The 115,343-nt window shown below is 33.7% G+C and carries 90 protein-coding genes, 6 pseudogenes, 1 riboswitch and 2 other annotated features; of the genes and pseudogenes, 20 read left to right on the top strand and 76 right to left on the bottom strand.

Going from position 1 to position 115,343, the window contains the following annotated elements:
• Positions 1–43: 43 nt before the first annotated feature.
• Positions 44–178: a hypothetical protein gene (locus tag ABH961_RS04720; protein ID WP_000997339.1), complete on the bottom strand. Its 135-nt coding sequence runs from the start codon at positions 176–178 to the stop codon at positions 44–46.
• A gap of 183 nt (positions 179–361) precedes the next feature.
• Between ABH961_RS04720 and ABH961_RS04715 the strand changes: the two genes are divergently transcribed.
• Positions 362–778 (top strand): GNAT family N-acetyltransferase, encoded by a 417-nt coding sequence (locus ABH961_RS04715; RefSeq protein WP_098079427.1) that lies wholly within the window; start codon positions 362–364, stop codon positions 776–778.
• A 154-nt stretch (positions 779–932) separates the two neighbouring features.
• Here ABH961_RS04715 and ABH961_RS04710 read toward each other — a convergent pair whose 3' ends face one another.
• The 4 genes from ABH961_RS04710 to ABH961_RS04695 form a co-directional block, all read right to left on the bottom strand.
• Entirely contained in the window at positions 933–1,535 is a 603-nt protein-coding gene (locus ABH961_RS04710; RefSeq protein ID WP_098079425.1) for a nitroreductase family protein, read from the bottom strand.
• A gap of 57 nt (positions 1,536–1,592) precedes the next feature.
• Positions 1,593–2,243: a DsbA family oxidoreductase gene (locus ABH961_RS04705; protein ID WP_098079423.1), complete on the bottom strand. Its 651-nt coding sequence runs from the start codon at positions 2,241–2,243 to the stop codon at positions 1,593–1,595.
• 70 nt (positions 2,244–2,313) lie between these two features.
• Positions 2,314–2,745 (bottom strand): Rrf2 family transcriptional regulator, encoded by a 432-nt coding sequence (locus ABH961_RS04700; protein WP_404518956.1) that lies wholly within the window; start codon positions 2,743–2,745, stop codon positions 2,314–2,316.
• Positions 2,746–2,865: 120 nt separating this feature from the next.
• Entirely contained in the window at positions 2,866–3,735 is an 870-nt protein-coding gene (locus tag ABH961_RS04695) for a LysR family transcriptional regulator (RefSeq protein ID WP_098079422.1), read from the bottom strand.
• A 97-nt stretch (positions 3,736–3,832) separates the two neighbouring features.
• Here ABH961_RS04695 and ABH961_RS04690 point away from each other — a divergent pair, with 97 nt between their 5' ends.
• Together ABH961_RS04690 and ABH961_RS04685 are read left to right on the top strand one after the other, a co-directional pair.
• Complete coding sequence (locus tag ABH961_RS04690) at positions 3,833–4,738, top strand: DMT family transporter (protein ID WP_098642839.1); 906 nt, start codon at positions 3,833–3,835, stop codon at positions 4,736–4,738.
• Positions 4,739–4,921: 183 nt separating this feature from the next.
• On the top strand, positions 4,922–5,698 hold the full coding sequence (locus ABH961_RS04685) for an alpha/beta fold hydrolase (RefSeq protein ID WP_098079420.1): 777 nt from the start codon (positions 4,922–4,924) through the stop codon (positions 5,696–5,698).
• 123 nt (positions 5,699–5,821) lie between these two features.
• Here ABH961_RS04685 and ABH961_RS04680 read toward each other — a convergent pair whose 3' ends face one another.
• From ABH961_RS04680 to ABH961_RS04660, 5 genes are all read right to left on the bottom strand, one after another.
• Entirely contained in the window at positions 5,822–6,442 is a 621-nt protein-coding gene (locus ABH961_RS04680) for a YcnI family copper-binding membrane protein (protein ID WP_098079419.1), read from the bottom strand.
• 34 nt (positions 6,443–6,476) lie between these two features.
• Positions 6,477–8,126, bottom strand: a complete 1,650-nt coding sequence (locus tag ABH961_RS04675; protein ID WP_098079417.1) for a copper resistance CopC/CopD family protein — start codon at positions 8,124–8,126, stop codon at positions 6,477–6,479.
• A gap of 332 nt (positions 8,127–8,458) precedes the next feature.
• Positions 8,459–8,878: a VOC family protein gene (locus tag ABH961_RS04670; RefSeq protein WP_000750864.1), complete on the bottom strand. Its 420-nt coding sequence runs from the start codon at positions 8,876–8,878 to the stop codon at positions 8,459–8,461.
• Between the two features lie 83 nt (positions 8,879–8,961).
• Entirely contained in the window at positions 8,962–10,317 is a 1,356-nt protein-coding gene (gene brnQ / locus ABH961_RS04665; RefSeq protein WP_141520033.1) for a branched-chain amino acid transport system II carrier protein, read from the bottom strand.
• A gap of 238 nt (positions 10,318–10,555) precedes the next feature.
• Positions 10,556–11,248: an FMN-dependent NADH-azoreductase gene (locus ABH961_RS04660; RefSeq protein WP_098642840.1), complete on the bottom strand. Its 693-nt coding sequence runs from the start codon at positions 11,246–11,248 to the stop codon at positions 10,556–10,558.
• A 294-nt stretch (positions 11,249–11,542) separates the two neighbouring features.
• Here ABH961_RS04660 and ABH961_RS04655 point away from each other — a divergent pair, with 294 nt between their 5' ends.
• The gene (locus ABH961_RS04655) at positions 11,543–12,508 is read left to right on the top strand and encodes an arsenic resistance protein (RefSeq protein ID WP_098079411.1); all 966 of its coding nucleotides are present in this window, start codon (positions 11,543–11,545) and stop codon (positions 12,506–12,508) included.
• Between the two features lie 127 nt (positions 12,509–12,635).
• On the opposite strand, the gene ABH961_RS04650 is transcribed toward ABH961_RS04655, so the two are convergent.
• Complete coding sequence (locus ABH961_RS04650) at positions 12,636–13,883, bottom strand: DUF4153 domain-containing protein (RefSeq protein WP_098642841.1); 1,248 nt, start codon at positions 13,881–13,883, stop codon at positions 12,636–12,638.
• 384 nt (positions 13,884–14,267) lie between these two features.
• A pseudogene (locus ABH961_RS04645) lies at positions 14,268–14,486 on the bottom strand (IS5/IS1182 family transposase); the annotation flags it as partial.
• Between the two features lie 39 nt (positions 14,487–14,525).
• On the opposite strand from ABH961_RS04645, the gene ABH961_RS04640 reads away from it, so the two are divergent.
• Positions 14,526–15,854 carry an erythromycin esterase family protein gene (locus ABH961_RS04640; protein WP_098079406.1) on the top strand — a complete coding sequence of 443 codons (1,329 nt, stop codon included), beginning with the start codon at positions 14,526–14,528 and terminating at the stop codon, positions 15,852–15,854.
• 587 nt (positions 15,855–16,441) lie between these two features.
• Here the strand turns inward: ABH961_RS04640 and ABH961_RS04635 are convergent.
• The 10 genes and pseudogenes from ABH961_RS04635 to ABH961_RS04600 form a co-directional block, all read right to left on the bottom strand.
• Positions 16,442–17,155 carry a 4'-phosphopantetheinyl transferase family protein gene (locus ABH961_RS04635; RefSeq protein ID WP_098079403.1) on the bottom strand — a complete coding sequence of 238 codons (714 nt, stop codon included), beginning with the start codon at positions 17,153–17,155 and terminating at the stop codon, positions 16,442–16,444.
• 244 nt (positions 17,156–17,399) lie between these two features.
• The gene (locus ABH961_RS04630; RefSeq protein ID WP_404518953.1) at positions 17,400–30,977 is read right to left on the bottom strand and encodes an amino acid adenylation domain-containing protein; all 13,578 of its coding nucleotides are present in this window, start codon (positions 30,975–30,977) and stop codon (positions 17,400–17,402) included.
• Positions 30,978–30,983: 6 nt separating this feature from the next.
• Positions 30,984–31,247, bottom strand: a complete 264-nt coding sequence (locus ABH961_RS30045) for a phosphopantetheine-binding protein (RefSeq protein ID WP_442328920.1) — start codon at positions 31,245–31,247, stop codon at positions 30,984–30,986.
• Between the two features lie 129 nt (positions 31,248–31,376).
• Positions 31,377–32,720: pseudogene (locus ABH961_RS30040) on the bottom strand (amino acid adenylation domain-containing protein); the annotation flags it as partial.
• Between the two features lie 120 nt (positions 32,721–32,840).
• Positions 32,841–39,092, bottom strand: a pseudogene (locus tag ABH961_RS04625) (amino acid adenylation domain-containing protein); the annotation flags it as partial.
• Between the two features lie 574 nt (positions 39,093–39,666).
• Positions 39,667–40,377: a thioesterase II family protein gene (locus ABH961_RS04620; protein ID WP_098076127.1), complete on the bottom strand. Its 711-nt coding sequence runs from the start codon at positions 40,375–40,377 to the stop codon at positions 39,667–39,669.
• A gap of 22 nt (positions 40,378–40,399) precedes the next feature.
• A complete protein-coding gene (locus tag ABH961_RS04615) occupies positions 40,400–41,077 on the bottom strand; it encodes a DUF4097 family beta strand repeat-containing protein (RefSeq protein WP_000371059.1) in 678 nt (225 codons plus the stop codon).
• Positions 41,078–41,093: 16 nt separating this feature from the next.
• On the bottom strand, positions 41,094–41,792 hold the full coding sequence (locus ABH961_RS04610) for an ABC transporter permease (RefSeq protein ID WP_000481846.1): 699 nt from the start codon (positions 41,790–41,792) through the stop codon (positions 41,094–41,096).
• Positions 41,785–42,516, bottom strand: coding sequence for an ATP-binding cassette domain-containing protein (locus ABH961_RS04605; RefSeq protein ID WP_001083811.1), 732 nt, complete (start codon positions 42,514–42,516; stop codon positions 41,785–41,787). Before ABH961_RS04605 ends, ABH961_RS04610 begins: the two co-directional genes overlap by 8 nt.
• A complete protein-coding gene (locus tag ABH961_RS04600) occupies positions 42,509–43,165 on the bottom strand; it encodes a TetR/AcrR family transcriptional regulator (RefSeq protein ID WP_000692812.1) in 657 nt (218 codons plus the stop codon). Before ABH961_RS04600 ends, ABH961_RS04605 begins: the two co-directional genes overlap by 8 nt.
• A 172-nt stretch (positions 43,166–43,337) precedes the next feature.
• Here ABH961_RS04600 and ABH961_RS04595 point away from each other — a divergent pair, with 172 nt between their 5' ends.
• Positions 43,338–43,829 carry a hypothetical protein gene (locus ABH961_RS04595; protein WP_098076125.1) on the top strand — a complete coding sequence of 164 codons (492 nt, stop codon included), beginning with the start codon at positions 43,338–43,340 and terminating at the stop codon, positions 43,827–43,829.
• 183 nt (positions 43,830–44,012) lie between these two features.
• Here ABH961_RS04595 and topB read toward each other — a convergent pair whose 3' ends face one another.
• Positions 44,013–46,157 (bottom strand): DNA topoisomerase III, encoded by a 2,145-nt coding sequence (topB, locus tag ABH961_RS04590; RefSeq protein WP_098076123.1) that lies wholly within the window; start codon positions 46,155–46,157, stop codon positions 44,013–44,015.
• 333 nt (positions 46,158–46,490) lie between these two features.
• Here topB and ABH961_RS04585 point away from each other — a divergent pair, with 333 nt between their 5' ends.
• Positions 46,491–47,036: a hypothetical protein gene (locus tag ABH961_RS04585; protein ID WP_098076121.1), complete on the top strand. Its 546-nt coding sequence runs from the start codon at positions 46,491–46,493 to the stop codon at positions 47,034–47,036.
• Between the two features lie 187 nt (positions 47,037–47,223).
• On the opposite strand, the gene ABH961_RS04580 is transcribed toward ABH961_RS04585, so the two are convergent.
• Positions 47,224–48,507 (bottom strand): aminopeptidase P family protein, encoded by a 1,284-nt coding sequence (locus ABH961_RS04580; protein WP_098076120.1) that lies wholly within the window; start codon positions 48,505–48,507, stop codon positions 47,224–47,226.
• A 221-nt stretch (positions 48,508–48,728) separates the two neighbouring features.
• Here ABH961_RS04580 and ABH961_RS04575 point away from each other — a divergent pair, with 221 nt between their 5' ends.
• Positions 48,729–49,712 carry a F510_1955 family glycosylhydrolase gene (locus ABH961_RS04575; protein ID WP_098076118.1) on the top strand — a complete coding sequence of 328 codons (984 nt, stop codon included), beginning with the start codon at positions 48,729–48,731 and terminating at the stop codon, positions 49,710–49,712.
• 15 nt (positions 49,713–49,727) lie between these two features.
• Positions 49,728–50,444 carry an urease accessory protein UreH domain-containing protein gene (locus ABH961_RS04570; RefSeq protein ID WP_255258473.1) on the top strand — a complete coding sequence of 239 codons (717 nt, stop codon included), beginning with the start codon at positions 49,728–49,730 and terminating at the stop codon, positions 50,442–50,444.
• 45 nt (positions 50,445–50,489) lie between these two features.
• On the opposite strand, the gene ABH961_RS04565 is transcribed toward ABH961_RS04570, so the two are convergent.
• Positions 50,490–51,362, bottom strand: coding sequence for a LysR family transcriptional regulator (locus ABH961_RS04565; RefSeq protein ID WP_048543250.1), 873 nt, complete (start codon positions 51,360–51,362; stop codon positions 50,490–50,492).
• Positions 51,363–51,504: 142 nt separating this feature from the next.
• Between ABH961_RS04565 and ABH961_RS04560 the strand changes: the two genes are divergently transcribed.
• Entirely contained in the window at positions 51,505–52,212 is a 708-nt protein-coding gene (locus tag ABH961_RS04560) for an alpha/beta fold hydrolase (RefSeq protein WP_098068193.1), read from the top strand.
• Positions 52,213–52,283: 71 nt separating this feature from the next.
• Here ABH961_RS04560 and ABH961_RS04555 read toward each other — a convergent pair whose 3' ends face one another.
• A complete protein-coding gene (locus ABH961_RS04555; RefSeq protein WP_141519942.1) occupies positions 52,284–53,198 on the bottom strand; it encodes an HPP family protein in 915 nt (304 codons plus the stop codon).
• A gap of 247 nt (positions 53,199–53,445) precedes the next feature.
• Here ABH961_RS04555 and ABH961_RS04550 point away from each other — a divergent pair, with 247 nt between their 5' ends.
• The gene (locus ABH961_RS04550; protein ID WP_098076114.1) at positions 53,446–53,676 is read left to right on the top strand and encodes a DUF896 domain-containing protein; all 231 of its coding nucleotides are present in this window, start codon (positions 53,446–53,448) and stop codon (positions 53,674–53,676) included.
• 50 nt (positions 53,677–53,726) lie between these two features.
• On the opposite strand, the gene ABH961_RS04545 is transcribed toward ABH961_RS04550, so the two are convergent.
• From ABH961_RS04545 to ABH961_RS04485, 13 genes are all read right to left on the bottom strand, one after another.
• Positions 53,727–54,206, bottom strand: a complete 480-nt coding sequence (locus tag ABH961_RS04545) for a CcdC family protein (protein ID WP_098076113.1) — start codon at positions 54,204–54,206, stop codon at positions 53,727–53,729.
• Between the two features lie 15 nt (positions 54,207–54,221).
• Positions 54,222–54,617, bottom strand: a complete 396-nt coding sequence (locus tag ABH961_RS04540; RefSeq protein WP_098076111.1) for a DUF2871 domain-containing protein — start codon at positions 54,615–54,617, stop codon at positions 54,222–54,224.
• A gap of 146 nt (positions 54,618–54,763) precedes the next feature.
• Positions 54,764–55,159: a cytidine deaminase gene (locus ABH961_RS04535; protein ID WP_000358522.1), complete on the bottom strand. Its 396-nt coding sequence runs from the start codon at positions 55,157–55,159 to the stop codon at positions 54,764–54,766.
• A 33-nt stretch (positions 55,160–55,192) separates the two neighbouring features.
• Positions 55,193–56,494 carry a pyrimidine-nucleoside phosphorylase gene (locus ABH961_RS04530; protein ID WP_098076109.1) on the bottom strand — a complete coding sequence of 434 codons (1,302 nt, stop codon included), beginning with the start codon at positions 56,492–56,494 and terminating at the stop codon, positions 55,193–55,195.
• Between the two features lie 36 nt (positions 56,495–56,530).
• Complete coding sequence (locus ABH961_RS04525) at positions 56,531–57,712, bottom strand: NupC/NupG family nucleoside CNT transporter (RefSeq protein ID WP_000876170.1); 1,182 nt, start codon at positions 57,710–57,712, stop codon at positions 56,531–56,533.
• Positions 57,713–57,814: 102 nt separating this feature from the next.
• A complete protein-coding gene (deoC, locus tag ABH961_RS04520; RefSeq protein ID WP_001017444.1) occupies positions 57,815–58,486 on the bottom strand; it encodes a deoxyribose-phosphate aldolase in 672 nt (223 codons plus the stop codon).
• 307 nt (positions 58,487–58,793) lie between these two features.
• Positions 58,794–59,741: a DNA-binding transcriptional repressor DeoR gene (locus tag ABH961_RS04515; protein ID WP_098076107.1), complete on the bottom strand. Its 948-nt coding sequence runs from the start codon at positions 59,739–59,741 to the stop codon at positions 58,794–58,796.
• Positions 59,742–60,393: 652 nt separating this feature from the next.
• A complete protein-coding gene (locus ABH961_RS04510) occupies positions 60,394–60,537 on the bottom strand; it encodes a Phr family secreted Rap phosphatase inhibitor (protein ID WP_088110203.1) in 144 nt (47 codons plus the stop codon).
• A complete protein-coding gene (locus tag ABH961_RS04505) occupies positions 60,534–61,628 on the bottom strand; it encodes a response regulator aspartate phosphatase (RefSeq protein WP_098076105.1) in 1,095 nt (364 codons plus the stop codon). Before ABH961_RS04505 ends, ABH961_RS04510 begins: the two co-directional genes overlap by 4 nt.
• 298 nt (positions 61,629–61,926) lie before the next feature.
• Positions 61,927–63,006 (bottom strand): non-hemolytic enterotoxin NHE subunit C, encoded by a 1,080-nt coding sequence (gene nheC / locus ABH961_RS04500; protein WP_098076103.1) that lies wholly within the window; start codon positions 63,004–63,006, stop codon positions 61,927–61,929.
• A gap of 259 nt (positions 63,007–63,265) precedes the next feature.
• The gene (gene nheB, locus ABH961_RS04495) at positions 63,266–64,474 is read right to left on the bottom strand and encodes a non-hemolytic enterotoxin NHE subunit B (RefSeq protein ID WP_098049273.1); all 1,209 of its coding nucleotides are present in this window, start codon (positions 64,472–64,474) and stop codon (positions 63,266–63,268) included.
• 31 nt (positions 64,475–64,505) lie between these two features.
• Positions 64,506–65,666, bottom strand: coding sequence for a non-hemolytic enterotoxin NHE subunit A (nheA, locus tag ABH961_RS04490; RefSeq protein WP_048543258.1), 1,161 nt, complete (start codon positions 65,664–65,666; stop codon positions 64,506–64,508).
• 593 nt (positions 65,667–66,259) lie between these two features.
• Entirely contained in the window at positions 66,260–68,086 is a 1,827-nt protein-coding gene (locus tag ABH961_RS04485; RefSeq protein ID WP_048543259.1) for an APC family permease, read from the bottom strand.
• 144 nt (positions 68,087–68,230) lie between these two features.
• A riboswitch (cyclic di-AMP (ydaO/yuaA leader) is annotated at positions 68,231–68,377 on the bottom strand.
• Positions 68,378–68,516: 139 nt separating this feature from the next.
• Here ABH961_RS04485 and ABH961_RS04480 point away from each other — a divergent pair.
• Complete coding sequence (locus ABH961_RS04480; protein WP_000031869.1) at positions 68,517–68,645, top strand: hypothetical protein; 129 nt, start codon at positions 68,517–68,519, stop codon at positions 68,643–68,645.
• Between the two features lie 53 nt (positions 68,646–68,698).
• Here ABH961_RS04480 and panE read toward each other — a convergent pair whose 3' ends face one another.
• Positions 68,699–69,643 (bottom strand): 2-dehydropantoate 2-reductase, encoded by a 945-nt coding sequence (gene panE / locus ABH961_RS04475; protein WP_048543260.1) that lies wholly within the window; start codon positions 69,641–69,643, stop codon positions 68,699–68,701.
• A gap of 175 nt (positions 69,644–69,818) precedes the next feature.
• On the opposite strand from panE, the gene ABH961_RS04470 reads away from it, so the two are divergent.
• Entirely contained in the window at positions 69,819–71,294 is a 1,476-nt protein-coding gene (locus ABH961_RS04470) for a hypothetical protein (protein WP_048543261.1), read from the top strand.
• Positions 71,295–71,462: 168 nt separating this feature from the next.
• Here ABH961_RS04470 and trhO read toward each other — a convergent pair whose 3' ends face one another.
• Positions 71,463–72,422, bottom strand: coding sequence for an oxygen-dependent tRNA uridine(34) hydroxylase TrhO (gene trhO / locus ABH961_RS04465; protein ID WP_000246241.1), 960 nt, complete (start codon positions 72,420–72,422; stop codon positions 71,463–71,465).
• Positions 72,423–73,065: 643 nt separating this feature from the next.
• Here trhO and ABH961_RS04460 point away from each other — a divergent pair.
• Positions 73,066–74,361, top strand: coding sequence for an Nramp family divalent metal transporter (locus ABH961_RS04460; RefSeq protein WP_048543263.1), 1,296 nt, complete (start codon positions 73,066–73,068; stop codon positions 74,359–74,361).
• Here ABH961_RS04460 and ABH961_RS04455 read toward each other — a convergent pair.
• From ABH961_RS04455 to ABH961_RS04445, 3 genes are all read right to left on the bottom strand, one after another.
• The gene (locus ABH961_RS04455) at positions 74,318–75,259 is read right to left on the bottom strand and encodes a M23 family metallopeptidase (protein WP_098080390.1); all 942 of its coding nucleotides are present in this window, start codon (positions 75,257–75,259) and stop codon (positions 74,318–74,320) included. The genes ABH961_RS04460 and ABH961_RS04455 overlap by 44 nt on opposite strands.
• A gap of 82 nt (positions 75,260–75,341) precedes the next feature.
• Complete coding sequence (locus ABH961_RS04450) at positions 75,342–76,409, bottom strand: sensor histidine kinase (RefSeq protein ID WP_141520085.1); 1,068 nt, start codon at positions 76,407–76,409, stop codon at positions 75,342–75,344.
• Positions 76,399–77,097 carry a response regulator transcription factor gene (locus tag ABH961_RS04445; RefSeq protein WP_000414549.1) on the bottom strand — a complete coding sequence of 233 codons (699 nt, stop codon included), beginning with the start codon at positions 77,095–77,097 and terminating at the stop codon, positions 76,399–76,401. Before ABH961_RS04445 ends, ABH961_RS04450 begins: the two co-directional genes overlap by 11 nt.
• Before the next feature lie 142 nt (positions 77,098–77,239).
• Between ABH961_RS04445 and ABH961_RS04440 the strand changes: the two genes are divergently transcribed.
• Complete coding sequence (locus ABH961_RS04440) at positions 77,240–77,764, top strand: GNAT family N-acetyltransferase (RefSeq protein WP_404518946.1); 525 nt, start codon at positions 77,240–77,242, stop codon at positions 77,762–77,764.
• A 165-nt stretch (positions 77,765–77,929) separates the two neighbouring features.
• Here the strand turns inward: ABH961_RS04440 and ABH961_RS04435 are convergent.
• The 11 genes and pseudogenes from ABH961_RS04435 to ABH961_RS04380 all read right to left on the bottom strand — a co-directional run.
• Positions 77,930–78,063, bottom strand: a pseudogene (locus ABH961_RS04435) (radical SAM/SPASM domain-containing protein); the annotation flags it as partial.
• A gap of 27 nt (positions 78,064–78,090) precedes the next feature.
• Entirely contained in the window at positions 78,091–80,136 is a 2,046-nt protein-coding gene (locus ABH961_RS04430; protein WP_098080398.1) for a class I SAM-dependent methyltransferase, read from the bottom strand.
• Between the two features lie 327 nt (positions 80,137–80,463).
• Entirely contained in the window at positions 80,464–80,844 is a 381-nt protein-coding gene (locus tag ABH961_RS04425; protein ID WP_000771817.1) for a BA_1872 family lipoprotein, read from the bottom strand.
• A 59-nt stretch (positions 80,845–80,903) separates the two neighbouring features.
• Complete coding sequence (locus ABH961_RS04420) at positions 80,904–81,113, bottom strand: hypothetical protein (protein WP_088107098.1); 210 nt, start codon at positions 81,111–81,113, stop codon at positions 80,904–80,906.
• A 442-nt stretch (positions 81,114–81,555) separates the two neighbouring features.
• On the bottom strand, positions 81,556–83,184 hold the full coding sequence (locus tag ABH961_RS04410) for a peptide ABC transporter substrate-binding protein (RefSeq protein WP_098080400.1): 1,629 nt from the start codon (positions 83,182–83,184) through the stop codon (positions 81,556–81,558).
• A gap of 154 nt (positions 83,185–83,338) precedes the next feature.
• Positions 83,339–84,664 (bottom strand): bifunctional S-methyl-5'-thioadenosine deaminase/S-adenosylhomocysteine deaminase, encoded by a 1,326-nt coding sequence (locus ABH961_RS04405; protein WP_141520087.1) that lies wholly within the window; start codon positions 84,662–84,664, stop codon positions 83,339–83,341.
• A gap of 114 nt (positions 84,665–84,778) precedes the next feature.
• Positions 84,779–85,222, bottom strand: a complete 444-nt coding sequence (locus tag ABH961_RS04400; RefSeq protein ID WP_098080404.1) for a GNAT family N-acetyltransferase — start codon at positions 85,220–85,222, stop codon at positions 84,779–84,781.
• A 213-nt stretch (positions 85,223–85,435) separates the two neighbouring features.
• The gene (scpC, locus tag ABH961_RS04395) at positions 85,436–86,950 is read right to left on the bottom strand and encodes a succinyl-CoA:acetate CoA-transferase ScpC (protein WP_098080406.1); all 1,515 of its coding nucleotides are present in this window, start codon (positions 86,948–86,950) and stop codon (positions 85,436–85,438) included.
• 127 nt (positions 86,951–87,077) lie between these two features.
• Complete coding sequence (locus ABH961_RS04390) at positions 87,078–87,722, bottom strand: LytTR family DNA-binding domain-containing protein (protein WP_098080408.1); 645 nt, start codon at positions 87,720–87,722, stop codon at positions 87,078–87,080.
• Positions 87,723–87,803: 81 nt separating this feature from the next.
• Entirely contained in the window at positions 87,804–88,409 is a 606-nt protein-coding gene (locus ABH961_RS04385) for a pentapeptide repeat-containing protein (RefSeq protein WP_404518943.1), read from the bottom strand.
• A gap of 55 nt (positions 88,410–88,464) precedes the next feature.
• Positions 88,465–89,388, bottom strand: coding sequence for an alpha/beta hydrolase (locus ABH961_RS04380; RefSeq protein ID WP_098080410.1), 924 nt, complete (start codon positions 89,386–89,388; stop codon positions 88,465–88,467).
• Positions 89,389–89,592: 204 nt separating this feature from the next.
• Here ABH961_RS04380 and ABH961_RS04375 point away from each other — a divergent pair, with 204 nt between their 5' ends.
• A complete protein-coding gene (locus ABH961_RS04375) occupies positions 89,593–90,354 on the top strand; it encodes a DODA-type extradiol aromatic ring-opening family dioxygenase (protein ID WP_048543275.1) in 762 nt (253 codons plus the stop codon).
• Between the two features lie 52 nt (positions 90,355–90,406).
• Here ABH961_RS04375 and ABH961_RS04370 read toward each other — a convergent pair whose 3' ends face one another.
• The 3 genes from ABH961_RS04370 to ABH961_RS04360 form a co-directional block, all read right to left on the bottom strand.
• Positions 90,407–91,621 carry a multidrug efflux MFS transporter gene (locus ABH961_RS04370; protein WP_048543276.1) on the bottom strand — a complete coding sequence of 405 codons (1,215 nt, stop codon included), beginning with the start codon at positions 91,619–91,621 and terminating at the stop codon, positions 90,407–90,409.
• Between the two features lie 167 nt (positions 91,622–91,788).
• Positions 91,789–92,640, bottom strand: coding sequence for a GNAT family N-acetyltransferase (locus ABH961_RS04365; protein ID WP_048543277.1), 852 nt, complete (start codon positions 92,638–92,640; stop codon positions 91,789–91,791).
• 19 nt (positions 92,641–92,659) lie between these two features.
• Complete coding sequence (locus ABH961_RS04360) at positions 92,660–93,376, bottom strand: DUF554 domain-containing protein (protein ID WP_046955070.1); 717 nt, start codon at positions 93,374–93,376, stop codon at positions 92,660–92,662.
• Positions 93,377–93,587: 211 nt separating this feature from the next.
• Here ABH961_RS04360 and ABH961_RS04355 point away from each other — a divergent pair, with 211 nt between their 5' ends.
• Positions 93,588–94,691, top strand: a complete 1,104-nt coding sequence (locus ABH961_RS04355; RefSeq protein WP_098080412.1) for a CapA family protein — start codon at positions 93,588–93,590, stop codon at positions 94,689–94,691.
• A gap of 52 nt (positions 94,692–94,743) precedes the next feature.
• Positions 94,744–94,971 carry a hypothetical protein gene (locus ABH961_RS04350; protein ID WP_046959079.1) on the top strand — a complete coding sequence of 76 codons (228 nt, stop codon included), beginning with the start codon at positions 94,744–94,746 and terminating at the stop codon, positions 94,969–94,971.
• 79 nt (positions 94,972–95,050) lie between these two features.
• Here the strand turns inward: ABH961_RS04350 and ilvA are convergent, their stop codons facing one another.
• The 6 genes from ilvA to ilvE are packed head-to-tail and all read right to left on the bottom strand — an operon-like array spanning position 95,051 to position 101,951.
• Positions 95,051–96,313, bottom strand: a complete 1,263-nt coding sequence (gene ilvA, locus ABH961_RS04345; protein ID WP_046959078.1) for a threonine ammonia-lyase IlvA — start codon at positions 96,311–96,313, stop codon at positions 95,051–95,053.
• Between the two features lie 31 nt (positions 96,314–96,344).
• Positions 96,345–98,018: a dihydroxy-acid dehydratase gene (ilvD, locus tag ABH961_RS04340; protein ID WP_098080414.1), complete on the bottom strand. Its 1,674-nt coding sequence runs from the start codon at positions 98,016–98,018 to the stop codon at positions 96,345–96,347.
• Between the two features lie 46 nt (positions 98,019–98,064).
• Positions 98,065–99,072 carry a ketol-acid reductoisomerase gene (ilvC, locus tag ABH961_RS04335; protein WP_098080416.1) on the bottom strand — a complete coding sequence of 336 codons (1,008 nt, stop codon included), beginning with the start codon at positions 99,070–99,072 and terminating at the stop codon, positions 98,065–98,067.
• A gap of 14 nt (positions 99,073–99,086) precedes the next feature.
• Positions 99,087–99,317 (bottom strand): ACT domain-containing protein, encoded by a 231-nt coding sequence (locus tag ABH961_RS04330; RefSeq protein WP_048543283.1) that lies wholly within the window; start codon positions 99,315–99,317, stop codon positions 99,087–99,089.
• Entirely contained in the window at positions 99,314–101,029 is a 1,716-nt protein-coding gene (gene ilvB / locus ABH961_RS04325; protein WP_404518938.1) for an acetolactate synthase large subunit, read from the bottom strand. The genes ABH961_RS04330 and ilvB overlap by 4 nt, the downstream gene beginning before the upstream one ends.
• 22 nt (positions 101,030–101,051) lie before the next feature.
• Positions 101,052–101,951, bottom strand: coding sequence for a branched-chain-amino-acid transaminase (gene ilvE / locus ABH961_RS04320; protein WP_048543285.1), 900 nt, complete (start codon positions 101,949–101,951; stop codon positions 101,052–101,054).
• Positions 101,952–102,103: 152 nt separating this feature from the next.
• Positions 102,104–102,343, bottom strand: a binding site (T-box leader).
• Between the two features lie 67 nt (positions 102,344–102,410).
• Positions 102,411–102,656, bottom strand: a binding site (T-box leader).
• 275 nt (positions 102,657–102,931) lie between these two features.
• Here ilvE and ABH961_RS04315 point away from each other — a divergent pair.
• A complete protein-coding gene (locus ABH961_RS04315) occupies positions 102,932–103,690 on the top strand; it encodes an SDR family oxidoreductase (protein ID WP_048543286.1) in 759 nt (252 codons plus the stop codon).
• Between the two features lie 49 nt (positions 103,691–103,739).
• Here ABH961_RS04315 and ABH961_RS04310 read toward each other — a convergent pair whose 3' ends face one another.
• The 4 genes from ABH961_RS04310 to ABH961_RS04295 are packed head-to-tail and all read right to left on the bottom strand — an operon-like array spanning position 103,740 to position 108,852.
• Complete coding sequence (locus ABH961_RS04310) at positions 103,740–104,429, bottom strand: response regulator transcription factor (RefSeq protein WP_000821645.1); 690 nt, start codon at positions 104,427–104,429, stop codon at positions 103,740–103,742.
• 15 nt (positions 104,430–104,444) lie between these two features.
• Entirely contained in the window at positions 104,445–105,935 is a 1,491-nt protein-coding gene (locus ABH961_RS04305) for a sensor histidine kinase (protein WP_048543287.1), read from the bottom strand.
• 27 nt (positions 105,936–105,962) lie between these two features.
• Positions 105,963–107,207 (bottom strand): copper resistance CopC/CopD family protein, encoded by a 1,245-nt coding sequence (locus tag ABH961_RS04300; RefSeq protein WP_048543288.1) that lies wholly within the window; start codon positions 107,205–107,207, stop codon positions 105,963–105,965.
• A 16-nt stretch (positions 107,208–107,223) separates the two neighbouring features.
• Entirely contained in the window at positions 107,224–108,852 is a 1,629-nt protein-coding gene (locus tag ABH961_RS04295) for a multicopper oxidase family protein (RefSeq protein WP_088057877.1), read from the bottom strand.
• Between the two features lie 247 nt (positions 108,853–109,099).
• On the opposite strand from ABH961_RS04295, the gene msrA reads away from it, so the two are divergent.
• The gene (gene msrA, locus ABH961_RS04290) at positions 109,100–109,636 is read left to right on the top strand and encodes a peptide-methionine (S)-S-oxide reductase MsrA (RefSeq protein ID WP_001291868.1); all 537 of its coding nucleotides are present in this window, start codon (positions 109,100–109,102) and stop codon (positions 109,634–109,636) included.
• Between the two features lie 163 nt (positions 109,637–109,799).
• Here msrA and ABH961_RS04285 read toward each other — a convergent pair whose 3' ends face one another.
• The 8 genes and pseudogenes from ABH961_RS04285 to ABH961_RS04250 all read right to left on the bottom strand — a co-directional run bounded on the left by ABH961_RS04285 (position 109,800) and on the right by ABH961_RS04250 (position 115,047).
• Positions 109,800–110,000 carry a hypothetical protein gene (locus ABH961_RS04285; RefSeq protein WP_098080534.1) on the bottom strand — a complete coding sequence of 67 codons (201 nt, stop codon included), beginning with the start codon at positions 109,998–110,000 and terminating at the stop codon, positions 109,800–109,802.
• A 204-nt stretch (positions 110,001–110,204) separates the two neighbouring features.
• Positions 110,205–111,101 (bottom strand): RCC1 domain-containing protein, encoded by an 897-nt coding sequence (locus ABH961_RS04280; RefSeq protein WP_098080532.1) that lies wholly within the window; start codon positions 111,099–111,101, stop codon positions 110,205–110,207.
• A gap of 164 nt (positions 111,102–111,265) precedes the next feature.
• A pseudogene (locus ABH961_RS04275) lies at positions 111,266–111,532 on the bottom strand (FusB/FusC family EF-G-binding protein); the annotation flags it as partial.
• A gap of 143 nt (positions 111,533–111,675) precedes the next feature.
• Positions 111,676–112,806 carry an RNA-guided endonuclease InsQ/TnpB family protein gene (locus ABH961_RS04270; protein ID WP_404518935.1) on the bottom strand — a complete coding sequence of 377 codons (1,131 nt, stop codon included), beginning with the start codon at positions 112,804–112,806 and terminating at the stop codon, positions 111,676–111,678.
• Positions 112,806–112,934 (bottom strand): hypothetical protein, encoded by a 129-nt coding sequence (locus ABH961_RS04265; RefSeq protein WP_000672785.1) that lies wholly within the window; start codon positions 112,932–112,934, stop codon positions 112,806–112,808. The genes ABH961_RS04270 and ABH961_RS04265 overlap by 1 nt, the downstream gene beginning before the upstream one ends.
• A 513-nt stretch (positions 112,935–113,447) precedes the next feature.
• Positions 113,448–113,822: pseudogene (locus ABH961_RS04260) on the bottom strand (FusB/FusC family EF-G-binding protein); the annotation flags it as partial.
• Positions 113,823–113,932: 110 nt separating this feature from the next.
• Entirely contained in the window at positions 113,933–114,619 is a 687-nt protein-coding gene (locus ABH961_RS04255) for a DUF421 domain-containing protein (protein WP_048543294.1), read from the bottom strand.
• A 164-nt stretch (positions 114,620–114,783) separates the two neighbouring features.
• Positions 114,784–115,047 carry a CD3324 family protein gene (locus ABH961_RS04250; protein ID WP_048543295.1) on the bottom strand — a complete coding sequence of 88 codons (264 nt, stop codon included), beginning with the start codon at positions 115,045–115,047 and terminating at the stop codon, positions 114,784–114,786.
• Positions 115,048–115,343 lie beyond the last annotated feature (296 nt).

The following is a 115,343-nucleotide window of genomic DNA, read 5'->3' as shown; positions in this document are numbered from 1 at the left end:
CTCTCTTATTAAAATGCTAAATGAAAAAATGAAAAATTTCAATTTAATTCATTCTTTTTTTCATTTGCTTCGCTAATAATTCCTTCACTTGATTATACGTTAACCCTGAATCCTTATTTAAACGTTTTACCTCCTCAACATCAGTACCTACCACTGTATATTTTTTCTCATCATTCATTTTGCCACTTCCCTTTCTACTGCATTATTTCTAATATTTTTCCCCTAAACTCTTATAAATTAATACAAATAAGGAAACTGTACGAAATTCAATAGCCAAAAGGGATTCAGTTACATAGGAGGAAAAGATAAAAAAATGTCGAATTTGTATACTGGTTGTATTTAAGGACTTGGAGGTTACATTTTGAAAACATATGAGTTTAAACATAACATTCCAACATTAGAAGAGTACAAATACTTATGTGATTCTGTTGGTTGGTCTAATTATATGAATTTTGAAGTGGCGGAAACTTCACTGAAGCATTCTATTCACTACATCACAGTCAAAGATAATGAACAAATTATCGGCATGGGGAGAATTGTCGGTGATGGATCTATCTATTTCTATATTCAAGATATAGTAGTTCATCCAGAGTATCAGAAACATGGTATCGGGAAAGAAATCATGCATCGTTTAGTTGCATACTTACATGAGAATGCCCCTGATAAGGCGTTTGTCGGTTTGTTTGCATCACAAGATAAAGAATCATTCTATGAAAAATTTGATTTTAAGGATTACTCACCAAACATGACGGGGATGTTTACTGTCATTTCAAAATAATAAACATAATAGATTTTTAATTGTAAGGAAAGACTTCGATTCATATGAAGGAAATCGTTCTTGCAGTAAGAGTTTAACATTGCATACGAAAGGAGAGTACATATATGGCTAATATGTACTCTCCTTTTATTTAACTTTTTATATATTAAATTTCTTAATAAAATTTCACTACATCTTCAGTAGGTAAGAAAGTTCTTTCTCCTGGTTGTTCATTTGGCTCACCAAATGGCATTTGTCCTACTAAGCTCCACTCTGCTGGAATGTTCCAAGTTTCTTTCACTTCAGCATCTACGATTGGATTGTAGTGTTGCAGGGATGCGCCAATTCCTTCAGCCGATAATAACATCCATACAGTATGTTGTAACATTGCATTTCCTTGATGAGACCAGAATGGGAACTGATCTTTATATAATGGTGCATTTTCTTGCATTTTTTTTACTGTTGCTTGATCTTCAAAGAATAACACAGTCCCAACACCTGTATGGAAACCTTTTAATCTTTCTACAGTCGCTTCAAAGTTTTCTGCTGGTACTCGGGCTCTTAGTGTTTCTTTAACAATATCCCAAAACTTTTCATGTTCTCCATCCATTAATACAACCATACGACCACTTTGCATATTGAAAGATGTTGGTGCGTGTAAAGCTGTTTTTAAAACTTCTTCAATTCTTTCTTTCGTAATTGCATCGTTTTTTGTTACTTTACGAATAGAACGACGGTTAACGATTGCTTCTTTTAAATTTGTTGTAGTTGCTGACATTTTAATTCCTCCAAATATTTGTTTTATAATTTATTTTGTTATTTCATAACAAGCGAATTAGCAATATTCATCTGTATTACATTGCATACCTTCAAATGAATTTGTTTTATCCTTTTCAATTTCTTTATCGATGACTCTTTGTAGCGTTTCTTTACTAGCAAGCCCTTGAATGACTTCATCTCCAATCATGACAGTTGGAACAGCCATAATATTTGCTTCATCATATGCATGCTGAATTGCTTCTTGATGCTTTTCTTTATATTTACGAGTTACTAAAGCATCTTTAAATTCAGCTTCAGGAAGACCTACTTCTACCGCTAATTTTGTTAAAATATCAATATCTTCAATGTTTTGCTCTTCTTGGAAAAATGCTGTGAATACGCGGTGATGATACTCATTTCCTAGTCCACGTTCTTTCGCAAATTGACATCCTTCGAAAGCTAAATGTGTATATGGATGCGGTGAAACACGCGGCAAACGCATATCGATTCCTAACTTCTTCGCAGTTGGAAGAATAAAAGCATCCCATGAGCCTAATTTTTCTGGCTCATTCCATGGATCTATTTTTGAATATGGACTTGGACGTAATTCAAATGGCATCCATTCAATTTCTACACCTTTCTCTTTCGCTACTTCATCTAATGGACCTTTTGCTAAAAAACAAAATGGACATATAAAATCTGAGTATACTTTCATTTTTACAGTCATACTTTTACACCTTACCTTTATAGTTGTAATCAAATCAGTTACATTAATAATAAAAAAATATAAATATGATTTAAACATTCATTTTTTCTTGCAAAGTTTCAAACAAATGCCCCATCGTAATATTTCTCAAAATTTCTTCCATCGCGGATTGCGCTTGTATTAATATAACTTCTAACACTGCTTGAATATTTGCTCCAATTGGACAATCTGGATTTGGTTGCTCGTGCATATGAAATAGTTTGTCTTCTTCGACTACATTTACTGCATGGTATACATCTAACAATGTGATTTCATGTAAATCCTTTAATAATCCCGCACCACCTGGACCGCGATTTACATATACAAAACCAACTTGTTTCAAGTACGACATCATTTTACGAATGACTACTGGATTTGTGTTTACACTTTCAGCTATATAGTCTGAAGTACAAAGTGAAGATGGATTGTTTTTCAAAATAGATAAAATATGAACAGCTATAGAAAAGCGGCTACTAATTTTCATTGTGATCACCACCTCGATGTAATCATTATAGTTACAACAAAAAGATAAGTCAATCCTTTTCATAGATTTTTTATAAGTAAATTAAAAAGTGTCCCATTATGATATATGAGACACCTCTTTTTATTCTGTAAATAGCGCTTGAAATTCTTCAATAAATAGCTGCACAGCGATTGAGGAATCCTTTAATGAAGGAACAGCTAAAGCAATTTCTCTCCATACTTGTGGTTCCAATTCTCTCGTTTGCACATTCTTTGGTAAATTCGTTAAAGATAATTGAGCTAATATTGCAATACCTAACCCTTCTTGAATCATATTTAAAGCTGTAGTAACGGTCGATATTACATACTCAACCCGAAGTGGTACGTTTGCTTGTTTAAACATATCAATAATGGGTGGTTCGTATCCACCCTTACATAATATGATCGGTTCATTCTCTAAATCACTAATTGCAATAGAGTCCTTCTTACAAAGAGGATGATCATCTCTTAAGATAGCAACCATTTTCCCCTTCGTTAATGGGACAATCTCCATCTCTTTATTAGGCAAAATAACAATTCCTATATCAACAACCCTCGATACTAACCAATCTTCAACTTCTTTAATCGTTCCTTCACAAAGAACGACTTCTAAGTTCGGATACTTCTCCTTAAAAAGGTTTATCATTTTGGGTAAGAAATGTGCAGAGGCACTCGGAAAACTCCCAATTCGAATCGTCCCAACTTCGTATCCTTTCTCCATCGCAACTTCTTGTTCAATCTTCTCTACACCGTTCAAAATCTCTCTAATATGCACAAGAATTCTGTTTCCTACATCCGTAACGATTAGCCCTTTTCGTTTATCACGTATAAGAATCGTAACTCCTAACTCTGACTCAATACTTGAAATCGCATGACTTACAGCTGGCTGCGTCATATTTAACACCCGAGCAGCCTTCGTAAAACTACCTAACTCAACAGTTTTTATTAATACTTGCAGTTGTGTAATGGTCATAACTAATCACTTATACTCCTTATAAAAAAGATTCATTTTATTTATTACAGTCGATATCATATCATAGTGAAATGAATAACAACAAGGAGGTCTTACCATGACACAGCTTTCTCGAACTAAGACGGCCATAATCCTTACCTTTCTCGTTTTCATGTGGGGAATCAATTGGCCTTTATCTAAGTTTGCCCTGCATTATACACCACCCGTTTTATTTGCAGGCGTTCGAACTTTAATTGGAGGATTCATTTTACTCCTTTTCGCATTACCGAAATACAAAGAGTTACACTTAAAAGAAACTTGGCATTTATACGTTATTTCTTCTTTACTTAACATCATTATATTTTACGGATTACAAACTGTAGGCCTTCAATATATGCCCGCTGGGTTATTTTCAGCCATTGTATTTCTACAACCTGTTTTACTGGGCATTTTCTCATGGGTTTGGCTTGAAGAATCTATGTACGGCTTAAAAATTTTTGGGCTTGTTCTTGGATTTATTGGCGTAGGTGTCATTAGCTCTAGTAGTTTAACTGGACATATTTCTATTATTGGAATCCTTCTCGCGATAGGCTGCGCTATTGGCTGGGCACTTGGCACAGTATTTATTAAGAAGACTGGGCACCGCGTTAATTCCATTTGGATGGTAACACTTCAGCTTATTATTGGCGGGCTTTGCTTAATTGGATTTGGTTCAGAGTTTGAAAGCTGGTCTAGTATCGCTTGGAGTATACCATTTGTTAGTGTACTACTCTTTATTTCATTCTTTGTTATTGCAATGGGATGGCTTGCATACTTTACTCTTGTTGGAGCTGGTGAAGCAAGTAAAGTTGGGGCTTATACATTTCTTATTCCATTAATCGCTATTATTGTAAGTTCAATTTTCTTACATGAGGCCATTACTATTAGCTTATTCATCGGACTATTATTTATTGTGGTGAGTATTTGTTTCGTAAATATAAAGCCGAAAACACTTGCTGTAAGGCAGCAAGTTGAAGTGAAATAAAAATGAAAAAGAGCCTGCTGTTTGTAGGCTCTTTTTCACCCTTTTATCAGTACAGTTCAGTTACAGAGAGTTTTATTAAAAGGAATTTTTTTCTTTTTATTGTATGATGATACTTAAGTAGTAAGAATATTACCTCTACTATATATGGATGGACTAACAATTCTAATCATAAGGGGGCATTATATGGTTTTACAGTATAAAGAATTTGGAGATTCAAGCTCACCACTTATGGTTTTTATTCATGGTGGTGGAGTCAGTGGTTGGATGTGGGACAAACAAATTAAACATTTTACTAACTATCACTGCCTTGTTCCTGATTTACTTGAGCAAGGAAAAAATAAAAGTAAAGATCCTTTCTCAATAAACTTTAGTGCTGAAAAAATCATAGACCTAATTGAAGAAAAAAGTCAGGGTCAAACTGTTATAGTAATTGGGTTTTCATTAGGCGCTCAAGTATTAATTTCCATGCTCAGTATGAAGCCAAACTTAATTCAATATGCTATGATCAATAGCGCATTAGTTAAACCAATCCCTTTCGCTAAAACATTAATAAGCCCCCTTAGCTTAACCTACTTCCTAATAAAGAGTAAGACATTTTCCAAAATACAAGCAACATCAATGTACATAGATGAAACACATTTTGATAACTATTATCATGACAGTTGTCAAATAAATAAAAATACATTTGTAAGGATATTAGAAGAAAATATGTCGTTTACAATACCAAAAGGTTTCAAGGATGCTAATAGTAATATATTAGTAACTGTTGGAAACAAAGAAAAAAGAATTATGAAAGACTCAATGACTGAAATCCTTGAAAATAATACGAATTGCACAGGTATTATCATTCCTAAAATTGGTCATGGAATCTCTTTAGCAAATCCCATACTATTTAATACTTTAATTGAAAACTGGCTCGAACATGATATCCTGCCGGAAGACTTAATAATCGTCAATTGATTTCCATACATCAATAAATTTCATTATAGAGTGGCTATAATAGTACCATTATCTTCATTCTTTCTAATCCATAGACGTAATAAAAAAGGTCTCATTATTTTCGATGAGACCTTTCAATCTTACTTACCTTTTAAGGCGTACTACAAAAACACACGCACCTGCCGACGATACAATCGCCAAAATAGATAAGACAATCGCTATTACTTGCATATTACTAGTACCTTCATTCTGTTCTACACTAGACACTTCACCATGTTCTCCTGTTAATGACGTACCTTTTGCAATTGTAGTAAGTGAATGTGGTTTTTCAGCTTTTTCATCGCCTGTCCATTCAACAATTTCTCCGTCTTTATATTGTTGATATGCATCCCAAGCTATTTTTTGTTCTTTATCCGGATTTTTAGCGACGAAAGTAAATCGCTGGAACTGACCGGGTAAAATCCCTTCTCCTGTTGCTTCCCATACTACAGTTTTCACTTTTCCAGCATTATCTTTTTGCTCTTCCACTTTCCATCCTGGTACTGGTTCATACTGTTGGAATTCCACTCCAGACGGTATTTTCAATGTAACTTTTGTCGTTGCTACATTCTTTTCAACTGGTACTTTTATCGTGTAAGTCTCCCAAGAATTAACGTCCGAAGCTTCTGGTTTCACAGTGACGTGCGCACTAACAGGTAACGAAAAAATTCCCATTGCAATAATTGTTGCGATCATTGTTGTGCCAATTTTTTTTATACGTTTCATTTTCTATTAACTCCTTTTTATTTATACCTTCTCTTTATCTGCCGCCTACTATAAATTTATAATCCGCATCAAAGCTATCAAGAGATTTTGTTAATCCGTGCACTTGTATATTCCAGTTTCCTGTCATGTTAATATACATACCTTCCGCTTCATATTCTCCTGGTGAAACGGCCGAAACTTTAAATGAACCTTTTCCCATGTTCATATCCAATGATTGCGTAGTTAAAATAATTTGCTCCATATCGGTAACAGGTTGTCCGTTCTCATCCTTTAAAGTAATATGGAATGTATTTTGTCCTACTTTATTAGGACTTACATGTAAAGTAAGTTCATATCCATTATCTAATTGCTTACTCTCTGTAAAAGGTCCAGTAGGAGGCATCGGTGGTGTTTGTACGTTTGTCATAAAAGCTACGATGACAAAGATGATAATTCCTATGATAAACTCTACTTTCACCGTAGCGCCTAAACCTTGCTCCGCTCTCATTTTCCCTTTCACATAATGAACAATTCCCAATATCCCCATGAAAATGAATAAAAGTATCTTTGCTAATAAAGCTAATCCATACTTCGTATCAAATAACGAGTGTATTGTTGGTATAAAGAATGTACTGTTAAAAAGACCTGTTATTAAAATTACGATGACAGCACCTGTTGCCCACGGTGAAAAGCGCTTAATCATATCCCAATACATACTCCACTTATCATCCTCTTTACGTAAAAGAAGAACAATAGATGATAGACCACCAATCCATAACGAAGCTGCGAATAAATGTAGAAAGTCCATAACGACCGCAATCTCTTTAAACTTTAATCCAAATGCGTGACTATTAAAGGCTTTCATAACAAGTATCCCGATAAACAATAGTATTGGAATGCTCCATACTTTAAACGACGACAGCTTCTCACACTTCATCGCAAAATACGTAACAATTATAAGCGAACTAATAAGAACCATTTGAGTAATCCATACATATCCAAAAACAGAAAGCTGTAATGTTTCTTTTAATAGTAACGGATCGAATGCTTCTAACCATGAAACATCAGCATTTATTTTCGCTTGCAATGGTAGATTGAATAATAAGCTAATCAATATACCCAATAATGAGATCCATATTATGTTCTTACTCCTTGATCGAACCGAGGTTGCATTCCCTTTATACATAATAAGATTAAAGAATAGCACGCCTATAAATAGTGAGAAACTTGTATATAAAACTCCACGTTCCATAATCATATCTATTTGCGGGACATACCCCATCTCTTCTACTTGTATATCGTCTGCTCCCGCTTCCTCTGACCCAATTCGGAACGGAATCACTCCTTGAATAGGATGCCCGTCAGCAGAAATCACTTTCCACTGAATAGAGTAGAGTCCGTTTTTCAAGTTTTCTTTTAAGCCTACTTCTAATATTTTTTTGTTTTTCTTATCGATATGAGCATCTTTTAAATCTACTCTTGTACCTGAGGTATCTCTTACAAACAATGTATTAAAATGCGAAACTTGTATATCCTCATCAAATTCAATTTTCACTACAGATGGCGCTTTCTTCAACGTTTCATTTTCAGCAGGGTTTGATTTCACAATGTACGCATGAGCAGATGCACTTTTTGGTATCAATATGATAAGTACACACGCAATTAATAGCCATGCCCCTAACCTTCTCATTACTTTCACAATCATTTCACTTCTTTCTTCCTCATCACTATCTTTTCATTCCTTAAACTTCCCAAGTTTCATTCTTCGACGAAATATTAACCTGATTAAATATAAATTTCTATACAGTGTAACTTTTTATTTCTCTCTCACCTCTTAACTTCCAATACAATAGTAACTACCTTCATAGATACAACTTACATTTTTAAAGTCGATTGTTATTATATCATAAAATATATTTATGTAAGTTCCTAAAGAAGAAAAGTTATCGTGAATCATTTGTGAAAAAAGTGTGAAATACATAAATGAAAAAGGTATTACGTTATTACGCAATACCCTTCTTCCATCATAAAATTTCTTTACTTCTCTTCTGGATAATCACAATACTCAATGATTGTTCCCTCTGTATCCGCTGGGTTAAGATATATTAATCTTCTACCGTGCTTATTAATTCGAAGTGTATGCTCTAACGTTCGAATACCTTGTTCTTTTAACTCTTCTAAAGCTACATCTAAATCATCGACACGGTACGCAACGTGATGAACACCTTTACCTTTTTGCTTTATAAATCGGGCAATTGGAGATGTCGTATTATTCGTAGGCGCAAGTAATTCAATTCTATCTCCATCCACTTCAAGAATGGCTACTTCGCTTTCCACACCAGGAGCTTCACTTACGTAACGATCTATTAAAGTTCCTAACAACACCTTTTCATAAAAATGTATCGTACTTTCTATATCTCGAACTGCGATGCCGATATGATCAATTGTTTTTTTCATTTTATTTCCCCTACTACTTTATTTTCTTTCATTATTAATAGTAACAAAAAAAGTTATAGAAACAAGTTCTATAACTTTTTTATTTAACCTATTTTCTTATTCGCACTAGCTGGTTGAACTTGATTTTTTGCTTTTAAAACGCTAATGCCATATCCGATAAATCCACCGATAATTGCTGGGAAGATCCATCCTAATCCTACTTCTTGCATCGGAAGGAATTTAGTGAACACTCGGCTTACTACTTCAATGTTAACTCCAGCTGCACTTAATCCATCGAATAAGCTGATGATAAATGTTACGATTAAGCTCACTTGATAAACTTCAGCTCTTCCTTTGAATAATGAATGGAAGAATGTTAAGAAAATCAATACGATTGCTAGTGGATAAATTGCTGTTAGTACTGGAACAGAAACTGCGATTAATTGTGTTAATCCTACGTTTGCAACAATTGCACTAAATACACATAGCGTGATGGCAATCGCTTTGTAAGGAACATTTGGGAATAACTTATGGAAGAATGATGAACATGCTGATACAAGTCCCACACTAGTTGTTAAACACGCTACTGTAATCATTAACCCTAATAATACTCCACCATATGATCCGAAATAGTAGTTAGAAACTTTCGCTAATACTTCTCCACCGTTCTCTAAATGTCCAAGCTTTGCAACACTTGAAGCACCCATATAAGAAAGAGCTGTATAGATAATTGCTAAAATAGATGCTGCAATGATTGTCGCTTTTGCACAAACGATCATAATCTGTGTTTTCGTTTTTGCACCTTTTTCTTTAATTGCATTAATGATGATGATTCCGAATACGAATGATGCAAGCGTGTCCATCGTTAAGTATCCTTCTTGGAACCCTTTAAAGAATGCGTGTGATGTATAAGCTTCAACTGGTGCTTGCATTTCTCCAATCGGGTGAATAAAAGCAACGATTACTAAAATACCGATGAATGTTAATTTAATTGGCGTTAAGATTTTTCCAACAATATCGACAATTTTCGCGGGATTTAGCGAAAAAAAACAAGTGATGCTAAAGAATACAATTGTGAAAAGAATTAAAGGTGTAGAACCTAATCCCTCTGGCATAAACGGCTTAAGACCAATTTCATAAGATACATTTCCTGTTCTCGGTATTGCAAATAACGGACCGATCGCTAAGTATAAAACTGTTGTAAACACAATCCCGAACACTGGGTGAGCACGACTTGCTAATGACTGTAAATCATCTTTACCTGAAAAACCAAATGCTAGTACACCTAGTAATGGTAATCCAACACCAGTTACTAAAAATCCAGCGTTAGCAATCCACACATTCTCTCCTGCCGATTGACCAAGCATTGCCGGGAATATTAAATTTCCTGCTCCAAAAAATAGTGCAAATAACATTAATCCAATAACTACTATGAACGAAAACGGTACTTTATTCGCCATAATATAACCCCCATTCAAATTTCCTTATCTCATTTTCCATTTTTAACTAATTGAATTTTCTGAATATTTAATTCAAGTATCAACTATTCTTGAACTCATTATAGTTTGATATATAATATTTTGCAATACTATTTTCAAACTTTTCATTCATTTTATAAATATACATTTTTTAACATGGAAAACAGACTAAAAAACCAACATGGTCATCCATGTTGGTTTTTCCATTTACTATCATAAATTAAAATTTTGCAGCTACTTTTTTAACGTTTTCTAATCCTTCTTCAACAATTTGTTGTGAACGATCCGGATATTGATTGTGTCCTTCAATTACAACTGTCTCTGGATTTGTAATTCCCCAGAATCCAAGTACAGTTGTTACGTAATTAACTGCCATTTCCATAGAAGCCATTTGCTCTGAAGAGTAATCTGAACCACGAGCACCTAATACAACTACTTTCTTACCACCAGCTAAACCTTCTGGACCATTCGCTGTATATTTAAACGTTTTTCCAGCTTGAGATAAGTATGAAATATATGTGATTAATGGTGCTGGTACTGTGAAGTTCCATAGCGGGAACGCAAATACAACTTTATCAGCTTCTAAAAACTGATTTAAATATTGATCTACTGTTGCTACAGCCTTCTCTTCTTCTGCTGTTAATTCCATTCCTTGACTACGTTTATATCCACCTGAAATAGCGACATTTCCATAATACGGAAGATCTAATGCAAATAAATCTAACTCTGCAATTTCTGTATCTGGGTTCGCTTCTTTATAAGCACTTACAAATGTTTCATACATTCTTGAACTAACTGCTTGCTCCGCTGGACGATCGTTTGCTTTTACAAATAATACTTTTGACATTGTTTTATTCCCCTCTACTTTTGTATTTTCTTCTTTTTTACCAAATAACGAGCTAAATAATCCCATTTTCTTCACCTAGACTTTCTTATCATATTCATTATTCATCATCATAAAAATTCTTATTCTAATAAAAAGTTCCAATAGATACCTTTAGTAAAAACACATAAAACTTTTTGTTATTTAATTACCTTATGTAAGTGATTGTAATGCACCTACTTACTTTAGTCAAGTAACTTTAGATAAAAAATAATATCTCAAATTAAAAACAATATCCCCAATACAATTAAAACACCCATTATAACTTTATTATTTGTATAATGGATGTAGAGAGGGCAATTCATATTTAGAAAGGATTTACTCATGAGCACTATAGAAAAGATTCAAACTTTTATTATTCTTTTTGCTGTTACATGCGGCATCGTACTCGGACAATTTAATTTGATACATATGTACTCAGAGCACTTTATTGTCCCCTTCTTATTTTTCATGCTGTATGGATTATTCCTCAGCATCCCATTGAAAGAAATAAAAAATGGATTCCGCAATTTAAAATTCGCTGGAACGAGCCTTACTATTAATTTTTTATGGACACCATTACTCGCTTGGGGATTAGGTGCACTATTTCTTTCAGATCACCCAGCACTTTGGGTTGGATTTATTATGTTAATGGTTACTCCATGTACAGATTGGTACTTAATCTTTACTGAAATAGCGAAAGGAAATGTAGCACTTTCTACTGCAATTTTGCCTGTAAATTTAATTTTGCAAGTACTACTCCTTCCCATTTATTTATTTTTATTTGCTGGTGTCATGAAGACTGTAGCGGTTTCTGTTTTAGTAGAAAGTATTGTTATCGTAATCGTCTTACCATTTGTACTTGCACACGCTACAAAATTCATTATGAATAAAATGAAAAAAACTGAAACACTCGAGAATAAACTCATTCCGTTTTTCAGCTCTGCTCAAATTGTATTTTTAAGTTTAGCTATCGTAGCGATGTTTGCATCACAAGGAAAATATTTACTACAAAATATGAATGTCGTTTTATTACTACTCATTCCTGTTCTATTGTTCTTCATCATTAATTTTGTACTGGGACAATTTATCGGACGCATAATGCGTTTACCTTATAAAGATACAGTAAGTTTAAACTTAACAACATTAGCAAGAAACTCACCTGTTGCACTCGCTATTGCTGTAACAGCTTTTCCGGACGAGCCTCTTATTGCACTTGCACTCGTTATTGGACCGTTGATTGAACTACCAGTACTTGCTTGTGTTTCACAGGTGTTGTTGCTTATTAAGAGAAAACAGCGATATACATAATAAAAAAACGTCCTACTTTAGGACGTTTTTTTATTGTCGAGAAATTATAGAAGTAACGATAATTATCAGCTCTAAGGATTTTATACGTTATAGAAAATTAGCTTGTCGTTACATTAACAAAGCCTTTCTAATTAAACATTATAGGAAAAATAAATATTACGAAAGCTGCCCAAAGTCCGTAGATTGGTAAATACTTCGTAACGGCATCTTGGATAGCTGTCGGCCCTGATTTGTTTTGCAAGAAACGCATATAGGAGAACATAATCCAAATGAGATTTGCCCAGATCAGTATGTTTACACCTAAAACAGCAAGTCTATTAGGTGTAATCCCGTAAGAAGAAAGTCTGAATACAATGGCTGACAATGCGACAGTGTCAATAATAAGTGCCAGAACAATTAAGGCAAAATTTATATAATCTGAAATGCTCTTTTTCTCGTCTGAATCACTCTCAACGATAGAAAATATAGTAACAGCCAATACACCAAGGAGTATTCCGTTAAAGGCCATTAGGAAATTACGATCCAAGAATGGATTTTTCCCGACCAAAATTACCGTTATAAGATAAATAAACAATGTGATCAAGACAAGCGGACTAAAAATTTTAGATATGTATGGTGTAATATTTTTAGCAAGTTTAAGATTCAATGATACTAAGTATGCAGCCACTACAGCGAGAGCGGCAGCTCCAAATAAAACAACATTACTAAAATAGAACTCTCCTATATCCAAGTCAACAAAGCTAAATAATCGCATGGTGAATAATGCTAGTATCATTCCGCTCACTGCCATGCTTGCGTAGAGAAGACCGTATTCTAAATTAAATTTAATATACGCTAATCTTGTACTACCTTTTGAATATTCATTTCCCGTAAACGCAAGTCCCAATAAGACCCATAGCAATATAGGAAGATGTAAATACGCAAGGATACTGCTGTCTTTATAATTTAATGGCAACATATTAAGGTACAACCCGGCAATTAGGAACAACGCTGCAAGGAAATAAATAATACTTTTTTTCGGGGTATTATTGTAAATAAAATAAGCAGCAATAAAGGGAATTACACCAAAAGCCAAGTTAATTGGAGCAATTGCTTCCTGCTCGACAAAGTGGAAAATGATTCTAGTGCTTAGCCCAGCTAGAATAGCTAACATGCCCATGAATAAGAAACCTTTTTGAAACAGCGATATTTTTTCTTTATTTGCCGTCTCCTTGAAATGCAATCTTTCGTACCAAGCAGCTAGTAGCTGAGAATCAGGTTTTTCATCCCATGCTTGTGAGAATGACTTTTTAAAAACTTTCGGGTCTTTTCTATACATTCTCTCCAACTCATGAGGGTTATCCATATTTTCAATAATCAAATTGTTAATGTCCATATTTATACCTCCTCTAATTAAAAAACAACATTTTTATCTTTTTCATAAAAAGCACCACACTTATTTATTCTGATTTCGATTTTATTATAAAACTTATCGTTTTACAATAATTTTTTATTATTTTAGGCGATATTTTTATTGTGCATTTTTACAAACACCAGTGTAAGTAATTTTGTTTTTTATTGACATGAGTAAATTAATAATTTCTTAAGAATCTATTAAGAAATAAGTGAGTTTTAGGAAATAGAATAGATTTGTGAGAAGAGAATTGATGATTCAAACAGATGCTCTTAGAACATGTCAAAAAACTAATAAAAGAATCAATTTAATAATTGTTTCTTTTCCTCAGTTGAAATGGCAGAATTTTAGAAGTATGTTTTTGAAAGTGGGAGCGAAGTGTCCCTCAAACCGAAGAAACTCTCCTTCGTTTCGCTTGTTATAGGCAATGATTTCTTTAGCTTTCACACGATAAAGTTATGTATAAATTGCTTCATAATCGTAGCCCGCATCCAATGTACCATATTGAATCGTCAATGACGAAAGCCACTCTTGAAAGCCCTTTAATAAAGGAATCGCGGCTTTTCCATCGTTTAAACTTGAGGATTATGAAATTGATTCAAATAAATATTTTAGGAGGTTTTTATGAAAAAAATGACTACTACAATTCCTACGTCTACTATATTATCGACTAATTTTACAGAAAATACTTATGTAGCTTCAGACACAGAAGTTTCCTTTACAAGTCCCTACAATATTAATCCAATAGCCAAATGGTTAGAAGAGCATGCAAAGCCTTTAAAAACAACTAATCCAACTGCATCTCTTAATGATTTAAAACCACTGAAGGATATGGTAGGATCAGCTTCAATCGTGGGTTTAGGTGAAACTACGCATGGGGCTCATGAAGTTTTTACAATGAAACATCGCATTGTTCATTATTTAGTATCTGAAAAAGGCTTTACCAACTTAGTTTTAGAAGAGGGGTGGGACAGAGCTTTAAAACTTGATCGTTATGTTCTTACTGGTAAAGGGAACCCAAACCAACATCTATCACCTGAATTTAACACGAAAGAGATAATAAATCTTATTAATTGGATAAAAGAATATAACGCTGATCCAAAACATAAATCCAAAGTGCGTGTCATTGGGATGGATATACAATCAGTAAGCAAAAATATTTATAATAATATAACAGAATATGTACGCAGAAACAATCCAAAGCTTTTGCCTAGTTTAGAAGAGAAGATAAAAGACCTTATTCCTGTAACAAAGGATATTAATATCTTTAGCGGCCTTACGAAAGAAAATAAAGAAAAATATATTTCAGATGCTAAACAAATCAATGCTTTATTAGAACAAAATAAAAATACTCTAAATGGAAATTCCAAAGAGTTTGCATGGATAAAACAAACTGCCCGTATTATCGAGCAGTTTACTACAATGGCAGCATCATTTCCTGATAACCCATCGGATTTTTTTTTGAAACATGATATTGCAATGTATGAAAATGTGAAGTGGACAGAAGAACACCTAGGAAAAACAATTGTATGGGCACATAATGGACACGTTTCGAAAACAAATATGATACCTTTTATATACCCTAAAGTAGCAGGGCAACATTTAGCAGAACATTATAGAAAACGGTATGTATCTATTGGAACCTCTGTTTCTGAAGGCCGATATAATGTTTATAATAGTAACCGTGAATTTGGTCCATATGGAATATTAAAATCAGATGATCCAAACAGCTATAACTATACCTTTGGACAAGTAAAAAATGACCAATTTTTACTTGATTTACGTAAAGCAAACGGAATAACAAATACTTGGTTAAACGAAAAACATCCAATTTTTTCCGGAATAACTACCGAAGGCCCTGACATACCGAAAACTGTTGATATATCATTAGGTAAATCGTTTGACATACTTGTTCAAATTCAAAAAGTGAGTCCATCTCAACTAAATCATTAAATCTTTAATAATGTGGCTCACAAGGTATAGTATCGATGGTAGTGTGAGTGACAATCAAGTCATTTAAAACATACTAGCGTTGTTTAAAAATGTCAGTCACGTTATTTCATTAAGGGGTCACTTAATGGAATAACGGTTACAAAGCTAATCAAACATTTTTATAAAAAATGATTCAGTTGAATATATTAAAAGTGTGTTTTAATCAATCTTTTTTCAAAACACACTTTTCTATTTGCTCTTTTATCATCGTTTATAGAGTTAGTTTAATTAAACTTTATTTCAGGGCTACATCAAAAAAGCACCCCCTTCTAGCAAGGCGACTGAAAAAGTGAAAGCTTTGAAAAAATATCATATATCTTTTCAATATATCTAAAAAGAAAAAGAGGTAACCGCCTGTATATAGTAGATGGTTACCTTCTTTTTCTTATGAAGTGGACTTTTTCAGTGCCCTCCTTCTAACTAAGGAGTTTTTTATCCGCAAAGGTTCATTTTTTCGAATAATCGAATCTTTTATGTTAATAGGAAATTGTATTGTACAAGAAAATACATTTTTTTCAGGAATATAAATATTAATATCTTATATCCCCTTATCTATCATTCATAGAGGAAAAATAATCTGATAATCCTATTTCATTTTTTAAATCTAAATATATTAACTCTAATTGTTCCATAGCAGAATTTCCACATACACTTATATAATATTCTTCATTTATTTTTGATGATGTAACAAATGCCTCTTTTGATTCTTTTTCATACAACGTTTTAACAAAATTCTCATTTTCAGATATCGGTACACTAAATGATTCTAACGGAATTACCATACCTAACCCCTTATATTTTATATAACTCTCTTTCGCTGTCCAAATCCTAAAAAACTCCATCTCAAGAACCTTTGAATCCAATTTTGTTAAATATTCTTTTTCTTCCTTACTAAAATAGCTAGCAATATTTAAGAAATCCAAAGATTCTATTTTTTCAACATCTACACCTATTTCAGATTCTGCAATACCTATAAATACCCATTCTCCTGAATGAGAAATGTTAAAACAATACCCAACATGATTTACTATTTTTTTCTTACCAAATTCATCTTCCTCTAATTTTATATCTTCTATATTGGCATTTACTTTTTTTGCGATAAAATATTTCACAAGGAAATTTCCTAATATTGTCCTCTGTCTATCCTCATACTTTCTCATTTCATCCACTTTTACCTTTATAAAATCATCCATAACAGAATATAACCTTTGGTAATTTGCTTTGTTCATATTTAATATATTTGCTAAATAAAGTTCTAACATGTTTTATAAACCTTTCATTAATTATATTCTTACTCAAAAGTTTTACGTATATATCATTCTTCAAAAATTAAGATCATACCATCTCCTCAAAGTGCAAAGAGAATAGTATGACCTTAAATTCATGTTACTAACCATGATAGATGATAAAATACATTCTACTATGTTTTAAAAATAATAGAATCCCTCTACTTCAATTTAATAAACTCAGCAATCATCTATTTAGCGGTCTCATATTATCATTTTTTTAATGTTTAATTACTACTTTTTCAAATTGCTCACTTTCAACTTTCTTATTTAGTAAGTCTTCCAATTGATTTAATTCATTTTGAATGACTTCTTCTATATCTCCTGAACAACCACTAAAAATTGGATACGACAAGATTAAATAATTAGAATAGCTATTTACAAAAACTTCTGTACTCTTATTATAATCATCATTTTTTAGTATCTCTTGCATCTCCTCATACTCAATACTAAACCCACCTTGATAATTGATTGAAAGAACTGATGCCATCATATTTCTCATCTCGACTGTGCTGTAGTTTAATAGTTCAACTAAACTATAATGGTTTTCTTTTTTTACATTTTGAATTTCATTAACCTTTTGTTGCCAGTCTAGCAACTCATTCTCTTTAGATCCCTCAATTAGCAATGGTAACCAATCTAAAAACTCTCCAAGTGTATTACTATAATCATTTGTCATATATCTTCTATCTTCTTGTAAAATAAGTATTGGTAAAGGTTCAGTATGGATATTTGTTAATTTATTTTCTCTAGCAAGTATGTTCAAAATATACGCGAATAGTGACCAAGGTTTGTCGTTATAAAGCTTTTCTGTAGCCGAACCCATTTTAAATAATGAAACAACTGACTTTTCTAACACATTATTTATATTACGCTTTACATACTCATCCGTTTTCTCTTTAAATTTTTCTAAGTTCGATAAGTTATGGGTTTCCGCATATATTTTACTAGTTGTTACTTCATTTACATATTGTTTATACGTTTCATTTGTTTTTACATATTTTGCTTTTAAATTCAAAATGTCTATAATTTTCTCTTTAAAAATCTGATTACTTGCCTTATCCCAAATACTATGATGAATAATCACATAAATGCAATATTCTCTTTCGGTCTTTTGTGTAATTACAATATTGCTTAACATATTATTTTCAGTTAATATACTTGTACTCATTTTTCTCCGCATTCCATGAATTAAATCATATACTGCAGTAATATAAGTAGAAGTAGCATATCTTAGATCAAAGTAATTTGGCTTCCAAAACGTATTGTAACCATGTTCACAAATAGTATATCTATCCGCTATTTTTTGATAAGTACTTCTTAAAATAGATTGTTCTTGAACAACTTTTTCTATAGCGGCTATAACGCTGTCTTTATCATAATCCCCTTCTATTATAATCTTTTCCTCTATCATAGTATTCGGTGTTGATAAAAACAATTCTTGCATGATTGAAGGTGTATATCCCTCTATAACTTCACCCATTTCACCATCTTTAGTAATTTTCGGTAACGATATATTATTTGTATTCTCTAACTCACTGCACAAGCTTATAAATTGTTCCTCCTCCATATTCCCTGAAACTAATGGATACTTATTCATATCAACGATATAATCTGGAACCTGTAAAAATGATAATTTATTAATTATTTCTCCCTTAATCTCGCCTCTCTTTTCACTACTTAAATCTGTCACAAACAGAACTGAGTGCTCTTTTTTCTCAACAGTTATAGATTTCAATATACTGTCTAATCCAAATTCTTCCCATATTACTTGAGTGATAGCTTCATCTCTGTTTAAATGACTTCTAGTATTTTCTATATACTTTTCATTCTTTCTCTTTTCAATACAGTGCTCAATAATAACTAACAATTGTTTTTTAAATTCATCATTCAATGCTTGCATAAATTTTTCACTATAATTTGAGCCATTATAAATTATAACCATTCGAAGTTTTTTATTAGTTACAGCTCCATTTATAGAAAGACCAGTACTAAATTCATTCTCTATTGCAATCTCTTCACCACGTGGTATATCACTCATATTAAAATAATCTGATCCACTTTCTTGATCTAATTCTCCTAAGTAATTAAAGGTAATATCAGGCTTAACATTTTCCAAAACATTTTCTCCCAATGCCTTTAACACTCCATATCCTAGACCTTTGTTTGGAATTGAGCTTAATGCCTCTTTTGTTTTTTGTATATCATTTGTAATAGAATCTCCTATCCCTGTTACAGCTACTGGATATACACTTGTAAACCAACCAACCGTTCGATCAATCACTATATCTTGATCTAGCATTTCTCTTCCATGTCCTTCAAGATTCAATGCCACAGTTTCTTTACCATCCAATTTATTTACAGCCCTACATACCGCTGTTAAAAGTAAATCATTAATTTCAGTATTGTAGACTCTCCCTGCTTGGTACAGTAAATAACTTGTCTCGGATTCTGATAAATGCATCACTAATTCTCTAGGTAAATATTTCTCTCCTAATTGATTTGTAGGTAACTTACTTTCCTTAACTAACCTCTCGACTTTTTGCCAATATGGTATCTCTTTTTTTAGCGATTCACTTTCTCTATATTTATTTAAAGCCTCACTCCAAAGTTTGAACGACATAGTTTTTCTAGGAAGAATTACCTCATTTCCTTGTTTAGAAAGAGTATACCCTTTATTCAAGTCTTCAATAATAATTCTCCATGATACTCCGTCTACTACCAAATGATGCATAGAAATTAGCAAGTAATCTTTTTCTTTTGTTCGGAATAATACAACTTTAACTAAAGGTCCTTCAGAAATTTCAAAGCTGGCCTGTATACTATTAGAACTATTATTAATTTTCTCATATAACTCCTCTTTATTTTGAATATGAGAATAATCATAGGAGTGATAATCATACAATGCACTTTCTTTTATCGACTGAACAACCTGTTCTCCACTTCTAAATACAGTCCTTAATGTATCATGATGCTCTACAATAGCAGTAATTGCTTTATTAAGATGTTCTTCATTCACTCTTTCACTGCTTTCCAACATAAATGATTGGTTAAAATGATTTGGCTTTTCTAATTGACTATTAAAGAAATCAATTTGGATTGGCGTTAATGCTACAACTCCCGTTACTTCACTTTGATCAATTATTATGTTTCTCGCTTTACTTATACCTAGACATATTTTACGAATAGTTTTATTTTGCAAAATATTTCGAACATCCGTTCCGTACCCGTTCTCACGTAGCTTTGAAACAATTCTAATCGCCTTAATTGAGTCTCCTCCTAATTCAAAGAAACTATCATCGATTCCTATACGTTCAATACCAATAATTTCCTCAAACACTCTTGCTACACATAATTCCATTTCATCTCTTGGACCAACATAATGATTCGAATTATCAAAATCAGGAATAGGCAATTCCTTTTTATTCACTTTCCTATTTTGTGTCATCGGTAAAGCGCTTAGTTGCATAATATATGTTGGAACCATATATTGTGGAAGAGTTTTTCCTAATTGATTCTTAATTTCTTCGGTTATGATTTTTTGTTTACTAACTACATAACCACATAAATATTTGTCATTATTCTTTTCTATTAAAGTAACAGCTACATCTTGAATATAAGGTATCTCTCTAAGTTTACTTTCAATTTCACCAAGTTCAATTCTAAACCCTCTAATTTTAACTTGTTCATCAATTCTTCCTAAATATTCTATATTCCCATCTTCAAGCCAGCGTGCCAAATCCCCTGTACGATAGATTTTTTCTTCAGGAACCAGTGGATTTACAACAAATTTTTCAGCTGTTAATTCCGCTTTATTTAAATATCCCCTTGCTACACCGGCACCCCCGACACATAATTCTCCTGGAATACCAATTCCACATAAATTATGTCCATTTAAGATATGAACTGTTGTGTTAGATATCGGCTTCCCAATTGGAGTTTTTTCTAATAACTCTTCTGAATAAATAGGATAATGTGTTGTAAATGTCGTATTTTCAGTCGGCCCATACACATTTGAAAGTTTTAATTTTTTATTGCTCTTAACTAATTTTTTAACATGTTCTTCTGATGTAGTTTCTCCACCAAAGAGCAACTGATCTAACGAATCAAAAATTGTACAATCTGTAATAACTAATTGATTAAATAAAGCAGTTGTAATAAACATCGTGTTAATTTGATGTTTAGCTAACATTTGTTTTAATGCTTCTACATCCATTAATACATCTTGTTCAACAAGGTATAATCTTCCACCGTTTAATAAAGAACCCCAAATTTCAAATGTGGATGCATCAAAAGCTAATGATCCCGTTTGTAGAATCCCCACATCATGGAAATTAACATAATTTGTATTTTTAACCAACCGAATTACATTTCTATGTTCTACCATAACTCCTTTAGGTTCACCTGTAGTCCCAGAAGTATAGATCAAATATGCTAAGTCAGTTGTTTGATTCATGACTGTAGGATTTTCGCAAGACATATCATAAATATTTTCTTGTTTTAAATTAAGTACAGTTAAAGAACCATCAAGCAGCTCTGGTAAATTCTCAACTTCCGTAAGAAGCACTTTTGCACGACTATCTCTAAGCATATAACGAGTTCTATCTATAGGTTGTTTCGGATCAATTGGTAAATAAGCTCCACCTGCTTTTAATATTGCTAAAATCCCTATTATAGTTTCAATTTTACGTGTAGCCCATATCCCTACAAAATCATTTGGTTGTACTTGTAACTTTTGAAGCTGGTGTGCTAATTGATTTGATCTTTTATTCAAATAACCAAACGTATATTCAAGACCATTAGAAATAACTGCTACTTTTTCAGGTGTCTTTTCAACCTGTTTTTCAAAGAGCTCAACAATTGTACTCTCACCAGGAAATTCAGTTGTCGTTATATTAAATTCTTCAAGTACTTTTTTACACTCAGAATAACCCATTAATGGAATATCATAAATATTTCTTTTTGGATTTTCCACTGCATTTTTTAATAACTCGGAATAGTGTAATCCCATTCGTTCTATTGTTGATTGTTTAAATAAGTCTGTACAATATTCCCATAACAGCTCATAGCCACTTTCAATTTCTGTCATACTAACTGTCAAGTCAAATTTAGATATTTCACTTTCTGATTCAATTTGCTCTAATTTAGTATTTCCTAATTTCAAATGACTTTCCTCATTATTTTGCAATGCAAACATAACATCAAATAAAGGATTTCTTGAAATATCTCTCTCTAAATCTAAATTCTCAATTAATTCTTCAAATGGATATTCCTGATTATCATACGCTTTCAAACATTTCTCTTTTAACTGCTCTATTAATTGTAGATAAGTAAGATTTGGCTGCATATCTCCTTTAATCGCTAATGTATTGACAAACATTCCAAGCATATTTTGTGTTTCAGGGTGGGTTCTTCCAGCGATAGGTGTTCCAACAATAATCTCTTCTGTTCTAGCATATCGACTAAGCAATAACATAAATGTTGATAATAAAACCATATATTCTGTAGCCCCAGTTTCCTTACTTATCAACTTTACTGCTTCTCTTGTACTACTATTCAATTTCGTTTTAATAGAGTTACCTTTAAAACTTTGTTTTTGTGGCCTTGGATAGTCTGTTTGTAAATTTAGCAATGGCAATTCACCAGAAAATTCATCTAGCCAATATTTCTTTTGCTCTTTCATAACATTAGAATTTTGCCATACACTATAGTCTTTGTACTGTACTTTTAATTCCGGCAAATCCTCGCCATTATATATTTTCGAAAATTCTTCAAACCACACACCAATTGAACCACCATCACAAATAATATGATGAATATCTAACATTAATATCGATTCATTTTCTGAAATTCCTACTACTTGCACTCTCATCAATGGAGCTTTATTTAAATCGAACGGTCGCACAAAATCCTTATAGATCTTATCAATATTTAACTTATTCCCTTTTCTGTATCCAACAGAAAGTTCAACATTGTCTTCAATTATTTGGACTGGTTGTCCATTCTTCATAGTAAAATGTGTTCTTAATACTTCTTGGCGCTTAATCAGAGCATTGACCGTTTGCTGCAACTTCTCCAAATCAAGACTACCTTGTACTCTCATCATTCCCGGCATATTGTATGTGGTATTCTCACCTTGGATTTGATCAATAGCATATAATCTTTTTTGAGCTGAGCTCATTTCATAACTTGGTTTTTTAGGCTGTTTTTCAATAGGCTTATTCTTTTCTAAATCGGTAGATTGCTGTAATTTCTGAGAAATTCTACGCACGGTCTTCTCTTCCATCACATCTCTCAATGGAATTCTAGTCCCTAATTTTTGCTCTATTTTGTTTACTAATCTAGTTGCTCTTAATGAATGTCCTCCTAATCTAAAGAAACTATCATCAATGCCAACCTGTTCAATTCCTAAAATTTCTTGAAATGCTTCTGCAATAACTAACTCAATTTTGTTTCTAGGTGAAATGTATTGCTCTGTCCCTTTATGTTCTGGCATTGGTAAAGCTCTTCTATCTAACTTTCCATTCCTAGTTATAGGTAATTTTTCAAGTTGAACAATATATGTCGGAATCATATATTCTGGTAGACTACCTTTTAAATAATTCAATATATCTCTGGATTCTATTCCATCATCGTAGCAAACATACGCACATAAATACTTTTCATGTTTCTCTTCATTTACAATTACCGACACATCACGAATACCTTCTATTTTTCTTATAGTATTCTCTATTTCACCAAGTTCAATTCGGAAACCTCTAATTTTAACCTGTTCATCTATTCTTCCCAGATATTCCAAATTACCATCTTCTAACCATCTTACCAAATCACCGGTTTTATATATAATTTCACTTGAATTATATGGATTATTAATAAATTTTTCTTTCATCAACTCTGGTCTGTTTAAATATCCTTTTGATAATCCATCTCCACCAACACATAGTTCTCCAGGCATTCCAATGCCACATATTTTATTATTGTCTAAAACATAAACCTGCGTATTAGATATCGGCTTTCCAATTGGAATGTTGCCTCCATCAAAATCATTACTTATTGGATAACAAGCTGTAAATGTTGTATTTTCAGTTGGGCCATAACCATTGCATAATTTAATTTTCTTATTTCGAGCAATCAATTGTCGAACATGTTCTGCTGATGCCGCTTCTCCACCAAATAGAACTTGGTCTAACGAATCGAAAATCTTATAATTAGAACTAATTAAATGATTAAATAGAGTAGTTGTAAACCACATCGTATTTATTGCAAATTCAGATATCATTTGTTGCAGTAGCTTAGGATTCATTACTACTTCATCATCAACTAAATAGAGACTACCTCCATTTAACAAAGCTCCCCAAATTTCAAACGTAGATGCGTCAAAAGCAAGGGATCCCGTCTGTAAGATTCGAACATTTTCAAAATCTACATAATCCGCATTTCTCACTAAACGATTTATATTTCGATGTTCTACCATTACCCCTTTAGGAGTTCCTGTAGTACCAGATGTATAAATTAAATACGCTAAATCCCTAGATGTATTTACTATATTTAAATTTGACGATAATTCATCTTTAAGTGCTGCTTTCTGTAAACTAATTTTTTCTAAAGATAAATTATTAAACAATGAAGCATTTATATCAGTTGCTAAAATGAATTGTGCATCACTATCTTTAAGAATGTATTTTACTCTTTCAATTGGTTGTTTCGGATCTATCGGTAAATAAGCACCACCCGCTTTTAATATACCTAAAATTCCAATAATAGTTTCTATTTTTCTTTCAGCCATAATTGCAACAAATTGGTTTTGTTCCATTCCGAGCTTTTTGAGCTTTCTTGCCACTTGATTCGCTCGTTCATTCAAATAATGATAAGTAATTCTTTGATCTTCTGAACCAATAGCAATTTCATTAGGAATTTTTTGTACTTGCTCTTCAAATAGTTCGACAACTGTTTTATTGTCAGGATACTCTGTCTTAGTTGAATTGAATCCATTCAACACCAATATTTTTTCTTCCTCATTTAATAATTCAATGTTATTTACCTTTATCTCTGGATTCTCTATAACACTTTTCAGAATCAAAGATAATCTATTAAGAATTCTTTTTACTTCATGTATTCCAAATAACTCAGTATCAAAGATCATGCCTAAATTTAATACTTCCGTTTGATTTACACTTAAAGTCAAAGCATAATTCGTTTGCTCTCTTCCGTCTACCATCATTAAATTCAATCTCGTATTTAAATTACGCTCTTCTGAATGATAATTTTCAAACGCAATCATAGTTTGAATTAAATCATTACCTAATATGCTACAATTTTGTATCTCTGCTAATGAACTATAGTCATATTGTGAGGTTTGTAAAGCTTGTTCTTGTAAGGTTGATACTATGCTTGAAAAGCTATCGTCTCCTTGATTTTTCACTCTCACAGGTACCATATTAATAAAGAGACCTACCATTTCTTCAATTCCATTTAAATTAACGTTTCTTCCTGATACTACTTTCCCAAAAATTACATCCTGTGTGTTGTTATATCTCTGTAAAATTATTCCCCATGCAGTTTCTATTACAGTGTTAACAGTAACCCCAAGCTTATTACTTATTTTCTCTAGCTTTTGAGTTTCTTCTTTAGATAAACTTATTTCAATTCTTTGAACTTCTTCGCTAGCTTCTTCATTCTTTCTATTGCCTATCGGCTTTATACCTGCCGGTTCTTCATAATCTTCTAAAAGCCTTGTCCAATATTTAAGAGCTATTTCCTTATCTTTATTTTGTGTTAATCGGATATAATCTTCGTAACTAGATGTTTTTTGAATAGACTCTTTCAAATCACTCTTTGTTTTTTTCATGTATAACTGTTCATAAAACCAAATCAAATCATTCATTAATATGGATAGACACCATCCATCCATAATGATATGGTGAAAACTTATAATCAGTCGATAATCTTCCTCATCCAATTTAACTAGAATTACTCGAAGGAAGCTTTCTTTTTCAAAATCAAAACCTCTTCTTACATCCATTCCCCTTATTTTACCTAATTCTACTTGCCTATTTTCTATTTCTGTTAAATCAATTTGTGTAAATTCAATTTCTTTATCTTTTAATAGCACTTGTCTAGGGTCACTTACATCTTTGAAAACTATATTTGTTCGTAAAACTTCATGTTTTGCTACAAGTAACTCAAAAGATTCTTTCAAAATCTTTTCATTTATAGCGATATTGGACTGGAATACAGTCTGAACTACATAACTTGTTGAATCTTCATTGTGTAATTTATGATATAGCATTCCTTCTTGCATTTGTGTCATAGGATAAATTCTCTCTATATCATATCCTTGCTCTTGAAGCTTATTCTGCACTAAAGCAAATTCATTATCACTCCAATTCAATTCTCCAAAATCGGATGCTGTATGTTCACATTGCTCAACCATAATACAATGCTCTATAACTTCTATTAGCTCTTTTTTAAAGCTTTCTTTCATTAACTCCATATTTTCAGTATTAAATTTTGATTTATCATAACTTATTATCATGTGGAATACATTATTAGAAATTGCTCCATTAAAGGAGATTGGTGTCCCAAGATCATTATCGTCTGAAACATTCTTTCCACACGGTAAATCACTCATTACAAAATTCCCATGGCTATTTTCTTGAACAAATTCTCCAAGATAATTAAAAGTAATATCTGGTGTAACACCTTCTATGACACTTTCTCCCAACCTTTTTAATACACCATATCCCATTCCACGATTAGGTACTTTTCGCAATGTTTCTTTTGTATTCCGAATATCCTCTCGAATACTTTTACCAATATCACTTATTGCAACAGGATATACACTAGTAAACCACCCTACGGTCCTGTCAATTTCTGAAACACCCTCTATCGTTTCTCTTCCATGCCCCTCCATATTGACAGCTACTGTACTTTTTCCTGTTACGTTATTTACCGCTCTAGATAAGGCTGTTAGTAATAAATCATTAATCTCTGTATTATAAGCCTTACTAACTTTATATAACATTTTATTTGTTAATTCTTGTGTTAAAGCTAGCTCTATATGCTCCATGTTAAATTTATCTTCGTTTGATATTTTTTCTATTAAACTCTCTTTTACGTTCTCTTCAATTTGTTTCCAATAAGGAATTTCTTTCTTTAAAATATGGCTATTACGATATTCTCGCAATAAATTACTCCACTCTTTATATGACATTGTCTTTGATGGTAATGTAGGAGTACCATCTTTACTATTGTACCCTATATTTATATCCTCTATAAGAATTCTCCACGATACGCCGTCTACTACTAAATGATGGGCACAAAGAAACAAATAATCATTTTTCTCAGTTTTAATTACTGCTGCTTTTAATAACGGTCCCTTTTCTAAATCCATACTCATTTGAAGCTTATTTAATTGATCATTAATTCTTGAATATACGTCTTCCATTCCTCTGATTTCCAATAAATCAATGTATTGTAATTCATATAATTCACTATCTGTAATGGTTTTTATTTTTTGCTTTCCATCTTGAAATACTGCTCTTAACATATCATGGTGCTTAACAATTGTAGCTAGTGTATTTTCAATTTTCTTTCGATCAATTCTTTGTTTACTTTCTAGCATAATTGATTGATTAAAATGTTCAGGATGAGCTAGATTGCTATGGAAGAAATCCATTTGAATCGGTGTTAGCTCTATATCACCAACGACTTCTTGTTGATCTACCACTTTTATTTCCGCTTTATTTACTCTCGTACTAATATTACGTATAGTTCTATTTTGCATAATTGTTCGAACATTTATTTCGTATCCATATTCTCGTAATCTAGATACTATACGAATTGCCTTAATCGAATCACCACCCAATTCAAAGAAACTATCATCAATACCTACACGCTCTGTTCCTAAAATTTCTTGAAATACCTTAGCGATATCTAGCTCTATCTCATCTCTTGGAGGAACATAACTTTCGGAACTTGTAATATTAGGTTCAGGCAATCCTTTTTTATCAATTTTCCCACTTCTTGTTACTGGTAATCGTTCTAACTGCGTAATGAATGCTGGAATCATATATTCAGGCAAGTTCTCGCCTAACTTCTTCTTAATGTTAGCGACATCTATATTTTGGGTAGTTATTACATATCCACATAAATATTTATCACCATTGTTTTCTTTAATTATAACGACGGCATCACTGATTCCTTCTACATCCCTAATTCTTTCTTCAATCTCTCCCAATTCAATTCTAAACCCTCTAATTTTAACTTGTTCATCTATTCTACCTAAATATTCAATATTTCCATCTTCGTTCCAACGAGCTAAATCTCCCGTTCGATAGATTCTCTCATTTGGTCTGTAAGGATTAACTACAAATTTTTCAGCCGTCAGTTCTGCTCTGTTTAAATACCCTCTAGAAACACCTGAACCACCAATACATAATTCTCCCGGCATACCAATTCCACATATACTCTTGTTATTCAAAATATATATTTGAGTATTGGCAATTGGCTTTCCTATCGGAATGATTTCTCTATTATCTTTCCCGTTAAATCGATATGAAGTAGCTACAACCGTAGCTTCAGTTGGACCATATAAATTGTTTATATTGTCTATACTTGCCCCTGTTATTTCCTCATACTTCGCTATCAGATCACTAGTAAGTGGTTCAGCTCCTAAATATAGTCTTTCAAACTGCTTTAATTCATCCGCTTTTCCATTTTTTTCTGCGTGTTCCAACAACATTCTGAACATTGATGGTACTAACAGAGCTTGCTTTTTCTCTAAAAGAGTTAATAACTCTCTAGGTTCTTTGTTTTGTATTTCAGAAATAATTAACAGTTTTCCTCCCGATAAAGTAACAGGGAAAATTTCCCAAACAGAACCATCGAAGATATAGTTTAAATTTTGAAGAACAACCGTATCTTCTCCATACTTCCCTTCATCGATTTGCCAATTAGATAGATTCATTACATTCCTATTTTCAACCATTACACCTTTCGGTGTTCCTGTTGTACCAGAAGTATAAATGACATATGCCAAACTATCTGGTTGAGAGATATGAACTGGGTTTATCTGATCCTCTTCACAATTTGTAAGATTAACAAGTATAGTTGAAGCATCTATATGATCTACTATACTTTGATTACCTTCACCCACTAACAATACTTTTGCCTTACTATCGTTCAACATAAAATTAATTCTCTCTACCGGATATTCTGAATCAATTGGTAAATACGCCCCACCTGCTTTTAGTACACCATAAACCCCAACAATCATTTCTAGCGAACGCTTTGTTACAATTCCGACAATGGATTCTGTATGTACTCCCTTGTCTCTTAAATTTTTCCCAATGGTGTTTGCCTTTGCATTCAATTGTCTATAGGTAAGGCTCTCCCCTTCATATTCTACAGCTATTTTATCTGGAGTTTTTTCCACCTGTTCCTCAAATCTTTCAATAATCGTCTTATCGTTTTGATATTCAATATGTGTCCTATTGAATTCATAAATAACTTTTTCTTTTTCTGTATCAGTTAATAATTCAATTTCACACAGTTTCTTTTGTGGATCTTTCAAAGCATTTTTCAATAATTGGACAAATTGTTCATTCATACGAGCAATTGTTTTTTCTTTAAATAAGTCCGTACAATACTCCCATTCTACATCGTATCCGTCATTTGTTTCTATAACAGTAACAGTAATATCAAACTTTGCTACCTTACTATCAACTTTCACACCATTTACCTTATAATCTCCCATGCTCAATGAGTTCATTTCTTTGTTTTCAAAAGTAAACATAATGTCGAAAATAGGGTTTCGAGAAGGCTCCCTTTCCACGCCAAGCTGATCTACTAACTCTTCAAATGGATATTCTTGATTATCAAACGCATTTAAGCATTTTCCTCGTAATTGTGCCACCAAATCTATAAATCTTTGTGAAGATTGCAAATTCCCTTTAATCGCCAAAGTATTTACAAACATACCTAACATATTTTGGATTGCTGGATGAGTACGGCCTGAAACAGGTGTACCTAAAACAATCTCACCTTGTCTCGTATATTTACTTAGCAGCATCATAAGGTTCGCCATCAATATCATATATTCTGTTGCCCCTGTTTCTTTACTAAAGAGTTTAACAGCATTACTAGTTTTATGATCTATTTTTATGGTATTACTACTACCTTTATAACTCTGTTGCTTAGGTCTAGTAAAATCTGTAATTAGATCTAAAACCGGTACTTCTTCAGAAAACTCGTCAAGCCAATAATTTTTCTGTTCCGTCATATCTCTCGAATTTTGCCAAGCACTGTAGTCTTTATATTGCATACCCACTGGAGAAAGTTCCTCTCCATTATACAATCTACACATTTCTTCTATTAAAAGACCTGTTGAACCACCATCACAAATTATGTGATGGATATCCAACATCAAAATCGTATTTTCACCTTTTATTTCAAGTATTTTTATTCTCATTAAAGGTGCTTCACTTAAATCAAAAGGTCGAATGAATTCTTTGAAAACTCGTTGCACATGTTCTTGTATGCTTTTTTCATGCTCTAACTCTATATCAACTGTATCCTCAATAATTTGGAGAAATTTATCTTTCACATGTGCAAAATGAGTTCTTAATAACTCATGACGCACGCATAGCTGTTTTACAGCTATGCGTAAGCGTTCTTTATCAATTTCCCCCTCGACTTCTAACATGATTGGGATATTATAAGTGATATTTGATTCTTGCATTTGATCAATTACATATAAACTTTTTTGGACAGAACTCATTTTATATTTTCTATTCATTGGTACTTATACCTCCTCTTCTACTGCTACTATCAATTCTGGATAGGCAATAGTATCACTATTTGATTTCACTTCTGTATTTCTTACTTTTTCAGCTATTTTTCTAATTGTTTTTTCTGTTAATATCGTACTTAGCGGAACTCTAACTTTAAACTTTTCTTCTAATGCATTTACCAATTTAGTCGCTTTTAATGAGTGTCCTCCTAGTTCAAAGAAACTATCATCTATACCAATCACTTCAAATTCTAAAATCTCTTTGAAAATTCCCATAATACCTTCCTCTACATTATCTCTAGGTGCAACAAAATCTTCTCTATCTGTAATTTGCGGATCTGGAAAAGATTTCCTATCTAATTTACCGTTTTTTGTCAATGGGAAATTAGATAATTGCATGATATACGTCGGAATCATGTATTCCGGTAAATTTCCCCTTAATTTCTCTTTAATGTATTTAATATCGATAGATTCACTACTTATTACATATCCACATAAATATTTATCACCATTGTTTTCTTTAACAATAACAACGGCATCACTGATTCCTTCTACATCCCTAATTCTTTCTTCAATCTCTCCCAATTCAATTCTAAACCCTCTAATTTTAACTTGTTCATCTATTCTACCCAAATATTCAATATTTCCATCTTCATTCCAACGAGCTAAATCTCCCGTTCGATAGATTCTCTCATTTGGTCTGTAAGGATTAACTACAAATTTTTCAGCCGTCAGTTCTGCTCTGTTTAAATACCCTCTAGAAACACCTGAACCACCAATACATAATTCTCCCGGCATACCAATTCCACATATACTCTTGTTATTCAAAATATATATTTGAGTATTGGCAATTGGCTTTCCTATCGGAATGATTTCTCTATTATCTTTCCCGTTAAATCGATATGAAGTAGCTACAACCGTAGCTTCAGTTGGACCATATAAATTGTTTATATTGTCTATACTTGCCCCTGTTATCTCCTCATACTTCGCTATCAGATCACTAGTAAGTGGTTCAGCTCCTAAATATAGTCTTTCAAACTGCTTTAATTCATCCGCTTTTCCATTTTTTTCTGCATGTTCCAACAACATTCTGAACATTGATGGTACTAACAGAGCTTGCTTTTTCTCTAAAATAGTTAATAACTCTCTAGGTTCTTTGTTTTGTATTTCAGAAATAATTAACAGTTTTCCTCCCGATAAAGTAACAGGGAAAATTTCCCAAACAGAACCATCGAAGATATAGTTTAAATTTTGAAGAACAACCGTATCTTCTCCATACTTCCCTTCATCGATTTGCCAATTAGATAGATTCATTACATTCCTATTTTCAACCATTACACCTTTCGGTGTTCCTGTTGTACCAGAAGTATAAATGACATATGCCAAACTATCTGGTTGAGAGATATGAACTGGGTTTATCTGATCCTCTTCACAATTTGTAAGATTAACAAGTATAGTTGAAGCATCTATATGATCTACTATACTTTGATTACCTTCACCCACTAACAATACTTTTGCCTTACTATCGTTCAACATAAAATTAATTCTCTCTACCGGATATTCTGAATCAATTGGTAAATACGCCCCACCTGCTTTTAGTACACCATAAATCCCAACAATCATTTCTAGCGAACGCTTTGTTACAATTCCGACAATGGATTCTGTATGTACTCCCTTGTCTCTTAAATTTTTCCCAATGGTGTTTGCCTTTGCATTCAATTGTCTATAGGTAAGGCTCTCCCCTTCATATTCTACAGCTATTTTATCTGGAGTTTTTTCCACCTGTTCCTCAAATCTTTCAATAATCGTCTTATCGTTTTGATATTCAATATGTGTCCTATTGAATTCATAAATAACTTTTTCTTTTTCTGTATCTGTTAACAATTCAATTTCACACAGTTTCTTTTGTGGGTCTTTCAAAGCATTTTTCAATAATTGGACAAATTGTTCATTCATACGAGCAATTGTTTTTTCTTTAAATAAGTCCGTACAATACTCCCAATTCAACTCATATCCATCTTCAATACCTTCAATGTTCATTGTTAAGTCAAACTTTGATACATTATTTGGTGTTGGCAATAAAACAACATCAGCTTCTCCAAATGTTATCTTTTCATTCTCATTATTTTGAAATGCAAACATGACATCAAAAATTGGATTTCGAGAAGGATCCCCTTCAACACTAAGTTGATCTACTAACTCTTCAAATGGATATTCTTGATTATCAAACGCATTTAAGCATTTTTCTCGTAATTGTGCCACCAAATCTATAAATCTTTGTGAAGATTGCAAATTCCCTTTAATCGCCAAAGTATTTACAAACATACCTAACATATCAATTGTATCCGAGTGAGTTCTACCAGATATAGGACTTCCCACAACAATCTCTTCTTGTCTGCTATATCTACTTAGCAATAACATGAAGGTTGACAACAATACCATATATTCTGTTGCCCCTGTTTCTTTTTCTAGCTGTTTTATAGCATTCTTATATTTTAGTCCTAATTTAGTTATAATATTTTGTCCTTTAAAACTTTTCTTCTGAGTTCTTGGATTATCTGTAATTAAATCAAGTACCGGTATTTCTTCTGCGAATTCATTTGACCAATAATTCTTTTGTCCAAACAATTCTCTATTATTTTCCCATACACTATAGTCTTTATATTGAATTTCTGGAGTTGCTAAATATTTCCCTTCATAGAACTTCGATAAATCTCCCAATAGAGTCTTCTTTGAAACTCCATCACAAATAATATGATGAATATCAATTATTAAAATTGATTTATTTTCTGTAATCTGTACAACTTTTGCTCTTAATAATGGCGATTCACTTAAGTTAAATGGTTCTACAAATTCATTTAATAATTGCTGAATATCTAGTTCCTTATTTATCACTTCAAACTCTAACAAAAATTCAATACTGTCAGTTATTTTTTGAATTGGTGTTCCATTTTCCATAATAAAATGAGTTCTTAAAATATCATGACGTTGTATCAACTTTTGAAATGCCTTTTCCAACCTATTCAAATCAAGGTAACCATTCACTTCTAAAATTTGAGGGGTATTATAAATAATATTTTCCCCTTGCATTTGATCAATGATGTACAGCCTTTTTTGAGCTGAAGTCAGTTCAAAACTATGACGATCTACTTGCTTTTCAATTGGCGAATATAGTTTATATCCATCCACCTCTTTAATTTCTTCAGCTAAATTCCGAACAGTTTTTAATTCCATTACTTTACGTAATGGAATTCTCATTCCAAATTTTCGTTCTATACTATTCACTAAAACTGTCGCTTTTAATGAATGCCCACCTAATTCGAAGAAATCATTATCTATTCCAACTTGTTCTATATGCAAAATTTCTTTATACATTTCTATAATAGCTGATTCAATTTTATTTCTTGGCGCGACGTAATTTTCTGCTAATACAAATTCAGGGCATGGTAAAGCCTTCTTATCCAGCTTCCCATTTCTAGTAATTGGAAGCTTATCTATCTGCATAATGTATGTTGGTACCATATAATCAGGTAACATACTTTTAAGTTTCATTTTAATTTCAGAAACATTCCATTCTGCTTTACACACTAAATAACCACACAAATATTTTTCATCATTATTTTCTTTTACAACTACAACAGCATCTTGGATTCCTGGTAGAGTTCTTATTTTCTCCTCAATCTCTCCAAGTTCAATTCTAAATCCTCTAATCTTAACTTGATCATCAATTCTACCTAAATATTCAATATTACCATCCTCTAGCCAACAAGCTAAATCTCCAGTACGATAAATTTTCTCTCCTAGTTTATACGGATTTTCTACAAATTTTTCAGCAGTTAACATAGGATTATTTAAATATCCTCTCGATACACCTGCTCCCGCTATACATAATTCACCTGGTACTCCAATTCCACATAAGGTATTTCCATTCATTATATAAACTTGTGTATTAGATATTGGCTTTCCAATTGGAACTTTTTCTATATTTTCCTGATTACTAAAATGATAAGAAGTTGCAGTAACTGTAGTTTCTGTAGGTCCATACAAATTACATAAGTTACCAAATCTTCCCCCCATCAATTCTCTTAATCTTTCCAATAAATCTTTTGATATTGGCTCTGCAGCTAAATATAATTTATTAATTAATTGAAATACCTCAGCTTGATCATGGTCCTCTATATATTCTAATATCATCCTCAACATTGATGGTGTGAGAGCTATCTGATTATGAGGTAAAAACTTTATAAGTTCCCCTGGATCCTTATTTTGATCCTCATTAAGTATGCTCAGTTTACATCCAGCTACTGAACAAGGGAAAATTTCCCAAGCTGAACCATCGAAGAAAAATGCTGTTTTCTGAACAATAACTGATTTTTCAGTGTAATTACCGTTCTCTATTTGCCAAAATACTTGATTGACAATATTTCTATTTTCAATCATTACTCCTTTAGGCATACCTGTAGTCCCAGACGTATAAATTACATACGCTAAATGATTCGGTTTTGATAGCACCTTTAAGTTACTTTCTCTTTCTTCATTACATTCTGTAATATCAACAATCACAATATCAGATAAACCATTTAACAAGTCCTTACTACCAGGACCACCTAACATTATTTTAATATTAGAATCTTTAATTATGAATTCCATTCTGTTTCTTGGACTCTTTGGATCAATTGGTAAATATGCTGCTCCAGATTTTAAAATCCCATATATTCCGATAACCATTTCCAGAGATCTTTCTGAAGTTATTCCCACAACAGAGTCTGGTTTCACCCCTGTTTTTCTCAACACCTCTCCTAAATAATTAGCTTTAGAATTAAGTTCTCTATAAGTAAGAGATATTTGTCCAAATTCTAATGCTATATTATCAGGCGTTCTCTCCACTTGCTCTTCGAATAACTCAATAATCGTTTTATCTTGAGAGTACGTAACCTCTGTATCATTAAATTCAATTAGTACTTTTTGTCTCTCTTCCTCACTCAACAACTCAAATTCACATAGTTCCTTTTGTGGATTTTTCAAAGTATTAGTCAATAATTGTGAAAAATGTTGGCTCATACGTTCAATCGTTTCATCTTTAAATAAATCCGTGCTATATTCCCAAATGAGCTCATACCCATCTTCACTTTCCGTCATACTAACTGTTAAATCAAATTTTGCCGTGTTATTATCCATTTCTATTGCTTGTGCTTTTTGTTTTCCAAATGTTAGCTCGGTAGATTCATTATTTTGCAACACAAACATAACATCAAAAATAGGGTTTCTTGATGCATCTCTTTCGACCCTTATATTCTCTACTAATTCTTCAAATGGATAATCTTGATTTTCAAGTGCTCTTAAACATTTTTCTTTGAGTTGTTGTATTAACTCAATATATTTCATATCAGGATGTAAATTACCTTTAATAGCCAATGTATTTACGAACATCCCTAATATATCTTGAGTATCTACATGAGTCCTTCCAGCTACTGGACTACCTATTATAATTTCTTCTTGTCGACTATACCGGTTAAGCAACAACATAAAAGTAGACAATACAATCATATATTCCGTAGCACCTGTTTTTACTTGAACTCCTCTTACTAATTCTTTTATATCTTTGCTTAGTTTTGTAATAGCTCTTTTCCCAGAATAACTTTGATACTGCGGCCTCGGAAAATCAGTTTTCAAATTAAGTAAAGGTATTTCATCAGAAAACTCATTTAACCAATATTGCTTTTGCTCATTTAAATCTCTAGCATTCTCCCATACACTATAGTCTTTATACTGAATATTAAGTTCTAGTAATTTTTTTCCGTTATAAAAGTTAGCTAAATCATTTAATAATATTTGAGCTGATCCCTCATCATAAATAATATGATGGATATCAATTAATAGAATGCTTTCATTTTTTTCAGTTTCAATAACCATCGTTCTCATCAAAGGTGCCTTTTTTAAATCAAAAGGCTTGATAAACTTCTTATAAACATTTAGTATTTCTGTACTTTTTTCCTCTATATGACTAAAATCGATTTCTACTCGATCTTCTACAACCTGAATAAATTTGTTATTTATCTGCTCAAAATGCGTTCTTAATAATTCGTGCCGTTCTGTAAGTTTAGTTAACGCATTATATAGCTGCTTAGTATTAATCTTCTCATCAAATTTAATCATTAGTGGAATATTATATGTAATATTCGGTTCTTGCATCTGATCAATTACATACAACCTTTTTTGCGCCGAACTCATTTCATAGTAATTTTTTTCAGGTTGTTTTTTAATCGGTACATGCTGTTCTCGATTTGCATCCCTCTTTACTTCTTCGCTTAGCTTTCGCACTGTACTATTTTCTAAAATTTTCCGTAGAGAAATCCGTGTCCCATACTTTTGTTCAAGCATGTTCACAAGTCTTATCGCTCTTAGAGAATGCCCTCCCAGTTCAAAGAAACTGTCATCAATTCCCACTCGATTTACCCTTAAGATTTCTTGAAATATCCCTGAAATATATCGTTCCGTTTCATCTCTTGGTGCAACATATTTCTCATAAGAAATATGTTTGGGATTTGGTAGGACATTCTTATCCAATTTCCCATTTCTTGTTACCGGCAAACTTTCCATTTGGATAATATATGTTGGAATCATATATTCTGGTAAATTTTTTTCTAATTGAACTTTTACTTTCTTCACATTCATCTTTCTGTCAGCAACTATATAACCACATAAATGTTTTTCGCCATCTAGTTCTTTCAGTACAACTGCAGCATTTTGAATACCTTCAATTTCTCTTATTTTTGTTTTTATTTCCCCAAGCTCTATTCGGTATCCCCTTACTTTTACTTGATCATCAATTCTGCCTAAATATTCAATATCTCCACTTTCTAACCAACGACCTAAGTCACCTGTTCTATATACTGTATCTCCAGGTTTAAACGGATTCTCTACAAATTTTTCCGCTGTAAGCTGAGGTTTATTTAAATAACCTCTCGTTACTCCTTCACCACCAATATATATTTCACCAACCATCCCAACACCACAAAGGTGTTCGTTATTCATAATATATATTTGGGTGTTTGCGATAGGCTTTCCTATATGAATTCCTTTTTGTTTCTCATTTATCGGAACCATATGTGAAGTAGCAAATACTGTCGTTTCAGTTGGACCGTATGAATTTACAAGATTTGCGCCAACACAATAGTTTTCATTATATTTATTTGCTAGTTCTATAGGAAGCGCCTCACCTGATAACTGTATTCTTTTTAGTGAAGTCAATTTATTCACATCTGTATAAAAAAGGAATTCCTCTAATACTGATGGTACAAAGGATAATCTCGTAACATTATGCTTCTTGATTTTCTCTGCAATTTTTTGAAAATCTCTCTCATCCTCTTTAGGCAAAAGAAATAATTTTGCACCTCTTATACACCATAAGAACATTTCCCAAATCGATAAATCAAATGCATATGTTGTTTTTTGCATAATCACTTCTGTTTCTTTAAAGTCATCTTTAAGCATCCAACAAATTAAATTCATTAAATTCCTGTTTTCGACCATAACCCCTTTAGGATTCCCAGTAGTACCTGATGTATATATGACGTAAGCCAAATGATTTTGTTTTGATATATGTTCTAGATTCGTTGCTATCTCTTCCTTACAGCCAATTAAGTCGATAATAGCTACATTGTTAATAATATTATTAACTACATTGTCAGCACTATGACCTGATAACAAAATATCTGTACCACTATCTTCAAGAATATAATTTATCCTATCAATTGGTTGAGAAGGATCTATAGGTAAATAAGCACCTCCAGCTTTTAAGACTGCAAAAATTCCCAAGATCATTTCAATCGATCTATCTGTTATTATAGCTACAATCTTATCAGGTCCTACCCCCTTCTCTCTCAGTAACTTACCTAAATAGTTAGTTCTAGCGTTGAACTGTTGATAAGTTAGTTCTTGTCCTGCAAATTCTATAGCGATAGCATTAGGGGTTTTATTTACTTGCTCCTCAAACAATTCAATGATTGTTTTATTGTTTGGATATTCAGAATACGTTTCATTATATTTTATTAAAACTTGTTGTTTTTCTAATTCATGTAATATTTCTATATCTTTTAGTAAGATTGCTTGCCTTGACATAACTTGTTTACATATCATTTCTATTCTGTTATGTAAAAGCTTTAGCATCATACTACTAATAGAATCTGTATCAAAATTATAAACTATCTTCAGTTTACCCTCTGTTTGCTGCAAACCAATTTCTAATTGAAAGTTCCCTTTGTTGACTGAATTTCTGTTTTTTTCCAACTGGTATAAAACTACACCTGAAAAATCATTATATCCAAAATTCCCAAAATTCAATTCAGTTAATTTTGTAGAAGATTTATCCTTTTTGCTATTAATTAAATCTATAATTGTTTGCTCCATATTTATCTCATAACTTTTATAATTAAATGAATTCTCAATATCAAAGTTACCTATGGTTACAATATCGTTCCCCATCGACTTACCAGTTTGAAAAGCCCATAATGCAGAAAAAAATTGTAGTAGTTTAACATTATTTTTACCACAAAAATTTGCAATTGATTGATACACATGTTCATCAAATAAAAAAGTTTCTATTGCCTTCTCCCTAAAATTACCATCTTTTTGAAATTTGACATCCGCATTATTTTTCAGCATATTCTCCCACCTAAAATTAAATAATATTTGTTTATAAGTACTTAAGTTCCATTAATAACGTATCATTTATTTCTTTTGCCAATTCTTTTATATGAGTATTAATAAAGAAATGATTCCCCTTCATTTTTTTATAATTACAAAATCTTGCAGTATATTGTGTCCATTTAAAAATATTATCATCTACATTATCTTCCTCAGAATAAACAATTGATATGTTAGACAAACATTTTTCTTCTTTTTTAGTGTATTTATATTCTTTATATAGTTTAAAATCAACTTCAAAATTTTTCACACACAAATCTAATAGTTCTTTATCTTCTAACAAAAAATCATAACCATCTAGACTTCTTATATTTTCAACTACTCTATCAGATGACATATTAGATACTTTTAAATTATTATCTTTTTCTTCTGGAGGACCATTTGCTACAAAATAAAGATGAAGTGGCTTTCTCCCTGTACGCTTAAGTATTTCATAGTAAACTTCAAAAGCTACTAAACTTCCCATACTATAACCTAAAATAGAAAACTGATCATCATCCAAATAATCAATTATCTTACTTGCTATATCGTCTACCATATTTTTGAAACTCGCATAATAATTTTCTGAAATACGTTCTCCATGCCCTGAATATTCAATTGGGATTACATCTACTATTTTATGCATATATCCTTTTAGTTGATAATACATAGATGCTGATCCACCTGCATATGGCAGGCAAAACAACTTAATTTTTTCCATACTCTCCCCCCTTTTTTCTTTGTTAATTTACAACTCTTATTTCTCCTAAATTTGCTTTTAAATTGAATTGATAAAGTTGCTCTCCTGATAATCTAGCCTTTACTGCACACTTTCTAATCCCACTTTTATTTATTTGTACATTTGCCCTGGGTGGAATCTTAATATAAGCCCCTGCTGCACCAGGTGAACAATTCAAATCCCCACCTACTTCAGCCATCTCTAGTTTAATTTTCCCTGAAATAGACTGTACATTAGTATGTCGAATTTTTCTTAATAATTGAATATCTGCCGGACGACTGCCAACCTTTAAATCTAAAGAATCACATAAGACATCTTTTACATTCAACTTTGCAGCCTTCGTTTTAGCTTCTATTTTTTCACCTCGCAGTCCCTCAAGAGTCAGTTCACCAATATCTTGATTAATAACTAGATAATCGATCATATCCTCTGGAATACCTATGTCTAAATAAACCGATTTAGGAAATCCAACCATAAGAATTGGAGTAAAGCGAACTTTTTGTTTTAAAATTAAACAATTCGATAGTTGATTTATTTCCATTCCCTTACAATGCCGTCCTAACGATCCATTTATAACTAATTTTGTTCCTTTTATTGCATGACAAAAAATAATTCCTCCTTTAATATGAATCTCTATTTTACGTCTCCCATTCAATTCAACTATTTCCTGGTAATTATCCATTAGCTTCCCTCCTCAATTAATCTATTTCCATCCGATTTACTCTCTGCATCAATTCAAGAGCAACTAAAATTCCAATAGCAGCAATTATTACTAATATAATGACACCTAACATAGGCTTATCATAGCCAGATGCCACAGTATTCCCTAAAAGTGCAATTAATCCGAAAGCAGAAATAATTGTAATTGGAACTGATTTTTTAATAAAACCTATTCTCATAGCAATAAGGGCTACCATACTTGTTATAAAAGCAGTAATTACAATCATTAACAATGTAGAAAAAATATCTTGCTGTGAAAGAGTGTCTGGAACAATAGGAGAAATTTTTTCTGTTAAACTAAAAATAATGATAGGTATAGCAGTGCAAATAATCATAGACACCGTAGTAAAACCAAGTACAATAAGTAACTTTGCAAATAAAACTTTCTTTCGATTAATAGGATAAGAAAATAACAATGTCATTTGTTTACCTTTATATTCTTCAATAATAAAGCGAGTATACATTACAGATGATATACATGAAAAAACAATCATCCCCATTAAAGTAGTAAATTTATAGATATTAGTATAGTTCTGAAATTGAACTTCATTCGTTTGTTGTGCAACAAATGCAATAAAATAGATAAAAGCAAGTAAACCAATACTAGAAATAACACTCGCCAAAATAAACGTATTTATTTTATTTTTTCTAATTTCAAGTTGTATTATATTAAACACATACTTTTCCTCCCGACATAATTTTAAAGAAATATTCTTCTAATCCTTTCGGAGATTTTGTCTTTACTTCTTCTAAAAGTGCTTCTTCTACAACCACTCCATTCACAATGACTCCAATTGAATCTACAATATGTTCAAGTTCACTAAGAATATGGCTTGAAATAAGAATGGTCATCCCGTAATTTTTAGATAAATTTTTAAATAACACCCTCATTTCTTGAATTCCAAGTGGATCTAGTCCATTTACTGGCTCATCCAAAATTAAAAGCTTAGGTTTATGAATGAACGAACGTGCTATTGCTAATCTTTGTCGCATTCCTAATGAAAATTTAGAAACTGGTTGGTCGCCCGTTTGAGTAAGGCCTACCATTTCTAAAACTTCAGAAACTCCAAATCCTTCCACATTCATATATGCTAAATGAAATTTTAAATTCTCAGTTGCTGATAAATGCTCATAAAATACTGGGACTTCAATTAAAGTTCCTATATTTTTTAATATCAACTCGCGATTTTTCGTTATATCCATTCCAAAAATTTCAACCTTCCCAGATGTAGGAACCAATAATCCTGATAAAATTTTAAACACTGTTGTTTTCCCTGCACCATTGGCACCTAAGAATCCATATATGGTATTGGCTTTCACCGTCATTGCGCTGCCTTTAATCACCTCTGAACCAGCAAATGTTTTTACCAATTTATCTATTTTTACCGCAAAACTATTCATCTATATCACCATCTTCTACATTCGGATAATTCTCCATAAGTGATTCTATTAATTTGTCACTCACAATATCAACACCTAGTTGCCTCATCATATATTGCATAAAAATCAGCCGCCTAATTGTTTCTGTTTTTTTACGATTAAATAGAACTGGATTCGTCCAAATATTTATCAAAAACATAAAAACTTCTGCACATTCATTAGGATATTCAGTTTCAATTGATCCATCAGCTATCCCTTGTTCTATAATTTCTTTAAAAATTAACGCTTCTTTTGTTACACCTTTTTTTATTCTTTGAATAACAAACTGTGGATTTTTAATTTGGACATTTAAAACACTATCAATCGTATGAATATTCTTGTCTGATATAAGTATCTCTAAGATTTTTATCAGCTTATCCCTACTATTTACTGAATCAACGCTGTTAGCTAATTGCTCCAACATCTCGTAAGTATAATTTAAATGTCGTTCTATTACTGCATCTAATATATCTTCTTTCGACTTAAAATGATGAAAAATAGCACCACGTGACATTCCAATAGAATCAACAATATCTTGTATACTAGTTTTATCAAATCCCTTCTCACTAAACAGCGTTGCTGACACCGTTAATATTTTTTCAATTGTTTGCTTTGAATCTTTAATTTTCATTTACACACCTCTTCTAATCTAAACATACAGGACGTCGGTATGTTTAGATTAGCATTACAATATTTGGATGTCAATAGATTAAGATATGAAACTTCTTAATTTTTTGAAAATATTTTCTTTTTCACTTGAATCAATTTCATAATGATTTCTTTTCCTCAGTTGGATGAGCAGAATGTCAAATGATATCATGGATTCATTGGGCCAAAAGTTTAAGGAACTTTACATCAACAATATAGGACTTTATTCAAGTTTATACGATAATACCTACAAGGAACTAATAAGGACAGTTGAATTAGAAGGAATAAACAACTTTGATTGGGTTTTGGGGGATTGGCAGACGCTTTTACAAGCTTATGGGCCTCTTTCGGTTTCCGGTTTTACACAATCCAATCAAGCTTGGTCCTTGAATTCAATAATTGTAATAGGCATTAACAACAGAGATCCAAATAATCTTAAACAATTCAATTTTTTAACATGTATAAATCCTTCAGACGATTTAATCAAGTATATAAGCAATGCAGCATTGATAAATGTTATTAAGCCACCAGCAGAACCGGTGTTGCTATTTAAACCTTGGATTTTCTATTTCCCAAAAAATCATGACAAATTTTTTAAGTATCTTCGGTGTACGTACAGGGCACGAGGAAAACTTAAGTCTCTATAGAATATAATCAAGAATAAGGAATTTTCGAAATGTCACATTAAAGTCCTTCCTTTTAATATTAGTACACAAAATTTTGTAATTATAAAATAAAAAAGCATGACATAAAATTGTCATGCTTTTTCTTCTCTATCCATATTTCCCCAAACCTTACCTGTTACAAAAACCTTTATTTGTTGAAATCACTTAATTCTCAAACACAAAATTAATCTTATTTTCTTTCCACTCTAACATCGCATCAAACGTTTTCTCGCCTTTTTTAAAGCCTTTAATTAAATCGGTCTTTTCACCTTTTAAGAGCTTTGTCATATTCTTTTGTGAAATTGTTTTACTTAATATTTTCTTCGAGATGGTAAAGTCACATTGCGTTGTGTTGTAGTTAGAACAACCGTAAAACGTTGACTTATCAATCACGTCGCCATCACATTTTTTACAACTACCAACCTTTTTACCAGTTGTAAATTTCGATCCTTTTCGCTCAATCGATTCAACATGTAATCCAGTGAAATCCCACTTCTCCGACATTTCCACTGCATCTTCAATAATTTTCGCTGATAGCTTTTTCGTTTGTTCCATAAATGTAGCTGGTGATGCTGTACCTTCCCCAATTTCCGCAAGGCGCTGCTCCCATTTCGCTGTCATTTCTGGTGAAGCCAGTATTTTATCACCGATTGCGGTAATTAATACTTTCCCTTTATCGGTTGCATACACTTGATTTTTCTTCACATCTATATATTTACGGTCTTTCAGCATCGTAATAATTCCAGCGCGAGTTGCCTCTGTACCTAAACCTTCTGTTTTCTTTAATACTTTCTCAAGCTCTTCGTTCTCTAAATACTTACCTGCCGTTTTCATTAACGTAATAAGTTGACCTTCTGTATAACGCTTCGGTGGCTGTGTTTTTCCTTCTTTCACTTTCACCTTTACAACTTTCCCTTGTTCACCTTCTGCGACAATTGGAAGAATTGTTTCGTCATCTTTATCATCTTGGAAAATAACTTTACGCCAACCTTCTTGAATTTGCTGTTTTCCTTTTGAAATAAATTCAGCACGTTCGTCTACAAGAGTTGTAATCGTTGTGTAGTCAAAGATTGCTACTTCATAATGCGCCGCAATCAGTCTTCTTACGATCATATCGTAAATTTTCTTTTCATCACCTGATAGTTTGCTTGGATTTGTAACTTGCTCTGTCGGAATAATAGCGTAGTGATCTGTCACTTTTTTTTCATTCACATAACGCTTATTATTCATAATCGATTCAACTGGAGCTGGTAATAAACCTTTATATTCATCAAACTGACTTAACTTCTGTAAAATATCAGGGAACGTCGCTGCTTCTCCTTGTGTAACATAGTTAGAATCCGAACGAGGATAAGAAACTATTCCTTTTTGATATAGTGCTTGTGTTATATCAAGCGTCTTTTTCGGTGAAAATTTAAAAGCTTTATTAGCTGTCGCTTGCAGTGCTGATAAATTAAATAAAAACGGCGGCTGAAACTCTTTACGCTCCGTTTTCATTTCTTTTACTACGGCCGGTTTCCCTTGGCAAAATGCTGCAATTTTATTTGCCATATCAGGGTCTTGTAAGCGGGATTCACTATCCTTCTCCCATTTCCCCTCATACTTCTTTCCTTCTATATTAAAGGTTGCGAACACTTCCCAAAACGGCTCAGACTTAAAGTTCTCTATTTCTTTTTCACGCTTTACAATTAATGCGAGTGTCGGTGTTTGTACACGACCAGCTGAAAATACATCGTTCATTCCTTTTTTCTTTAGCAAAATACTAAAGACACGCGATGCATTCATACCAACGACCCAGTCCGCACATGACCTTGTATACGCCTCATAGTACGTATTAATTGTATCTGCTTCATCTAATAGATTTTTAAATCCTTGGTATATAGCTTGTTTCGTTAAAGAAGAAATCCAAAGACGCTTCATCGGCTTTTGCACGTTACAAAGATTAATAATGTTTCGTACGATCAATTCCCCTTCACGCCCAGCATCGCCCGCGTGAATAATTTCTGTTACCTGAGGATTATGTAACAGCTGTTTCACAACATTAAATTGCTTATACTTTGACTTTGTTACTTCAAATTGAAAACGTTCAGGAATCATTGGTAACGTATTAAGTGACCATTTTTTCCACTCTGCGTGATAATGCTCTGGATTACATAACTGCGTCAAATGACCAATTGCCCATGTACAGTACGCTCCATTTGGAAATAGCTCATTCGCTTCTACTTCTAAATATCCATCTTTTCGGCGATATTTAAATTGTGAAACAAGAGCCAAACCTTGATCTGGTTTCTCGGCAATAATTAATTTCATTTTATAACTCCCTATCTGTATTCCAGTGTTACTTTCATTGTCTATCTGTTTAGAGGCGATGATAAAAGAACAATCTTATTTATCATTCGCGGGTTACTCCCAGTAATGGGATAACTATAATATTATACGCTTATTCTTTATAGCTTCACAATAGAAACTCGTTATATAACAATTTCTTTCTCATGCTCACAAATAAAAAAGATGCTCAAAAAATCAAGCACCTACTTACTTACATTTATGAAATTGTGCAGATAATATGCAGATATAAATAAGCATAAGTATTCTCCATACGAACATATGATGAAATGAACGATAGGACAGGGAGGTATCATAATGTTTGCTTACACAGCAACCACCTTAACACTTTGTTGTATCTCGATTCTTATTACATCTTACATTTCTAAACGCAACGGTACCCTAATGGAGTATATGGTATTTATTATGTCTTTTAGTATGAGTACGGGTTTAAGTATCGGTTTTTATTTAGGTATTCTTTTTAAAGGAGAATTACTATATTCTACTTTGCTTGCTATTTTGATTAGTGGTTGTATCGGTTTTTTAGTCGGTCTACGTTTTCACCTATTTACTGCTTTAGAAGGAATGTTCTCTGGATTAATGGCAAGTATGATGGGAGCAATGATTACAGAAATGTTAAACGCTCAACAAGCTCATAGTATACTGTTTATTAGTCTTTTACTTACGATAACAATAACTATGTCATGTATGATTCAACTTTTATCCGACACCTTTTCTACTTTTATTCAACGGCGTTTTTTGTTATTACTATCAATTAGTGTGGCAATTATCGTTGCCGTATTCGTGACATACCCAGATCATACTCCCCCACCTTCACCCAGGCATGATCAACATATACATTGACTCTTACACCGAAAATGAATAAGCAGCTATCCATAGGATAACTGCTTCATTTCATTCTGGCTTATTAGGAATGTTTGGGTTTGAAACATAATCAGATTTATAAACAGAAAATGCTTTTCGAAAAAATATCGAGGTTTAAAATGAACAAAATAAAAAGACGCCCAAAATTGAGCGCCTCTACTAATGATTATTTCGTAACAACTTCATCTTTTTTTACATTTACATTGTTTTCTCTCATAAACGCTTCAATCTCTTCAACTTCTCTAATAATATCTTTTGACAAGTTTTCATGTCCGTCTTTCGTTACAAGAATATCATCTTCAATACGAATGCCAATTGATTCTTCTGCAATATAAAGACCAGGTTCAATTGTTATAACCATACCTTCTTCTAACACTCTCTCTTTATATGTTCCTACATCATGCGTATCTAAACCAAGGAAATGGCTAACACCATGATAATAGTATTTTGATAACTCTTCGTCTTCTTGAATTAAACCAATTGCTTTACACTCTTCTACTAGTACCTTTTTTGTATGCTCATTTAATGCAGCAAACTTTACTCCTGGCTTTATGAGTTTTATTGTTTCTTTCAATGCTTTTAATACAATATTATACATTTGTTTTTGACGACTAGAGAATGTTCCATTTGCCGGGAATGTATAACTAATATCAGCATTATAGTAATCTTTTTGAGCGCCTAAATCTAGTAGTACTAAATCACCATTTTGAATTTGTGCATCATTATCTTCATAATGAAGAACTGTAGCATTTTTTCCACTTGCCAAAATTGTATTGAACGCATGATGCTTAATACCAGATGATTTCAGTGTGAAATCAAACTGAGCTTCTAATTCATATTCCATCATGTCTGCTTTTGCATGCTTCAGAACGTTGTAAATACCTTCTTTCGTTACAGCAATTGCTTCTTTAATAATTTCAATTTCTTCTTCTGTTTTAAACACTCGTAATTCACAAATATTCGGATATACATTACCAATTAAAACGTGTGGATACTGTTCTCTTACATGTTTAGCAAATGCTAGCGTTTTTGTCTCCGTACCATTCCATTCACGACGCTCTAAATCTAAATATAGATGCTTCACATTTTCTGTAAAAAGTATATTTGACATTGTCTTTTCAAAGCTATCTAAATATACAACTTTCTTTATACCTGAAATTTTCTCTGCTTCTTCGTTAGAAACTGTTTTACCGACCCATTTTTCCATTACTGGATCTGACTTTTCAATGAAAAGTGTTTCTTCTACACTATTTCCAAACTTCTTCAACATGAAAATAACATTTGGTTCATCAATTCCTGTTACATAGTAAAAATTTCGATTCGGCACAAATTTATAATGTGCATCCGCCGACATATGAGGTGCTTGTCCAGCAAATAAAATAGTAATAGATTCATCTGGTAATGTATTTACTAATCGTTCTCTATTTTGAGCAAAAAATGTTGATTTCATAATAATCCCCCTAGCGTTCTATGTATACGTGTAAATCTAATTACCCAATACAATTCATTCTATTATTGTTATAATTTTTCGTCAATTGATAGTACTCATGGAGAAAGGAAAATTTTCATTACTAGTCCCCCTTCCAATCTAAATTATGCATACTACTCCACAATTTCTTGACATTTATTCCATATACTTAAAATCTCATATATAGGAAAGGAGCTACAACTTTGAAACATTATGTAGCAACAGGATTAGCAATTACTTCTTTATTCATCATTTCAGGATGTTCTAGCAATGCCGAAACAGCAACAGTGAAGAAAGAAACGGTGCAATCTCAGCGAAAACATACAGAAGCAGTAAATACGATTCCGCAAAACTTCTATACAGAAATTACATCTGGAAAAATCGAGCACATTCATGGAATTGGCTATGCTGGAAATATGCCCGGGGTTTCTATCGCCACTCATAGCGGAATAAAAGTTTATCAAAATGGAAAATGGTTTGAAACTAAAACTTCGCTACATGATTATATGGGATTTCAAGCAACGAAGAATGGGTTCTTTGCCAGCGGTCATCCTGAACGAGGTGCAAATTTAAAAAACCCTTTAGGATTAATGAAAAGTTCTGATGGCGGTAATACCCTCGAAAAGCTAGCTTTTTATGGAGAATCTGATTTTCATAACCTTGCTGTTGGATATAATACGGAAGCAATTTATTTATACAATGAGCGTCCAAATTCCAAATTGCAACAAGGTTTTTATTTCAGTACGAACAACGGACAAGATTGGAAAAATAGTAAGTTAAAAGGTCTTTCAAGTACGATTCATTCCTTTTCCGTACATCCTGACCAACCTAGTGTAGTCGCGGTAAGTGCTAAAGACGGTGTTTACTTATCTACAGATTACGGAAATACATTTGAACTATTCTCTACATCACTTGAATCGACAGCAGTTACATTAAGTAATGAAGATGTTATTTACGCCCCTATCAATAAACAAATCGTAACGAGGAAATCAATTGCTACAAATGAAGAAACAAACATACAAACTCCATCTTTAGATTCTAAAGATGCAATTATGTACATATCACAAAATCCTCAAAATTCAGCTGAAATAGTATTTGCTACAATGAAAGCAAATGTGTTTCTTTCTACAGATGAGGGGAAAACGTGGAAGCAGATTACGAAAGAGGGAACATTCCAATTTAATTAGAAAGGTGAATATAACGTGTTTTCAACAATTAGCGAGTGGAGTTATCAACTCATGTCTCCTTTAATGGATGTCGCAAATGCTACGAAATCAATTCCTCTTTTATTTGCATTTTTATTAGGCATTGTAGGTACCCTTTCTCCTTGCCAATTAACAGGAAACATTAGCGCTATTACACTTTATGGGAATCAATCTTTACAAAAGGGACATGCATGGAAACATATATTGTTATTCATTTTAGGAAAAATAATAGCTTTTACAACGCTTGGACTATTCGTATGGTTCTTAGGAAAAGAGATTCAGCAAATATTAACTTTGTACTTCCCGTGGTTACGAAAGATAATTGGACCTTTATTAATTTTAATGGGGCTAATGTTGGTAGGTATTATTAAAGGACGAAATTTCTTCCCGATCAAATTTATACGGAAACAAAATGAGGTTGGCTCATTTTTACTTGGATTCTTCTTTTCCTTAGCTTTTTGTCCGACTATGTTCGTTCTATTTTTCGGAACGCTAATTCCTTTATCTTTCTCATATAATTATGGTTACTTGTTTCCGACATTCTTTTCAATAGGAACTGCTCTACCAATCGTTGTCCTTATGTTCATCATCTTCTACCTCGGATTAAACGGAGCATTATTGAAAAAGAGCCGAAAAATAGGGGAAATTATTCAGCTTATAACCGGTGTTCTTCTGATATTAATCGGACTTTATGATACTACTCTTTATTGGTAATATATACAAAAGGTAAGCTTCAGTGAAATGAGCTTACCTTTTGTATCATTTTTTCTTTTGTTGTAGTTGATTTAGTAAATTCTTAACAAATGCTAAGAACAGCGGATCATTCTCTTTTTTAGGTGACCATTGCATAATAAGTTGTCGTGGAATTTTAATTTCTATCGGTTGCACGATAAAGTCATGAATGATTTGTTTATGCAGTCCTGATAACGGAACGATTGTTATACCGTTAACTTGTAAAGTAAGTGCTAATGCCGAGCTAATTGACTCTGACTCCATCACTTTATTAACTGTTATTTCATTTTTCATCAAATATGGTTCAAGTACTTCTTTACAACCAGAAAGCGGCATAATAAAAGGATAATTTTTCAACTCTTTAATAGTAAGGTTAGGTGGAATAGTCTTTGAAGAAACCATAACATAAGGATCTTCGCCAATAACTTCATAATGAAATCCTTGTATTAAATTTTCTTTTATAGAAATAGAAAAATCTGCACTTCCAGAAGACAACCAATCTAAAACTTCTTGATAGCTTCCCTCTCGAACTGCAAGCACATACTGACTGTGATCAAAATTACCTAATTCGATACACTCAGCCAAACAATATACAGTAACTGAAGGATAAGTAGCTAATACAATTTTATACAGGCTTTTATTTTTCAATTTTAAAGCTGTTTCTTCAAGATTTTCATACTCGATTAGAAGTCGATCTACACAAACTAAAAATTCTTTTCCATTTTCAGTTAAAACAGTTCCTTGTCTAGAGCGATCAAATAATGTGATAGCATATCGTTTCTCTAATTTGTTTATAATATGAGTTATAGCTGGCTGTGTCATATGTAACTCCTTAGCAGCTAAACTAATGCTGTTCAAACGAGCCACGTATTTAAAAACTTTAAAATCAAAAACGTTCATTTTGTTCTCCTTATATAAAAGATATTTATATCATCTATAAATAAGCTTCATTATATTTATCAACTCACTTCATATAAACTAATTATACATCATCAATATTACGAAAAAATAAACATATAAACATTAGAGGAGTGTTGATTAAATGAGTACTTACGTTTTAGTACATGGGGCATGGCAAGGTGAATGGGCATGGGAATTAGTAAAACCTCAACTAGAGGCTTTAGGTCACACTGTTATTACACTAGACTTACCTGGAAGCGGGAAAGATATGACTCCCTCCCAAAATATAACGTTAGATTCCTATGTTAATGCAGTAACAGCTACTATAAATCAACAAAACGAAAAAGTTATCCTTGTTGGACATAGTATGGGTGGAATTGTGATCACTCAAACCGCTGAACTTATACCAAATAAAATCGATAAATTAGTATATCTTTGTGCATTCTTACCACAAAACGGAGAAAGTCTTGGTAGTAAATTAGATGGTGAAGCTGGTCCACAATTCTCAATTAATGAGAATGACATGACTGCAGAACTTATACCAGAGTTGATTGAACAAACATTTTTAAATGCTACAGAAGACGGTTCTATTAAAGCAGCATCTTTTAATCAAATGCGTCCTCAACCACTAGGACCGTTCCAACAAGAGCTAAAAATATCAGAAGAGAATTTTGGAACTATAAATCGTATTTATATTGAAACAACTCTAGATAGAGCGATTCCCATTGATTTTCAGCGCCGAATGAATACAGAGACCCCTTGTACGAAAATAATTACTTTGGAAGCTGATCATTCTCCATTCTTTTCTAAAGCTACCGAACTTGTTAATTGCTTAAATGAGTTAAGCTAAATTTCATTTAATGAAAATAGACACCCGCGGGTGTCTATTTATTATGCTAACTAGAGATTGTATTTTCTTCTCTACATTTGCATGCCCTTTCGCTTCATTTCCCACTTCTTATACAATAGTACTGCACCAAATAAAAATACCCCTGCAATGAATGAAGCTACTGGTAACATTTTTATCATTTCATCAGGAAATACGAGGGGTAATAATGGAAATGCATACGCTGCTGGAATACGCACTCCAACAATTTTTAATAAAATAATCATTAATATCATATTTAATAAAGTGACTACAATCCATGAATCAATCGAAAAGTACAATAACGTTCCAACAGTTGCCGATATAGTTAATACCACGATCTGCTTAAACGCCATTTTTTCATTGTACATCGGTTTTTGAAGTGATTCATACACAACGACTAGAATTGGCGGAATAACCGCTAATTGTTCATAACCAGTTATCCAACATAAACTGATCCATACAAAATTTAAAAATATAAATATAACCATATATTTATATTGGATTTTAACTTTTCTCTCAATACCATTATTCAATTTAAAAACAAGAACACCAATCATTAAAATAAATGTCAAAACGAATACTGCGATAACAAATGACCATTCCGTCGCATTTGTTACTAATGGTAATAAACCTGTCGCAATAGATGGTGCTAAATTGGATTGAATTACACGTAAAAACAGCATCATGAATACAAGCGTTAAGCTTACTTTCCCTAAATAGGCTATATCCATTTGATTCACCATAAAGCCAATCACTGCTGTTATTGACGGTGCAATAAAGATTTTTTCTGGTTGTCTTAACCATCCTGGCTCACGATACGCCCATAATGCAATTGCCATTGCCGCTATTTCCGGCAAAATGACTTCTGGATCATTTAATAACACACCTGCTGTTACCATAGCTAAAATAAATAATATAGCAATTGTATATGAGATGATTGTTTCTTTCTTTGAAATTACTGCATTCATTATTACATACTCCTTTTTGCTTGTTACTTTCATACTGAAAAATAACACTTTTATATACCCTACTAAGGTATTGTATATTAGCATCTTTTCTATTTCAAGTATTTGTAGTTTTTTTCATTTTTTATCCACACATACACTTACAAAACAAGGCATGTTTATAAGCATTGACACATATTAAAAGATACGTTACAATAACTATACATTAGTAAGTAACTAATTTAATTAAATCTAACTAGAGGTGAATCAAATGAAAAACATTTTATTCCGTATTAACGAATTATCAAAAAAAGAAAAAATATCTGGATTAACGGTTGATGAAAAACAAGAACAACAAATGTTGCGTCAAAACTATACAAAAACATTTCGTGGAAGTTTAGATTCCATTTTATTAAACACAAAAATTGTTGATCAACATGGTCTTAACGTTACACCAGCCGCATTACAAGATGCTCAAATACGTTTAAAATTAAGCAAATGAAATCAAAGCTAAAAAAACAATCGTATAAAACATAAAAAGAGCCGGAATTCCTATTTAGAAATTCCAGCTCTTTTTATTGTCTTTTCTAATTTAGTATATGAGCGATACATCGCAATTCGCCACGACACAATCATCGCAAATGCGAGTAAGAAAAACATTCCACTTAACTCTGCTAAATCAATTGATTGACTTAAATATGATTTTAACGCTACTCGTACAGCCAATAACCCGACTAAAATAAATATGAATGCTTTTGACGGTTTCATATATATATGTTCACTTCTTATTTCAAACTTAGTTGTTTTAATAAGCAATATAGAGAAAATAAGTCCTATGCTAATCGCCTCTACTATTTCTAACGATGTTAATCGAAACTCCGGTAAGAAGTACATCATTGCACCAGTACTCATAAAGATTGGTGGTAATATAATTTTCTTTTTCGTTACCGGTTTTTTCGCTGCTTTAAAGCGAAGAAACATGACACCAACAGCCATACAAACTGCTACAATACTTGATAAAAGTGCTATCATACTATCCACTCCTATCTATTTAAAAGACTTTTTAAGTAAAATCATAAACCAAACGAGCCCGATACTTATAATAACATGACCTAATCCAGCCATATGGCTTAAACCGTTAAAGTCAGTTCCATTTACTTGTAGAAGACCTCTCCATATCATTGTAGCAATAGTAAAAATTACTCCTACATTATAAACAACAAACCATGCACGAAAGCTCTTTGTTTCTTGTACATGAAACACTTTACATAAAGCTAAAGCAATTAAACAGAATACGAAACCGAGCACTAATACATGTGTATGCACCAATTGCAACATTGTGGATCCTTTAATTCCTTGTGCTTTCGAATACTCTCTTGCAAATACTCCTGATAATAAACCGATAATTAAGTAAATGAATGCTGCATTATATAATTTCTTCATTCTATTCCTCCTGCTGTAAACTTTCTATATTCGCTGCAATCATTTTACGCAAAGTTTATGAACGGAATATGAACAAAATATTACATTCAACTTTTGAAAATAAAAAAGCCATTCCACAATTAATAATTGCGGAATGGCTTTTCAACTTATTTTAAATCTTCTATTGAGAAAGCACCTGGAAGTAATTGCTCAACAGTCACTTCTTTTTCATCGCCTTTTACATTCGTTAGTAAAACTGGCATTTTCGGTTCACAGAATTCAGCAATCACTTGTCTACAAGCACCACATGGTGAAATCGGTCCGTCTGTTTCGCCTGTAATAACTAAGTAACTAAAATCGCGCTCACCTTCTGATACTGCTTTAAAGATTGCTGTTCTTTCTGCACAGTTACATAAACCATAAGAAGCATTTTCTATATTACAACCAGTATAGATTTTACCTTCTTTCGTAACTAACGCTGCACCAACAGGAAATTTCGAATACGGAATATATGCTTTTGCTAACATCTTATTTGCTTCTTCGATATATTTTTTCTTATCCATATTATTTCCTCCTTAAAGTATGTGTAATTATGATTAGTCAGTAATAACTGTATGAACTAATTTAGGAGCCACTGCTGTTTCAGCAATAGAAATATTTTCATAAATTTTTGCTTTTACATCTTCTACATCTTCACGATTTGCATAGATCGTTACGAATGGCTCGCCTTCTTTTACTGCATCGCCAACTTTTTTACGTAACATTAATCCTACTGCTAAATCGATTTCATCTTCTTTTGTCGCACGGCCAGCACCAAGTAGCATAGCTGCGATACCAATTTCATCTGCAACAATGTTAGAAATAACACCTGAAGTTTTTGCAGGTACATCAATTACATACTTCGCCTGTGGCATTTTTTCTGGATTGTCTACAATTGAACTATCTCCGCCTTGATTGCTTAAGAACTCTTTAAACTTCTCAGTTGCTTTTCCGTTTTTCATAACTTCAATTAGCATTTCACGAGCTTCTTCTAACGTATTTGCTTTTTTCGCAAGTACGACCATTTGACTTCCTAATACAAGTACTAATTCCGTTAAATCTTCTGGGCCTTCACCTTTTAACGTATCAATCGCTTCTTTCACTTCTAGAGCGTTACCAATTGCAAATCCAAGAGGTTGTGACATGTCTGAAATAACAGCCATAGTTTGACGTCCTACATTATTTCCGATACGCACCATTGCATGAGCTAATTCTTTTGCATCTTCTTCTGTTTTCATAAATGCGCCAGCACCTGTTTTTACATCAAGTACGATTGCGTCAGCACCAGCTGCAATTTTTTTACTCATAATTGAACTCGCGATTAATGGAATTGAGTTTACTGTTCCTGTTACATCACGTAATGCATAAATCTTTTTATCTGCAGGTGTTAAGTTTCCAGTTTGTCCAATAACAGCTACTTTGTCACGGTTTACAATATCAATGAACTGCTCTTTCGTAATTTCAACGTGGAATCCTTCTACAGCTTCTAATTTATCAATTGTTCCGCCTGTATGTCCTAAACCACGACCAGACATTTTTGCTACTGGTACATCTAAAGCAGCTACTAATGGTCCTAATACTAATGTTGTCGTATCACCAACACCGCCAGTTGAATGTTTGTCTACTTTAATTCCTTCAATTGCTGATAAATCGATCGTTTCTCCAGACTCAACCATCGCCATCGTTAAATCTGCACGTTCGCGATCTGTCATATCTTTAAAGAAGATTGCCATTGCAAGTGCACTCACTTGATAATCAGGAATACTTCCGTCTGTATATCCATTAATAAAGAATTTGATTTCTTCAGTCGTTAATTCTTTGCCGTCACGTTTTTTCGCAATAATATCTACCATTCTCATTACAATCACCATTCCTTTTTATATGATATGAATCTGTTAAAATAATAAGCCTACGATTGTTGCTGATAAGAAACTTACTAATGTTGCACCGAAAAGTAATTTCAAGCCAAATCTTGCGACTACATTCCCTTGCTTTTCATTTAAGCTCTTAACTGCCCCTGCAATAATTCCAATTGAAGAGAAGTTTGCAAATGAAACTAAGAATACAGATATAATCGCTGTCGTTCTATCTGAGAAATTAAAGTTTCCTTGTGCTAAATCTGTCATAGCGACAAATTCATTTGATACTAATTTTGTTGCCATAATATTTCCGGCATTAACTGCTTCATGCCAAGGTACACCCATAATAAATGCAAATGGTGCAAATACATAACCAAGAATTTCTTGGAATGAAATACCAATTACACCTTTAAATACTGCATTAATGAATGCGATTAAAGCAACGAAACCGACTAACATAGCTGCTACTGTAATTGCAACTTTAAATCCATCTATAATGTATTCCCCTAATACTTCAAAGAAAGTCTTTTTCTCTTCTTCTTGTACTTCTAACATATCTTCTTCTTCAGTAACTTCATAAGGGTTAATGATAGAAGCGATAATAAAACCACCGAATAAGTTAAGCACTAAAGCGGTTACAACATATTGTGGTTTTAATAACACCATATATGATCCAACGATAGACATTGAAACGGTAGACATTGCAGATGCACATAATGTATACATTCTTTTCTCTGGCAATAATCCTAGTTGTTTCTTAACTGAAATAAACACTTCAGATTGTCCTAAAATCGCAGAAGCAACAGCGTTATATGATTCTAGTTTCCCCATTCCATTTACTTTACTTAATGCTAGACCAATAGATTTCACAATAATAGGTAATACTTTAATGTGTTGCAAAATACCTATTAAAGCTGAAATAAATACGATTGGCATTAATACACTTAAAAAGAACGAAAACTCTTTTTGATTTACTAATCCACCAAATACGAAATTCACACCGTCAGCGGCATATTTTAATAGCTCTCCAAAACCATCTGCTATTCCGCTAATTAATATATTCCCTACACTTGTATTTAATAATAAAAACCCCAAAATGAATTGTAATATAACCATCGTTATGATTGGGCGATATTTGACTTTCTTTCTATCATTACTAGCAAGCCAAGCGATACCTAAAATCAATACGAGGCCAAAAATACCGATTAAATATTTCATAAGCCGTCTCCTCCCATTCGTATCCGCTTACATTTTTTTCAATTATTAAAGCAATAGATACACTTTACTTTGTGTATCTATTGCTTTTGACTTCATTAATGATTAGTAGTTATCTGTAGCACCTTTTGCATCATTTAATACGATTGCAACACTAGCACTTGCTCCAACGCGTGAAGCTCCAGCAGCTACCATTTTGTCTGCATCTTCACGTGTACGAACGCCACCAGATGCTTTTACACCAACGTTTGGTCCTACTGTTTTGCGCATTAATGCGATATCTTCAGCAGTTGCTCCGCCAGTTGAGAATCCAGTTGAAGTTTTTACGAAGTCAGCACCAGCTTTTACTGATAATTCACAAGCGCGTACTTTCTCTTCATCTGTTAATAGGCAAGTTTCAATGATTACTTTTACAAGCGCTTTTCCTTTTGCTGCTTGTACTACTTCATAAATATCTTTTTCAACGAACTCGTTATCGCCATCTTTTAAAGCGCCTACGTTGATTACCATGTCAACTTCAGTTGCACCTTTTGCGATAGCATCTTTTGTTTCGAAAGCTTTTGTTTCAGTAGTGCTTGCTCCTAATGGGAAGCCGATTACAGTACAAACATCTACATCATGTCCAGCTAATTCTTCAGCAGCTAGCTTCACCCATGTAGGATTAATACAAACAGAAGCGAATTTATATTCCTTTGCTTCTTCGATTACTTTCATAACATCTTCTTTAGTAGTATTAGCTTTTAAAATTGTATGGTCAATTAACTTTGCAATGTTCATTATCTTCACTCCTCATATCTTTTAACAACTTCATTCTAACTCTTAGTTGAACAAATGTAAATACACTTTTGAAATTTTGTTCATTCTTTTCGGAAAGGAATTTTTCAATAGTAAATAAAGCGCATTCTAACTAAGTAACAATTCATATTTAAAATCAAAACTTTTATATTAACAATGGTAGTATGTATCTCAATATCCATAATTATTTTTAAAAAGGCAATTTGTATTCAAAAAACACTCCCATAATTCATACATAACAAAATAAAAGGCTTTCTCAAAATTAACATCTTGAGAAAGCCTTTTATTTCTAACCTTTTTGATAATGTAACAATTCTTTTGCTGTATGCTGATCGATAATTAATATATTTGCATACCCGCCACGTAACGCACCATCAATTGCTTTTATTTTTCTATTACCACCAGCAACTAAAATAGAGCGTTTCTTTAATTTCAGTTCTTCTAACTCAATTCCAATTGTACGCTGATTAATCTCTTCGCTACTAATCTTTCCGTCTCCATCAAAGAAACGTGAACAAATGTCACCGACCGATTGTTTTTTGAGCAAATTCGTTTCATCCTTATCGAAATAACCTAATCGGAATAATAGTGCTTCGTCTCTCACTGTTCCTACAGTGAAAATTGCAACATTCGCTTGTTTCCCCATTTCGATAATGTGATGAATATGTCGATCCTGCTCTACTAATTCTTTTGTCACTGCATTATCAAATATAACTGGAAGGGGTAGATTTCTTGGTGTCGTTTGAAAAGCATCTGCAAATAAAGCAATCGTTTCATTCGCATATGTATTTACACTCGAATGACTAATACCACCTTTTAACTGAACAACTTCTACACCTTTTACATGTTGTGGTACAATTTTTCTAGCGATTTCATACATCGTCATTCCCCAGCTTACACCAACGATATCACCAGTTTTAACCGTCTTTTCCATATACTCAGCTGCATATTTACTAATATACTCTGTAATCGTTGCATATTCTGGCACTGGAGAAAATACGACATGTGCCTCTAACAAGTTGTACTTTTCTTTCAGTAAATTTCCAACGTTATCTAAATCAGCAAATGGATCGGCTATACTAATTTGAACAAATCCTTTTTCTTTTGCGTACTTTAATAATCTAGAGATAGTCGGTCTTGAAATATTTAATTTATTTGCAATTTCTTGCTGACTATAATCTGATTGATAATATAATCTTGCAACTTCAACGCTTAATTGTTGTTTATCTTTATCCATAGTAACTCATTACATATCCTTTCCTGTATTTCCTTTTCGTTACAAGCATTATACAGCTTTATGCAAGAAATTTCGACTACCGAATTTTATCTAACTGAACTTCTACTACACTTATCATATATATCGAAAACTTATTTTGTAGATTTACAAACTCAATATAGATACGCTTGAAACATGTAAATCCATTATCATTTAATTCACGCATTTTCTGCAATAACGATAACAGGCCCGTTCAAAAACGTACGGTAGAATCAAGTTATTTAACATAGAAAAGTTTTATATGAGGCCCAGGATATCAAAGACTGCTTTTCTCATACTTATGGAATTTCCATTCGCTTTTTCTGTAAGGGTTAGTAAAGAGACCATTTTTTGTCCCTTTTTCATGCTTTTTCTTAATTCCATACGTAATATGCATTAAATCTTCAGTTTGAAGTAAAAAATTAAAACAAGATTTACCTGTTTTAGTGGAATTTATTTTTTGTTAGACAGCTAAGAAAAGATGAGCTGATTTCTTGTTATGAGAGCGTCTTAAAATTTTAGCTTGATGGACAATGGGGTATTACCACATATTAAAAAGCCCATTTCTTTTTAGGAAATAGGCTTTTCTTAGGAATTATAATTATCGTTTTTTAAAAGGGGAATGAACCTTTTACTAGATTCCTCCACCTGGTTCAGTCATATGTTGTACAACAGGTGCTTTTTTTGATGTATTTTGATGAATTTCAGGGTTATTTAATCCAATAAATAATAAAGTGACAGTTACTAGACTTATGACGAAAACCTTAATCTTTTTCATCTTAAATACCCCTTTTCCTTTATTGAAATTTTAGCTTCATAACTCATACGATAATGCTCTGAAGCCTTATCCTTCATTCCTACATCATAACACTCATTAGCTAAAAGTTCAGAATAATTTTGAATTTCTTTCGAAATATTTTGTTGCTTAAAATAAGCTATAGCTTCCAAAACAACAAACTCTAATTTTTCAATAGAAACCTTATTAACTAAAGCACTCAAGATATTATAACGGTGGTGGTATTCTTCCGTACAATCTTTTAGCCCTTCATCAATAAAGAATTTTGCCTTTTCATAATTCCCTAATTTATAGTGAACTTCCGCTAAGGTATGTATGCCTTTTTTCTGATATGGTAATCGCGGGGAACTGAATTTTTCATATACATCTTCTAAATGCCTTAGAGAGATTTCCCACAATTGTTGATTCGAATAGAAAACACCTAAATTATAACGAACTGTTAGGGCTGCTTTCAATTCCTTTTCATCCTCTAATATACTTAAGGCAGATATTAGATATTCTTCCGCCATATCATGCTGATCAAGTGTAATAAAGGACATCCCTATTGTGTTTTTACACGCTCCAACTTTCGCATGAAACGTATGTAATTCTTTATCTTCTGCGAAATAATCAAGGGCATTAGATGTATATTTCACCGCTAAAGTAGGTTGCGACAAATAGTAATGATATAAACCTAATCTATATTGAAACTCTGCATTTTCTAATTCATCATTAAGTATTGGAAGCAATTTTTCCGCAAGTCTCAAATGATGTTCTGCCCTTGGATACTGCCCCATTTCTGTTTTATAGATGAATTTAAAGAAGTGATAATAGTATTGTAATCTTGAATCAGGTTGCTCTTGAAGATGTGAAAGACTTTCTAGATCATTTTCAAAATTACCGATTAACATTTGAAAACGCCAATTAAATAAGGTGTAATAATCTAAAAGATTGTCATATTCTTTCATACTATCAAGTTTTTCATCTATAACTTGTTTCAACATAATAGTTTTTTCAGTATGTTGCGAAACCATTTGATGATACCATTCTTGTAATAATGCATACCCTGTATGTGTGAAATCTCTTATTTCCATCGCCCGTCACCCTCTCTTTAGATATTACCTGCATATTATTTAAATATTAACACAATTATTTTGAATGCATGCAATTTTGAGGTTGAGAAATATTTTAGGATCAAACTATATATTTCGCACTTAAAATACACATGACTAATATCCAATTGTACTTATTTGAAAGGGTTATATAAATTTCTATTAAGACCTATTTTTTATAAATAGAACTTACGACCAATCATACCAAGAAGAGTAAATACCTTGAGATAAGAAGGTTGGTACTCTCGGCAAAAAATAAACAGTGGAACTAGTCCACTGTTTACTTCGCCACGCCCTCATGCAATTTTTCTGTATAATCTTTTACGTCTTTCCAGCTATCTTTTGCTGTATTTAAATCTTCTTTTATGAAGGTGAATTCTTCAGGACTGATTCCTTTTACGTTTTGTAGTAAATTATTGTATTTTGCCCCTACCGTATACCATTGATTTGATATATTTTGCAGTGCTGTAATTGCTGCATCAATTGTTTCTGTCATGTTTGTTGTTTTATTTTTCACATCAGTCAAAATTGCAACTTCTGCTTGTGCGCCAGAAATTCTATCTTTTAAATTGGCTATTTCTCTTTCTGCATTTGCGATATCTTTTTTCGCAATGGCAATCATCGGTCCGCCAGCAAGACATGTTATTAACGCTACGCAAAGTACACCACCAGCAATGACCATATCATTACTCTTTTTTATTGAATCGTTATATGTATTTATTTGTTGCTCTAGAGCTGGAATGCCAGCATTCGTACTTGCCAATATCGCTGTTAATTGATTTGTATCTTCTTTAAAACTATTTGTGTCTTTCGCCATTCTATCGCGAAAAGCTTTCAAATTACTTAGTAATACATCTACCTCATTTTGATTCTTTACAATATCTGCATACAACTTTTCTAAATCCGCTTTTAATTTTCCGCTATCCTTTTGATCAATCGCTATTAGCATGCTATTATAATACGCTTGAAAAGTATTATTGTAATTAATAATATTTTGATCTGTTTTCATAATTTGAGGCTTCATATAATTTAACCAATACGTTGCATTAGTTTTTGCATCTCTTTGGTGCTGAATCATATTTCCTTTAAACTCACTATTAATGGAACTTATTTTACTTAAATCAGTTTCTTGCTGATTTTGAATTAATTTTGCATATGAATCCATTGCGAATATGCTCGATGTCGTTTGGGCCATAACATCTTGGAATCCAGCTGGCCCTAGAGAATAATTTTTCGCATTTTCTTGCAATGTTTTTACGTTTTGTTCTGCAGCAAAAGGATGTAAAGGAAATGCGTTACTCGTTGCCACTCCAGCAATCATTAACGTTAATAGACATTTTTTATAAAATCGTTTTTGCATACTTTTCACCTATTTTCTTTATAAGGGTATAAAGTGAAACTTTAATCAGTGGGGGTTTTCTTCATCCCCCACTGATTATTAGTTGAACCAATCGGACTTTTATGGGCAGTTGATCCCCCACCTAACTTCTTTGCTTTCGCTGAATTTTGAGGTGGGGGTCTTACTGCCCATTAAAGTGGGATAAAAAGCTCCTGCTCACAACTGAACAGGAGCTTCAAATCATTCATCAATACTTAACGCTCTAACGATTCGTATTCGATTATGCTTTTTTCGTATCTACTACTTTAATATCTTCAGCATAAATTTTTTCTGCATAGTCTTTAATGTTTTTCCAGCTATCTTTCGCAATGTTTAAATCTTCTTTAATGAACACAAGGTCGTTTGGACTAATTGAATCTACATTTTGAAGTAAAGAATTGTATTTTGATCCCATTGTGTACCATTGGTTTGAAATGTTTTGCAACGCTGTAATTGCAGTATCAATTGTATTTGTTAAATACTCCGTTTGTGTTTTAATGTTCGTTAACCCAGCTACTTCTAATTGAGCAGTTGTAACTTGTCCTGTTATTTTTTGAATTTCAGCTTGTGCATTATCAAGTTCTTTCTTCGCTAATACGATTCCAGCTGTACCACCGCCTACAGCTGCGGCACCACCTGCAATTAATGCGACTCCTAGCGGCGTTCCTGCACCTGTAGCAATAACTACTGCACCTCCGATAATTGCAATTGGTCCTAGTGCTGTTGCAACAGATGAACCGATAATAATTGCATTATATTTACTAATTGCTTCATTGTACGTTGTAATTTGATTTTGCAGAAGCGGAATCCCAGCATCTTGACTTGCTAATATAGATGTAATTTGATTTGCATCACCTTTGAAGTTTTGCGTATCGGACGTCATTTTGTTCCGGAATTTTTTTAAGTCTTCTACTAACTGATCTACTTGCGCTTTATTTTCATTAATACTACTTGATAATCTAGTTAACCCTTTCGTAAGAGTCGCTTTATCCTTCGAATCCACCGCAGCAACTAACGTATCATAATAGTTTTGGAATTTCGTATTGTAGTTAATGATATTTTGATTCGTTGAAATAAGCTGCGGCTTTAATACATCTAACCATTGTTTCGCATTTCCTCTAGCTGTATCCTGGTGCTGAATCACTTTCCCTTTTAGAGCCGCATCAACAGAGGATACATTACCAAAATTAACATTCCCTTGTTTAATAATTGTTAAAGCGTACAGATCCATTACTAAAGCATTTGAACCTGTTCTTTCCATTGCATCTTTTAGGCCTTCTGGTCCTAATGAGTATTCTTCATAGTCATTATAAGCTTTTGCTACCGCATGAATTGGAGCTTGTTTCACTGTACTTTCAGCTGCATACGTATGAGCTGGCATGATATTTCCTGCTGCAAATACTGCCATAAGTGCTGATAGAGCCATTACTTTATAAGGTTTTTTTGTCATTTTTCTTCTCTCCCTATATCGTTACTTATTTTTAATGTACTTCAACGTTTGTAACGTAATCTTCAAATTGATTCGTTTGTTTATTCATTTCATCACTTACTTTTTTAATTTGATTGAAATGTTTTTGAAGTAAACTACTGTCTGTATACGTGCCTTCTTCAACATTCTTTTGAATTTGGATCATATTACTGTTTAAAACTTTCCAATCCGTTATTAGCGTTTCTAAAGTTGAAATTTGGCGATTAATTAGTTCTGTAAAGCTACTTACTTGATCTTCAACAAACGTAATTTGAGTCGCCTCTGCTTCAGTTTGTGATAACTTTTGAATAAGTGGTAATAGCTCTTTTTGCTTTTGCTGAATACGAAGAGCCGCTTCTCTCGTTTGACTATCTGCAGCATTTACAATTTCATTACTTAAAGTACCGATAGAAACGAAATCAATTGTTTTCGTTTGCGCAGTTTGATTTGTAATTGTAAATACTTGTTTACCGATATTAATAGAACCTTTAATAATTTCTTGAGGTCTATTCAAAATAGTCGTTAATTCCGCTTGGATTTCTCCTTGAATTCTTTTAATATCTTCTCTTAATTTCACAATATCTCCACTTGATCCTTGCAGTGTTTTTATTGCTTCATCAGCTTTAAGTGATAAGTTGCTACTATCTTTGTCTAATACCGTTTTAAATCGATTTAACTCTAATAAATCTTGCTCCATACTCTCTTGGATGCTTTGTACTTGCAATTGTAATTTTCCATATGCATTTGTAAAATCTGCTTTTGCCTGTTCATCTTCATTGACGTTTCCTGCTAGTTCATAGAGCTTACTATAATAACTATTAAATCTAGTACTATATCTCATCATCTCTTGATTTAAGTCGATTAGCTTCGGATTATATTCATCAATCCACTCTCTTACATTTGCCTTTGCAAACTTTTGATGATTCGTCAAACTACTCATCGCATTCACCTTAATGTCTGGCTGCTGTAAAATCACTAGTCCATATGCTTGTATAAGCGGTGACTGTGATCCTAACATTCTAATTGAATTGGATAATGTATTTGGAGCAATTACATTTTGTGCATATACTGTTTTCACTTCTGTTTGCCCTTCCTTAGCGTAAGCGCTTACAGGAATAAAACAACTCGTAGATACTGCTGTAACCAATAACCCTGTAATTAAAGTCTTTTTCACTTTAACTCCTCCTATGTATTAGCAACTATTACTATCGCATTTTATCATTCTATTTTCTTGCATATAGTTTGAGATGGTTAAAATAGAGAACGTTCTCACCGCGATCCATGTACGAACCACCTCTCCCAACCTTTATTGCTACAGTACTTACTTATTGTTATAAAACATTTCATATATGATTAGTATGAATAATATTGTATAAAATTTCTATTTTATAACCATTCTCACATTCACACAGTGAATATATTACATAAAAATATTATTCATTTTAAACTAAATAACGTACGTAAATATGAAATTCCGTTTTGTTTTCATGTAAGTTTTGTACTGTAAGGTCATTTAAACACAGCTATTTATATAACGTAAAGAAGTATTTTCATTCCCTTTATTTTCAAGCTTTCCTGTCCTTATTTCAAAATATAATCCACTTCACTTTCCCAATTGAAATATCCATATATCACAACAAAAGTCTCTACTTATTCATAGATACAAAAATTATATTGATATATCTTTTAGACCCATATGCAATTATGCATAGTGTATACACAAAAAGGATAGCTTCACTTTCGTAAAGCTATCCTTAAAAAATCTTCTTACTTTTTCAAATGATATGGAACTGTCGTAATAACAACATTTCTTTTATAGAGTAAATACGCACGAATGAGTAAACTAGACTGATTATGAAGAATGTTATGCCAACCTTTTTTCGGAATGAACTGTGGTATAACGACAGTAACTCGGTAATTTGACTCACTCGCTTTATATTGTACTGTATCAATAAACTTTGTTAGCGGCTGAATAATACTTCTATAATGAGAATGTAAGGTAACAAGCCTTACTTCAGGTTGCCACTTCTTCCATTTCTCTTCAAATTTCTTTTCCTCTTCTCTGTCAAAAGCAACATATACAGCAATAACTTGATCTGCCGAAAGAGCCTTCGCATAGTTCAATGAATTTTCTACTACATGCGTCATACCAGCTACAGGAACAACAATTACATTTCCCTCAATTGGAACAAGTGGCTCACAAGTTTTTAAACTTAATTGATCACCCACTGCATCGTAATGCTTCTTAATTCTATGGAACAAGAAGATGATGGCAGGTAAGAAAATAAGGATTGACCAAACTTGTGCGAACTTAGTTAAAAAGAACATACTCATTACAATAAAACTAATGACTGCACCAACTAAATTGACCGTTAATCTCAAAGCCCATCCTTCAGGTTTGTCACGAAGCCATTTTAATACCATCCCCGTTTGAGAGAGTGTAAACGGAATAAATACACCTACTGCATATAACGGAATTAAATGTTCTGTTTGCCCTTGGAAAGCTACAATTAAAATAATCGAAGCAATTCCAAGTATAATAATACCGTTTGAGTAACCTAGGCGGTCTCCTCTAATCGTAAACATTCTCGGTATGAATTTGTCTTTTGCAAGGTTAACTGCTAATAGCGGGAATGCAGAATACCCTGTGTTAGCAGCAAGAATTAATATTAAAGCAGTTGTACCCTGTATAAAATAGTACATGAAATTACGTCCAAAAGTTTGTTCAGCAATTTGTGAAACAACTGTTACTTCCTTACTTGGATTAATTCCGTAATAATAAGCTAAGAAAACAATTCCTGAAAATAAAACTGCAAGTAATGCCCCCATTGCGAGCAATGTTTTCGCTGCATTGTTAGGTGCAGGATCCTTAAAGTTTGGAATTGCGTTAGATATTGCCTCAACACCCGTTAAAGCAGAGCTTCCTGAAGCAAATGCTCGTAACAGTAAAAATAAACTAATTCCTGCAACTGGTGTTCCAATCGGTGAATGTAATGTCGGTGAAACTTGACCAGTTATAATATTATAAATACCTACACCAATTAATATAAAGAGTGCTAAAACGAATAAATAAACAGGATATGCTAAAACGGAAGCTGATTCCGTTACCCCTCTTAAATTTAAAATAGTAATCAATATAACAAATATAATCGCAATGATTACATTATGTGCATGTAAACTAGGGAAAGCTGATGTAAGCGCATCTGTACCTGCTGATACACTTACTGCAACAGTTAAAATATAATCAACTAATAAAGATCCTCCAGCTATTAGCCCTGGATTCATCCCTAAATTTTCTTTTGATACTACGTATGCGCCACCGCCGTGCGGATAAGCAAAAATAATTTGTCGATAAGATAAAATAAGGGCTGTCAATAATACTAATACCCCAACAGCGATAGGAATAGAATACCAATAAGCTACTGCTCCTAGGCCTGCTAGTGCGATTAATATTTGCTCTGGTCCGTATGCAACCGATGACAATGCGTCAGAAGATAAAATAGCTAACGCCTTCGTTTTATTAAGCTTTTGCTCTCCTAACTCAGTTGATTTTAACGGCCTTCCAATTAAAAACCTTTTGATTGATGAAACCACTGCTGTCCACTCTCCAATAATTTTGTACGAACTTTTCTGCTAGTTACAGCGGGTAAACGATTTCTTCAGAAAACAAAAAATGTCTACAAGCCATAACGAAATAGACTTGTAGACATTATTTTTTTTGTCGCACAAGCTCCACCTTCCTTCTCAATATAACGCTTACGAGGTTAGCTGTCGGATTCGGGCCTATGAGTAGCCCTACCTTTTTCAAGGATTCACCCCATTGGATTAAGTACTAATCCATAAGAACGGGTCCCCCGCACCATGCGGTTTCAGCGATTTAGAAAATTGAAACTGTGGATTATAATACTCCTTTATTTTCAAAATGTAAACAAAAATTTTTAAAAAGAAAAAATTTAAATGATTGCGCATAATCCGCTGGTAAATATACATAATGAATACTAAAAAATCGATAAAGGAGACTCATATGTCTAAAGAAAAGAAGCCTATTTTTTCCGATTCCTATTTAGATGCATTAGCAAATGAAATTAATCAATTATACGGTAAACGTGAACAGGAAATAAATTTGACAGATAGAACGAAAAGAAATAAATAATTTGTCATAAAAAAGAAAGCAATACACTTATATATTGCTTTCTTTTTTATTTTTCATACATCCAATTGTATTGCTGATCTGTGAAAGGTCATTTCTTCATACACTTTCAAATTTTGATATACTGCCCCTAATAATGGTGCTTCTATAGAAAATTGTTCCGCTACATCTAGTAAGTATCCTTGTAAGTGCTCGCCTTCAATGAACGAACCTTTTTCCATATCACGCTGCATCGATGACTTCATATCATACGAAATTTTATCGATTGTTTTCATATGTTCTTGGGCAATTCCATCCTTAACTGGAGCTTTCATAGATCTCATGATTTGCACACATTCTTCAAATAAGTTTTGGATAAAATCGCGTCCACCTTCACTTTCGCGAATCGGTCCTATCGGTGCACGCATTAATGTCGTCACACCCGACATTACAGTAATAAATAAATATTTATGCCACATATCTTGCATAATATTTTCACTTAAAACAAAACTAGATTTCGTACCTGCAAATGCTTTAGAAATATGCTTTATTCTCTCTGAATCTTGAGACTTCATTTCTCCAAAGACAAGTCTGTTGGCAACACTCGTTTGTACAATCTCTCCTTGATCGTTTAACGTCGTCTCGATAAAGCATAAACCGCCAATTACTTTTTCCACGCCGAATTCTTTTTGTAATAGTGATAAATGAGCAATACCATTTAACAGTGGAATGATGACAGTATTTTCACCTACAAACGGCTTCAAATCTTGAATCGCCTCGTTTAAGTGATACGCTTTTGTTGAAAATAAAATAACGTCAAATGGAGAAGTTCGATCTTCTTTCGTTATTAATTTCGGTTGGAAGGAAAAATCCCCGTTAACACTACGAATAACAAGTCCCTTTTCCTCTAATTGCTGTTTTCTTTTACTGCGGACAAGAAACGTAACATCTTCTCCTTTTTCGACTAATCGACCTCCAAAAAAGCCTCCGACGCCACCAGCTCCTAATACTAAAATACGCATACAACATCCCCCTTTTCAAAATACAATTTTATAATATTTAATATACATAACATTATACATGTCCCCTACTAAATAAGCTGAATTTTCATTCTTAATCGAGTATAAAACAGTGGTTATTTTCAAATAAATTTGGGTATGTTGTTTTTATAGCATATATGGAAAGGAAACAATGTAAATGGAGGCAATACAAACAATCGAGGAAAAAGATGTAACAACAGCTATATTTCAATTTATATTCCCTTTTTCTTTTAAAACCGGATATGAACAAAATATGTTCCCTTTCTTACAGAAAAATGATTTCCGCCCTTTTCGACTCGATCATCTTGAAAATGAAAATACATACTACGGAAAGTTTCAAGTTTCACATCAAAATATGGAAGCGTACTATCTTTCATTTACAAATAAAATTCTATTTCCTCACTCAGAGCATCAAAAAGGATTACAACGCTATTCTAAAGACCTTAACTTAACTGGACATTTAACAACAAATTTGATTTCTGTTCCATTCAAGATTCATTCTATTGATGTAACACTTTGCCCGTATGAGCTTGGCTTCTTAACAATTCGGACAGAAGTAGAAACCGCTCCAAACATGACATTATCAGAAGCAATCGAATTCGCCGCCCGCTTCCGTGTACTCGAGACTAAGAATGATACAAACGAGACTATTTGTATTGAATGTAACGGAAAACAATACTCACAAGTGGAAAAACTTATATTCGGTGATTTATTTCATGGTGTAACAGACTTCTTTGAGAAAAAGAGATTGCGGAGCTCTTACTTTCAAACCTTTCCTTTCTTTGAAGACCAAAGAATGTATGTACAAACGTTATTATCTATAAAAGAAGATATGGACCTGAATAAAGTGGATGTTTATCGTACTTCCAGCCTTTCCGGATTAACAGACGATGGTAAGCCGTATATTAGCGCAAATAATGTTCCTTATATTCAAGATTATTTAATAAAACATTCTTATCAAAGATGGGCTCCTAATCGCTACTTTGTTATGGAAGAACATATTTTTACATGTATAACAAATGAAGGTGAACAAGCAATCGCTAAACTTGCTAGTCAAATGTACGGGGAGTTTTATTACGCTTTATTATTAAACTTATTTCATAAAGTTGTTTTATTAAAGATGGCCAACGCTTATGCTGAACTAAACATTGAACAAGATACAAATGAAATAGAGCAATTAATTTATTCAATCAATTCATTTACAGCAAATTACTTTTCTTTAGAGTTAGTATCCCAATCACAGAGTGAAGATATTTTCTTCCGCTTAAGAAAACTATTTAATATTGAGGTACTATACTCGAATGCAAAACAAAATCTTGACAGTTTGTTTAAATATCAAGAAAATGTCGCCTCTAAAAAAGATAGTCTATTATTATTAATTTTAACGCTCTACTCTGTAGTAGGCCAAATGTTAGGGTTTACTATGATTGATCTTTTAAGAAACACCGATTCAAACAAAATCTCGTCGCCACTTGAATTTTTCGCGCTTTTAATAGCAATTAGCGGCATAGTCATTTCACTTATTTTAGGTGCGCAAAGTTTATACCAATGGAGTCTACAATATAAACGAAGAAAATCATGGGTAAAACAAACTGTACTTTCTGCTGTTAAAGAGAAAGATGATAAACATTAAAAAGGGTGATTTTCAAATTACAAATACGTAGAGCATTTCAGTGAATGAAATTTTTATCAGCGATTTTTAAGATATATCGACTTACCGACAAAAACTGATAAAAAACACATAGTAAAAAAAGTACTCCAAAATAAAATTTGGAGTACTTTTTTATTACAATAATTTAGCTTACTTCCCTGCTTCGATTTTCTCTAATGCAGCAGCTACTTGCTCTTCAGTTAATTCGTGTTGAACGATATAACGATTACGTGGGTGTACACGACATTCATGAGAACATGCACGTAAATGTTTCGCTTCGTTTTCTTCAGAACATAAAATTTTCTTATTACATTCTGGATTTGCACAGTTTACATAGCGCTCACAAGGTTCACCTGTAAAGTGGTCTTTACCAACGATAACATGCTCTTTTTGGTTTACTGGCACAGAGATACGCTCATCGAACACGTAACATTGTCCATCCCAAAGCTCACCTTGTACTTCTGGGTCTTTTCCGTACGTTACAATACCGCCGTGAAGCTGACCTACATCTTCGTAACCTTCACGAACTAACCAACCAGAAAACTTCTCACAACGAATTCCGCCTGTACAGTATGTTAAAATCTTTTTACCTTCAAGTGTTTCTTTGTTTTCTCTAATCCAATCTGGCAACTCACGGAATGATTCAATATCCGGTTTAATGGCACCTTTAAAGTGACCTAGATCAAACTCATAATCATTTCGTGCATCAATGATAACTGTATCTTCTTGTTTCATTGCCTCATAGAATTCTGTTGGCTCTAAATATTTACCAGTTATTTCTTTCGGATTAATATCGTCTTCTAGACGAAGTGTAACTAACTCTGGACGAGGGCGTACGTGCATTTTTTTAAATGCATGTTCATCTGCCTCATCAATTTTAAAAACGATTCCAGCAAAACGTGGATCATTGTTCATTGCTTCCATGTATTTCTCTGTTTGTTCTACAGTTCCAGAACAAGTTCCATTAATTCCTTCTGTCGCTACAAGAATTCTTCCTTTTAACTCAAGTGATTTACAAAATTCTAAATGCTGTTCAGCAAATTCTTCTGGATTTTCAATTGTTGTGTACATGTAATATAGTAATACTCTATATGGTTTTGTAGTTGCCAATTTATTTCTACCACCTATCTAAATTTTAAAATCATGTATAAGTTAACGTTCATATCAAAACATATATAATAAGAAAATACATACTAAATTGTACTTAGCCTATTTTCTTCTATTTACAATTTTTTCTATAAGTTAACGAAAATAAAAACAAGATTACATCACAAAACACTATGGTTATGTTGTAATCCCAATATATTATATATCATACAATTTCATTTCCATCAATTAATATGCTGTAATATAGGCTCTATGTTCACATAAATTTCAAAATTAGTCCTTTAATTCATTATGTTTCCCCATGTGATCACACCATAAACTCCCATTTTTTTATAACACGACACCATCTATTGTAGCAAGGCATATAATTTGCACTAAGGAAACATTTGTGTTCAAATAAAGTGAAACTTTAATCAGTGGAGGTTTTCTTCATCCCCCACTGATTATTAGTTGAACCAATCGGACTTTTATGGGCAGCCCGACCCCCTCCTAACTTCTTTGCTTTCGCTGAATTTTGAGGTGGGGGTCTTACTGCCCATTAAAGCGGGATAAAAATATCATCTCATACATTTAAATGTATTGAAATAAACAATAAGAATACTTACAATAATTTCATCAAGTTAACATTTCAAAGGGGAAAACTACTATGAATAAAGATATATCAAAAGATGAACAAGTCCCTTCTCAAAGTACAACTGTTCAATCAGCACACTTAGCTTTAAGTGGAGAAACGAAAGGATGGAAAAGACTGTTACCGTTTTTAGGACCCGCTTTTATCGCATCCGTAGCTTATATTGACCCTGGTAACTTTGCTACAAATATCGCAGCTGGTTCACAATATGGATATTTACTATTATGGGTTATATTCGCCTCTAACTTAATGGCAGTATTAATTCAAACTTTATCAGCTAAATTAGGAATTGCTACGGGAAATAATTTACCTGAAATCGCTCGCGAACACTTTCCAAAACCTGTGTCTATTGGCTTATGGATTCAAGGTGAACTCGTTATTATGGCTACAGATTTAGCGGAATTTATCGGGGCAGCACTCGGATTGTATTTATTATTTGGAATTCCGATGTTACCAGCTGCTTTAATTACAGCAGTCGGATCATTTATTATTCTTGAGTTTCAACGCAGAGGATTTCGCCCACTAGAAGCTATTATTACAGGGATGATTTTTATCGTAGTAATAGCATTTGGGATTCAAGTTTTTTATGCAAAACCAGAATTAAGTCCCCTTCTTTCAGGACTATTTATTCCAAAATTCCAAGGTGTAGACAGTATATTACTTGCAGCAGGGATATTAGGTGCGACAGTTATGCCACATGCAATCTATTTACATTCTGCATTGACACAACGCCGCGTGATCGGAACAACTGATGAACAAAAGAAAAAAATTTTCCGTTTCGAGTTTATTGATATCATTATCGCAATGGTTATCGCTGGAGCAATCAATGCGAGTATGTTAATTGTTGCTGCCGCACTATTCTTTAAAAATGGTTTACATGTTGAAGACCTTGATGTTGCTTTTAACCAGTTCAGTACTTTAGTCGGTCCTGTATCAGCTGCTTTATTTGGAATTGGGCTCTTATCAGCAGGACTATCTAGCTCGTCTGTCGGTACAATGTCAGGTGATATTATTATGCAAGGTTTCATTCGAATGCATATTCCGTTATATTTACGACGTTTCATTACAATGATTCCACCATTAGTTATTATCGCTTTAGGTGTAAATCCAACTTACGCACTAGTCATGAGCCAAGTCGTCTTATCATTCGGTATTGCTTTTGCATTAGTGCCACTTATTATGTTTACAAGCAATAAAAAAATTATGGGTGCGCTCGTTAATCACCGCATAACAACCTTTATCGCTTGGATCATCGCTGCACTTGTTATCATTTTAAATATTTTCTTACTGTATCAAACATTTGTAGGGTAATGAGAAAAGGTATTCCAATAAAACTGGAATACCTTTTTTCATTACCACTTATGTATGTACCTCTTTCTGGCATTATCGTACCTTTTTCAGTTCGAAAGTAAAGTGGTAATCCTTCCGAAAGAAATATGCTCACCTTGGATGGATCCTGCCTTTGATGATGAATATGTAAATGCGGCTCACTTGAACTTCCTGAGTTACCAACTTGAGCAAGTACCTCTCCTTCATTTACATGTTGGCCTTCCCTCACTTTAATTGATCCTTTTTTTAAATGGGCAAGAATCAAAAATGTCCCTGATTCATCTAGTTGCAAATAAATATGATTCCCCGCCATTGACCGAAAATCATCCTCTCCTGGAACTACATCTTTTTCATCGTTATTGATTGATACAACTGTTCCTGAAGCTGGTGCCATTACTTTCGCTCCATATATTCCATAATCCTCTAACTTACTACTTTTCACTTCAGCAGGCGGAATAAGAATATCATATGCCCATCGTTCATTTGGTTTTATAACATGATAGTTCGTTTCTAATCGATCACCACCCCAGCCCACTAATGCTCGTTCATTCAAAGGAAAGCGAACGACTGCTTTAGGATTCATAGAATGTACATCTGCTGGATAAGCAAGTCCCCCTATGTTAGCAAACCATCCTAAAGGCCAAGCTCCAATTATAGAGAAAAGAACTATGAAGAGTAATATTCTATCTATTCGATTTTTGAAAATGCCTTTCCACGCAAATAGTAATGCTGACCCTATCAAAATATAGATTGATACTAAGCTAAAGGCTTGTATACTCCACCAAACAATGACTGATATAACACCATTAGCTAAACAAACTACACTCCAACTTATCATTAAAAACGCAACTAAAATTACCAATACATATTTCTTCCACATGTTGTATCCCCACTCTCCTATCCTTGTACTACATCATACGAAGTGAAAATTACGACATATAAAAGAAATACTTACGACTTTCTTACAATTCTTTATAATGCGGTAAAACGATAGTGAAAACAGTTTCTTTCTCGTTACTGCACACAGTGATATCCCCTTTATGAAGCTCTGCTATACTTCTCGCAATTGCAAGTCCCATTCCTTTTCCACCCGTATGAGAGCTACGTGATTTTTCACCGCGATAAAACTTCTCAAAAACGTAAGGAAGGTTCTCATCCGGAATACATTGTCCAAAATTTTTAATTTCTATTTCAGCATTCATGTCTTTTTTAGAAACTTGAATTAAGATATCCTTTCCATCTTTCCCGTACATAATACTATTACTAATTACATTTTCGAATAGCCTCACCATAAGCGCTACATCCATTTCCACATGTAACTCCTTATCACCGTTAATACAAAAGCTCATATCGGCATCATCTAGTAGTGGTACAAAATCAATCATGATTTGTTCAATGAACGCTTTCATATTTACTACACTTTTATGTAATTCGATTTCTCTATAATTTATTTGACAATATTCTAATAAATCATCTACTTGATTTTTTAATTCATAACTTTTTCGCTTTAATATACTTACATACTGTTCACATTCTTCTCCATTTGAATGAAGCTGATTTCCTAACAGGTCCGCGTAACCTATTAGAGATGTTACAGGTGTTCGTAAGTCATGAGAAATATTACTAATCATTTCATTTTTCATTTCCTGCGATTTTTTTTCATTTTCGATAGACTCTCTTAAACTTTTGGCCATTCTATTAACATTCGTTGCTAATTCACCAATCTCGTCATTTTTTGAAATAGGTATATGTATTTCAAAATTACCATTACTTATTTCTTTCACGTTCTTATTTATTTCAGATAACCTTTTCATCATTGTTTTTGTCATGAATGCAAAGTATATTGTAGTAAAAGTTAAAAAAGCCATTAAATATAACAATGAATATTTTTCCTCTAATGCAGTAACATGACTATATATATTTCCAACTACAATTTGAAACGCTATTATACTTACAGTTGCTAACAAAATGCTACATATGAATGCGATAAAAAACTTAGTTCTAATGCCTTGTAATGATTTAATCTTCAATTTTATATCCGACTCCCCAAACATTTTGAATAAACTTCGGCTCTTTTGGATTCTCTTCAATTTTATTTCTTAATCTTGCAATATGAACCATTACTGTATTATTACTTTCATAGGCTCTTTCTTTCCAAACGCTCTCATATATTTCTTCAATAGTAAACACACGATTCTTTGCAGCAGCCATTAAGTACAAAATATCATATTCAGTTTTCGTAAGATTGATTGTTTCTCCATATAACATTACTGTTCTAGACACTTCATCTATTTCTAAACCTCTAATATTTATTTTCTTTTCTATTACTTGGACAGCATTTTGATTGAAATATGTATACCTTCTTAATTGAGCTTTCACTCTCGCTATAAATTCAATTGTACTAAACGGCTTCACAATATAATCATCTGCCCCAGTACTAAATCCAATTACTTTATCTACGTCCGATGATTTTGCGCTTAAGAACATAATTGGTAAACTATGTTTTTCTCTAATCCTTCTGCACAATTCTATCCCATCCATTTGTGGCATCATAATATCCAAAATAGCAAGTTGGATACTGTTATTATTTATTATTTTTAAAGCCTCTTCTCCGTTATGAGCACTAAAAACTTTAAAACCTTCTTGCATTAAATTCGCGTTAACAAATCGAACAATATCTTGATCATCATCTACAATTAAAATCGAGTTTTTCTCCATATACAAACCTCTTTTTGAAATATATTCCACAATTAATTTTATCATAAATTAAAACCATACTTCCCTCTTGAATAATCTTTATTTTCAGACTAAATTATATAATAACAACACATTCTAGTTTCATAAGAAATGGAGTGAAAGCATGTTTCCTATATTGAAAACCGACCGACTCATTTTAAGAGAACTTACCGAAAAAGATGCACCACGTATACTACAATGCTTTTCTAATACTGATGTACTGCGCTATTATGGCCAAAAACCATTACAAAATGTTGATCATGTGAAACAAGTCATTCATAACTTTAAGCTGAGTTACAATGCAAGAAGCGGTATAAAGTGGGGAATCGAATTAAAAGACAATAAAGAACTCATTGGTACCATTGGTTTTCACGATTGGTCTTCTGAGCATAAACGAGCCAATATAAGTTATGCCTTTCTCCCTGAACACTGGGGAAAAGGATATGCGACGGAGGCTGTTTCTGAAGTTATATCATATGGTTTCCACACACTTCATTTAAAACGGATCGGAGCAATTGTATTTCTTGAAAATGAAGCTTCCAATAAAGTACTATTAAAATTAGGATTTGAAAAAGAAGGCGTTCTAAAAAATTATATGTATCAAGATGATATCCCATATGATACGAATTTTTATTCTTTATTAAAATGAGTTTAATAGAAATTATACGTAAAAACTCGTTTCAGCATAATGAATCAAGATAGTGGATTTTTAACGAAAAATAGGAAACCGAGCGTTTTTCATTTCTTAGATCATCATACGACTGATGCGAAGTACAATAAATTATATAATCTAAAAAAAGGCATGAGCATACTCTTACTCATGTCCCTTTTTTACGTTCTTTTTCTGTTTTCGCAATGCTTTTGGAATGTATAGCTGTCCATGTACTCTCCCGTCATTGCATATGCTTTAGAACGAGATCCTCCACAAACATATCGAAACTCACAAACTAAACTTTTTAAAAGTTTTCAATATCATTACTTCTTTTCTAAAACCATAAAGAACGTACTATCCGGTAGCACAACCGCATTCCCAGACTCATCTTTAAAATCGATTTTCTCGCTAAGATGTTGTGTATATCCATCCTGTAAATAATTCATAGCTTGAACGATGTTTACTTTATCTCCAAAGATACCCTTTACGAAATCCTTATAGTCTTTTGGCGTAAAGATTCCAAACTGCTCTTGCACCTCGTGAACGAAGGAATCCTCGCCCCATGTATATGTATATAGGAACTCCATCGCATCGTTAACAAGCATTTTGACTGTATTGTCTGCCAGTACCTCATACTGGATTATACGCCCCTTAAATTCACGGACATACTGCTCTAAGAACTTCATTCCGTCCGCATCTTTAAAACGAATCACACGCATTAACCTTTTATCTTCGGTCATGATGCCATCACGAATGATAATACGACCTCCTGGTTTTAACACCTCGTAAGCACTCTCGAGCCCCTTTTTAATTACTTCATGATTGAATTTCTTACCTTCATACTCGATATAAGAGAACAGCTCATGAAGGATAGAAGAATATACAATCGTATCAACCGATTCTTTATCAAACGAGCTACTTAAGTTGATTGCATCCCCTTTAATGACGTCCCAAGAACGACCTTCGTCCTGTTTCTTCTTTTTCAACGTATCAATCACGTTTTCGGAAATATCGATACCGTATATTCGTTTATCCCCGGTCTCTTCTTCAATCATGTCTAGCATAACACCACCACCGGATCCGACATCTACAATCGTATCTCCCTTTATATAATCAAGAATAATTCGTTTATCATCAGCCGAACTATTCATATGCTCCAAATACACTTCTTCGTTATGGAATCTATCATATGCATCCTTACGTAACCCGAAGAAATCAAAGAGCAGTACATTTGCCCGAGCATGCATCATATCTATCTTTTCTGCCTCTACACAGAAGGTAATTAACGCCTCACCTACAGCAGAAAACTGAAACGACACATATGCAGTTTTCATATCTTCATCTACTTTAACCTCAAAAGAAACATGCGTTGTATTCGGCTTCTCGTTCTCACGGTACTCCCGTAGATACTTCTCAATAACCCGCTTACGATACACGTTGTCCTTTTTCTCGCCTTTGAAATCATAGTGCAACTGCTGCATCAATTTCTCGAAATGGATATGCTGAACCTTTCTAGTGCCTATCTCATTCTTTAACATAACAAAAACTGTCCAAATATCCTCGAAGCTAAGAGCATGCATAGACGGTTCTACATACCACAAATCCTTATCGGATAAGAATATTTGAACGTCACTCTTCTCGCTCCCCATAATTATATCTTTTTCAAATGCTGACTCCTTATGTTTTGGTGTGAGTCTATGTATGCGAGAAGTAAATGGCTCCACATAACCATCAAACAGGCCATCAATTGTAATCTTCACATCGTTCTTCACTTCACTCCACAAAGCTTTTGATACGCCCTCAATAATGCATTGGTTAAGATAGTATAGAATCTCCTTTAACCTAACGTCTCCGTATTCTTCTTTATATGTGTTAATTAAATCAACATGAGAGTCCAAACGAGCCTCTCCGCGGATATACTGCCCGATTAATCCATGTGTTCTTATTAAATCTCGAACAAACAAATACTCAGTAGAGTTTAAGTTTGTCTCTATATGTTCGATAAACTGAATATCACTAAAGATATCAGCAGAACCCTCGTTATGTACCAATAGATTGATTCCGTTCTTCTTCCATTTCTCTCGCTGTTTTAAAGAGCCTACCTTTGCAAGCTCACTATACGTTAGTACTTTTTCAATAATGCGATACGCTTCTTCATCTAAAGACAATCCATCTAACACTTGCAGCGTACGGTGTACATAGTACAACACCGCATCTGTTTTTAATTCACCAAGTACTTGTACATTCTCATAGTTTTGATGTATCTCCTCTGCCTCGATTAGATACTTTAACCACGTAGGGAGAGTATTCGAAAACCCTTCAATGTATTTATTTAGAACCTCAATATTTTTCAACTTATTTACCCCCATATATAATCAATTTCAGTAGTATGGTCTGGGACATCTTCTCTAAAAAGATTATCACCTTATGCCCCCTTTACCATCTATATCTCTTTCAAATACAAATGCATCAAACCGAGTCTTTTTATCATGTAAAAGAGAGTTATCAATTTCGTTTCTAACATCCCAAGTTTGTAACACATTCTTTTGTTCATCTCTTATTTTAACTTCATCAGGAATTTCGACGGAATAAACAGCAGGACTCAGCGAAGCATTTCTTACATTAATAAACATTTGTTGTGATAGAATCAACCGAAAATAGAAACGGCAAGCGGGTGCACTCCACTTGCCATTTTTTCATAGCTTAGTATGTATTTGAATTTCTTTTGCTTTCTCTTTTTCACCCTTCACTCGTACAATTAAATCATATGATCCGGATTTTGGCGCTTCAAAAGAAAGCAGACCTTCTTGTTGAGAAGTGACTTCTTCTTCATAAATAACCTTATCACCTTTTGTAACTTGCAATAAAATCGTACCTTCTTCAACGGCTGCTTCATAAGGAATTTCCACATTTCCTTTTTCAGCTTTAATCGTTTGCACATCGTAATACCCTTGCAACGAACCAATTTTTAAAGTCGTTTCGCCATTTTTTTGAACCTTTGTGACTTGTGTTGCTGTATTGCATGCGCTTAACAATACAACAAGAGTGAGAATCATAAATAAACGTAGTAATTTCATAGAAATTCTCCTTTTTTATGTATATGAATTAAATTTCTAACTCTAAATTTTGTACCATCTTATTTCCCACCTCTTAAAATAGCTGTTTTTATAATAAAATAAGTAATAGAAAATAATAAACAAGTACCCATTGTACCAAAAACTGCAACTGAGATGTTACCTGCCAATGTTTCATTTGGATCTAATGCATTAGGTAAAATTGTACCCAAAATTGCAATACAGGCTAATACAACCATAAAATATTTAAATCTTTTTACTTTCTTATTCATACTAATTATCCCCTTTATTCCTTAACATTAACTTCTAAACCAAATCCCCATAAACCTACACCAGGACCTAATGGTACATGGAATTTGACTCTGCTTTTTCTAGCTTCAAAGGATCCCCCTAGATTCCCAAATTAATATCCCCAAGTATTATACATACCAATTAATTCATATAGAAAAAGCCCGTTCAAATCAAATACTTAAGCTCCCTTATTTTTATAATACTCAAATAATTATACACAAACATCGCTATCGATTCATCTTAATACCTCAATTACCTTTTAAGTATATCAATGACAAAATATATAATCTAATATTTTTTATATAATTAAAAACAAACATAGTTACAACAAGAGATTGTTTTTATGCTGATTTGTACTGTATTCCCTTATTCCATGTACTCTTTAAAAAAACCTTACTTTTTAAAAAGTAAGGTTTTTTGTATTTATTCATTAGCAATATAAGCATTCTTATACGTATAAACACCACCAAATTGATGCTTCTCAATTCCTTTTACATAATCCTTTTGTACGTAAGCTGATCCCATTTGATAAAGCGGTGCAACTGCAGCATCCTCTAGCAGAATACGCTCGGCCTCTTGCAATGCTTCCCATCTTTTCTTTTGATCTAGTACAAAATCGCTTTTCGCTTTCTTTATTAATTCATCGTAGTGAAGGTTAGAATAATTCATTTTGTTATTCTGATTATCCGTCGTAAAGAGTTCTAAATAACTAATTGGGTCTTTATAATCCGGTCCCCAATTTGCCATAGATATATCGTAATCTCCTGTTTGTTCTAACTGTAATTTTTGCTTAAATGGCTGTTGTTTAATTTGTATCGTTAATCCTTGCAAATTCTTTTCTAAGTCACCTTTTATATATTCTGCCATACGTTTTGCATTATCTTGTTCAAACGTTAAAAACTCTAGGTTTACTTGTTCTACTCCAAGCTCTTTTTTTGATTCTTCCCAAATCTTTTTCGCATTTTGCAAATCATATGAAGAAAGATCTCCGTTTTCTTTTCTAAAATCTTTGCCAGTCTCTTCATTTATATGACCAGCCGGTACAAGTTCGCTTGCAGGTTTTGCCCCGTTATTAATAAAGTGAGCAACGAAAGCTTCTTTATTTAACGCGAATGAAATAGATTGACGCACCTTTTTATTTGCTAACGCACTATTTTTTTCATTAAAACGTAGCATAGCAATTCCTGAATCGCTCGACATATGTAAGTCCTTGCTTCCCTTATACTTGTCTACAAATTGAGAATTAATAGGCACTCGATCCAAATCACCAGCTTCGTATAAATTAACAACCGTCATTGTATCTTTTACAATTTGAAAGTTTATTTCGTCTAATTTCACTTTCTTTTCATCCCAATATGTAGCATTCTTCTTTAATTGAAACTCTTGTTCATGCTTCCACTTCTCTAATACAAATGGCCCGTTATATATGAGATTACTAGGTTCCAATGCATAATTCTTTCCTTGTTCTTTCAAAAATGATTCATGCTGTGGTAAGTAAATCGGTAGTGCTAACAACTGTAAAAAATACGGAATTGGCTGTTCGAGTTCCACTTCTAACGTATAATCATTTATTGCTTTAACTCCAAGGTTATCAAGAGGCATTGTTCCTTTATTAATTTCTTTCGCATTTTTCACATGAAAAAGCATGTACGCATATTGAGACGCTGTTTCACGGTTAATTGCACGTTTCCATGCAAACATAAAATCATTTGCTGTCACACTGTCCCCATTTGACCATTTTGCATCTTTACGCAAATCAAATGTATATTTTTTACCATCTTCACTTCTTTTAAACGATTTTGCTACTGCTGGAATAGGCTGATCTTGATCATCTAATACATACAAACCTTCAAATATGTTTTGCATAACGTGCGCTGATGTACCATCCATCGTTTTCGCAGTATCAAGAGAAGGAATTTCTTCTGATACTGTTACATTTAACACTTGTTTTTTAGCTTCTGCATCACTTTTATTCGCTTCATTATTACAAGCTGTTAATAATAAAGTTGTAACAAGTGCCATTACCATTAAATGGCTCTTTTTTTGCTTCATGAATTGTTCTCCTTAAGTATAAAATATTATAAAGCGTTATATATTATAGCAGAAATATGAACAGAAAGATGCGACATTCTTTTGAATATTTATTCGTTCAAGAAAAAAGCTATCCTTTTAAAAAAGGATAGCTTTTTCAACTACATATAATTACCTATCTTTGTAAACCTCGTTTATAACGACTTGCTTCAAATATAATACGCTCTTCATCTAACGTTTTACATTCACCATTCCAAACGACACGTTTTCCGTTAATAATTACATCGCTTATATCTTTTCCACTAGCGGCATATACAAGGTGTGATAACACTTCATCTGCTGGTTGTAAATGCGGCTTATTAGACGGGTCAATCGTAATAAAATCGGCACACTTTCCAACCTCAAGTGATCCTGTTTGTTTCATCCCGATTACTTCAGCAGCTCCTTTAGTCGCAAGTGTAAGAGCTGTTTCAACCGGTAACGCTGTTGCATCTTGATGAATACCTTTTTGTAGTAAAGTCGCTATACGCATTTCTTCAAGCATATCTAAATTGTTATTAGATGCTACACTATCTGTTGCAATTCCTACTTTCATTCCTGCTTCTAGCATCGCTTTTACATTCGCTATACCAGAACCTAGTTTTAAATTACTATTCGGGTTATGAGCTACTCGAACATCATGTTCTGCTAAAAATGCACGCTCATTTTCATTTAATACTACACCGTGTGCAATAACTGTTGGGCGTTTAAATAAACCGCAACTTGCTGCATATTCTACTGGACGTTTTCCGTACTGTGTTTCAATATCACGTACTTCACGCTCTGTTTCCGAAAGATGAATATGAACCATCGTTTGATTTTCTACTGCAATACGAGCACACTCTTCTAACAGTTCTGTAGAACATGTATATGGACTATGCGGCGCAACCATCGTAGTTAACATACCACTTTCTTTATAGTAACGCTTCACATATTTTTCAGCTTCTTCAATCGCTTTCTTCTCATCGTCCTTCGTTCCGAAGCTAAATAAAGTTCTTGAAACAGCAGCTCGCATCCCACTCTTTGATACCGTTTCCATAATTGCATCTTGATCTATTCCAATTGGATTAAACATATCAGAGAATGATGTTGTACCACTTTTCACCATTTCAAGTAATCCTAATTCCGTACTAGCAACCGCAAGCTCTGGCGTAAACTGACTTTCAAGTGGCCAAATTCTCGTCTCCAGCCATGGTTGTAATAACATATCATCGCCAATACCTCTTAAGAGACTCATTACAACGTGTGTATGTGTATTTACAAGCCCTGGTAAAACCCACTTTCCTTTCATATCAATTACTTCATCTACTTCAAAATCATTAGCGAATTCTCCGCTCTTTACATCTATAATTTGATCATTTTCTACAATGATATATCCATTTTCTATCACTTCGTTTTGTTCATTCATCGTTACAATTGTAGCGTTTACATAAGTTGTTTTCAAAAGTATTTCCCCTTTCAACTCTATGAAGTTCCCTTTAATAAGTTACCACCATTATAGTAACTTATTAAAGATTAAGAGTCAAAAGATAATTTCAATTCTTTCATTTCTCAGCTTCTCCTACTATTAATTGTTTTACACATCATATTTCAAAAGAGGCAGTAAACGATCCTCAAAAACCGTTGATGGTGTCTCTCCTATTAACTTTGCTCCCATCTTCAAGTAAAACCCTTTTGCATTCGGATCACTATCAATTTTAAAGCTTTTTATTCCTAGTTCATTTGCTTGCTCTATTACAAACTTCCACATTATTTTCCCATACCCCTTTCCTTTGTAACGAGGTTGAATATATAGAAAATCAAGAGCATTTTCATTACGTAAAAATGAGAAAAATCCAATCTTCGTATTATCGTTTTCTAAAACATATACAAAATTATTTTTTATGTACTCTTCGGTAATTGTTAAATCTTCCTTACAAGCAAGTATGAATGCTTCGCTATAGTTCCACGTTGCTTTTGAATGTAGTGCAAGTTCACTTAATTCATTTTCTTCACTTAATAACGCTTTTCTTATCTTCATGATTCTTTCTCCTCACCTTTAATATATAAACTATTAAAATGATTCGAAAAGTAATTTAAAAAACCTCTTATTTCCGTAAATAAGAGATTACTTTTATAATTCTTCAGAATAGGTAACAATTTTTTAAAAGAAAAAAAACGCCATTCCTGAAAATTGACGTTCTTTTTCTTTCAATCTTTATAGCATATTATATTAAGAATTATTTTTACACTTCTATACAGTTTCTACTACATCTTCAAGCATTGTTCCATTTTCAGCATAATTCGTATGCCAAGAAAAAGCTTTTTCTAAAACATGAGGGGTTTGTCCACCTCTTGTTTTTGCTTCCTCGTAATAAGCTCGTAGCTGTTCACGATACATTGGATGTACGCAATTCTCAATAATTAGTTCCACTCTTTCTCTTGGCGCAAGCCCTCTTAAGTCAGCATACCCCTGTTCAGTGACGATAACATCTACATCATGTTCCGTATGGTCTACATGAGAAACGAAAGGAACGATGCTTGATATGTTGCCACCTTTTGCAATCGATTTAGTAACAAAAATAGCTAGGCGTGCATTTCTCGCAAAATCACCAGAACCACCAATACCATTCATCATTTTCGTACCTAAAACGTGAGTAGAGTTAACATTTCCATATATATCTAATTCTAAAGCAGTATTAATTGAGATTAACCCGAGGCGGCGAATGATTTCAGGATGATTAGAAATCTCTTGCGGGCGCATCATTAATTTGTCACGATAGTTTTCAAAGTTAGAAAATACTTGTTGCATTTTCTCTTCAGAAAGCGTGATCGAACAGCAGGAAGCAAAATTAACTTTCCCAGCGTCCATTAGATCAAAGACCGCATCTTGTAAAACTTCAGAATACACTTCTAAATCTTCAAACTCCGAATCTAGCATGCCGTGCAATACTGCATTAGCAACTGAACCAATTCCCGATTGTAACGGTGCTAAACGATTTGTTAATCGGCCTACTTTAACCTCTTCTCGAAGGAACTCTATTAAATGCTGTGCCATAATAACAGTTTCTTCATCTGGAGGAACAATTGTCGATGGCGAATCCAGTTGATTCGTAAACACAATTCCCTTCACTTTTTCAGCATCAATTGGGATACCGATTGTTCCAATTCGATCATCCGTTTTTACGAGCGGAATAGGGAGTCTTTCCCTTTGTTTACCTGGTTCATATAAATCATGCAGCCCCTCTAATTGCGTAGATTGAGCCATATTCATTTCAATAATAATGGACTTAGCATTTAAGGAGAATGCTAAGGAATTTCCAATTGAAGTGGTTGGAATAATCATTCCATCTTCAGTAATCGCAACCGCTTCCAAGATAGCGAAATCTATATCCATAACGTCAGCACGAAGTAACTCTGCTGTATGAGATAAGTGCTGATCCACAAATAAAAAGTCCCCGTTATTAATTCCTTTTCGCATAGTTGCATCTGCTTGGAAAGGCAATCTTTTCCCTAAAATTCCTGCCTCAGCAAATAATTTATCTACATCCGAACCTAAGGAAGCCCCTGTATAAACATTTACTTTAAAAGATTTATCATTCTTAACTCGGTTTACAAGTGCAAATGGGACTGCTTTTACATCACCAGCACGTGTAAATCCACTTAATCCTAAAGTCATTCCACTTTCAATCCATGAAGCTGCTTCTTCAGGTGTAACTACTCGATCTTTTAATCGTTGATCCCTAATTCTATCTAAATTATTCTCCATATGTAATCCCTCTCCCAATGAATATTCATAATTATTTTACACATTAACACCATCAAAATAGGGGTTTTCTTACACAATGCCGAAAATTCAGACAAAACAGCGAATCTAGGTTCTAAAGCAGAAAATTTTAGAATCCTAGAAGCTTACGAAAATAACTGGCGTATGATTGACTTACTGGTACCCTCTCTCCGTTATCCATAGAAAGTAAAAAAGTAGAATGGGTATCAGGATAAATTGCTTTAATATGATTAACATTTACAATAAAGGAACGGTGGCATCTAATAAACGAATCTTTCGGAAGCAAGTATTCGAATTCTTGTAGAGAGTATTTATGTGTTCCTGTTAACTCTTCTGAATTCACATATGTCTTTTTATCTTTAGCCTCTAAATACATGACCTTTGCAAAAGGAACTGGAACCCATCCGTCTGTTGTTTTTAAAGTAACGACTGACTTACCATCCGTTAAAGCGGGATAAATTGCCGTCACGCAACCTTCAATCTTTCCATTATTTGAAAATGGTACGGCCATTCCATGATAAGGAATACCGAAAACATCTCGGTTAATAAACTCAGAGGTTTTTTGCTTCGTTACCATTGCTTTATGTGCAATCGTTCCTTCCTTAATAGGATTCCCGGCGCTAATCTTTAAATCAATTCGTTTACTTGGCCGATAGTAAATATATTCTTTCGTATTCGAAACGGCGATTGATATTTCATCTGAAAATAATTCCCCAACAACATCTAGTAGTATACCTAATGTTTTATCTTCCATATTATTAACACCTCATTCACTATTATACTACTATTATGATTTGTAAAACCGTTCAACAATTTGAACGGTTTTACAAACAATTTAGTTCACCTTAGCCCCATAACATCTTGCTACTGCAACTGCCTGCGCTATATCTAATTTCACATTTTTCAAATCAAAACTTGTAAAATCAATTCTATCAACTATCGCCCCTTTTAAATTTGCACCGCTAAGTTTCGCCTTACCTAGTTGTACACCTGTTAAATCGGCTTCACGTAAATCTGCTTTTTCTAAATTACATTCATATAGGTCAGCTTCAATTAAACGTATACCCTTTAACATTTGTTTACTTAAGTTCGCGAACCTTAAATTCGTATATGACCAATCGCCCGATATTATAGTTATTCCGTCTAAATTCGCTTCTTCAAAATCAGAGCCAGTCATTTTACATTCTTCAAACTTCGATACGAATAAATTCACACCAACAAACTTACAATTTGCAAATGTAGTTCCTTGATGGATAGAAGCGTTAAATAGAGCACCGGTAAAATCACATTCTATGAAATTACCATTTTCAGTAGAAACTTCCGTTGCATCCACCCCTCTAAAACAGCATTTTATGAACGTACAATTTTTCAATTCCTCTTCTTTAATCAAAACATCTTGAAAATCTATTTCTATATACTCTTTATTTACAAATTCACTCATAACTATTCCTCCATTTCCTCAAAGAAACCTCACTTGAAAAAAGTGAGGTTTCTTCTCATACAATATGCCCATCTAACCAAGAAATCAAATCTTGAAATACTTCATCTCTATTTACTTCGTGGAACATTTCATGTCTTCCATTTTCATATAAGCGCAGCGTTACATCTTTCACGCCACATTTTTTATAATTTTCATATACTTCTTTTACACCTTTCCCCATATCCCCAACAGGATCACGATCTCCTGAAAAAATATGTATTGGAAGATTTTCCGGTGTTTTCTTAAACTCTTCTAGTTTATTTACTTCTAATACCCCAGAAAATAATTCACGATAAAAGCTTGTTGTACAAATAAATCCACATAAAGGATCCGCAATATATTTATCAACTTGATTATTATCTGAAGATAACCAATCAAATTTCGTACGATTTGGCTTAAAGTGTGAGTTGAAATTTCCGAAAGATAAAAAGTTTAGCATCGGACTTTTCGTTTTTGCCCCGCGTAGTTTCATCTCGATTGTCGCTACTTTATGACCAATGACTCCTAACAATCCCGGGTTCCCACCAGTTCCTGAAATAAGGAATCCATCATATAATCCACCTTTAAGTTGTACAGCACGTCTTGATAAAAAAGAACCCATACTATGTCCAAGTAAAAACAACGGGCATGTCTGCTCTTTTCTTATCGTTTCTGATACAAAGATAACATTAGAAACAGCCTCACTCCAACCTACATTTGGTTCAAAATGACCATAATCTTCTTCTCTTTTCACTGTTTTCCCATGACCTTTATGATCATGCGCATAAACACCATACCCCGCTTCTAATAAGGCAGCAATAAAGTCTGTATAAACACCTGCATGTTCTGTCATACCATGTGCAATTTGAATAATCCCTCGCGGATCTCTTTCTGGTAGCCACTTACGTAAATAAATTTCCGATCCATCCAATGCCGTAACGAAACTTTCCTGTACGTTCATTTCGTCAGCCCCCAACTCTATTATGTATATCAAAAAATGAATATCCATTCATTATTCTTATTATGTATTATATGCAATTGCCTTCATTATGACAAATGACCCACTTTTCCAATTAGCTCTTAAACTAATATATTGACGAACAGAAAATAAAATTATATAGTTACTTACATAAAGTAATTATTATATTTTTGGGAGGTTTCTATTATGATGCCATCATTATTTTTAGCACACGGATCACCGATGCTTGCTATTCAAGATACAGACTATACAAGGTTTTTAAAAACACTTGGCGAAACATACAAACCGAAAGCAATTGTTATTTTCACCGCTCACTGGGAAAGCGAAGTATTAACGATTTCTTCATCAGATAACGAATATGAAACAATTTATGATTTTGGAGGTTTTCCTCCTGAGTTATACGAAATCAAATATCGTGCGAAAGGCTCTTCTAACATTGCATCTATGTTAGAAACAAAATTTAAAAACAAAGGTATTCCAGTCCATCATAATATGACGAGAGGTTTAGATCATGGCTCATGGACTCTTCTGCATCGCATGTATCCAGAAGCAAATATTCCTGTTGTCCAAATATCAGTCAATCCATTCCTTGCTGCAAAAGAGCAATTTAAGATTGGCGAAGCACTAAAAGGACTTGGACAAGAAGATATTTTAGTAATCGGGAGCGGTGTTACCGTTCATAACTTACGAGCTTTAAAATGGAATCAAACTACACCCGAACAATGGGCAATTGAATTTGATGATTGGATTATTAAACATATGCAGACTACTGATAAAGATGCATTATTTAATTGGGAGAACAATGCCCCTCATGCACAATTAGCAGTACCAAGAGCAGAGCATTTTGTTCCTTTATTTATCGCTATGGGAAGCGGTGAAAATAACGGTGAAGTCATTCACCGCAGTTACGAGCTTGGTACATTAAGCTATCTTTGTCTCCAATTTTAAAGAAAAGGATGAAGCAATCATTGCTTCATCCTTTTCTTTTTCATTCACTTAGTTAACTAACTTCCAAATGTCGTTTCTCTGATACCTCTTCGTTCTTATTGTGAAAATAAACCCAAATGCACGCAATAAATAATAGTGATGAAGTAGAGAAGAAAACATATTGGAAGCCTGCATGAGCTGCAATTTGTCCACCAAGTACTGGTCCAATCATATTTCCTAAAAACTGAAACGATTGATTATACCCAAATATTCTTCCCGTTACATGGGTTGGTGTATGTTGTTTTAGTAGAGTTTGTACGGAAGGTAATAGCCCTGCTTGTGCGATACCTAATAAAAAGCGAAGAATTAATAGTTGCCAAGCTGAGGTTACAAATGCTTGCGGAATAAAAATAATTCCTGCCGCAAATAATGCCACAACTAACGTTTTTTGAGGTCCAATACGATCTGATAATCTCCCTAACTTAGGAGCTGCCATAATAATAGCTAAACCTGTCGCAGACATGACTGCGCCTGCAATCATTTCAATATGAGCTGTTCCTGGGCCTTCTAAATTCTTTACATACAATGTAATAATAGGTTGAATTGACATGTTCGCAAGTTGAATAATAAATGTTGTTACAAACAAACTAATAATTAAATGCTTTGCTGGAACCATTGTCCATACTTTTTTCGGTTGTACTTTTTTTGCTTGAGCGAAGTGATTCTCTTCATGTAGGAAGAAAAAAACGATGAGAAAAGAAAGGAATAAAAAAGCTCCTGTAACAAGAAAAACATGGCGCATTCCAATTAACTCAGACAAGTATCCTCCAAGTAACGGGCCAAGTAAAGAACCGCTCACGCCCCCAGTTGAAATTGTGGAAATTGCCCAACCTGAATGCTCTTTCGGAGTTTCTGCTGCAATAAATGTCATCGCCGTTGAAAGGAAACCAGATACTGCTCCCATCAAAAACCTTAGTGCGACTAGTTGATACACATCCGTTACAAACCCCATAAGCGTCATAATAATCGCCATACCAAGGCTCGCACGAATCAGCATCAATTTCCGTCCATGTATATCACCAAGCTTTCCCCATATTGGTGATACGATCGCACCCATTAAAAATGTTATACCAAATGCAAGTCCCGACCACTGTGCAATACTAGAAGTGCCAGTTACTCCTAATTCCTCAATATAAAAAGATAAAAAAGGAATTACTAAACTCATACCGGCTGCAGTGGTAAAACAACCTAGCCAACAAATCATTAAATTTCGTTTCCAGCTGGCCATTTTCACACCTTCTTTCTTTAGATACCCATTCTACACCCTTTCTTGTAAAAAGTTTAGTAATTTGCTTTAATTGTAAGATTTACTACAAAACCCGCTATTTTCTAGTGAAAACCACTACATCTCTACATTATTTTCATAAAAAAACCAACTCCCATATATGGAGTTGGTTACTTATTCTCTAACGGTATTAAACGCGCATCACAATTTCGCTCATAAAACTCAATCGGACCTGCTTGTCCAATAATTGCGTATTCATATCCTTCTTGCTTCATACTATGTAAACAACGATGTAACAATTCCTTACCTACACCTTTCACGCGATTTTGTTTCGCTGTGCCCATTGGACCAAACAATCCCTTCTTTCCTCTCACTACATCATAACAAGCGAAACCTACTATCACTTCTTCTTGTTCTGCTATATAAATAGGTAAATTTTCTTTATATGTACGAAATCCATACTCTATTGAATGTAACCAACGTTCACCAAATTCCTCATTAACAAAACTTGCTAATTTTTCAAAATCAGAAGGGCTAGCCTTTCTAACAGTACAAATTAAATGATTATAAGTAGGAACAAAATATTTTAGATCGACCGCTAAATCTCTTGGCTCAGCTATAATACGTAATATATCTTTTTGTATTTGTGCATTTCCAATCAACGTATCCGTGCGAAATAGCGCATATATAACATGCCCTTCATTTATTATTACTTGCTGGAAACGTTCCATACGTTTCTTCGCTATTTGTAAAATTTCTAGCACCTTATAAGATACCTTATATTGTCCTATTTTCTTATACTCTTGATACGGTGAATCGTAATGCTTTCGTATTGAAAATTTTTCTAAAAAATCCGTACCCAAGTTACGAAACAAATACATATACAACTCGCTACAAACTCCAGTGCCTTCTTTACTCATTCCGATAAACAGATGAGTTGATTGAATAATATTATTTTCCGCCTCTTCTGCTGCAATCTTCAATATGTTATGAACACGTTTTGTATATTGAAATTCCTCCATATATATATCCATCCCCCTACTACTTTACTATTAAACCGTAACCGTAAATAAGTGAAACAATTATTCCAACTACCAATATACCTGGCAGTAAATTTGCCACTTTAATTTTAATAATACCAAGTAAGTTCAATCCAATAGCGGCTATCATAATACCACCTGTAGCTGTCATTTCCACTATAAATTGATTCATTAATTCTTTCGGGACCAAACTATTAATTTGTGTTGCAAAAACCGCAATCCCTCCTTCATATAAAATAACTGGAATCGCCGAAAATACTACGCCAATTCCTAAAGTTGTCGTTAATATAATAGAAATAAACCCATCGATAATCGCCTTTGTAAATAAAATATCATGATTTCCGCGAATCCCACTGTCGAGTGCACCAAGTATGCCCATCGCACCAATTGCAAAAATTAAAGTAGCTGTTACAAACCCTTCTGATATGCTCCCTTTCCCTTTCGATCCAACTTTATTTTCTAGCCAATCTCCTAACAGCTTTAACTTTTCCTCTAGTTGTAGCCATTCCCCGATGACAGTACCAATAACTAAACTTAAAATGACAACAAGAAAATTTTCACTTTTCAATGCCATTTGAAGTCCAAGCACAGTAACTGCTAAACCGATTGCATGCATAATTGTTCCCTTCATACTTTCTGGAATTCTACTAAATAATTTTCCTAGTAAAGTACCAAATATAATACAAATCCCATTTACAACTGCTCCTAATATAACCATCTCTCGTTCTTCACCCTTCGAATTCTTTATTTCTATATTTTGGTTTATACATTGATTTACAGGTTATCTATATGTTAACTTAATATTGAGAATATTGACAAATGTTTTCACTACATAAACTGCATTTGTAGTTATACTTAAAGTGAAACTTTAACTAGCGCGAGTTTTATTGCCCACAAATTGCGGTATAAACTCAAAAGGGAAGGTATTTATGAAAACTTTACTAAAACGATTTCTGTTAATAGCCTTTTGCATTACACCAATTGTTTTATTAGTTAACTACTCTTTTATTTCAAAAGCGAAAGACAAACCCGATTTGCAAAACAAATCTAGTAAAACAGCTTCAACAAGTGAAAAGAAAATAGAAGACAAGGCAATCACACTCACCTTCTCTGGTGATACAATGTTCGATTGGCAATTACGTCCTGTAATCGAAAAAAACGGGGCTGATTATCCATTCCAACATGTAAAAGAAGAAATAACAAAAGCTGATATTTCTTTCGTTAATTTAGAGTCAGCATTTACAACGAGAGAAAAGAAAGCTCCTGGACAACTGTTTTGGATTAAAAGTGATCCATCTACACTAAAAGCTATTAAAAACACGGGATATGACATCGTAAATATTGGGAATAACCATACACTTGATTATGGGCAAGATGGATTATTAGACACGATTTCTCACGTTGAAAAATTAAAGTTCCCTTACATTGGAGCCGGAAAGAATGCAAAGGATGCATATACTGCACGAGAAATGACTGTAAAAGGGAAGAAGTTCAAATTTCTTTCCTTCGTTCGATTTATGCCTGATACGAATTGGGTAGCTGGTGACAATAAACCTGGCGTTGCGAACGGATATGATTTAAATCTTGTAACAAAAACAATTAAAGAGCAAAAGAAAGATGCAGACTATTTAATCATATATATGCATTGGGGCGTTGAAAAGTCAAATCGTCCGGTAGAATACCAAAAACAATATGTACCTAAAATGGTTGAAGCAGGAGCTGACGCGATTGTCGGGAGTCACCCGCATTGGTTACAAGGATTTGAGTATTATAATAACGTTCCTATCGCTTATTCATTAGGTAACTTTTTATTCCCAAGTTATGTAAGCGGGAAAAGCGCCGAAACTGGCGTATTAACTTTAACTTTTAAAGGAAAGGATGTCCAAATGTCATTCAATCCTTACATCATTCGCAACAACCAAGTTTCCCCTGTAAATGAGGAAGAAAAGAAAAAAGCTCTACAATATTTACAAACGATTTCAACTGATGTAGAAATTGATGATACAGGGAACATAAAAAACAAACGAAACTAGACAGCGCAAGATTTATTTCTCTGTAACATACTTTATAGAATAGGTGATGAACATGCTGAAAGACTTATTAGAAAATGTAAGTTTGTTAGAGAATATTTATAAAATATCTATAGCCGTTCTACTTTTATGTTCATTTTTTTCTGTTAAACTTCTAAAAAAAATAAAACGTGAACGAAAACTTACTACCTTTGAATTTACTATGTATGTAATCATTCGCATTGCGATACTCTTTTGGTTAACTAGCTTTATCCTACTTGAATATGGAAAGTATATAGTGTAATTATAAAAAGATAGATACAAGCAGCATTTCCGCTGGTTGCATCTATCTTTTTTATTTGGATGCTAACTCTTTCCTTCTATTAAATAAGCAAATCAAACAAAATAGGATTTTTATTAAGCTCCATAAATTGAATATTATTTTCTTTAAAACGAGTAATTAATTGCTCATAATCTTCTTTATGTTTCAACTCTACTCCGACTAGTGCTGGGCCATTTTCTTTATTATGTTTCTTAATGTATTCAAAACGAGTAATATCATCTTCTGGCCCTAATCCCTTATCAAGAAACTCTCTTAGCGCACCTGAACGCTGCGGGAATTCAATGATAAAATAATGCTTTAACCCTTCGTAAATGAGCGAACGTTCTTTCATTTCTTGCATTCTATCAATATCATTATTTCCACCACTTAGCGTACATACAACTGTTTTACCTTTTATTTCATCTCTATATAAATCAAGCGCTGCAATAGATAGTGCACCAGCCGGTTCAGCTACAATTGCATTTTTCTTATACAGTTCTAAAATCGTCGTACAAACCTTTCCTTCTGGTACTAAAACAATATCATCAATTACATCTTTACAAGTTTCAAATGTTAACTTTCCTACCTTTTTGACAGCTGCCCCATCAACAAAACTATCTATTTTCTCTAACGCGACATTTTCGTTTTGAAGAAAAGCCTCTTTCATAGATGCAGCTCCCATTGGCTCTACGCCAATGACCTTTGTAGCAGGACTAACACCTTTTACATATGTACCAACACCTGATGCTAACCCACCGCCTCCAATTGCTGTAAAGATATAATCCACTGGTTTCTCCATATCATGCATAATTTCAACTGCCACTGTTCCTTGACCAGCAACTACATGCGGATCATCAAACGGATGAACAAACGTCATTCTATTTTCTTCACAATAGCGCTGTGCTTCTTGGAAAGAGCTATCAAATGTATCACCAACTAATACAATTTCTGCAAAATCACTACCGAAAAATTGTACTTGCGATACTTTTTGTTTAGGTGTCGTTGTTGGCATGAAGATTTTCGACGGAATCTTCAATAAATTACACGTATAAGCAACTCCTTGCGCATGATTACCAGCACTTGCACAAACAACACCGTTTTGTAATTGTTCTTTTGATAAACTTTGAATTAAATTGTACGCACCACGAATTTTGAAAGAGCGAATCAATTGTAAGTCTTCTCGTTTTACATAAACGTCACAATCATATTTCTCAGATAGAACTGTATCACGTTGTAACGGTGTTTTAATAACGATATCTTTCATGCAATTATGTGCCATTAAGATATCTTCAATTTTCACTCTCTCCTTTACCTTCTGCACCATTTCATATCATCCTTATCTCTTTTAAATTGGCTCAATCAAAATTCGGGATTTTTAGAACTGCACCTGTATTCGCCGATGTTACCATCTGTGCATAACGTCCAAGCCAACCAGTTTTCACTTTCGGTTCTGGTCGTTTCCATTCTTTTTTACGCTTATCTAATTCTTCATCACTAACTCTTACTTCTAGCAATCTTTCCTCAACATCAATACAAACGATATCCCCTTGCTTGAGAAGTGCAATCGTTCCGCCCGCAGCTGCTTCTGGCGAAATATGCCCTACCGAAATACCACGTGAAGCTCCAGAAAAACGACCATCCGTTAATAGCGCAACATCTGCACCTAATCCCATACCGGCAATCGCTGAAGTTGGTGCTAACATCTCCGGCATACCAGGGCCGCCTCTTGGTCCTTCATAGCGAATAACAACTACATCGCCTTTCTTCACTTTCCCAAGCATAATGCCCGCAAGCGCCTCATCTTGTGAATTAAAAATAACGCAAGGTCCTTCAAATCGTTTTACTTCGGTTGCCCCGCTTTTAATAACTGCTCCATCTTTCGCAAGATTTCCTTTTAATATACGTAATCCCCCTTCTTCACTATGAGGATTTTCGAGAGAATGAATAACTTCCTTATCTTTAATCTCTGCATGAGCAATATTTTCTCTTAATGTTTGCCCAGTAGCAGTAATACGGTCTAAATGAAGTACCCCTTCTTTTCGACTCATCTCTTTCAAAATTGCACTAATCCCGCCTGCTCGATCAATATCTTCCATATGCCAATTGGAAGCAGGGCTTACTTTACATAAATGTGGTACACGCCTTGAAACGGCATCAATACGGTTCATATCGTAATCTAATCCAGCCTCTTGCGCGAGCGCCAATGTGTGCAACACTGTATTTGTTGAACCGCCCATCGCCATATCAAGCGCGAACGCATCATCAATTGCTTCTTCCGTTACAATGTCTCTTGGCTTAATATCTTTTTCAATTAAAATCTTTAATTTCTCTGCTGCTTGTTTAATTAATTCTTCACGTCTTGGATCAATAGCTAAAATACTACCGTTACCAGGAAGAGCTAAACCTAATACTTCACATAAACAGTTCATAGAATTCGCTGTAAACATACCAGAACAAGAACCACAAGATGGACAGCCATGATCTTCAATATCCTTTAATTCTTCTTCTGAAATTTTCCCAGATTGATAAGCTCCTACTCCTTCGAAAACAGAACTTAAATCGACAACGTCTCCTTTTGAAGTTTTTCCAGCCGCCATCGGACCACCTGAAACAAAAACAGTTGGAATGTTAATACGAAGTGCAGCCATCATCATACCGGGTGTAATTTTGTCACAGTTTGGAATACAAATCATGCCATCAAACCAATGTGCATTTACAACCGTTTCTACTGAATCTGCAATAATTTCACGACTCGGAAGCGAATAACGCATGCCAATATGCCCCATCGCAATACCGTCATCTACTCCAATTGTATTAAATTCAAATGGAACCATACCTGCTGCACGCACTGCTTCTTTAACAAGTTTTCCAAACTCATTTAAGTGCTTATGACCTGGAATAATTTCAATAAAAGAATTACAGATAGCTATAAACGGTTTATCAAAATCTTCATCTTTCAAACCAGTTGCTTTTAATAAACTACGGTGCGGCGCTTTATCAAAACCTTTTTTAATCATGTCACTTCTCATCTTGTCAAATCCCCTCTTACGTATTTTGCACTTACAATCACTTACTCTATTTCTTTACTAATTCTTTCGGCGCATGAATCCAGCTCATCATTTCACGAAGTTCTGCCCCTACTTTTTCTAACTGATGATTTTGCTCTGCTTTTTTCATCGCATTATATGTTGGACGCCCAGCTTGGTTTTCTAAAATCCATTTCTTCGCGAATTCACCTTGCTGAATTTCTGTAAGTACTCGTTTCATCTCTTTCTTCGTTTCATCTGTAACGATTCTCGATCCTGTTACATAATCTCCGAACTCAGCCGTATCTGAAATAGAATGGCGCATGTTCGTCAAACCACCTTCATACATTAAATCAACAATTAACTTTAATTCATGTAAACATTCAAAGTATGCAATTTCAGGACGATATCCACCTTCTGTTAACGTTTCAAAACCAGCTTTCACAAGTGCAGTTACCCCGCCGCAAAGTACCGCTTGCTCTCCGAATAAATCCGTCTCTGTTTCTTCTTGGAATGTCGTTTCAATTACACCTGCACGTGTACAACCTACACCTTTTGCATACGCAAGTGCTACACTTAATGCGGTGCCTGTTGCATCTTGATGTACTGCGACTAACGCCGGAACACCATTCCCTTCTTGGAATACACGGCGAACGAGATGACCTGGACTTTTTGGTGCTACCATTGCTACATCTACGTAACTTGGCGGGTTAATTTGTCCGAAGTGAATATTAAATCCATGTGAGAAAAGTAACATTTGCCCTTCACGGAGATTCTCTTCTACTTCTGTTTTATACACATGTGCTTGCTGTTCATCTGGCAATAACATTTGTACGACTTGCGCGGTTCGAACCGCTTCTGAAACAGACATTACTTCAAACCCATCTGCTTTTGCTACTTCAAAAGACTTACCAGGTCGAACACCGACTACAACTTCCACACCAGAATCACGTAAATTTTGTGCCTGCGCATGACCTTGAGATCCATAACCAATTACCGCAACTGTTTTCCCTTGTAATAACTCTAAATTTGCATCTTTCTCATAATACGTTTTCATATTCCATACACTCCTTATAATTTATTTACTTGCAGTACATCAATTAATTTTTTCAACTGACCAACAAGTAATGTCGCTTCATTTTCAGTACAAACTGCTGTGAGTTTCATTTCAGAAACGCCACTAGTATCTCTTTCGTTTAAATGTAAAGAAGAAATATAATAACCATGCCGAGCAAAAATTCCACTTATACGTAATAAGACGCTTGGCTCGTTATGAATAACGAGTGAAAAAGTATGACTCATTCTTCCCACCTCTTCATAATCATTTCGTTATTCCCCTTGTTTGGCGGAACCATCGGAAATACGTTTTCACCTTCTTCTACACAAAAATCAACTACGACAGGACCTTCATGAGCAATTGCTTCTAACATCACTTGTTTCGCCTCGGTTGAATTCGTCGCTCTTAATCCCTTCACTCCATAAGCTTCTGCCACTTTCACAAAATCTGGCGAGCCGATTTTTGATTCTGATAAACGATTTTCATAAAACATTTCTTGCCATTGCCTTACCATCCCTAAAAATTTGTTATTTATAATAAATACTTTTACAGGAATATTATTTTCAGCAATTGTTTGTAGTTCTTGAATGTTCATTTGAAAAGAAGCATCGCCTGCAATACAAATGACGAGTTCTTCTTCTTTCGCAAGCTGAGCACCAATTGCCGCCGGGAAACCAAACCCCATCGTTCCTAGTCCGCCAGATGTGAGAAAAGTCCGTGGATTTTTCGCTTTATAAAAATGCGCAGCCCACATTTGATGCTGCCCTACTTCTGTCGTCACAATCGCTTCACCATTCGTTACTTCACTTACTAGACTAATCACATGCTGTGGTTTTAACTCCTTTTCTTTTTGGTTGTAGGATAGTGGGTATTCTTCTTTCCATCCCTCGATTTTCGTAAGCCATTCATCTGTCCGTGTATCAATCGGCATACGTAACAGAATGTGTAACGCTTTTTTCACATCTCCAACAATCGGATATTCCACAGTTACATTTTTATGAAACTCCGAAGGATCTATATCAATATGTACCTTTTTTGAATGCGGAGAAAAGAGTTCTAATTTTCCTGTTACACGATCATCGAAGCGAACACCTAAAGCAAGTAGTAAATCACATTCTGTTACTGCCATATTTGCAGCGTACGTTCCATGCATGCCGAGCATTCCTAAAAATAATGAATCTCCTGGCGGATATGCACCAAGTCCCATTAAGGTGGAAACGACAGGAATACGATTCTCCCTCGCAAATTTGATGAGTTCATCAGATCCACCCGAATGAATGACACCTCCTCCAATATAAAGAAGTGGGCGTGTAGCTTTTGAAATTTCTTTAGCCACCTCTCTAAGCTTTATACTGTCTGGCATAGGCTCTATTTTGTATCCTGGAATCTCAATTACTTCATTATAAAAACTTGTTACATTTTCATTTTGAACATCTTTTGGAATATCAATTAATACTGGTCCTGGTCGCCCGCTTTCGGCGATGTAAAAAGCTTCTTGTACAATGCGTGATAAATGATTCACATCACGAACTTGGTAATTATGCTTCGTTACAGGTACTGTAATCCCGACAACATCCGCTTCTTGAAATCCGTCTTTTCCGATGAGAGGTGTTGCAACTTGCCCTGTAATGACAACTAAAGGAATCGAATCCATATAAGCATCCGCTAAGCCTGTAACTAAATTTGTCGCCCCTGGGCCAGAGGTAGCAAAGACTACCCCGACCTTTCCAGAAGCTCTCGCATATCCTTCTGCCGCATGAATGGCAGCTTGTTCATGACGAGTTAAAACGTACTTCAAACCACTTCCGTATAACGCATCATACACTGGCAAAATCGCTCCGCCTGGATAACCGAAAACGGTGGTTACACCTAAATTCTTCAAGCATTGAATAACGTGTCCAGCTCCTGTTACTTCTTCACAATGCAATTTCTCACGTGTTGTATACTGTTGCTCCATTTCAATTAACTCCTCTCCCTACCTACAGTAAGCTTTCCGCTAATCCTGGAACACGTACTCCTCTTTCTCTCGTTAACTTTTTAAATTCCTCTGTCAATTGTTTCGTTACACTTCCTGGTTTCCCATCTCCAATTTCTCTTGAATCAACTTTTACAACTGGAATTAATTCTGCTGCCGTTCCCGTTAAAAATACTTCATCTGCTACATATACGTCATGGCGAGTAAACGGTCTTTCCTCACACCGAATATTAAGTCGCTCACATAACTCAATCACACTATTTCTCGTAATACCTTCTAGCGCTCCTAAATAAGAAGGAGGTGTTAACACCTTTCCATCTTTCACCACGAAAACATTATCTCCAGATCCTTCACAAACATATCCTTGTTGATTTAACATAAGTGCTTCTAGCACTCCAGCTTGTGCCGCTTCAATTTTTACAAGTACGTTATTTAAGTAGTTCATTGACTTAATACGTGGGTCTAATGCATCTGGCGTATTACGTCTTGATGCAACAGATACAACGCTTAATCCATTATCGTAAAATTCCTGTGGGAATAACTTTAATTGTTCTGCAATGATAATAACGCTCGGTTTCACACAACTTCTCGGATCGAGCCCTAAGTCACCTTTTCCTCTTGAAACAATTAACCGAATGTAAGCATCAGTATACTCATTTTTTTGCAATGTTTGTAAAACTGCTTCTTCCATTTCTTCAACCGTCAGCGGGATTGTAAGTAAAATAGATTTTGCCGATTCATATAATCGTTTTACATGTTCTTTTAAACAAAATACATTTCCACCGTAACTACGAATCCCTTCAAATACACCGTCTCCATATAAAAAACCGTGATCATATACTGAAACAACTGCCTTTTCTTTTTCTACAAATTCCCCATTCATATAAATGTACTGGTTTCCCATCTCACATCGCTCCTCTTTTTTCTCTCTATTTTTGCAATCTATTTCTATATCGATTGCTGAGATGAGTGTTTTTTAACAGAATATTCAGTATATAAATCTTAAAAATATACTCGTCTCAACAATCGATTACATACATACTTGTAGCAATCAATTGCTGAGACGAGGAAATCGTGGTACCACTCAGCTTCCTTACACTTCTCACGAAATATAAGCTCTGCAAGTCCAATTAGACTTTTGTTTTTCTATCGGAAACAACTCCGCTACTTTTTACTAGTTTTCAAAAGTAGTACTCCGAGGTGATTTTCAATGATGAAATTGTTACTACCCTCACAGCTTTTGGGCAGCTCTCTGAAACAATTTTTATCATTTACTCTCCTCTTCTACGCATTCTCTTATTCTATTTTTCAAAATAAAAACTCTCGCCTCAGCAATCAACTACTACAATTTAGTAGCTTTGATTGCTGAGGCGAGAGTTCCGCGGTACCACTCAGCTTCCTTATACTTCTCGCGAAATATAAGCTTTGTAGGTCCAATTAGACCCCCGTCCTTTTACCGGAGACGATGCCGTCGCCCTCTACTCAGTTTCCCTTTCGCAAGCGATGCTCCGAGGTGATCTTCAATGATTCGATTGTTACTACTCTCACAGCCTAGGAGCAGCTCTCTGAAACGATCATAACCATCTACTTTCCTCTTCTTTGCATATGCAACATATGAAGTTAGAAAATTCTTAATTCACTTTTATTTGTTAAACGTATTATAGGACGTTGTTCTTTTCATTGTCAACATGTTTTTCTAAAAAAAAAAAAAAAAAAAAAAAAAAAAAAAAATTCAATCAATTTAAAGGAAGTCTATTTTTTCTCAAAACAAAATCGGAATGAACTTCTTATACATACTCATATATTACTTAAGTATGTTCGCATTACTACATAAAGAAAAACAACTTAATAACATATAAAATTTTTTGAGGAGATGAGAAAACTATGTTAAAAGGAAAAGTGGCATTAGTTACAGGAGCAAGCCGAGGAATTGGACGTGCTATTGCAAAACGTTTAGCAAACGACGGTGCATTAGTTGCTATTCATTACGGAAATCGAAAAGAAGGTGCTGAAGAAACCGTTTATGAAATTCAATCAAATGGCGGATCTGCTTTTTCTATCTGTGCAAACCTTGAATCTTTACATGGTGTAGAAACTCTTTATAGTTCTTTAGATAGCGAATTACAAAAAAGAACTGGTAGTACTAAATTTGATATTTTAATAAACAACGCTGGAATTGGTCCTGGTGCTTTTATTGAAGAAACGACTGAACAATTTTTTGATAGAATGGTTTCAGTTAATGCAAAAGCACCATTCTTTATCATCCAACAAGCTCTATCTCGTTTACGTGACAATAGCCGAATTATTAATATTTCATCCGCTGCCACTCGTATTTCTTTACCTGATTTCGTTGCCTATAGTATGACGAAAGGCGCTATTAATACAATGACTTTCACACTAGCAAAACAGCTCGGAGCACGAGGAATAACAGTGAATGCAATACTTCCTGGATTTATTAAAACAGATATGAATGCGGAACTCTTGAGCGACCCAATGATGAAACAGTACGCTACTACCATTTCCGCTTTTAATCGCTTAGGTGAAGTAGAAGATATTGCCGATACCGCGGCATTTCTCGCTTCTCCAGACAGCCGCTGGGTTACTGGACAATTAATTGATGTGAGCGGAGGATCTTGTTTGTAATTTCTTAATCTACTTACGCAAAAAAAGCCAGCATTTTTGCTGGCCTTTTTCACTGTGTAAAACGATATCCTACTCCCCAAATTGTTTCGATGTATGATTTATCGAATGGATCGAGTTCAATTTTTTGACGAATATTTTTCACATGTACAGCAACCGTTGCTGCATCACCAATTACATCCATCCCCCATACAGTTTCAAAGAGACGATCTTTACTAAATACTTGATTTGGATGTTCTGCCATACAAGTTAATAAATCAAATTCTTTTCCTGTTAACATGACCTCAGTTCCATTTACAAATACACGTCGGGCCGATTTATCAATAAACAATCCTCGAATACGAATTTCATCTTTTATTAGTTCTCGTTTTCCTGTTAAACGATCATAACGAGCTAGATGAGCATTTACACGTGCCACCATTTCACTCGGGCTAAACGGTTTTATAATATAATCATCTGCTCCAAAACCTAACCCTTTAATTTTATCGATTTCCTCTTGTTTTGCGGACACCATAAGTATTGGTATGTCCTTTTCCAATCGAACTTGTTTACAAATTTCATATCCATCTATTCCCGGTAACATTATGTCTAAAATTAACAAGTCATAATCCTCTAGAAGAACTCTTTGTAAACCTTTTTCGCCAGAGTAATCAATATCTACTGTATACCCAGCAACCTCTAAATAATCCTTTTCTAACTCTGCTATAATAGCTTCATCTTCAATAATTAAAATTCTTTTCAAGATGCTCTCCTTTTTCTAATTGATTTTTTGTAATGTAAATGCCAGCGTCGTTCCTTTACCTTTTTTGCTTTCTACCCAAATATCACCACCATGTTGTGTGATAATCTGATGTGCAATTGACAAACCAAGTCCGCTTCCACCTGTTTTAGAATTTCTAGAATGATCTGCACGATAAAACCTTTCAAATATATGAGGCAACGCCTTCTCTTCTATTCCTACCCCATTATCTTTTATGTAAATCGTTACATAATCAATAGATTCGGTCATGCGAATTCCTATATATCCTTCTTCTTTATCCATATACTTCACACTATTCCAAATGATATTTGTAATAACACGACGTAATTTTTCACGATCACCTTTTACCAAAATAGAAGTATCCTTTTGAGCATCCCATCTCACTGTAATTCCCTTATCTTGCAATTCAAGCTGTAGTTCTTCTATGCAATCAGATAAGTATTGGTTAATTTCAACCTCTTCAAATTGAAATGGTTCCTCTTTCAAATCAAGTTTTGAAAAGAGAAAAAGCTCGTCAATTAATTGATCCATATCAAACACTTTATGATAAATAATCGTTAAATATTTATCTAATTGTTCTGGAGTTCGAGCGATACCTTCTTTAATTCCTTGTACATACCCTTTAATAGCCGTTATTGGCGTCCGTAAATCATGAGAAATATTTGAAAGCAACTCTTTACGATTCTTTTCATATTGCATTTGCAACTCGACCGATTCTTTCAATCTGCCACGCATCTCTTCAAACGATAAACTTAATTCACCTATTTCATCTTTCGCAAGTGGCTTTACTTGAAAATCTAAATCACCCTTTTGAATTCTTTCCGTTGCCTGCTTTAATGAATGCAATGGTTTAATAATACTCCGTGATATAAAATATGTTAATATTCCATTCGTAATAATTAACCCAAGTATTAAAGAGAATACGAAATACGGGAAAAATTCTCTAATCATTTCTTCTAAAGGATTTACATACTCAAATACAAAAATACTGATCTTATCCTTCTCTTCATCGTAGTAATCAAATTGCTTATAGTAAAAAGAATTACCCTCTATTTTCACATCCATTCCCTTTCTTTGTCCTTCCGTTTCAAATGCGGGTAGGTATTTATCAAACGAAGAGATTTTAAAATATGGGGATGAATATGTAAGCTCATCATTTTTTCGAATTAGTAATCCTGCTTGATTATCGTTTAATTCTTTATCAGTTTCCTTTAAAAAATGTATATCCTCTAATTTATCTGGAGCATAAGATGAAAGAATTTTCAACCTACTAAAAATATCATCTTCATCTTCTTTTGTACGAATAGCTCCCTCCTGCTCTTTATCAATGAGAGAATGACTATTTTGATTAAGACCAATGATTGCTTTTGCAATACGAATATCACCAAATAAAGTAACACTAATTAACATAACTGCTATACCGCAAAAAACGATTGGAATAATTACCATCGCAACATACGACAACAGCAATCTAATACGGATTGACATTACAGAACTCCTATAAACATTATAATTTTAGCTTGTTACAGAATTCACCGGAAACGAAACTTGACTCATCCAAATACCAGCTAATAATACGAGTATAGCTAGAACAATTTCTAAGAGCAATAAACGGCGATTAACTGTTCCCATATCGTTACCCCATGTTTTCGTTTGTCTCCATGCTACAATTGTAATTATACATACAGTAAGAATCTTTATATTTAAAAGGTTCGTCCATATTGAATTAAAATTAAAAAGTACCCAATTCCTTGTCTGTAGAAACACAATTAATTCCCCAGAAAGAAATGCTAGAATAAATGAAATACCAGCAATAATGCTAAAATGCTTACGGAAACGCTTTTGATCAAATGTAATTTTGTATAATGTTGTCCACGCTATAACAAGAACTAAATAAATAAGTGCTCCTAGCCACACTGCAATACTCATAACATGGACCATTCTAATTATAACTGCTGCCCAATTTGGATTAGTAATCCATACATGACCTGTGAAAGAAAAACTCGCAACAAGAAATCCCCAAACTAGCGCATACCATTCGTTCCCCATATGTTGCAAAGACATAAGAACTAATAATAGCAGTTGAATCATAATAACAACTGCAAATGGCGAATGAATAAGTAAACTTCCCTTCGGAATAACTGACTTATATACTATTAATTCGGTTATTAATCCTACTACAAGTATAGAGAAGAAAATCTTTTTCATATTCTTCATTCTTTGCAATATGGACGGTAATTTATAACGTTTAACAAACATATCGAGCCACTTTACTCCTGCTCCAATTAAAATCATTCCCTCTACAATATAGCGTAGTGCTACTATCATAACATCTGAAAATACTGAGCCACTCCCACTCGCATTTCCCTCTACCACTACATTAGTTTGTACTTCTTCTCCAATTGAAAAGGGATAGCCTCCCTCACTCGGATGTCCGTCTGCAGAAATCATAGACCACCTTACTGTGTAAGTACCATTATTTAAGTTTGGTAATTTCACTTTTATTTTTGTTGGGTTATCTAATATTTCAACCTTTGATACTTGCACTCTCTTTGCACTTGAATCTAGCAGTTCAATATTGACTACATTTCCTGTAACTGGTTCACTAAATTCAAGAATAATCTGTTCCGGTTGTACTGTAAGAACCTCCCCCTCTTTAGGGGTGGCTCCTACAACACTTGTATGAGCAAATACACTACTATGAGAAAATAAAAATATACTTACACTTGTTAACATAAATACTATCATTCTATAAAGCATGAAAACCTCCGTATTATTATTCTGGATGATTACCTGAGTGATCTCCGGTAGAAAATGGAGTAGTTACCCCCTCATAATTCATCATCGTATGCATTCCTTTTTCCGCATGAACGAGATGATGACAATGAACCATCCATAGTCCACTATTATTTGCCTCTAAAGCAATTTCATATTCTTCTCCCGGAAAAACATTAACTGTATCTAAGTAAATCGGACTTCCCTCCATTGGTTTACCATTTTTAGAAATAACTTGGAATGTATGTCCATGTAAATGCATTGGATGAATTTCCTCTCCCTTATTTTTAAAGCGTATCTTAACTTTATCTCCTTTCTCTACTTTAATGGGTGGAATATCAGGTGATGTCTTTCCATTAATCGTATACACCCATTTTTCTTGTCCATTTACATCTTTCACACCTTCTGCCAAATCCATATCATAGACCTTTGTAAACTTTGAATCTATCGTAAACTTGCCAACTTCTTTTTCTCCATATTTCGTAAAATCAAACCATGGATAACTCTTTATATCAATAGGTTTTTTCGGCAAAGAACCATTCCCAATAGTCGCCGTTAACATTCGATTCATTTTCTTAGATGGATCCACATTAATAAGTTTTACACTCGTTGTTTCCGGCATTTTAAAAACAAGGTCATAACGTTGTGCAGCTCCCATCGGAAGAATTGCTTTATCTAGCTCGTCCCCACCTTTTATATCACGACCATCTAATGCGATAATTTGAAATGGCGCCCCAACTAATGTCATTAAATGCGTATTATTCCCAGCATTAATTAAGCGAAGGCGTACTGTTTCACCTGGTTTTGCATCCAATCGTAGTCCCTCACTTGTATCATTTAATGTAAATACATCGTAATCATCTCCATCAGATAAATCTTTGAGTTGATCATTACTTGGCATCATTAACGGGCCTTCTAAAGTTTGCGCCTTTTCATTTCGAATATGATTGCTAGGGTAGCTATCCCAATCTTTATCTTGTTCGCCATTATGCTTACGGGTTTTTATGGCTCCTGTTTTCCATTCATGGATCGCCACTGTATAATCCTTTTCATATTTTACAGCTGGTTTATTCGGTTCAATAACAATGGTTCCAAATAGTCCCCGCTCCGTTTGTATTGCACTTTTTTGATGTGAATGATACCAATATGTCCCCACCTGATCAGCATTAAATGCATATGTATATGTTTCACCTGGTTTTATAGCATTTTGCGTAACACCTGGAACACCGTCTACCGCCGCTGGAACATCTAATCCGTGCCAATGGATTGTAACTGGTTCTGGCAATTCATTTTTCAAATTTACAACAATACGTTCACCTTGTTTAACTCGAATTTGAGTACCCGGTGATGTTCCATCAAAAGTCCATGCATCTACCTTTTTCCCATCTCCCAAATCTAAACTGGCTACTTTCGCCGTAATATTAAAAGTTTTTGTAACCCTTTTTTTGGCATCTGAATTAGCAATAGATGTAATTGATTCTGAAGTAGATGTTGCATCTGTTAACTTCTTTTTTTCATTTGTACCTGGGTAATTATTTATTAAAAAATATCCAAAAATAACTAACCCTAATAGTAAGCATGCCGCAATCAATATATTTCTTAAATCGCTTTGTATAAATTCCTTTTTCATATTAGTCTCTCTTTCATTTTTTGTTGTAAACTATTAATTTTCATACGTAGATTCATTGCCTATCACCTCACATATTCACTTCGATTTACATCATAACACTCAGAAAAAAAGAAACTTTGAAGGAATTTTAAAGACTTTATAAAGAAATATATTTCAATTTTTCTTTACTTCTAAATCTTTTTTATTGCGCAATAAAAAAGAATGTATAATACTATATAAAACATATATATTTAGGAGGATTACAACAATGTCCGAAAAAACATACGAACTCGCAACCTTCGCAGGCGGTTGCTTTTGGTGCATGGTAAAGCCATTTGATGAACTTCCTGGTATTCATAAAGTACTTTCTGGCTATGCAGGTGGTCATGTAGAAAACCCAACATATGAACAAGTAAAAGCTGGTACATCTGGTCATTTAGAAGTTGTACAAATTACATTCGATCCTTCTATTTTTCCATATGAAAAATTACTAGATTTATATTGGCCACAAATCGATCCAACTGATGATGGCGGACAATTCTTTGACCGCGGTCCCTCTTATCGCACTGCTATTTTTTATCATAATGAAACGCAAAAAGAGCTTGCTGAAAAATCAAAACAGGCTCTTGCAGAAAGCGGTATGTTTAAAGAGCCAATCGTAACTGAAATTCGCCCGGCTGCACCTTTTTATGAGGCTGAAGAATACCATCAACATTTTTATAAAAAAAATCCGGAGAAATATGCTACTGAGCAAAAAGAATCTGGCCGTGAAGACTTTATAAAAGAAAATTGGCAAAAAAAATAATAAAAATGCATCGTACCTTTTAAGTACGATGCATTTTTATCTTTGAAAAAAGTACCATACAATGATGAGAACAACCGCTGTCAATGTCCAAAGTGCGATTTCATTTTTCACTCTACTCTTTTTCTTATTCATTTCCTCTCCTCCTAATAGAAATACAACATATTCAAGATTTCCTCTGTTTCATTGTCCACCTTATATACGTGAATACATCCTTACAAATTTTTATAACAAGACCACCGACGATTCCGATTGCAATTGAAATTACTAACATCTGTACAAAACTAAAAGTAGTTGTGTATGTCATGTAGATAACAATGCATACAAGTAAAACATCCGGTAAAGAAAGCAAAAACTTTTTAAGCATTTCTTCAGCTCTCCTATGCTTTATTTGTAATTTATACTTTCTACTGTAGCTTTGAAATAAAGTTTGTTCAAAAATTCCATTTAGACACTCATTTTATGGAAAAAGAATAAGAACCTCTTTTAAAAAGGGGTTCTTATCTACATATCCTATTCCATGATTACTCCTAAAATAGAATAATATTACTAGTGATTTGTTGTGAATTAACTATTTGCCAGGCAATCGGATGTTACGCCAGCTACCTACATCGCATTGACCGTATGTATTATCACCTACTGCTACCACCGTGCCATCTAATTTCAGACCAACCGTATGCGCACAACCCGCCGCTATCGCTACAATATCACGCCAATCGCTTACATTACATTGACCATACTCATTCCAGCCGACTGCCACCACGGTACCGTCTGATTTAAGTCCGATTGTATGATTCGTACCAGCCGCTATTGCCATAATATCTTTCCAGCTGCCTACATCGCATTGACCAAGTTTATTATTACCCACTGCCATCACTTTGCCACCCGATTTCAAACCAACAGTATGAAGATAACCTGCTGCCAACTCCACCATAGCACGCCATCCACTTACATTGCATTGGCCATATCGATTATTCCCCACAGTCGTCACTGTTCCGTCCAATTTAAGACCGACTGTATGCCAGTCACCCGCCGTGACCGCCACAATATCACGCCAGCTGCTTATATTACATTCTCCTTCTTTATTTCGGCCCATCGCTATTACCGTACCATCCGGTTTAAGACCAATGGTACGACGCCACCCTGCCGCAACCGATACAATATTATGCCAGTCGTTTACATCACATTGATCATGCTTATTCCACCCCACCGCTTCCACAGTATTATCACTTTTAAGAGCGATTGTATGAGCATTACCCGTGTTCGTCGCCATATGAACATTGCCCGCTGCGACTGCTTCAATATCACACCAACCGCTTACATTGCATTCTCCTTCTTTATTTCGCCCCACTGCCACAACTGTGCCATCCGATTTAAGAGCAACTGTATGACCACGACCTGCCGCTATCGTATCTTTAGGCCACCGTTTCACTTTTAACATTTCTTCTTTCGGTGAAATGTAATTCATGTTTTACCTCCTTGCATATAAACAACTGTATCCAAATAGATATTTTTATCTAATTTCATTATAAATGACCCGACTTTTTTTATAAATTTACAGCTACAAAAGAAGCCTATTATTATTTCTTCAAAAAATAAAAACCTCCAGTTTAAATACTAGAGGTCCCTTCTTTATTTCTTCAATCGTTCAATAAAATCGTTCAATTTATCAAGTGATTTCATATTCTGATTACAAGCTACACCATCTTTGCAAATATAGTTTCCCTTTTTAACGAAAGTTCCTTGTACATCACCTTTAATTTCAACTAAAAACATCCCTACTTCTTCATGTCCATGACATAATGAACAAATGCTCTTTTTATTTAAACTTTGGAACGTTCCTTGCAGACCAACAAACTTATTTTTATCATTTTTCGCTATTATAAATTTCCTGCTTGACCGATACGATAAACTTAACTAAATCTATACAATTCAATCAAATTTACACGAGTTAGTGCTTCATCGTGTTCTCGCAACCCCAAAGGGACGAGGGGTATAACACTCCACACGAGGCAGTATCGTTACCTCCTATTATCAAGCATTTATTTTACCCATCTTGATAAATTTATCGCAGCATTTACATCCCTATCGTGATGGCTATTGCATTCGACACAACGCCACTCACGTATTTTTAAACTCCACTGTCCTTCTGGTTGAACTGAATGGTCGTATTTTACGCCGCAACATGAGCAAATCTTGCTTGAGGCGAACCATTTATCAGCTTTTACATACGCAATGCCATACTTCTCGCACTTGTATGATAAACATTGAAAGAAGAAGTGTAATTTTTGAAATGAAAATGCTTTCGATAGTTTTTTGTTTTTTAACAGGTTTGAGATAGGTAAGTCTTCCACAACAATCCTCATTGGTTTGGTTTTCACCAATTTAGCTGTTGCTTGATGGATATGGTTATTTCGGATATTCGTAATTTTCCTAGATAACCGCAGGTGCTCAGCTTTCGCTTTTTCATATCCGGCAGATTGAATTTTTACACCTTTTTTAAATCTCCTAGACATATCTCTTTGAGCTGACTTTTTCCTTTTCAAAAGTTTTTTAACCTTGGCATCTTTGTTTATATTTCGTTCTTTCGTACCATTAGAAGCTACAAACAACTCTTTTAAACCAATGTCCACACCAATCGATTCATTGGTTAGTTCTTGTGATTCAAAGTCTTCTTGGAATCCTACACTAATCCACCAGTGACGACCATCAAATGTAACTCTTGGATTGGATGGTTTTTTGTTTCTTGGTAGTTGTTGGCTTGTTTTCACTTCTCCAATAGACTGAATATGAACTACTTTCTTTCCTATAATCAGTCTTTCATAATTGGCATAAAATCCTTGAATGAAATCTTTTTTGGATTTATAAGAAGTGTGATAACCATTTTTGTACTTTTTGAACGAATTTCTTCTCGCCTTATCAAAATCTTTTGAAGCCTGTTTAGGAACTTGTGCATTGATGTCTTTTAACCACCCATATCTCTTTCGCTTCTTGATCTTTGTAAATCGTTTCTGTAAAGCTAACTGTGAAACAGATTTTCCAAATAGCTTATAGTATCTATCACTCATTCTTTTACAATAGTTATAAGCGAATCTTGCAGCACCAGCATGGTTTCTAAGCACTTGTTCTTGTTCAGGCGTTGGAATCAGTCTGACTTTCTTCGCTACTATCATCAGAATGTAACTCCTTTAATGAAAGATTTGTTCTTCTGAATAGTAGCGTGTTCCACCAGCATTCTCCTGAGACTACTCGGATGCAAACCTGTTAATTCTGATACTTGACTAACTCGTGAAAATTTCATTATTATTCTCACCTCATTGAACCTAACATAGCACGTACGTTCGATATTTTCAATGAATTTTGATAGATTCAATAAAATTTATCTTGTTCAACTAAGGGCGCAATTCCTTAGCCAGTTCTCTTATGAACTTCTCATGTTTTCACATGAGCGCAGACTATATGTTTATCTACTTAAAGATAGAGGATTTTTCCACCACCATAGGCTTGTGGTGTACTCTCGTCAGTTATACGAGATAGTCGTTGAACGTTCATCTTATCCATTTTGACTTAGATGATTCGAGGCGGAAGACCCATTGTTCTAGTGTTTAGGATTTAACCTTGCACGATCTGATTGATTTTTTCTGCTTTCGCGACATTCACGCTCGCTATTTCTAGCCACGTTGTAGTTCAATCAGCTTTAGGGATTGCCCGCAGTTAACCCTCACTACTAGCCAATCACTTGACTAGCAGGGCTTACTGATATATTTAATTAACTTTCATTATAATTGGTTAAATAAATCGTAACAGTTAGTTACCCTTTATCAATCCAGCTTAAATAAGATAATTCTTTCATGTTCAGTTCTTCCATATCAGGAAGTTTTAACTTTTTCGCTTTAGGAAATAATTTTTTTAATGTTTGCGCTGTAACTTCCTGAAACGGAATGACATACGGATTTATTTTCATTAAAAACGATTCTGCATCTTCTCTATTTTGAACTGTTAATACGGTATCAATTAACTCTTTCTGTTCATCTGTTAAATTTTCAAATACATGTATTATTTTTTCAATCGCAAGTGATTTTAATGCTTGAATTACACCTCTATCATTTGCCGTTGCATGCCCATTTGCTAAAATATAAGCTTGTGATTTTATAAAATTGTATTGATCACTTCTAATAAAAGCTTCCATCTTTATCACTCCATACAAATTGTTGATCTAGTCTTATTGTATACAATGATTCAACTTTTTGATATGTAAAAGATAACTTAGAAACGAATATTACATACATCGATTATATTTTACCGCTCCATTTCCTGACAAAAGAAACCATCGTCTGTTTTCCATTCAGCATATAATACATCCTCAAATTTAGTAATCCCTCTTTGCTTTATTTGCTTATACAGCCATCCCTCATCAAAACCAGCTTCCCTCAAATTATCTTTCACTACTTTTCCATCACTAATTAATGAAATTGGTAAGTATACAGGCTTATGTTTTAAACTTAAATCATTTATAGTAGGAGATTCATATTTGCTCTTTTTCAGAACGCTTATGTTTCCGTTAGGTTCCAAAATCATATATTCAACTTCTCGAATTGAAAAAATATCTTTTTGCTGCCTAAGCATTTGTTGTAATTGATTAATATCTAAATGATTTGAACTTAATTGTTCTCGGTCAATGTTTCCATTACGGATAATAATTGAAGGATACCCTTCAAAAAACCTTCTTGTTCCTCTTATTTTTTGTGTTATCACTTCTATTGAATAAATTAAAATTACCCAAACAAATACTGAATATAAAATAGACCACACTTTAATTTTAGGATCATATATTGAATTTCCAACGAGCTCACCAAGGACGATAGCTGAAATAAAATCAAAGGGGGTTAGCTGAGATATTTGTGTTTTCCCTAGTATTTTTGTAGCAATTAATAGAACAAAGAAACCAATTAAAAGCTCTATCGTTATTTGTCCAATATGATTCATAAATGCTCACCTTTCTGCTTTTCACTCAAATGTTCTATATTCTATTTAGTAAAAAAACGACACATTTTTCTATTATTTTGTCCATTCATACGCAATATATCCGATACATACAAAGCAAAAAAGAGTCTAGTTCAATTTAATAATTGAACTAGACTCTTTTATTTTTATTTAGAATACACGATCTTTTTAATCGTTTCTCCGGAAAGAAAATGCTCCTCTGCAAGTTGATGAATGGAAATTCCTCTTTTAAACGCTTCTTTAATAGCTTTATTTCTTTCATCTAATTGTTTTCTTCCTCCAGATCGTGTACCCCATTTATAATGTTTCGTTTCTTGTTTTGGAATGTAAATTGTTTCACCTTGTATATACTTTTGAATTTCAATAATTAAACTTTCTGGTAAAACTGTCGCAGCTTTAACGTATTTCATTTCTGCTCGCCCCTTATTTTTTATGGTTCATTTCAATAAGGTGCAAAGCCAAATATAAAAAATGATACGAGCTCATTTAGGCGATTGTATATTACTTATCTACCTCACGCAAAGTATCGCCATTTCCATACTTGGCTTTGCATGAGACGCTGCAGTGTCCGGCAATTGAATTGTAATCGCCATATAAACACCTCCTAATATACCTTTTGCATTTTATTATATGATAAATTCCTCCCCCTTGCATCCACATCCTTTTTAAAGCATGAAATTACTTAGTTTGATATAATACTTTTTAG

Source organism: Bacillus sp. RC251 (assembly GCF_044908765.1).
GTDB lineage: Bacteria > Bacillota > Bacilli > Bacillales > Bacillaceae_G > Bacillus_A > Bacillus_A wiedmannii.
The sequence above is the reverse complement of the archived record's forward strand: the minus strand, read 5'-3'. Positions and strand labels throughout refer to the sequence as shown.

Bases quoted from the DNA above. Each gene is read 5' to 3' on its own strand.
- ABH961_RS04560 (WP_098068193.1), top strand. From the start codon at position 51,505: ATGAGTACTTACGTTTTAGTACATGGGGCATGGCAAGGTGAATGGGCA.
- ABH961_RS04370 (WP_048543276.1), bottom strand. From the start codon at position 91,621: ATGGCCAGCTGGAAACGAAATTTAATGATTTGTTGGCTAGGTTGTTTT.
- ABH961_RS04315 (WP_048543286.1), top strand. From the start codon at position 102,932: ATGTTAAAAGGAAAAGTGGCATTAGTTACAGGAGCAAGCCGAGGAATT.
- ABH961_RS04550 (WP_098076114.1), top strand. From the start codon at position 53,446: ATGAAAAACATTTTATTCCGTATTAACGAATTATCAAAAAAAGAAAAA.
- ABH961_RS04705 (WP_098079423.1), bottom strand. From the start codon at position 2,243: ATGACTGTAAAAATGAAAGTATACTCAGATTTTATATGTCCATTTTGT.
- ABH961_RS04530 (WP_098076109.1), bottom strand. From the start codon at position 56,494: ATGAGAATGGTAGATATTATTGCGAAAAAACGTGACGGCAAAGAATTA.
- ilvB (WP_404518938.1), bottom strand. From the start codon at position 101,029: ATGGAGCAACAGTATACAACACGTGAGAAATTGCATTGTGAAGAAGTA.
- ABH961_RS04445 (WP_000414549.1), bottom strand. From the start codon at position 77,097: ATGGAGAAAAACTCGATTTTAATTGTAGATGATGATCAAGATATTGTT.
- ilvA (WP_046959078.1), bottom strand. From the start codon at position 96,313: ATGGTGCAGAAGGTAAAGGAGAGAGTGAAAATTGAAGATATCTTAATG.
- ABH961_RS04470 (WP_048543261.1), top strand. From the start codon at position 69,819: ATGGAGGCAATACAAACAATCGAGGAAAAAGATGTAACAACAGCTATA.
- ABH961_RS04655 (WP_098079411.1), top strand. From the start codon at position 11,543: ATGAGCACTATAGAAAAGATTCAAACTTTTATTATTCTTTTTGCTGTT.
- ABH961_RS04680 (WP_098079419.1), bottom strand. From the start codon at position 6,442: ATGAAACGTATAAAAAAAATTGGCACAACAATGATCGCAACAATTATT.
- topB (WP_098076123.1), bottom strand. From the start codon at position 46,157: ATGAAATTAATTATTGCCGAGAAACCAGATCAAGGTTTGGCTCTTGTT.
- ABH961_RS04510 (WP_088110203.1), bottom strand. From the start codon at position 60,537: ATGAAAAAGATTAAGGTTTTCGTCATAAGTCTAGTAACTGTCACTTTA.
- ABH961_RS04295 (WP_088057877.1), bottom strand. From the start codon at position 108,852: ATGAAAAAGGAATTTATACAAAGCGATTTAAGAAATATATTGATTGCG.
- ilvE (WP_048543285.1), bottom strand. From the start codon at position 101,951: ATGGGAAACCAGTACATTTATATGAATGGGGAATTTGTAGAAAAAGAA.
- ABH961_RS04400 (WP_098080404.1), bottom strand. From the start codon at position 85,222: ATGAAGATAAGAAAAGCGTTATTAAGTGAAGAAAATGAATTAAGTGAA.
- ABH961_RS04250 (WP_048543295.1), bottom strand. From the start codon at position 115,047: ATGAAATACGTTAAAGCTGCGACAGTTTTACCAGAAAGTTTAATTATT.
- ABH961_RS04650 (WP_098642841.1), bottom strand. From the start codon at position 13,883: ATGGACATTAACAATTTGATTATTGAAAATATGGATAACCCTCATGAG.
- ABH961_RS04255 (WP_048543294.1), bottom strand. From the start codon at position 114,619: ATGAATCATATTGGACAAATAACGATAGAGCTTTTAATTGGTTTCTTT.
- panE (WP_048543260.1), bottom strand. From the start codon at position 69,643: ATGCGTATTTTAGTATTAGGAGCTGGTGGCGTCGGAGGCTTTTTTGGA.
- ABH961_RS04615 (WP_000371059.1), bottom strand. From the start codon at position 41,077: ATGGATAATTACCAGGAAATAGTTGAATTGAATGGGAGACGTAAAATA.
- ABH961_RS04265 (WP_000672785.1), bottom strand. From the start codon at position 112,934: ATGAAATTTTCACGAGTTAGTCAAGTATCAGAATTAACAGGTTTGCAT.
- ABH961_RS30045 (WP_442328920.1), bottom strand. From the start codon at position 31,247: ATGGGAATTTTCAAAGAGATTTTAGAATTTGAAGTGATTGGTATAGAT.
- ABH961_RS04440 (WP_404518946.1), top strand. From the start codon at position 77,240: ATGTTTCCTATATTGAAAACCGACCGACTCATTTTAAGAGAACTTACC.
- ABH961_RS04285 (WP_098080534.1), bottom strand. From the start codon at position 110,000: ATGCTTAAAAAGTTTTTGCTTTCTTTACCGGATGTTTTACTTGTATGC.
- ABH961_RS04505 (WP_098076105.1), bottom strand. From the start codon at position 61,628: ATGGAAATAAGAGATTTCACACATACAGGGTATGCATTATTACAAGAA.
- ABH961_RS04720 (WP_000997339.1), bottom strand. From the start codon at position 178: ATGAATGATGAGAAAAAATATACAGTGGTAGGTACTGATGTTGAGGAG.
- ABH961_RS04685 (WP_098079420.1), top strand. From the start codon at position 4,922: ATGGTTTTACAGTATAAAGAATTTGGAGATTCAAGCTCACCACTTATG.
- ilvD (WP_098080414.1), bottom strand. From the start codon at position 98,018: ATGAGAAGTGACATGATTAAAAAAGGTTTTGATAAAGCGCCGCACCGT.
- ABH961_RS04545 (WP_098076113.1), bottom strand. From the start codon at position 54,206: ATGATAGCACTTTTATCAAGTATTGTAGCAGTTTGTATGGCTGTTGGT.
- ABH961_RS04670 (WP_000750864.1), bottom strand. From the start codon at position 8,878: ATGAAAAAAACAATTGATCATATCGGCATCGCAGTTCGAGATATAGAA.
- ABH961_RS04420 (WP_088107098.1), bottom strand. From the start codon at position 81,113: ATGAATAAGAAAGTAAAAAGATTTAAATATTTTATGGTTGTATTAGCC.
- ABH961_RS04385 (WP_404518943.1), bottom strand. From the start codon at position 88,409: ATGAGTGAATTTGTAAATAAAGAGTATATAGAAATAGATTTTCAAGAT.
- nheC (WP_098076103.1), bottom strand. From the start codon at position 63,006: ATGCAAAAACGATTTTATAAAAAATGTCTATTAACGTTAATGATTGCT.
- ABH961_RS04460 (WP_048543263.1), top strand. From the start codon at position 73,066: ATGAATAAAGATATATCAAAAGATGAACAAGTCCCTTCTCAAAGTACA.
- ABH961_RS04410 (WP_098080400.1), bottom strand. From the start codon at position 83,184: ATGAAGCAAAAAAAGAGCCATTTAATGGTAATGGCACTTGTTACAACT.
- nheB (WP_098049273.1), bottom strand. From the start codon at position 64,474: ATGACAAAAAAACCTTATAAAGTAATGGCTCTATCAGCACTTATGGCA.
- ABH961_RS04660 (WP_098642840.1), bottom strand. From the start codon at position 11,248: ATGGGATTATTTAGCTCGTTATTTGGTAAAAAAGAAGAAAATACAAAA.
- ABH961_RS04565 (WP_048543250.1), bottom strand. From the start codon at position 51,362: ATGAACGTTTTTGATTTTAAAGTTTTTAAATACGTGGCTCGTTTGAAC.
- ABH961_RS04365 (WP_048543277.1), bottom strand. From the start codon at position 92,640: ATGGAGGAATTTCAATATACAAAACGTGTTCATAACATATTGAAGATT.
- ABH961_RS04280 (WP_098080532.1), bottom strand. From the start codon at position 111,101: ATGAATTACATTTCACCGAAAGAAGAAATGTTAAAAGTGAAACGGTGG.
- ABH961_RS04595 (WP_098076125.1), top strand. From the start codon at position 43,338: ATGTCAAATGATATCATGGATTCATTGGGCCAAAAGTTTAAGGAACTT.
- ABH961_RS04300 (WP_048543288.1), bottom strand. From the start codon at position 107,207: ATGCTTTATAGAATGATAGTATTTATGTTAACAAGTGTAAGTATATTT.
- ABH961_RS04605 (WP_001083811.1), bottom strand. From the start codon at position 42,516: ATGAATAGTTTTGCGGTAAAAATAGATAAATTGGTAAAAACATTTGCT.
- ABH961_RS04480 (WP_000031869.1), top strand. From the start codon at position 68,517: ATGTCTAAAGAAAAGAAGCCTATTTTTTCCGATTCCTATTTAGATGCA.
- ABH961_RS04305 (WP_048543287.1), bottom strand. From the start codon at position 105,935: ATGTCAATCCGTATTAGATTGCTGTTGTCGTATGTTGCGATGGTAATT.
- ABH961_RS04640 (WP_098079406.1), top strand. From the start codon at position 14,526: ATGAAAAAAATGACTACTACAATTCCTACGTCTACTATATTATCGACT.
- brnQ (WP_141520033.1), bottom strand. From the start codon at position 10,317: ATGGCGAATAAAGTACCGTTTTCGTTCATAGTAGTTATTGGATTAATG.
- msrA (WP_001291868.1), top strand. From the start codon at position 109,100: ATGTCCGAAAAAACATACGAACTCGCAACCTTCGCAGGCGGTTGCTTT.
- ABH961_RS04635 (WP_098079403.1), bottom strand. From the start codon at position 17,155: ATGTTAGAACTTTATTTAGCAAATATATTAAATATGAACAAAGCAAAT.
- deoC (WP_001017444.1), bottom strand. From the start codon at position 58,486: ATGAACATTGCAAAGTTAATTGACCATACAATTTTAAAAGCTAATACT.
- ABH961_RS04350 (WP_046959079.1), top strand. From the start codon at position 94,744: ATGCTGAAAGACTTATTAGAAAATGTAAGTTTGTTAGAGAATATTTAT.
- ABH961_RS04430 (WP_098080398.1), bottom strand. From the start codon at position 80,136: ATGGGGGTAAATAAGTTGAAAAATATTGAGGTTCTAAATAAATACATT.
- ilvC (WP_098080416.1), bottom strand. From the start codon at position 99,072: ATGAAAACGTATTATGAGAAAGATGCAAATTTAGAGTTATTACAAGGG.
- ABH961_RS04330 (WP_048543283.1), bottom strand. From the start codon at position 99,317: ATGAGTCATACTTTTTCACTCGTTATTCATAACGAGCCAAGCGTCTTA.
- ABH961_RS04580 (WP_098076120.1), bottom strand. From the start codon at position 48,507: ATGAAATCAACATTTTTTGCTCAAAATAGAGAACGATTAGTAAATACA.
- ABH961_RS04600 (WP_000692812.1), bottom strand. From the start codon at position 43,165: ATGAAAATTAAAGATTCAAAGCAAACAATTGAAAAAATATTAACGGTG.
- ABH961_RS04360 (WP_046955070.1), bottom strand. From the start codon at position 93,376: ATGGTTATATTAGGAGCAGTTGTAAATGGGATTTGTATTATATTTGGT.
- ABH961_RS04630 (WP_404518953.1), bottom strand. From the start codon at position 30,977: ATGAATAGAAAATATAAAATGAGTTCTGTCCAAAAAAGTTTATATGTA.
- ABH961_RS04380 (WP_098080410.1), bottom strand. From the start codon at position 89,388: ATGAACGTACAGGAAAGTTTCGTTACGGCATTGGATGGATCGGAAATT.
- ABH961_RS04535 (WP_000358522.1), bottom strand. From the start codon at position 55,159: ATGGATAAGAAAAAATATATCGAAGAAGCAAATAAGATGTTAGCAAAA.
- scpC (WP_098080406.1), bottom strand. From the start codon at position 86,950: ATGGAGAATAATTTAGATAGAATTAGGGATCAACGATTAAAAGATCGA.
- ABH961_RS04540 (WP_098076111.1), bottom strand. From the start codon at position 54,617: ATGAAGAAATTATATAATGCAGCATTCATTTACTTAATTATCGGTTTA.
- ABH961_RS04375 (WP_048543275.1), top strand. From the start codon at position 89,593: ATGATGCCATCATTATTTTTAGCACACGGATCACCGATGCTTGCTATT.
- ABH961_RS04270 (WP_404518935.1), bottom strand. From the start codon at position 112,806: ATGATAGTAGCGAAGAAAGTCAGACTGATTCCAACGCCTGAACAAGAA.
- ABH961_RS04555 (WP_141519942.1), bottom strand. From the start codon at position 53,198: ATGAATGCAGTAATTTCAAAGAAAGAAACAATCATCTCATATACAATT.
- ABH961_RS04390 (WP_098080408.1), bottom strand. From the start codon at position 87,722: ATGGAAGATAAAACATTAGGTATACTACTAGATGTTGTTGGGGAATTA.
- ABH961_RS04700 (WP_404518956.1), bottom strand. From the start codon at position 2,745: ATGAAAATTAGTAGCCGCTTTTCTATAGCTGTTCATATTTTATCTATT.
- ABH961_RS04675 (WP_098079417.1), bottom strand. From the start codon at position 8,126: ATGATTGTGAAAGTAATGAGAAGGTTAGGGGCATGGCTATTAATTGCG.
- ABH961_RS04620 (WP_098076127.1), bottom strand. From the start codon at position 40,377: ATGGAAAAAATTAAGTTGTTTTGCCTGCCATATGCAGGTGGATCAGCA.
- ABH961_RS04455 (WP_098080390.1), bottom strand. From the start codon at position 75,259: ATGTGGAAGAAATATGTATTGGTAATTTTAGTTGCGTTTTTAATGATA.
- ABH961_RS04355 (WP_098080412.1), top strand. From the start codon at position 93,588: ATGAAAACTTTACTAAAACGATTTCTGTTAATAGCCTTTTGCATTACA.
- ABH961_RS04690 (WP_098642839.1), top strand. From the start codon at position 3,833: ATGACACAGCTTTCTCGAACTAAGACGGCCATAATCCTTACCTTTCTC.
- ABH961_RS04525 (WP_000876170.1), bottom strand. From the start codon at position 57,712: ATGAAATATTTAATCGGTATTTTTGGCCTCGTATTGATTTTAGGTATC.
- ABH961_RS04585 (WP_098076121.1), top strand. From the start codon at position 46,491: ATGTTTGCTTACACAGCAACCACCTTAACACTTTGTTGTATCTCGATT.
- ABH961_RS04710 (WP_098079425.1), bottom strand. From the start codon at position 1,535: ATGTCAGCAACTACAACAAATTTAAAAGAAGCAATCGTTAACCGTCGT.
- ABH961_RS04515 (WP_098076107.1), bottom strand. From the start codon at position 59,741: ATGGATAAAGATAAACAACAATTAAGCGTTGAAGTTGCAAGATTATAT.
- ABH961_RS04425 (WP_000771817.1), bottom strand. From the start codon at position 80,844: ATGAAATTACTACGTTTATTTATGATTCTCACTCTTGTTGTATTGTTA.
- ABH961_RS04695 (WP_098079422.1), bottom strand. From the start codon at position 3,735: ATGACCATTACACAACTGCAAGTATTAATAAAAACTGTTGAGTTAGGT.